Origin of the sequence: uncultured Arcobacter sp., assembly GCF_937982575.1 — a bacterium.
Classification (GTDB): Bacteria; Campylobacterota; Campylobacteria; order Campylobacterales; family Arcobacteraceae; genus Arcobacter.
Genome location: NZ_CALJLR010000003.1, coordinates 173,014 through 261,190 on the forward strand (window position 1 = coordinate 173,014; position 88,177 = coordinate 261,190).

Annotated in this window: 94 protein-coding genes (1 of these 94 cut by a window edge); 53 read left to right on the forward strand and 41 right to left on the reverse strand. The window is 29.4% G+C overall.

Features of this window, described 5'->3' with window-relative positions; all coding sequences use genetic code 11:
- Together Q0617_RS01580 and Q0617_RS01585 are read left to right on the forward strand one after the other, a co-directional pair.
- Positions 1–228 carry the 3' portion of a nitrite reductase gene (locus Q0617_RS01580; RefSeq protein WP_298749741.1) on the forward strand. 1,491 nt of this gene lie to the left of the window's left edge, so 228 of the gene's 1,719 nt are visible here — the last part of the coding sequence; its start codon lies off the left edge, out of view; it ends in the stop codon at positions 226–228.
- Positions 229–285: 57 nt separating this feature from the next.
- Positions 286–663, forward strand: coding sequence for a hypothetical protein (locus Q0617_RS01585; protein WP_298749744.1), 378 nt, complete (start codon positions 286–288; stop codon positions 661–663).
- Here the strand turns inward: Q0617_RS01585 and Q0617_RS01590 are convergent.
- The gene (locus tag Q0617_RS01590) at positions 649–1,266 is read right to left on the reverse strand and encodes a tetratricopeptide repeat protein (RefSeq protein ID WP_298749746.1); all 618 of its coding nucleotides are present in this window, start codon (positions 1,264–1,266) and stop codon (positions 649–651) included. The genes Q0617_RS01585 and Q0617_RS01590 overlap by 15 nt on opposite strands.
- A gap of 125 nt (positions 1,267–1,391) precedes the next feature.
- Here Q0617_RS01590 and Q0617_RS01595 point away from each other — a divergent pair, with 125 nt between their 5' ends.
- From Q0617_RS01595 to cobA, 4 genes are read left to right on the forward strand one after another with little or no spacing between them, the layout of a single operon-like run.
- Positions 1,392–1,715, forward strand: coding sequence for a cytochrome c (locus tag Q0617_RS01595; protein ID WP_298749748.1), 324 nt, complete (start codon positions 1,392–1,394; stop codon positions 1,713–1,715).
- Complete coding sequence (locus Q0617_RS01600) at positions 1,715–2,833, forward strand: radical SAM protein (RefSeq protein ID WP_298749750.1); 1,119 nt, start codon at positions 1,715–1,717, stop codon at positions 2,831–2,833. Before Q0617_RS01595 ends, Q0617_RS01600 begins: the two co-directional genes overlap by 1 nt.
- Before the next feature lie 12 nt (positions 2,834–2,845).
- A complete protein-coding gene (locus Q0617_RS01605) occupies positions 2,846–3,931 on the forward strand; it encodes a cytochrome D1 domain-containing protein (protein ID WP_298749752.1) in 1,086 nt (361 codons plus the stop codon).
- A gap of 1 nt (position 3,932) precedes the next feature.
- Positions 3,933–4,664, forward strand: a complete 732-nt coding sequence (gene cobA / locus Q0617_RS01610) for a uroporphyrinogen-III C-methyltransferase (RefSeq protein ID WP_298749754.1) — start codon at positions 3,933–3,935, stop codon at positions 4,662–4,664.
- A 23-nt stretch (positions 4,665–4,687) separates the two neighbouring features.
- On the opposite strand, the gene Q0617_RS01615 is transcribed toward cobA, so the two are convergent.
- From Q0617_RS01615 to Q0617_RS01625, 3 genes are all read right to left on the reverse strand, one after another.
- On the reverse strand, positions 4,688–5,320 hold the full coding sequence (locus tag Q0617_RS01615; protein WP_298749756.1) for a Crp/Fnr family transcriptional regulator: 633 nt from the start codon (positions 5,318–5,320) through the stop codon (positions 4,688–4,690).
- A gap of 66 nt (positions 5,321–5,386) precedes the next feature.
- Complete coding sequence (locus tag Q0617_RS01620; RefSeq protein ID WP_298749758.1) at positions 5,387–6,493, reverse strand: cytochrome c peroxidase; 1,107 nt, start codon at positions 6,491–6,493, stop codon at positions 5,387–5,389.
- Entirely contained in the window at positions 6,490–6,873 is a 384-nt protein-coding gene (locus Q0617_RS01625; RefSeq protein ID WP_298749760.1) for a hypothetical protein, read from the reverse strand. The genes Q0617_RS01620 and Q0617_RS01625 overlap by 4 nt, the downstream gene beginning before the upstream one ends.
- 202 nt (positions 6,874–7,075) lie before the next feature.
- On the opposite strand from Q0617_RS01625, the gene Q0617_RS01630 reads away from it, so the two are divergent.
- Positions 7,076–8,083, forward strand: a complete 1,008-nt coding sequence (locus Q0617_RS01630) for an Lrp/AsnC family transcriptional regulator (protein WP_298749762.1) — start codon at positions 7,076–7,078, stop codon at positions 8,081–8,083.
- Complete coding sequence (locus Q0617_RS01635; RefSeq protein ID WP_298749764.1) at positions 8,080–8,472, forward strand: hypothetical protein; 393 nt, start codon at positions 8,080–8,082, stop codon at positions 8,470–8,472. The genes Q0617_RS01630 and Q0617_RS01635 overlap by 4 nt, the downstream gene beginning before the upstream one ends.
- Positions 8,473–8,487: 15 nt before the next feature.
- Here Q0617_RS01635 and Q0617_RS01640 read toward each other — a convergent pair whose 3' ends face one another.
- Positions 8,488–9,381, reverse strand: coding sequence for a glycosyl transferase (locus Q0617_RS01640; protein ID WP_298749766.1), 894 nt, complete (start codon positions 9,379–9,381; stop codon positions 8,488–8,490).
- Between the two features lie 192 nt (positions 9,382–9,573).
- On the opposite strand from Q0617_RS01640, the gene napA reads away from it, so the two are divergent.
- The 11 genes from napA to Q0617_RS01695 all read left to right on the forward strand — a co-directional run bounded on the left by napA (position 9,574) and on the right by Q0617_RS01695 (position 20,786).
- Positions 9,574–12,396 (forward strand): nitrate reductase catalytic subunit NapA, encoded by a 2,823-nt coding sequence (gene napA / locus Q0617_RS01645; protein WP_298749768.1) that lies wholly within the window; start codon positions 9,574–9,576, stop codon positions 12,394–12,396.
- Between the two features lie 11 nt (positions 12,397–12,407).
- Positions 12,408–13,190, forward strand: coding sequence for a ferredoxin-type protein NapG (napG, locus tag Q0617_RS01650; protein WP_298749770.1), 783 nt, complete (start codon positions 12,408–12,410; stop codon positions 13,188–13,190).
- Entirely contained in the window at positions 13,183–13,998 is an 816-nt protein-coding gene (gene napH / locus Q0617_RS01655) for a quinol dehydrogenase ferredoxin subunit NapH (RefSeq protein ID WP_298749771.1), read from the forward strand. Before napG ends, napH begins: the two co-directional genes overlap by 8 nt.
- A gap of 9 nt (positions 13,999–14,007) precedes the next feature.
- A complete protein-coding gene (locus Q0617_RS01660) occupies positions 14,008–14,616 on the forward strand; it encodes a nitrate reductase cytochrome c-type subunit (RefSeq protein WP_298749773.1) in 609 nt (202 codons plus the stop codon).
- A gap of 3 nt (positions 14,617–14,619) precedes the next feature.
- A complete protein-coding gene (locus tag Q0617_RS01665; protein WP_298749775.1) occupies positions 14,620–15,093 on the forward strand; it encodes a ferredoxin-type protein NapF in 474 nt (157 codons plus the stop codon).
- Positions 15,094–15,095: 2 nt separating this feature from the next.
- Complete coding sequence (locus Q0617_RS01670) at positions 15,096–16,046, forward strand: WD40 repeat domain-containing protein (protein WP_298749777.1); 951 nt, start codon at positions 15,096–15,098, stop codon at positions 16,044–16,046.
- A gap of 1 nt (position 16,047) precedes the next feature.
- Positions 16,048–16,431, forward strand: coding sequence for a chaperone NapD (locus Q0617_RS01675; protein WP_298749779.1), 384 nt, complete (start codon positions 16,048–16,050; stop codon positions 16,429–16,431).
- A gap of 228 nt (positions 16,432–16,659) precedes the next feature.
- The gene (locus tag Q0617_RS01680; RefSeq protein WP_298749781.1) at positions 16,660–17,676 is read left to right on the forward strand and encodes an amino acid ABC transporter substrate-binding protein; all 1,017 of its coding nucleotides are present in this window, start codon (positions 16,660–16,662) and stop codon (positions 17,674–17,676) included.
- 84 nt (positions 17,677–17,760) lie between these two features.
- On the forward strand, positions 17,761–18,945 hold the full coding sequence (locus Q0617_RS01685) for an amino acid ABC transporter permease (RefSeq protein WP_298749783.1): 1,185 nt from the start codon (positions 17,761–17,763) through the stop codon (positions 18,943–18,945).
- Positions 18,945–20,021 (forward strand): amino acid ABC transporter permease, encoded by a 1,077-nt coding sequence (locus Q0617_RS01690; protein WP_298749785.1) that lies wholly within the window; start codon positions 18,945–18,947, stop codon positions 20,019–20,021. Before Q0617_RS01685 ends, Q0617_RS01690 begins: the two co-directional genes overlap by 1 nt.
- 36 nt (positions 20,022–20,057) lie before the next feature.
- Positions 20,058–20,786: an amino acid ABC transporter ATP-binding protein gene (locus Q0617_RS01695; RefSeq protein ID WP_366517896.1), complete on the forward strand. Its 729-nt coding sequence runs from the start codon at positions 20,058–20,060 to the stop codon at positions 20,784–20,786.
- Positions 20,787–20,848: 62 nt separating this feature from the next.
- On the opposite strand, the gene Q0617_RS01700 is transcribed toward Q0617_RS01695, so the two are convergent.
- The 4 genes from Q0617_RS01700 to serS form a co-directional block, all read right to left on the reverse strand.
- Positions 20,849–21,478, reverse strand: a complete 630-nt coding sequence (locus tag Q0617_RS01700) for a LysE family translocator (protein WP_298749941.1) — start codon at positions 21,476–21,478, stop codon at positions 20,849–20,851.
- A 38-nt stretch (positions 21,479–21,516) separates the two neighbouring features.
- On the reverse strand, positions 21,517–22,818 hold the full coding sequence (locus Q0617_RS01705; RefSeq protein WP_298749789.1) for an aminotransferase class III-fold pyridoxal phosphate-dependent enzyme: 1,302 nt from the start codon (positions 22,816–22,818) through the stop codon (positions 21,517–21,519).
- Between the two features lie 199 nt (positions 22,819–23,017).
- Positions 23,018–23,767, reverse strand: coding sequence for a hypothetical protein (locus tag Q0617_RS01710; protein WP_298749792.1), 750 nt, complete (start codon positions 23,765–23,767; stop codon positions 23,018–23,020).
- A 182-nt stretch (positions 23,768–23,949) separates the two neighbouring features.
- Positions 23,950–25,194, reverse strand: a complete 1,245-nt coding sequence (gene serS / locus Q0617_RS01715; RefSeq protein WP_298749794.1) for a serine--tRNA ligase — start codon at positions 25,192–25,194, stop codon at positions 23,950–23,952.
- A gap of 115 nt (positions 25,195–25,309) precedes the next feature.
- Here serS and Q0617_RS01720 point away from each other — a divergent pair, with 115 nt between their 5' ends.
- A complete protein-coding gene (locus Q0617_RS01720; RefSeq protein ID WP_298749796.1) occupies positions 25,310–26,602 on the forward strand; it encodes a TAXI family TRAP transporter solute-binding subunit in 1,293 nt (430 codons plus the stop codon).
- A 34-nt stretch (positions 26,603–26,636) separates the two neighbouring features.
- Complete coding sequence (gene trpS / locus Q0617_RS01725; protein WP_298749798.1) at positions 26,637–27,599, forward strand: tryptophan--tRNA ligase; 963 nt, start codon at positions 26,637–26,639, stop codon at positions 27,597–27,599.
- Positions 27,600–27,615: 16 nt separating this feature from the next.
- On the opposite strand, the gene Q0617_RS01730 is transcribed toward trpS, so the two are convergent.
- From Q0617_RS01730 to Q0617_RS01750, 5 genes are read right to left on the reverse strand one after another with little or no spacing between them, the layout of a single operon-like run.
- Positions 27,616–28,215: a hypothetical protein gene (locus tag Q0617_RS01730; RefSeq protein WP_298749799.1), complete on the reverse strand. Its 600-nt coding sequence runs from the start codon at positions 28,213–28,215 to the stop codon at positions 27,616–27,618.
- 11 nt (positions 28,216–28,226) lie between these two features.
- Positions 28,227–28,925: a class I SAM-dependent methyltransferase gene (locus tag Q0617_RS01735; RefSeq protein WP_298749801.1), complete on the reverse strand. Its 699-nt coding sequence runs from the start codon at positions 28,923–28,925 to the stop codon at positions 28,227–28,229.
- Positions 28,925–29,533: an ATP phosphoribosyltransferase gene (hisG, locus tag Q0617_RS01740; RefSeq protein WP_298749803.1), complete on the reverse strand. Its 609-nt coding sequence runs from the start codon at positions 29,531–29,533 to the stop codon at positions 28,925–28,927. Before hisG ends, Q0617_RS01735 begins: the two co-directional genes overlap by 1 nt.
- Positions 29,511–30,137 (reverse strand): type III pantothenate kinase, encoded by a 627-nt coding sequence (locus tag Q0617_RS01745; RefSeq protein ID WP_298749805.1) that lies wholly within the window; start codon positions 30,135–30,137, stop codon positions 29,511–29,513. Before Q0617_RS01745 ends, hisG begins: the two co-directional genes overlap by 23 nt.
- A complete protein-coding gene (locus Q0617_RS01750) occupies positions 30,124–30,459 on the reverse strand; it encodes a hypothetical protein (protein ID WP_298749808.1) in 336 nt (111 codons plus the stop codon). The genes Q0617_RS01745 and Q0617_RS01750 overlap by 14 nt, the downstream gene beginning before the upstream one ends.
- 136 nt (positions 30,460–30,595) lie before the next feature.
- Between Q0617_RS01750 and Q0617_RS01755 the strand changes: the two genes are divergently transcribed.
- Both Q0617_RS01755 and Q0617_RS01760 read left to right on the forward strand, forming a co-directional pair.
- The gene (locus tag Q0617_RS01755) at positions 30,596–31,363 is read left to right on the forward strand and encodes a threonine/serine exporter family protein (protein ID WP_298749810.1); all 768 of its coding nucleotides are present in this window, start codon (positions 30,596–30,598) and stop codon (positions 31,361–31,363) included.
- 1 nt (position 31,364) lies between these two features.
- Positions 31,365–31,835 (forward strand): threonine/serine exporter family protein, encoded by a 471-nt coding sequence (locus Q0617_RS01760; protein WP_298749812.1) that lies wholly within the window; start codon positions 31,365–31,367, stop codon positions 31,833–31,835.
- Here the strand turns inward: Q0617_RS01760 and mgtE are convergent, their stop codons facing one another.
- From mgtE to trmD, 9 genes are read right to left on the reverse strand one after another with little or no spacing between them, the layout of a single operon-like run.
- Positions 31,836–33,206 (reverse strand): magnesium transporter, encoded by a 1,371-nt coding sequence (gene mgtE, locus Q0617_RS01765; protein WP_298749814.1) that lies wholly within the window; start codon positions 33,204–33,206, stop codon positions 31,836–31,838.
- A 1-nt stretch (position 33,207) separates the two neighbouring features.
- Positions 33,208–33,843 carry an SDR family NAD(P)-dependent oxidoreductase gene (locus tag Q0617_RS01770; protein ID WP_298749816.1) on the reverse strand — a complete coding sequence of 212 codons (636 nt, stop codon included), beginning with the start codon at positions 33,841–33,843 and terminating at the stop codon, positions 33,208–33,210.
- On the reverse strand, positions 33,840–34,448 hold the full coding sequence (locus Q0617_RS01775) for a DedA family protein (protein WP_298749818.1): 609 nt from the start codon (positions 34,446–34,448) through the stop codon (positions 33,840–33,842). Before Q0617_RS01775 ends, Q0617_RS01770 begins: the two co-directional genes overlap by 4 nt.
- A 3-nt stretch (positions 34,449–34,451) precedes the next feature.
- Entirely contained in the window at positions 34,452–35,261 is an 810-nt protein-coding gene (locus tag Q0617_RS01780) for a metal ABC transporter permease (RefSeq protein WP_298749820.1), read from the reverse strand.
- A complete protein-coding gene (locus tag Q0617_RS01785; RefSeq protein WP_298749822.1) occupies positions 35,255–36,001 on the reverse strand; it encodes an ABC transporter ATP-binding protein in 747 nt (248 codons plus the stop codon). The genes Q0617_RS01780 and Q0617_RS01785 overlap by 7 nt, the downstream gene beginning before the upstream one ends.
- Positions 36,002–37,243 carry a spore photoproduct lyase family protein gene (locus Q0617_RS01790; protein ID WP_298749825.1) on the reverse strand — a complete coding sequence of 414 codons (1,242 nt, stop codon included), beginning with the start codon at positions 37,241–37,243 and terminating at the stop codon, positions 36,002–36,004.
- Complete coding sequence (locus tag Q0617_RS01795; RefSeq protein WP_298749827.1) at positions 37,240–37,764, reverse strand: nucleoside phosphorylase; 525 nt, start codon at positions 37,762–37,764, stop codon at positions 37,240–37,242. Before Q0617_RS01795 ends, Q0617_RS01790 begins: the two co-directional genes overlap by 4 nt.
- 41 nt (positions 37,765–37,805) lie before the next feature.
- The gene (gene rplS / locus Q0617_RS01800) at positions 37,806–38,162 is read right to left on the reverse strand and encodes a 50S ribosomal protein L19 (RefSeq protein WP_298749829.1); all 357 of its coding nucleotides are present in this window, start codon (positions 38,160–38,162) and stop codon (positions 37,806–37,808) included.
- A 55-nt stretch (positions 38,163–38,217) separates the two neighbouring features.
- Positions 38,218–38,907, reverse strand: a complete 690-nt coding sequence (trmD, locus tag Q0617_RS01805) for a tRNA (guanosine(37)-N1)-methyltransferase TrmD (protein ID WP_298749831.1) — start codon at positions 38,905–38,907, stop codon at positions 38,218–38,220.
- Positions 38,908–38,969: 62 nt separating this feature from the next.
- Between trmD and ilvA the strand changes: the two genes are divergently transcribed.
- The 3 genes from ilvA (at position 38,970) to Q0617_RS01820 (ending at position 41,617) form a co-directional block, all read left to right on the forward strand.
- Positions 38,970–40,175 carry a threonine ammonia-lyase gene (ilvA, locus tag Q0617_RS01810; protein WP_298749833.1) on the forward strand — a complete coding sequence of 402 codons (1,206 nt, stop codon included), beginning with the start codon at positions 38,970–38,972 and terminating at the stop codon, positions 40,173–40,175.
- An 89-nt stretch (positions 40,176–40,264) separates the two neighbouring features.
- The gene (locus tag Q0617_RS01815; RefSeq protein ID WP_298749835.1) at positions 40,265–40,954 is read left to right on the forward strand and encodes a F0F1 ATP synthase subunit A; all 690 of its coding nucleotides are present in this window, start codon (positions 40,265–40,267) and stop codon (positions 40,952–40,954) included.
- Positions 40,955–41,056: 102 nt separating this feature from the next.
- Complete coding sequence (locus tag Q0617_RS01820; RefSeq protein ID WP_298749836.1) at positions 41,057–41,617, forward strand: thiamine phosphate synthase; 561 nt, start codon at positions 41,057–41,059, stop codon at positions 41,615–41,617.
- On the opposite strand, the gene Q0617_RS01825 is transcribed toward Q0617_RS01820, so the two are convergent.
- Positions 41,614–44,349 carry a RecB-like helicase gene (locus Q0617_RS01825; RefSeq protein WP_298749838.1) on the reverse strand — a complete coding sequence of 912 codons (2,736 nt, stop codon included), beginning with the start codon at positions 44,347–44,349 and terminating at the stop codon, positions 41,614–41,616. The two genes, Q0617_RS01820 and Q0617_RS01825, sit on opposite strands and share 4 nt — an antisense overlap.
- 131 nt (positions 44,350–44,480) lie before the next feature.
- On the opposite strand from Q0617_RS01825, the gene Q0617_RS01830 reads away from it, so the two are divergent.
- The 7 genes from Q0617_RS01830 (at position 44,481) to Q0617_RS01860 (ending at position 52,131) form a co-directional block, all read left to right on the forward strand.
- Complete coding sequence (locus Q0617_RS01830; protein WP_298749841.1) at positions 44,481–46,325, forward strand: GGDEF domain-containing protein; 1,845 nt, start codon at positions 44,481–44,483, stop codon at positions 46,323–46,325.
- A 139-nt stretch (positions 46,326–46,464) separates the two neighbouring features.
- Positions 46,465–47,364 (forward strand): acetylglutamate kinase, encoded by a 900-nt coding sequence (gene argB, locus Q0617_RS01835; protein ID WP_298749843.1) that lies wholly within the window; start codon positions 46,465–46,467, stop codon positions 47,362–47,364.
- 45 nt (positions 47,365–47,409) lie between these two features.
- Positions 47,410–48,888 carry a threonine synthase gene (gene thrC / locus Q0617_RS01840; RefSeq protein ID WP_298749845.1) on the forward strand — a complete coding sequence of 493 codons (1,479 nt, stop codon included), beginning with the start codon at positions 47,410–47,412 and terminating at the stop codon, positions 48,886–48,888.
- Between the two features lie 182 nt (positions 48,889–49,070).
- The gene (locus Q0617_RS01845; RefSeq protein WP_298749847.1) at positions 49,071–49,577 is read left to right on the forward strand and encodes a Rieske 2Fe-2S domain-containing protein; all 507 of its coding nucleotides are present in this window, start codon (positions 49,071–49,073) and stop codon (positions 49,575–49,577) included.
- Positions 49,578–49,586: 9 nt separating this feature from the next.
- A complete protein-coding gene (locus Q0617_RS01850; protein WP_298749849.1) occupies positions 49,587–50,837 on the forward strand; it encodes a cytochrome bc complex cytochrome b subunit in 1,251 nt (416 codons plus the stop codon).
- The gene (locus Q0617_RS01855) at positions 50,834–51,706 is read left to right on the forward strand and encodes a c-type cytochrome (RefSeq protein ID WP_298749851.1); all 873 of its coding nucleotides are present in this window, start codon (positions 50,834–50,836) and stop codon (positions 51,704–51,706) included. Before Q0617_RS01850 ends, Q0617_RS01855 begins: the two co-directional genes overlap by 4 nt.
- Positions 51,707–51,735: 29 nt before the next feature.
- Positions 51,736–52,131: a hypothetical protein gene (locus tag Q0617_RS01860; protein WP_298749853.1), complete on the forward strand. Its 396-nt coding sequence runs from the start codon at positions 51,736–51,738 to the stop codon at positions 52,129–52,131.
- Between the two features lie 5 nt (positions 52,132–52,136).
- Here Q0617_RS01860 and Q0617_RS01865 read toward each other — a convergent pair whose 3' ends face one another.
- Positions 52,137–52,805 carry a 16S rRNA (uracil(1498)-N(3))-methyltransferase gene (locus Q0617_RS01865; RefSeq protein WP_298749855.1) on the reverse strand — a complete coding sequence of 223 codons (669 nt, stop codon included), beginning with the start codon at positions 52,803–52,805 and terminating at the stop codon, positions 52,137–52,139.
- Positions 52,805–53,098: a hypothetical protein gene (locus Q0617_RS01870; protein WP_298749858.1), complete on the reverse strand. Its 294-nt coding sequence runs from the start codon at positions 53,096–53,098 to the stop codon at positions 52,805–52,807. The genes Q0617_RS01865 and Q0617_RS01870 overlap by 1 nt, the downstream gene beginning before the upstream one ends.
- A 182-nt stretch (positions 53,099–53,280) precedes the next feature.
- On the opposite strand from Q0617_RS01870, the gene Q0617_RS01875 reads away from it, so the two are divergent.
- The 8 genes from Q0617_RS01875 (at position 53,281) to accA (ending at position 59,931) form a co-directional block, all read left to right on the forward strand.
- Positions 53,281–54,501 carry a molybdopterin molybdotransferase MoeA gene (locus Q0617_RS01875; protein ID WP_298749861.1) on the forward strand — a complete coding sequence of 407 codons (1,221 nt, stop codon included), beginning with the start codon at positions 53,281–53,283 and terminating at the stop codon, positions 54,499–54,501.
- The gene (gene queC / locus Q0617_RS01880) at positions 54,494–55,165 is read left to right on the forward strand and encodes a 7-cyano-7-deazaguanine synthase QueC (protein ID WP_298749863.1); all 672 of its coding nucleotides are present in this window, start codon (positions 54,494–54,496) and stop codon (positions 55,163–55,165) included. The genes Q0617_RS01875 and queC overlap by 8 nt, the downstream gene beginning before the upstream one ends.
- The gene (locus Q0617_RS01885) at positions 55,165–55,701 is read left to right on the forward strand and encodes a 6-carboxytetrahydropterin synthase (protein WP_298749865.1); all 537 of its coding nucleotides are present in this window, start codon (positions 55,165–55,167) and stop codon (positions 55,699–55,701) included. The genes queC and Q0617_RS01885 overlap by 1 nt, the downstream gene beginning before the upstream one ends.
- Positions 55,694–56,443 (forward strand): 7-carboxy-7-deazaguanine synthase QueE, encoded by a 750-nt coding sequence (locus Q0617_RS01890; protein ID WP_298749867.1) that lies wholly within the window; start codon positions 55,694–55,696, stop codon positions 56,441–56,443. The genes Q0617_RS01885 and Q0617_RS01890 overlap by 8 nt, the downstream gene beginning before the upstream one ends.
- Before the next feature lie 65 nt (positions 56,444–56,508).
- Entirely contained in the window at positions 56,509–57,252 is a 744-nt protein-coding gene (fabG, locus tag Q0617_RS01895; RefSeq protein ID WP_298749869.1) for a 3-oxoacyl-ACP reductase FabG, read from the forward strand.
- A gap of 77 nt (positions 57,253–57,329) precedes the next feature.
- A complete protein-coding gene (gene acpP / locus Q0617_RS01900) occupies positions 57,330–57,560 on the forward strand; it encodes an acyl carrier protein (protein WP_298749871.1) in 231 nt (76 codons plus the stop codon).
- 132 nt (positions 57,561–57,692) lie between these two features.
- Complete coding sequence (locus Q0617_RS01905; RefSeq protein WP_298749876.1) at positions 57,693–58,952, forward strand: beta-ketoacyl-ACP synthase II; 1,260 nt, start codon at positions 57,693–57,695, stop codon at positions 58,950–58,952.
- Positions 58,953–58,992: 40 nt separating this feature from the next.
- A complete protein-coding gene (gene accA / locus Q0617_RS01910; RefSeq protein ID WP_298749878.1) occupies positions 58,993–59,931 on the forward strand; it encodes an acetyl-CoA carboxylase carboxyl transferase subunit alpha in 939 nt (312 codons plus the stop codon).
- Between the two features lie 23 nt (positions 59,932–59,954).
- Here accA and Q0617_RS01915 read toward each other — a convergent pair whose 3' ends face one another.
- The gene (locus tag Q0617_RS01915) at positions 59,955–60,299 is read right to left on the reverse strand and encodes a histidine triad nucleotide-binding protein (RefSeq protein WP_298749880.1); all 345 of its coding nucleotides are present in this window, start codon (positions 60,297–60,299) and stop codon (positions 59,955–59,957) included.
- Between the two features lie 102 nt (positions 60,300–60,401).
- Between Q0617_RS01915 and pheS the strand changes: the two genes are divergently transcribed.
- The 7 genes from pheS to efp all read left to right on the forward strand — a co-directional run bounded on the left by pheS (position 60,402) and on the right by efp (position 69,856).
- Positions 60,402–61,394, forward strand: coding sequence for a phenylalanine--tRNA ligase subunit alpha (gene pheS, locus Q0617_RS01920; protein WP_298749882.1), 993 nt, complete (start codon positions 60,402–60,404; stop codon positions 61,392–61,394).
- Positions 61,391–63,709, forward strand: coding sequence for a phenylalanine--tRNA ligase subunit beta (pheT, locus tag Q0617_RS01925; protein WP_298749884.1), 2,319 nt, complete (start codon positions 61,391–61,393; stop codon positions 63,707–63,709). The genes pheS and pheT overlap by 4 nt, the downstream gene beginning before the upstream one ends.
- Positions 63,710–64,990, forward strand: a complete 1,281-nt coding sequence (gene aroA / locus Q0617_RS01930) for a 3-phosphoshikimate 1-carboxyvinyltransferase (protein ID WP_298749886.1) — start codon at positions 63,710–63,712, stop codon at positions 64,988–64,990.
- 120 nt (positions 64,991–65,110) lie between these two features.
- Positions 65,111–65,944: a 4-hydroxy-3-methylbut-2-enyl diphosphate reductase gene (locus Q0617_RS01935; protein WP_298749888.1), complete on the forward strand. Its 834-nt coding sequence runs from the start codon at positions 65,111–65,113 to the stop codon at positions 65,942–65,944.
- 82 nt (positions 65,945–66,026) lie between these two features.
- Positions 66,027–67,679, forward strand: a complete 1,653-nt coding sequence (locus tag Q0617_RS01940; RefSeq protein ID WP_298749891.1) for a 30S ribosomal protein S1 — start codon at positions 66,027–66,029, stop codon at positions 67,677–67,679.
- Between the two features lie 17 nt (positions 67,680–67,696).
- The gene (gene serA, locus Q0617_RS01945) at positions 67,697–69,280 is read left to right on the forward strand and encodes a phosphoglycerate dehydrogenase (protein WP_298749893.1); all 1,584 of its coding nucleotides are present in this window, start codon (positions 67,697–67,699) and stop codon (positions 69,278–69,280) included.
- A 12-nt stretch (positions 69,281–69,292) separates the two neighbouring features.
- Positions 69,293–69,856 carry an elongation factor P gene (efp, locus tag Q0617_RS01950; RefSeq protein WP_298749895.1) on the forward strand — a complete coding sequence of 188 codons (564 nt, stop codon included), beginning with the start codon at positions 69,293–69,295 and terminating at the stop codon, positions 69,854–69,856.
- A 139-nt stretch (positions 69,857–69,995) separates the two neighbouring features.
- Here efp and Q0617_RS01955 read toward each other — a convergent pair whose 3' ends face one another.
- The 14 genes from Q0617_RS01955 to nadA all read right to left on the reverse strand — a co-directional run bounded on the left by Q0617_RS01955 (position 69,996) and on the right by nadA (position 83,676).
- Positions 69,996–71,741: a cache domain-containing protein gene (locus tag Q0617_RS01955; protein ID WP_298749897.1), complete on the reverse strand. Its 1,746-nt coding sequence runs from the start codon at positions 71,739–71,741 to the stop codon at positions 69,996–69,998.
- Positions 71,742–71,816: 75 nt separating this feature from the next.
- On the reverse strand, positions 71,817–72,830 hold the full coding sequence (gene ribD / locus Q0617_RS01960) for a bifunctional diaminohydroxyphosphoribosylaminopyrimidine deaminase/5-amino-6-(5-phosphoribosylamino)uracil reductase RibD (protein WP_298749899.1): 1,014 nt from the start codon (positions 72,828–72,830) through the stop codon (positions 71,817–71,819).
- Positions 72,830–73,456, reverse strand: coding sequence for a LysE family translocator (locus Q0617_RS01965; RefSeq protein WP_298749901.1), 627 nt, complete (start codon positions 73,454–73,456; stop codon positions 72,830–72,832). The genes ribD and Q0617_RS01965 overlap by 1 nt, the downstream gene beginning before the upstream one ends.
- 13 nt (positions 73,457–73,469) lie before the next feature.
- A complete protein-coding gene (rimP, locus tag Q0617_RS01970; RefSeq protein ID WP_298749903.1) occupies positions 73,470–73,898 on the reverse strand; it encodes a ribosome maturation factor RimP in 429 nt (142 codons plus the stop codon).
- Positions 73,898–74,254, reverse strand: a complete 357-nt coding sequence (rbfA, locus tag Q0617_RS01975) for a 30S ribosome-binding factor RbfA (protein WP_298749905.1) — start codon at positions 74,252–74,254, stop codon at positions 73,898–73,900. The genes rimP and rbfA overlap by 1 nt, the downstream gene beginning before the upstream one ends.
- Position 74,255: 1 nt before the next feature.
- Positions 74,256–76,916: a translation initiation factor IF-2 gene (infB, locus tag Q0617_RS01980; RefSeq protein WP_298749908.1), complete on the reverse strand. Its 2,661-nt coding sequence runs from the start codon at positions 76,914–76,916 to the stop codon at positions 74,256–74,258.
- Positions 76,906–77,172: a DUF448 domain-containing protein gene (locus Q0617_RS01985; RefSeq protein WP_298749910.1), complete on the reverse strand. Its 267-nt coding sequence runs from the start codon at positions 77,170–77,172 to the stop codon at positions 76,906–76,908. The genes infB and Q0617_RS01985 overlap by 11 nt, the downstream gene beginning before the upstream one ends.
- Before the next feature lie 34 nt (positions 77,173–77,206).
- Positions 77,207–78,088 (reverse strand): homoserine kinase, encoded by an 882-nt coding sequence (gene thrB, locus Q0617_RS01990; protein WP_298749912.1) that lies wholly within the window; start codon positions 78,086–78,088, stop codon positions 77,207–77,209.
- A gap of 11 nt (positions 78,089–78,099) precedes the next feature.
- Entirely contained in the window at positions 78,100–78,552 is a 453-nt protein-coding gene (locus tag Q0617_RS01995; RefSeq protein ID WP_298749914.1) for a hypothetical protein, read from the reverse strand.
- Between the two features lie 8 nt (positions 78,553–78,560).
- Positions 78,561–79,469, reverse strand: a complete 909-nt coding sequence (gene lpxC / locus Q0617_RS02000; RefSeq protein WP_298749916.1) for a UDP-3-O-acyl-N-acetylglucosamine deacetylase — start codon at positions 79,467–79,469, stop codon at positions 78,561–78,563.
- Positions 79,466–80,836 (reverse strand): M23 family metallopeptidase, encoded by a 1,371-nt coding sequence (locus Q0617_RS02005; RefSeq protein WP_298749918.1) that lies wholly within the window; start codon positions 80,834–80,836, stop codon positions 79,466–79,468. Before Q0617_RS02005 ends, lpxC begins: the two co-directional genes overlap by 4 nt.
- Positions 80,826–81,806 (reverse strand): bifunctional oligoribonuclease/PAP phosphatase NrnA, encoded by a 981-nt coding sequence (locus Q0617_RS02010; RefSeq protein ID WP_298749919.1) that lies wholly within the window; start codon positions 81,804–81,806, stop codon positions 80,826–80,828. The genes Q0617_RS02005 and Q0617_RS02010 overlap by 11 nt, the downstream gene beginning before the upstream one ends.
- A 62-nt stretch (positions 81,807–81,868) precedes the next feature.
- Positions 81,869–82,690 (reverse strand): carboxylating nicotinate-nucleotide diphosphorylase, encoded by an 822-nt coding sequence (gene nadC, locus Q0617_RS02015; protein WP_298749921.1) that lies wholly within the window; start codon positions 82,688–82,690, stop codon positions 81,869–81,871.
- On the reverse strand, positions 82,687–83,676 hold the full coding sequence (nadA, locus tag Q0617_RS02020) for a quinolinate synthase NadA (protein WP_298749924.1): 990 nt from the start codon (positions 83,674–83,676) through the stop codon (positions 82,687–82,689). The genes nadC and nadA overlap by 4 nt, the downstream gene beginning before the upstream one ends.
- Positions 83,677–83,775: 99 nt before the next feature.
- Between nadA and plsY the strand changes: the two genes are divergently transcribed.
- The 5 genes from plsY (at position 83,776) to prfB (ending at position 88,039) form a co-directional block, all read left to right on the forward strand.
- Positions 83,776–84,396: a glycerol-3-phosphate 1-O-acyltransferase PlsY gene (gene plsY, locus Q0617_RS02025; RefSeq protein ID WP_298749926.1), complete on the forward strand. Its 621-nt coding sequence runs from the start codon at positions 83,776–83,778 to the stop codon at positions 84,394–84,396.
- Positions 84,397–84,708 carry a dihydroneopterin aldolase gene (locus Q0617_RS02030; RefSeq protein ID WP_298749928.1) on the forward strand — a complete coding sequence of 104 codons (312 nt, stop codon included), beginning with the start codon at positions 84,397–84,399 and terminating at the stop codon, positions 84,706–84,708.
- Between the two features lie 196 nt (positions 84,709–84,904).
- The gene (locus Q0617_RS02035; protein WP_298749930.1) at positions 84,905–86,107 is read left to right on the forward strand and encodes a major outer membrane protein; all 1,203 of its coding nucleotides are present in this window, start codon (positions 84,905–84,907) and stop codon (positions 86,105–86,107) included.
- A gap of 132 nt (positions 86,108–86,239) precedes the next feature.
- On the forward strand, positions 86,240–86,869 hold the full coding sequence (locus Q0617_RS02040) for a c-type cytochrome (RefSeq protein ID WP_298749932.1): 630 nt from the start codon (positions 86,240–86,242) through the stop codon (positions 86,867–86,869).
- Positions 86,870–86,944: 75 nt separating this feature from the next.
- Complete coding sequence (gene prfB, locus Q0617_RS02045; protein WP_298749934.1) at positions 86,945–88,039, forward strand: peptide chain release factor 2; 1,095 nt, start codon at positions 86,945–86,947, stop codon at positions 88,037–88,039.
- Positions 88,040–88,177: the final 138 nt, after the last annotated feature.

Consider the following 88,177-nt stretch of genomic DNA (forward strand, 5'->3'; position numbering starts at 1 on the left):
GAGTATACTGATAAAGTTGGCGAAAAAATTAAAGAACCTGTTCAACCAAGATTACTTCATGCTGAACCTGCAAATCATGGTAAATGGACTATGATTTCTGAATGGACAACAGGAAGAATTGGTATTTATGAATCTGATAGTGGAAAATTTGTTAAATATATTAACAACTTAACTACTCCTACATTTACATATTCTGTAGAACACAGACAAACTATTCCTGGTGCATAATTAGGAAGATAAATCTATTCATCTCTTAGGAGGTGAATAGTATTTATTTTAATACTCATGATAAAAAACTTACTACTTATATCTCTGTTTATCTCAAACTTATACTCACAAAATATATCTTGGTACTCAAACTATGATAAAGCATTAATATTAGCACAAAATGAAAAGAAAAATTTATTTGTTTTATTAGTAGATGAAAAAGAAGAATCAAAAAAACTATTAGCCAATTTATATAAGAAAAAAGAGTTTGTTAATTTGTTAAACAAAAGATTTATATCTATTCTTATTAATATAAACTATAAGATAAGTTATCCAATAGAGCTTTATTATACGACAAGGTTTCCGACGATATTTATTGTTGATTCAAAACTTGAGTTGGTATTAAAAGAGCCAATTTACAACATTAACTCCTTAGAAGAATTAAAACTCTTCTAGTTTAAACTCTTCCCATAAAGCCTTTGCTTTTAAGTCACCTTTATCTTTTGCTTTTTTGATATAATACGCAGCTTTTTTCATATCTTTTGCAACTCCTTGCGCAGATAGATATATATATCCAAGATTTATTTGAGCTTTAATATTTCCTAAGTCTGCGGCTTTTGTATAATAATTTATACCTTTTTTATTATCAATTTCTACTCCCAAGCCAACTGTGTATATAAATCCTAAATTATATGAAGCTTCTACATTCCCTATATCTGCTTCTTTTGTAAAAAGTTCAATTGCTTTTTTATAATCTTTTTCTACGTTAAAGCCTTGCATATACATATTTGCTAAACTCATAATTGCATAAGAATTTCCATCTTTTGAAGCATCTTTTAACCAATCTAAAGACTTAGTTAAATCCTTTTCTACCCCATCCCCATTTGCATAAATAACAGATAAATTATATTTTGCTTGGGAGTTACCCTCTTTTGCACTTTTTGTGAACAACTCCATTGCTTTTTTGTACTCTTTATTTTTGTATGCTTCCAATCCAGCATCATAATTACTAGAATATGCAAAAGCAAAGCTAATTAGTAAAAATAAAATAATTCTCATAGTTCTTCCTTATGATTAATTTCACAATTATACATACAAAGTAAAAAACAATACTTGATAAGCGTCAATTACAAGCTCTTAATCTTTATGTTAATATCTTATTAATAAATAAAAAAGAGCAAATAATGATTAAATATTATTTCAAGATAACAGTTATATTTTTACTTCTTAGCAACATAACTTTTGCACAAGACTTAAATGGAGAAAGCGTATTTAAAACTTATTGTTGGGGCTGTCACCATGAAACTTCTGTTGCCTTTGGTCCCTCTTTTGAAAGTATTGCAAATAAAAGAACAGTAGGTGAAATACAAGGTCATATTATTGCACCTAAATCAACTTATAAACAACTAGGACACAAACGTTCTGTTATGCCCTCATTTAAAGAAAAATTAAATCAAAACGAATTAGATGCTATCACATCTTTTATCTTAAAATATAAGAGTAACTAATGTTTAGATTATCAAACTTAATAAAATCAACTTTTCAAGATGTTAAATCTAGAAGTTTAAATGGCTCAATTATGATTTGGAATTTTACAAATCGTTGTAATCTTTTATGTCATCACTGTTATTCAAAAGCCGATGCCAATGAAAAAGACACCTTAACTTTTGAACAAATATCACAAACGATACCCAAACTAAAAAAAGCAGGGGTAAACTTTGTAATTTTTTCAGGAGGAGAGCCTCTTATTAGAAGTGATATTTATGATATTGCAAGAGTAATGAAAGAGAATAATATCATGACCTATTTGTCAACAAATGGCATGTATATCAATCATAAAAATGTTGATAAAATCATAAGTACTTTTAACTATATTGGTATTTCTATTGATGGGATTGAAGAGATTCATGACCATTTTAGAGGATTAGAAGGTTCTTATAAAAAATCAATTGAAGCCATAAAACTTATCCAAGAGCATGGTGGAAATGCTGGAATAAGATTTACACTTACAAAAGAGACCGAGAGTAGTTTTTACAAAATGTTTGAACTGTGTGAAGAGTTAAATGTAAATAAACTTTATATCTCACACTTGGTTTATTCAGGGAGAGGACTAGATAATCTAAAAATTGATATCTCAAAAGAAAAAAGAAGAGAATATGTACATTTTATAATCAATAAAGCCTTCGAGTATTACAAAAATAACAGTAATATTGAAATAGTTACGGGGAATATGGAAATGGATGCAGTAATACTTCTACAAAAATTTGAAAAAGATTATCCCCAATTTGCTCAAAAACTAAAAGAAAAACTACTTTCTTGGGGAGGAAATTCTGCTGGAAACAGACTTGGGAATATGGATTGGCTAGGGAATGTCAAACCTGACCCTTTTTTTCCAACAACTATTGGAAACTATTTAGAAAATGATTTTGATAAAGTTTGGTTAGATGAGGAAAATGAGCTTTTAAGAAATCTGCGGAAATTTCCAAGACAAATCAGTGGAAAATGTTCACAATGTAAATATTTAAATATTTGTAATGGAGGTTCTAGAAGTAGAGCTTATGCCATTAGTGGTGATTTATGGAGTGAAGATCCATCATGTTATTTATATGATGAAGAAATAAACTAAAAGGAAATGTATATGAAACTCTTATTACTTGCACTTCTACTTATTACAAGTATTAATGCCAAAGAAAAAATTTTTGTAGTTGAGAGAGAAAGTTCATCTTTAGCAACAATTTATAATGGTCTTCAACGAACTCATATAGAAGGTATGAGAAATATGAATCACGGAGTTGTAAAATTTGAAGGTAAAGATGCTTATGTTATTTCAAGAGATGGTTATGTTATAAAATTTGACCCAGAATCTGAGCAAATAACACATGAATATAAAACATCAAAATCTGCTATTGGTTTTGTAATTGGTAAAAATTATGTTGCCGTTGCGAACTATGATGATAAAAGCGTTGACATTTTAACTAGAGATTTAAAACCAATAAAAAAAATCAAAACAGACTCAAAAAATGTTGGGATAAAAATTTACAAAAGTTTTTTAATCTTTTCTCAAATGGATAATGATACTATTTCAGTTTTTAAAGATATAAATGAAGGAGAGCCACTTCCTAATTTTAAACTTTTTAAAGAGTTTAAAGAAGTGGGAGAACTTCCTTTTGATGCAATGATAAAAGATAATAATTATATTGTAGGATTTTTTACTTCAAAGCATTATGGGGTAGTTGATTTAGATAAAATGACTTTTAAAAAGATTAAAATATTTTTAGATGAAAACAGAAAAATGGTTTTAAAAGTACCACATTTTGGATTTTGGTCAATTGGTGGAGATAAAGTATTTGTTCCAGCTGTTGGAGATAATAAAGTTTTAGTTTATGATAATAAATTTAATTTTGTTAAAAATATACAAACACAAGGATTACCTGTATTTACTAGTCTAAGTCCAGATAAAAAATATTTAGCAGTTACATATTCAGGAAAAGATTTTCCAACTATTCAAATAGTTGATACAAAAACTTTAGAGATTATTCAAACTTTTAATTTTCCTGGAAAAGTCTTACATCTAAGATGGTCAAATGAAGATAACTATTTATATGTATCAGTAAATGATGCAAATATGGTTTCAGTTATTAATACACAAGAATGGTTTGTAGAAAGAGAAATCTTTAACGTAAAAAAACCATCAGGAATATTTATTTATGAGGACGGAAAATAAAATGGCAAAAGTATACTTAACAGGTGCAGGTCCTGGCGATATAGAGCTAATGACTTTAAAAGCTGCACGTGTCGTAAAAGAAGCTGATGTAATAATATATGATAGATTAGCAAATCCAGAAATTTTAGATATGGCAAAAGAGAATTGTGAACTAATTTATGTTGGAAAAGAAGATGGAAAACATAGTGTTCCTCAAGATAAAATAAATGAAATTATTTATCAAGCAAGTTTAAAATATGAAAATATCGTAAGGCTAAAAGGTGGTGATCCTTTTGTTTTTGGACGTGGAGGGGAAGAAGCTATTTACCTATATGATAGAGATATAAAATTTGAAATAATCCCCGGTATAACTTCAGCTGTTTCTGTTCCAGCATATGCAGGAATCCCTGTAACTCACAGAGGAATCACAACATCTTTTAGAGTTGTAACTGGACATGAAACACCTAAGAAGAAGATTTCTCAACTAGAATGGGAAACTTTCTTAAATGATGAAACAATAGTATTTTTAATGGGCTTTCATAATATAAAACTAATCACAAATAAATTAATGGACTTAGGGAAAAGAAAAGATTATCCATGTGCAGTAATTTCAAAAGGTACAACTCCTCAACAGCAAGTTGTAACTGGTACATTAGAAGATATTGTAGAAAAATCTAAAGATTTACCTACTCCTGCAATTATTGTAATTGGAGAAGTTGTAAACTTAAGAAAAGAGATTTGTTGGTTTAAATAAAAGGGTGATTTTCACCTTTTTATTTAGCAAAAGTAACTTTTTAAAGCATCTTTATCAACAAATTTTTTTGAAGTGTCAATTATATTCTCATCTTTTAAAGTTCTTAAAACTCTAGACAAAGTTTCGGGAGATATATTTAAAATCTCTGCAACTAAAATATTTTTAGTTTTAAAAAAATCTTCTGCATTATTATAAATATATTTTGCGACTCTCTCTTGTGAATCCAAAACAATATGCATAGAGATTACGTTTTCTAAATTTCTTATTTTTTTAATTAAAGAGGTCATAATCTTATAAGATAATGCAGGATTTTTAAAAATAATCTTTTTTAATTCTTCAAAATTTATTTTCAATACTTCAATATCGGTAAAAGCTTGTGCAGTGGCAGGATAATTAATATTTTCAAAATTTGCAACCTCAGCAATTGTCTCATTTGCATGAAAATATTTTAAGATTACCTCTTTATCATGAGAAGTTACTTTATATAGTTTAATAATCCCTTTAGTTAATAAAAACATATTCTTTGATTCATCACCTTCATAAAAAACTACAGAATTCTTTGGAAGAACCAATTCAGTGGATAAGTTTTCTATTTCTTGAATAATCTCTTTATCTAAATCTCTAAACAAAAATAAATCTTTAAGTTTTGCCTTCATTATAATCCTTTGATTAAAATATATATATTATAACAATCCTATAAAAAAAGATTGACTTAAATCAATTTAATATTCCTTATATACAATTTTACCATCTAAAGTTTTTAAGAACTCCACTATTTCTTCTATCTCTTCTTCTGTAAAAATCTGTCCTAGTTGATATTTACCCATAATTCTCACAGCTTCTTTTAACTCTTTTATTTCACCATTATGAAAATACGGAGCAGTTCTTACAACATTTCTCAAACTTGGTACTTTAAATTTTTGATCATTATTTAAGCCCTTAAATCCACCTGTGTTTTTAAAAGGAAAAGAGTTATCCTTTACTACAATCTCAGGTAAAAAAGAGTCCTTACTTTTAATTAATTCAAGAGCTAACCATTCATTCCACCATGAATGTAAAGGAAATTTTTGAATACTTTGAGAGCCAATTGTAAGTCCAGCATGACAACCTTTGCATCCTCGTGTAATAAATATACCTAATCCTTTTTTTGCTTTTTCGTTAATAGCACTATCATCTCCATCTAGATAATCATCAAATGCTCCCCTGGTAACTAAAGTTCTTTCATATGCTGCAATAGCATTTACTATATTCTCAAAATTAACTTCTAAGTTTTGTGATTTTAAAGATTTTATATAATTTTTATTTTCATTTATTCTTTTTACTATCTCTTCTTTACTCATATTCATCTCAAAACTTGCCTGAATTGGTCCAGAGGCTTGCTCTTCTACATTTTTTACTCTTCCATCCCAAAATTGTCTAAAATATAAAGATGAGTTTAATACAGTTGGAGTATTTAAATGGAAAGGATTTTCCTGAAAAGTATCTCCCAAAGCTGTTGGAAGGTTGTCTGCCCCACCATCTTTTAATACATGGCAAGTAGAACATGAAATATCTCTATTTTGAGATAAATTTTTATCATTAAAAAGTTTTTTACCTAAAGTGATTTTTTCTTTAGTGAGAGGATTGTTTGGATTTATGTTTGTTAATTTTATGATTTCATCATAAGTTTTTGGCATGGGAGAAAAAGATCTAAGTGCAGCAGTTCTAAGCTCGCTATCATTTTCAAATGTTTTTAATTCTCTTGGGAAAAAATTAGGTAATAAAGTAATTAACCCATATACTAAAATACCTACAATAGCAATTATACTTACTTCAATTACTTTTTTCATTTATTAAAAAAATGTTTTATCCAAGCTATCTCTTTTTCATCATTTAAAATAATTACTGAAATAACTTTTTTATTATTATCTACAACTTCTAATCTATTATCTTTTAATTGTAAATGATCTTTCCCCCACTCTTTATCTAATTCATCTACTCTTTTAAATACTTCAGATGCAGGTGGCTTTTCTTTCTCTCCGGTTTCTTTGTATTTAATAGTAAATCCACTCATACTTGGGTCTAACACATATTTAAAGTGTGGTTTTAATAAATTATAAACTCTTTTATTCTTTTCTTGGGGAATTGCGTCATTAAAAGATATATATCCTATTACAAAAAATCCTATAAAAAATCCTAATAATAGTAAATTACTAACTCTTTTATTCATCTTATCTCCAATTTATATGTAATTCATTTTTATTTAAATTAGTCTAACAAAATAGATGTAGATATTCATTAACATACATCAAGAAAAATTAATTATTTTAATAAATTTATATCAAAAATCTATTCCAAAAAAATTGTTTTAAGTCAATGTGAAAAAGTTTTTTAGTTGTTATAATTTTCTAGTTTTAAAAAAAGGCATTAGTATGAAAGATGAAATTTTATTAAAAATACAAAAAAGCTTTCCACTGGTTGCAAAACCTTTTGAAGTACTTGCAAATGAATTAAATATCACAGAAAATGAAGTAATACAAATACTTCAAGATGCCAAGACAAATAATATTATAAGACAAACTTCAGCAATTTTTGATACAAAAAAACTTGGTTATCAATCTTCACTTGTAGCCTTTGAAATTGATAATGATAAAATTGATGATGCTGTTAAGATTTTAAATTCACATCCAGGAATTTCTCATAACTATGAAAGAAACCATAGCTTTAATATTTGGTTTACAATGGCTGTCGCACCTGATTCAAGTTTGGGTTTAGAACAAACGATAAAAATATTGTCTAAATTAACAAAAGCAAATGATTATATTATTTTACCAACTCTAAAACTTTTTAAAATTTCTGTTAAATTAGATACAACAAATAAAGAAGAAAAAAAAGAAAAAATTAAAAAAAGAGATTTTAAAGAACTTGAACTAACTCCTTATCACTACGAGATTATTAAACTTCTTCAAGAAGACATTGAGTTTATAAGTGAACCCTTTAAATTTATCATTGATAAACTAAATATTACGTATGACGAGCTCTTTTGTATTATGAATGATTTTATAGAATCTGGAGTTATGAGAAGATTTGCTTCTATTTTAAATCATAGACATGCAGGATTTAATGCAAATGCAATGGTTGTTTGGGAGATAGATGAAAATAATGCCATAGAAATAGGTGAAGAAGCAGCTAGTTTTTCAGCTGTAAGTCATTGTTATTTAAGACCCAAATATAAGAATTGGAAATATAACCTTTTTACAATGATACATGGAAAAACAAATACAGATACACAAAATACAATTGACTCTATTTCAAAAAGTATAAATTATAAATCAAATATGGCGTTGTATTCTTCAAGAGAATTTAAAAAAACAAGAATTAGTTATTTCTCTAACGAATTTTCTAAATGGGAAGAAAAAAATCAAAAAGGAATCGCATGAAATTTTTAGAATTGGAAGCTGCATATTTAGTTATTGCAGTTTTTATAATGATTGTTACTATATATGTAACAACAAGACCTTTTATGGCAAAAAGTGCTTTTAAGATAGGAGTTATTGGAGTATTTATTATTTTATCTATTTTTATTGGTTTACACTATTTTATTACAACAAATAGAATGGCAGAAGTAAGCGATAGATTTACTTCTGGAAAACCAGTAATATGTGAAAATAAAATCCAAAGAAAAGCAGAACAGTCTGTTATAATTTCAAAAGACTTAGGATGGTCACTTAAAGATGATATCTTTACAAATCCACAATATAGTAGAGGTTTTCATTCAGCAAGATGTATAAGTCTTTATACAAAAGAATTTCCAAAACCTACAGAATAATCAAGATGTTAAGCCTTAGCTTAACATCTCAAATCCCTCTTCTACATTTTTAGCCTTTTGTGCTGTGACCAATAATAAAGAGACATTAAGTTTTACTAGTTTTAGTAACTCATCACTTGGATTATTGATTGAATCTAAAGACTCTTCTAAACTTATTCTATCCCAAGATTTTTTATATTTTACTCCAAAATATTCGGGGTCAATTATATATTCTTTTATTGTGTCATTATCATTTATCCAATATTTACATTTTGAAAAAATTTCAGGTGTGCCTTCATTTCCTTTTACTATTACTAAATGTTTATATCTAGAAGCAAAAATATCATTATATTTATTTACATATGGTTTATGAAAAGCAGAAGTTATTGCATATTCAGAATTTGCAGGATTAAGAAGTTTTTCTAAGGTATTAAAAGCAGTTCTAAGTCCTAAAATATTTCTTATTTCACTTAAATCACTTAATTCTTTAAAATAATCTTTTCTATCAAAAAAATATATATTATCATCTAGTTTATGATTATTTGCTATATCTTTTACAGTAATACCATGTTTTGCAGGCTGTAAATAATCTCCACTTAATACAATATTTAAATCAAATTTCTTAAGATATTTTCCAAATAAAGGGAAAAGATAAGGGTTATCAGCTTTTCCATCATATGGGTAGCCAAGTTCAATTGAGTTTGGGACATCTACTTTTTTGATATATTTATCAAATACATTTAAGGAAGACTTTAATTCTTCATTTGTCTCCAATCTCACTCTCCAACCAAGTAAAAAAGAAGCAATCTGTTCTGTTTTAGGATTTTGTTCTAATATTTGTTCCATACAATCTAGAATCTCATTTTCTGTTAATTCTCTATTTGATTTAGGCCCAGTACCCACTGCTCTTATATAATTGTGGAAAGTCATGACTACTCTTTATTTAGATTTTTATACCACTCTATCTGTAAATAAATTTTATTTCATTGATTTAAAATAATAGGACAAAAACTGTCCTTAATTTAAACTTATTCTATTTGACTAAAGTCAAAGATTATGTAAATTTTAACAGTTAGAATTACAGTGTTAGTAATATGAATTAAACTTTTTAAAGGAGATACAATGACGCTATCAAGAAGAGAGTTTTTGAAAAGCTCAGCAGCAGCAAGTGCTGCAGCAGCGATTGGTATGAATGTACCAACATCTGTTCAGGCAAAAGCAAATGAAGCCGAAGGTGGCTGGAGATGGGATAAAGCAGCATGTAGATTTTGTGGTACAGGTTGTGGAATTATGCTTGCTACTAAAGGTGGTAAAATAGTTGCAGTTAAAGGTGACCCAGCAGCACCAGTAAACAGAGGACTTAACTGTATTAAGGGGTACTTTAATGCAAAAATTATGTATGGATCAGATAGATTAAAACAACCACTTCTTAGAGTTGGTGCAGATGGTAAATTTGATAAAAATGGTAAATTTGCTCCAATTTCATGGGAAAGAGCTTTTGATGAGATGGAATTTCATATCAAAAAAGCTTTAAAAGAGAAAGGTCCTGAAGGAGTTGGTGTATTTGCAAGTGGTCAATATACTGTTATGGAAGGTTATGCAGCTCAAAAAATGATGAAAGCTGGATTTAGATCAAATGCAATTGATCCAAATGCAAGACACTGTATGGCAAGTGCTGTTGTTGGATTTTATCAAACATTTGGAATAGATGAGCCAAGTGGTTGTTATGATGATATTGAACTAACAGATACAGTTGTATCATGGGGTTCAAACATGGCAGAGATGCACCCTATATTGTGGTCAAGGGTAACTGATAGAAAATTATCAAATCCTGAGAAAGTAAAAGTTATCAACTTATCAACATATAGACATAGAACTTCTGATTTAGCTGATACTGAAATTATTTTTAAACCAAATTCAGATTTAGCATTATGGAACTATATTGCAAGAGAGATAGTTTATAACAATCCAGAATCTATTGATTGGGATTTTGTTAAAAAACATATTATATTTGCAGCAAGTCCTGTAAATATGGGTTATGGAATGAGAAGAACTGGTGAAAAATCTCTTGAAGAGGGTAAATATACAGCAAAAGAGATGGAAACTATCTCAAAAGAGATGCAAAAAGTAGTTTCAGCTGATGAAGCACCAGCCTTAGCTCCTTATGGATATAAAGAGGGTGATATGATGGTTAACAAACCAGCTGGATTAAAACACTGGGAGATATCTTTTGAAGAGTATAAAAAATTCTTAGAACCATACAATGCTGATTATGTAACACAAGTTTCAAAAGGTAATCCTGATGAATCTGATGAAGACTTTAAAAAGAAAATCAAAGAATTAGCAGACCTTTATATTGAAAAAAATAGAAAAGTAGTGAGTTTCTGGACTATGGGTATGAACCAACATACAAGAGGAACTTGGGTAAATACTTTAGCATATAACGTTCACTTTTTATTAAATAAACAAGCAAAACCAGGTTCTGGTGCATTTTCACTAACAGGTCAACCATCTGCTTGTGGAACTGCAAGAGAAGTTGGAACATTTGCACACAGATTACCAGCTGATATGATGGTAGCTAATCCAAAACATAGAAGTATTTCTGAAAAAGCTTGGGGAATTCCACAAGGAACATTAAATCCAAAAGGGCATCAACACATCATGAAAATCCATAGGGATTTAGAAGATGGTTCTATGAAATTTGCTTGGGTAAATGTTTGTAACCCATACCAAGATACAGCTAGTGCATCACATTGGATTAAAGCAGCTAGACAAATGGATAACTTCATAGTTACATCTGATGGATATCCAGGTATTTCTGCAAAAGTATCTGATTTGATTTTACCATCAGCTATGATTTATGAAAAATGGGGAGCTTATGGAAATGCAGAAAGAAGAACTCAACACTGGAGACAACAAGTATTACCAATAGGTGATGCTATGAGTGATACTTGGCAATGGGTTGAATTATCTAAAAGATTTACTGTAAAAGATTTATGGGGTGAACAAACACTTATAAGTACTGGTGGGAAGAAAAAACTTCCTAATGTAATTGAAGAAGCTAAAAAAATGGGATATACAGAAGATACAACTATGTATGAAATCCTATTTGCAAATGATAAAGCAAAATCTTATAAAGCAAATTTAGATGATCCTATCCAAGCAGGTTTTGATAACTCTGAAGTTTTTGGAGATAACAGAAATGTTGTTGGAAGTGATGGAAAAGTATTTGATGGATATGGATTCTTTATTCAAAAATATCTATTCGAAGAGTATGCAGACTTCGGACGAGGACATGGGCATGATTTAGCTGATTTTGATACATATCATAAAGTAAGAGGACTTAAATGGCCAGTTGTTGATGGAAAAGAGACACAGTGGAGATTTAATGTTAAATATGATCCATATGCAGCACATGCAGTAAAAAAAGATGGAACAAATAACTCACATGCTTTCTATGGAACACTTGCAAAAGCACTTCCATATGGAGATTTAAAAGGTGTAACTAATAAAGAGAAAAAACCTTTACCAAACAAAGCAAAAATATTTGCTAGACCATATATGGATGCACCTGAAATGCCAGATGCAGAATATCCAGTATGGATGAGTACAGGTAGAGTATTAGAACACTGGCACTCAGGAACTATGACTATGAGAGTTCCAGAATTATACAGAGCAGTTCCAGAAGCATTATGTTATATGCACCCTGAAGATGCAAAAAAATATGATGTAAAACAAGGTGAGTTGGCATGGGTTGAATCTAGACGTGGAAAAGTAAAAGCTAGAGTTGAGACAAGAGGAAGAAATAGACCATCACGTGGTTTAGTATTTGTACCTTGGTTTGACGAAAAAGTATTTATCAACAAAGTTTGTGCTGATTATACTTGTCCACAATCAAAACAAACAGACTTTAAAAAATGTGCTGTAAAAGTTTATAAAGCGTAAAAGAAGAAAAAATGAATAGTAATAGAAGAGAATTTCTTTTAAAAAGTGCAAGAACGGCAGGACTTGTCTTCCTTGGTGGTCTTATTTGGAGTGCATATGTTGATGAAGTAACTGCCTCTAAATTAATACTTAGACCACCAGGTGCTTTAAATGAAAAAGATTTCTTATCGACATGTATCAAATGTGGTTTGTGCGTAGAGGCTTGCCCATTTGATACACTAAAATTAGCAAAACCAGGTGATAATAAACCTCTTGGAACTCCTTTTTTTACACCAAGGGAAGTTCCTTGTTATATGTGTACTGATATTCCATGTGTCCCTGTTTGTCCAACTGATGCTTTAGATGAAAAGCTTGTTAGTACAAATGGAGAGCTTGATATAAATATTGCACAAATGGGTGTTGCTGTTATTGATAGCCAAAGCTGTATTGCTTTTTGGGGTATTCAATGCGACGCATGTTATAGAGCATGTCCAATTTTGGGTCAAGCTATTACTATTGAATATGAAAAAAATGATAGAACAGGGAAACACTCTTTTATGAAACCAGTTGTCCATGCAGATGCCTGTACAGGATGTGGGTTATGTGAAAGAGCTTGTGTAACTGAAAAAGCAGCCATTTTTGTCCTACCTAGAGAAGTTGCACTTGGACGTGCAGGTGATTATTATGTAAAAGGTTGGGATAAAGAGGACCAAAAAAGAGTTAAAAATGCAAAAGAGATTAAGACAACAACAGAATTAAGCAAAGATACTGCTATTGATTCTTTAAATGATATGAAAGGTTTATTAGATGATTAATTTTATTTTAAAAAACCCTTATCTTATTTTAAGAAGATTGATACAAGTTTCAATAATGGCTTTATATATTTTAGCAAATGCATATGGAATTACTATTTTACAAGGGAATCTAAGCTCATCATTGTTCTTGGAAACAGTTCCTTTAAGTGATCCATTTGCTGTTTTACAAATGTTTTTTGCAGGTGCCTTAATATCAACAAATATACTAGTAGGTGCATCAATAATAACACTCTTTTATTTTTTAGTTGGTGGTAGAGTTTTTTGTTCATGGGTATGTCCAGTAAATATAATAACTGATTTAAGCTCATTTATTAGAAGAAAACTAGGATTTGATACTATACAAAAAAAACAACCAGCTAGTAGAAATATGAGATATTGGGTTTTAGCTCTTACCCTTGTACTTTCAACAATCTTAGGATTGGGTGCATTTGAATTTATTTCACCAATATCTATGGTTCACAGAGGTTTGGTTTTTGGTCTTGGATTTGGTTGGGCTGCAATGCTTATCATTTTTCTTTTTGATCTTTTTGTTTTAAAAAATGGATGGTGTGGACATATTTGTCCTCTTGGTGGATTTTATTCACTTGTAGGAAAATATAGTTTTCTAAGAGTTGATCATAATCATGATAAGTGCACAGAGTGTATGAAGTGTAAAGAAGTGTGCCATGAAAATCAGGTTTTATGGATGATTAAAAAAGAGTCTATTCCTGTGTTGTCTGGTGAGTGCACTAATTGTGCTAGATGTATTGAAGTTTGTGAAGATGACGCTTTAAATTTTTCAATAATCAATAGATTTGCAAAAAAATAGGAGAAAAAAATGAAAATTACTAAAATAGCTTTAGGGTTAGCAACAGTAACTGCAATATTTGTTACAGGTTGTACAATAGCTCAAAAAACTTATTCTGAAGAGTCTTTAGGATTAAGAAAGGTAGATATTTATACTGAAAATAGTATTGTTCCAGATAAAACAGACTATACAAAACCTGCTGCTGGAGCATCAACAAAGATTGATAGAGCATTTGAAAATGCTCCTCCAATGATTTCACATGATGTTGAAGGAATGTTACCAATAACAATAAATAATAATCAATGTATTGTTTGTCATGACCCAGCAGTTGCAGCTTCTATGGGAGCAGTTCCAGTTCCATTGACTCACTTTACAGATTTAAGACCGCAAACTTCTTTAAATGAAAATGGTAAAATAGTAAAAGAGGGAAATGTTGTTGATAATACAAGTGATTTAAAAGTTCCAAAACAAAAAGAACTTGCTCATTTAGCAGGTGCAAGATTTAACTGTACTCAATGTCATGCTCCACAATCAGATACAAAATTGATTGTTGAAAATAATTTTGAAGCTGATTTTAGAAAAGATGGTGATAACAAATCATCAAATTTAATAGATAATATCAATGAAGGTGTTAAATAACTTATGAAAAGAAGAGAGCTATTTAGCTCTCTTGCTTCATCATTTAAAAATGAAAAGCAAGAGAAAGTAATACGTCCACCATATTATGATGATGAAGAACTCTTTTTAAAAGAGTGCATTAAATGTGAAGGCTTGTGTGCTGATGCTTGTGAAGTGAATATAATACTTATTCAAGATGACAAAACTCCAAAATTAGATTTTTCAAATAGTGGCTGTACATTTTGTGATGAGTGTGCAAAAGTATGTCCTAGTGAAGTTTTAAAACTTGAGTATAAAAAAAATATTAGTGCAAAAGTGGAAATAAATGTTTTAGAGTGTTTAAGTTGGAACCAAACTATGTGTTTTTCTTGTAAAGACCCATGTTTAGACGATGCAATAACTTTTTTAGGAATGTTTAGACCTGAGATAAATGACGCTTGTACTTCATGTGGATTTTGTTTAAAAGTTTGTCCAACAAATGCAATTAAAATAGGATGAAAATGAATATTTTAAAGATTTTATTTATACTGTTTTTAATATCTTCATTAAATGCCAATGAAGTATTGCCAACAAAAAGAGTTGATATAAGTGCAGGAGCAACTGACTTAGTAATAAGTGATAATAAACTATATGTATCAACAAAAGCAGGTATTGTAAATATTTTTAATTTAAATGATTTTAAGCTTCTATCAAATATTGCTATTGCCAAAACAAAAGACTTTATGGGAGAGATAAGTGATAGTAAAATATACTCCATAGATGTTTTAAAGGATAAAGTTTTAATATTATCTCAAGGTCAAAAAGGTGCAAGAAGAATTGATATTTTTCAAAATCAAAAATTGATTAATATTATTTCTGATGAAAAAAGATTGTTTATTGCCCAAGCAAAATTTATAAATGAAAATGAAATTATATTTTCACTTTTAAGTAATGAACTACTCTTATATAATATGAGTACAAAAAAGTTTATCTACAATATACAAGTTAGTCAATCAAAGTTTTCATCTTTTGCATTAGATGAAAATAAAAAGAGAATTATAATTGCAGATGAAAGTGGAAACTTAAAACTATATGATGTTCAAAATGGAAATTTGCTAAAAACATATAAAGGCCAAAATCTAGATAATGTATTTCAAGTTGACTTTAAAAATGATAAAATACTAACAGCAGGGCAAGATAGAAGAGCTGTATTTTATTCAAAACTTGACACGTATTATAAAGAATCAAATTTTTTAATTTATTCTTCTGCTTTGAATTTTGATGGATCATTAGGAGCCTATGCTTCAAATGAAAACAGTGATGTAACTATTTTTGATACATCGTCAAAAAAGAATTTATTTAAATTAAAAAAAAATAAAATGACACTTACTAAAATTTTATTTATAAATAACAATGAAGTTTTAGTTGCAAGTGATGATAAAACAATAAATTATTATAAATTAAAGGAATAAAATGAACATTTCAAGTATTGTAGTTCAAACACTACCAAAATTTTTAGATACAGTTTTAGAAGAGATAAAAAGTTGTAAAGCCTGTGATTATCATATGCATGATGAAAAAGGAAGAATTATAATTACAATTGAAGGTGAAAATGTAAACCAAGAGTTAGAAAAGCTAAGAGTAATAGAAGCAATTCCACATGTAATAAGTGCTGATATGCAAATGGCATATAGTGAGGATGAACTTAATGAAAATATTGATGTTCTTAAAAACTCTGATGCTGTTCCATCTATGTTAAATGATGAAAATAAAGATCCAAATAAAATAATTTATAATGGAGATTTAAAGAAAAAAGATATCTATGGGTTTGCAAAACACTTAGAAAATAATAAATAAAGACTCTTCTTTTACCAAATTAAAATAAATTATTTTAATTTTCTACATAGCCCTAAAGCTAGGAATAACCCTCTATCTTATATAAAAAAAGTTTAATTAAATTAACCTTTTTTTATATTATTTAAATTTATTAAAAACTGGTTAAAAAATATACAGCTTTGCTATTCTAATGCTACGTAATTCATGTAAAATTTTCTTTGACTCAAATAAAATACAAAAGGATTTGAAATGAAATTACTAAAGACGCTATCTCTAAGTGTTGCTGCTATTGCACTTGCAACAACTGTATCATCTGCTGATACATTAGAAACAACAATGAAAAATGGTAAATTAAGCTGTGGACTAAATACAGGTCTACCAGGATTTGCATCTCCTGACTCATCTGGAGTTTGGAAAGGATTAGATGTTGATATTTGTAAAGCTGTTGCAGCTGCTGTTTTAGGTGATGCATCAAAAGTTAAATATTCTCATTTAAATGCAAAAGAGAGATTTACGGCATTACAAAGTGGTGAAATTGATGTATTAGCAAGAAACACAACTTGGACTGCAACTAGAGATACTTCATTAGGTTTAAACTTTACAGGTGTGAACTATTATGATGGTCAAGGTTTCTTAGTTTCAAAAAAACTTGGTGTTAAATCAGCTAAAGAATTAAGTGGAGCAACTTTTTGTATTCAAGCAGGAACTACTACTGAACTTAACTTAACTGATTATTTCAAAGCTAATAAAATGGAATATACTCCTATTACTTATGATACTTCTGCACAATCAATTGAAGGTTTTGAAGCTGGTAGATGTGATGCTTTAACTTCTGATGCATCACAATTATATGGATTAAGAACTACTCTTAAAAATCCAGATTCAGCTATTGTACTTCCTGAAATTATTTCAAAAGAGCCTTTAGGACCTGTTGTTAGACAAGGTGATGATGTATGGTTTAATATCGTTAAATGGACTCAAATTGCAATGTTAAATGCTGAAGAATTAGGTGTAAACTCTGCAAATGTTGATGAAATGTTAGAGAGTAAAAACCCAAATGTTCAAAGATTACTTGGTGTTACTGGTGATATTGGTAAAAACCTTGGATTAGATCCTAAATGGGCATACAATGTTATTAAACAAGTTGGTAATTATGGTGAATCATTTGATAGAAATGTTGGAAAAGATTCTCCACTTGGAATTGCTAGAGGATTAAATGCTCTATGGAAAGATGGTGGGCTTCAATATGGAGCACCTATTAGATAATTAAAGTTTAATACTTACAAAAAACTATTTAATAGAAAAAAAGGGGAAGTTATTCTTCCCCTTTTTTGATTATAAGGTTAAAAGATGAATAAACACAAAAAAAAAGTTCAACCTTCCGTTGCTTTTTATAATAACCCAGACAATAGAGCAATAATTTATCAAATAATTGCGCTTGCAGGTATATTTTTATTTACATATTTTGTTTTAAATAATATGTTTATAAATATAGAAAAACGTGGGATTAATACAGGATTTGATTTTTTAGGTGCAGAAGCAGGATTTGGTATCATAACAACGCTAATTCCATATGATGAATCTGATTCACATGGTAGAGTATTTATTATAGGTATTTTAAATACACTTTTAGTATCAGGAATTGGTATATTCTTTTCAACAATTATTGGATTATTAGTTGGGATTGGAAGATTATCAAAAAACTACATGGTTGCTAAACTCTCTTTAATTTATGTAGAGACTTTTAGAAATATCCCAATATTGCTACAAATCCTATTTTGGTACAATGTTGTATTAGCCGCACTCCCAGGACCAAGACAATCTATGTCTTATTTAGATGCATTTTTCTTAAATAATAGGGGATTATATATTCCAAGACCTATTTTAGAAAGTGGATTTAGTTTTGTCATCGTAGCTTTTATTCTAGCAATAGCAGCTGTTTTTTATCTTGCTAAATGGTCAACAAAAAAGCATGATGAGACAGGTGAAGAATTTCCAATTTTTTGGATATCTTTAATTATACTAATAGCAAGTCCTTGTCTAGTATACTTTATAGCAGGTACTCCTGCATCATTAGAATATGCACAACTACAAGGTTTTAACTTTAAAGGTGGCTGGAGTCTAACCCCAGAACTTTTAGCTCTATCTTTTGCCCTTAGTATTTATCCAGCAACTTATATAGCAGAAGCTGTAAGAGCTGGAATTGAAGCAGTTCCTAAAGGTCAAAAAGAAGCAGCAAGTGCATTGGGACTTAAAGACTACATAATCTTAAGAAAAGTTGTTCTTCCTCAAGCACTAAGAGTTATTATTCCCCCTGTTATTAATCAATATTTAAACTTGATGAAAAACTCATCTCTTGCAACAGCGATTGGTTATCCAGAACTTGTAACAATATTTGCAGGAACATCTCTTAATCAAGTTGGTCAAGCAATAGAAATCATTTTAATGACAATGGCTGTATATTTAACTATTAGTATTGTTATTTCTTTAGTAATGAATATTTTTAATGCAAAAATGCAAATAAAGGAGAGATAATGGCAACTTATAAAACACTACAAGCAAAACCAGCTCCTTTAGGAGCTAAAGGTCCAATAAAATGGATAAGAGAAAATCTTTTTCCATCAATAACTAGTTCTATTTTAACTATTTTGTCTCTTATGTTAATCATGTACACTCTTCCACCTCTATTAGATTGGATGATTTTTGATGCTACTTGGAGTGGAACAAAAGAAGAGATTACAAAAGATGGTGCAAGATGGATTTTTATTTATGAAAAATTTAACCAATTTATTTATGGATTTTATCCAGAAGATTCCTACTGGAGACCAAATCTTATATTAGTTCTTTTTGTAGCTTCAATCATAGGATTTAAAAAAATTGCAAATATAAAAATTAAAGCAGCCATTGTACTTTTATTTCCAATAATTTCTTTTATATTAATCTATGGAGGATTTGGACTTGAAGTAGTTCCCACAACCAAATGGGGTGGACTATTACTTACTATTGTTGTAGCTGCTGTTGGTATTGTTGTTTCTTTTCCTATAGGGATATTATTTGCACTTGGTCGACAATCTAAAATGCCAATAATTAAAACAATAAGTGTAATGTATATTGAGTTTATTAGAGGGGTACCTTTAATTACCTTACTATTTATGTCTTCTGTTATTCTTCCTCTATTTTTTCCAGAAGGTATAACTTTTGACAAGTTATTAAGAGCATTGATTGGTATTACACTTTTCCAAGCTGCGTATATTGCAGAAGTTGTAAGAGGTGGTTTACAGGCTATTCCTAAAGGGCAATATGAAGCGGCTGATTCAATTGGACTTTCATATTGGCAAGCTATGGGAATGGTTATTCTTCCACAAGCACTTAAAATTTCAATTCCAAATATTGTTGGTTCGTTTGTTGCTTTATTTAAAGATACAACCCTTGTACTAATTATTGGGTTATTTGATGTTTTAGCAATGGTAACATTAACAACAACTGATCCAAATTGGTTAGGATTTGAAACAGAAGGTTATGTTTTTATAACCATGCTTTATTGGATTATTTGTTTTAGTATGTCGAAATACGCACAATCAGTAGAAAATAGATTTAATACTGAACATTAATAAAAATAGGAAAAGATTATGAGTAATACGGATTATATGATAGAAATGACTAATGTTAATAAGTGGTATGGAGATTTCCATGTACTAAAAGATATTAATTTAAAAGTAAAAAAAGGTGAAAAAATTGTTATTTGTGGACCTTCTGGTTCTGGAAAGTCAACAACAATACGATGTATGAATAGACTAGAAAGCTTTCAAGAGGGTGAAATGTATGTGGCTGGTTTAGAGTTAACTGAAGATGTTAAGAGAATTAGAGAGATAAGAACTCATGTTGGAATGGTTTTTCAACATTTTAATCTTTTCCCTCATCTTTCAATTTTAGAAAATCTTATTTTAGCTCCAACTTGGGTAACAAAAATACCAAGAAAACAAGCAATTGAAACTGCAATGTATTATTTAGAAAGAGTTAAAATTGCAGAACAAGCACATAAGTTTCCAAATCAATTGTCAGGTGGGCAACAACAAAGAGTTGCAATAGCAAGATGTCTATGTATCAATCCTGATATTATGCTATTTGATGAACCAACTTCTGCACTAGATCCAGAGATGATTGGAGAAGTTCTTGATGTTATGACAGAACTTGCAGAAGAAGGTATTACAATGGTTTGTGTAACACATGAAATGGGATTTGCAAAAAAAGTAGCAGACAGAGTTATTTTTATGGATGAGGGACAAATTGTTGAAGAAAATACTCCAACAGAATTTTTTGATAATCCTCAATCTGATAGATTAAAACTATTCTTAGAGCAAATTTTAGATCATTAATAATTAGACTTCTTTTTAGTAGCAAATACTTTTTCTTATGAGGTATTTGCTATTTTTAATTCTTAGCTTAGAGCCAACCAAACTCCTATTCCTATCATCATAGAACCGGCAATTTTATTTAAAAGCTTTACATTTGAACTATTTTGTAATAGCTTCCTAAGTGTACTTCCTCCACTTGCATAAATAATCAAGCAAGAAAACTCCAATAAAAGTATAAGAAATATTAAAACACTAAGCTGTGGCATATAAGGTAACTTTTCATCTATAAAAGGTGGCAATAATGCAATAAAAAAAGCCCAGCCTTTAGGATTTGCTATTGCTGTTACAAAGCCTTGAATTGCAAGATTTTTTTTTGATACATTGAAACTACACCCCTCTAAATTTAAAGCCATTTTACCACGAGATAACCACATGGTTATTCCTAAATAGATTAAATATGCTCCTCCACAATACTTTAAAATAAGAAAAATAGTTGGATTTGTAAGCATTATTGTTGCAACACCAATTACTGATGATATTGCAACTAAAGCTACACCCAAAAGTTCCCCTGCCATCATATACATTGTTTTTTTTAAACCAATACTCATACCCATACTTAAAGATAGAGTCATGCACATTCCAGGAGTAATAGATACAAAAAAGAAAGTTGGTATGAAAATTGCTAAAATTGATAAATTAATATACTCTAAAATTAGAAATCCTTTTAAAAATTATACTCTTATTATATTACTTAATCTAAATTTTCAATTACTTCTTTAAGAGTACTTACAATTGTTTGAATATCATCTTTTGAAACAATAAATGCTGGAGATAAAGCTATAATATCACCACTAGCTCTTACTAATAAACCTTTTTTATAACACTCTTTAAATACTTTATCACCTCTTACTCCAGCTAGACCATTTTTAGCACTAAAATGAATAGCTCCAACTAAACCAAGGTTTCTAATATCAATAATCTTATCAGAGCCTTTTAATGTATGTAATTGCTCTTGCCAATAGGAAGAGATACTGGCAACTTTTTCAAATAATTTTTCTTCTTTATATGCTTTTAATGTAGCAATTCCTGCTGCGCAAGCAATGGGATGTCCAGAATATGTATATCCATGAAAAAACTCAATTGGAGTTTTACTATTTTTCACAATGCCATCATATATTTTGTCACTAGCAACAACTGCTCCCATTGGAATAGCCCCATTTGTAAGACCTTTTGCCATTGTCATAATATCAGGAGTTACACCAAACTTTGTAGAAGCAAAAGCTTCTCCTAATCTTCCAAATCCCGTAATAACCTCATCAAAAATCAATAAAATATCATTCTCTTTACAAATTTGGGATATTCTTTCTAAGTAGCCTTTGGGTGGGACATGAACTCCTGCAGAACCTGCAACTGGTTCCATAATTAAAGCTGCAATATTTTCTGCCCCATATATATTAATAGTATCTAATAAAGCTTCTGCTTTATTGGCACCATGTTCTGGAATACCTTTTGAAAAAGCATTTTTTTCTATATCTAAGATAGTAGGAATATGTGCCACTTTAAGTAGATTGTTGTAGTGTCTTTTATTATTTATTAATCCTCCAACTGAAATACCACCAAAGTTTACACCATGATAAGAGTGTTCTCTTCCTAAAATCATTGTTTTACTGCCATTGCCAACTGCTTTGTGATAAGCTAGTGCCATTTTTAATGCACTTTCAACTGATTCTGAACCTGAGTTTGTGAAAAATACATGATTTAAATCTTCTGGTGTTATTGAAACTAATTCATTTGCTAATTCTAGTTCTAAGTCATTTCCAACTTGAAAGGCTGTATTGTAGTACATAGTTTCAGCTTGTTCTTTAATTGCTTCAACTACTTTTGCATGATTATTTCCTAAATTACAACACCATAATCCAGAAACTGCATCTAAGATTTTTTCACCTTTATTAGTATAATAATACATACCATCAGATTTTACAAATATTTTTGGGTCTATATTAAATTCTCTATTTGCAGTAAATGGTTTCCACAATACTTTTCTATCTATCATTTAACTTCCTTTTAAATCTATCTTTTATTTGTAAATATCAAATAGTATAAATGCAAATAAATCATTAAAAATTATATTTAGTTTGATGATAGGAAATGTAATATTAAAAAATGTTGAAGCAAGATTTTTACTTGAAATATAAGAGCTAATTGGAAAGTTGTTCTTTATAAAAGAGTAAGAATTTCTTACTCTTTTATATTTAAAACTTGTATTCTAAACCTGCATAAATACCAGAATAATCTAAATTTAATTTTTCATCAGACTCAATTTCAACTTCTACATCTTTTGACATATAACCAGTTTTTAAACTCAAGCCCTTTACTTGTGGAATCATAATATTTAATCCAGCATAATATTCTGTATAATCTCCATAACTACCAAATGTCATAAAGGCACCTTTTGCTTCAACTGCCATGTACTCTAATATATCGTATCTAATATTTATTACAGCAGTAGGAAGAGGTGCCGTCTCATCAAATGATTCATTAATACCAGTTGTGATTAAACTTGTTTCTAAATCTATAATATTTAAATCAAGTCCTCCCGAGATATTTAATTTATTTTCAAAAAATGAATCAAACTTATATCTATAACCTAACTGGTACCAATTTGTTTTGAGTTTAGTTCTTACAGAAGAAGAGACTGCATAAACTTTATTATTAAAGGTAATGTTTCGTGATAATACTGATGTCTCATCATAAGAGCTTGTTTCATAATTGAATAGAAACTTATGCTTTTTATTATCTGTAAGATAAGTCAATGTTGGCTTAAAACTTGTTTTTGTATCATCTAAACCTAAGTCCTTTTTTAAATCAATTTTTGTTCCTTTATATTGAACACTTCCTCCAACATCAATTTTTTGTACACCTAATTCTAATCCAAATTCACCTGCCATCAATTGCGAAGAGACACCAGCAGCTAAAATTCCTGCAAATAGTTTTTTTGTCATAGGCTATCCTTTAGTTTAATATTAAATAAATATTAACATAATTATATAAAATATCAAAAAAAGTAAGAAAAAATATAATTTATGGTGAGTTTTTATAGGGCTTTGAGAATAATAATTATTAAATATTTTAAGCAGGTAACAGGAGGCTATTATTACAAAACCTCCTATTTAGTTAAATCCATTTACATATATTTTTTTAAAACATCAGGAATAGTAATTGTTCCATCTTCATTCTGATAGTTTTCCATAATAGCCACAAGTGTTCGTCCAACAGCTAATGAAGATCCATTTAACGTATGAGCTAAGATATTTTTTTTACCATCTTTATATCTTATTTTTGCTCGTCTTGATTGGAAATCTCTAGTATTTGAAATAGATGATATCTCTCTAAATTTTCCTTGTCCTGGTAACCAAACTTCTAAGTCAATTGTTCGTGTAGCACTAAATCCTAAATCTCCAGTACAAAGCATAACTTTTTGATGAGCAAGTCCAAGTGAAGTCAATAAATCACTTGCACATGAAACCATCTTTTCAAATACTTCTTCACTTTGCTCTTGTGTAGTAATAGCTACCATCTCTACTTTATCAAACTGATGTTGTCTTATAAGTCCTCTTGTATCTCTTCCTGCACTACCTGCTTCTTTTCTAAAACAAGGAGTATAAGAAGTCATAAGATAAGGTAACTCTTCTACGGGTATAATTTCATCGTTATATAGATTTGTCAGTGCAACCTCAGCAGTTGGAATCAAATATAAATCTTCACCCTCAATTTTAAATAAATCATCACCAAATTTTGGTAATTGACCAGTTCCTTGAAGTGCGTTAGTATTTGCCATAAATGGAACATACCACTCTTCAAATCCTCTCTCAGCATTAAACTTAAGCATATAGTTAATAAGTGCTCTCTCTAATTTTGCAGCTTGTCCTCTCATAGCTGTAAATCTTGATTTTGCAAGTTTTACACCTCTTGTAAAATCAAGTGTTCCATTACTCTCACCTAAGTCCCAATGCTCTTTTGGCTCAAAAGAAAAACTTGGTTTTTCACCAATAGTTTCTAATACAACATTTTCATTTTCATCTGCACCATCTGGAACATCACTATCTGGCATATTTGGAACACCTAAAATAACAGATGAAAGTTCTTCTTCTAAAACTCTAACTTGCTCTTCTAGTATTTGTTTTTCATTTTTAAGTTTATTGATATTTTCTTGTAAAGGTGCAATATCTAGCCCCTCTTTTTTATATCTTCCAAAATCTTTAGATAGAGAGTTTTGCTCAGCAGTAACATTTTCCATCTCTTGTCTTTTTGCTTTTGCATCAACTGAAAGAGCTTTTAAATTATCTAAAATATCTTGGCTAACACCTTTTCTATTTAAGGCTGTAGCAACTTCATCAAAATCTTTTTGTAATAGTTTAATATCAATCATTTCTCTACTTTTTTCATATATTTTCGCGAATTATAACGAAAGTTATCTACAAATCTAATTTTTTATCATTTTCTAATTACATTTTATATAAAGTTATTTAATACAAGGATGATTTATGAAATATGCTTTTTTAAAAGTTTCCATTCCAGTTTTACTTCTAATCGTCGCAATGTTTGTCATAACTTCAGAATTTATTCAACCAGCTCCTGAAAAAAAGCTCACCATTGCAACTGGTTCTAAAAATGGCAATTATTACAAAGTAGCCCAAGAGTATAAAAAACTTCTAGAAGAAAATAAAATAGAAGTTACTTTAATAAATACAGAAGGTTCAGTTGAAAATATACAACTCCTAAAAGACAAAAAAGTAGATATTGCTTTTGTTCAAAATGGAATATTAAACTCAAAAGAAAAAGATATTGAGTTTTTAGCAAATATCTATTATGAGCCTTTGTGGATATTTTATAAAAATGATAAATATACAATTGATTATCTAATCCAACTAATAAGTAAAAAAATATCAATTGGAGCCCAAGGAAGTGGCACTAAAGATTTAGCTACAAAGCTCTTAAATGATAATGGAATTACCAATGAAAATAGCACAATTTTAACTTTAGGAACAGATGAATCTAAAAAAATGCTTTTATCTGGAAAAATTGATGCTATGTTTATGGTTACATCCCATGATTCTGCTACAGTAAAAGAGTTACTTGAAAATCCTGATATAAATATACTAAGTATAAAAAGAGCTAAAGCTTATGGTCAAAAATATGGATTTATGGAAGCTTTAACTCTTCATGAAGGAACACTTGATTTATATAAAAATATTCCAGATGAAAATATAAATTTACTCTCAACTAGTGCAAACTTATTAGCAAGACCCGATGTTCCTTCAGAATTAATTAGAATCTTTTTAAAACAAGTAAAAGAAGTGCACAAAGAAGAGTCTCTTTTTTCTAAAGAAAATCAGTTCCCAAACTTATTAAATACTACTCTTAAAATTAATAAAGAAGCAAAACAATACTTCACAAAAGGTGATACTTGGCTAGAATCAATTTTCCCATATTGGATTGCTTCAAATATTGATAGACTAAAACTTTTATTAATACCTTTGTTAACTTTAATGTTTCCATTATTTAAAGGGGTATTCCCTCTGTATCAATGGAGTATGCGTTCAAAAATATTTAGATGGTATAAGATTTTAAATAACATTGACAAACAAATAAACACAGCCACATTTGAAGAGTTAGAAAAATTTAGTAAAGAACTAAAAGAATTAGATGTAGAGATACAAGAAGAGACAAAAGTTCCCCTGTCATATATGGGTGAATATTATGACTTGATGGTTCACTTAGAACTAATCCAAAATAAAATTGAAAGTAAGTCAAATCAAATCCAAATCAACTATTAGATATAATTCGTAAATTTTTTATAAGGACTAAGATTTGAGAATACTTTCAGGAATACAACCCTCAGGAATTATTCATATAGGTAACTACTTTGGAATGATTAAAAAAATGATTGAATCACAAGATGATGGTGAACTTTTTGCCTTTATTGCTTCATATCATGCATTGACAACTGTAAAAGAAAAAGAGCTTTTAGAAAAAAATATCTTTGAAGTAGCAGTAAACTTTTTAGCACTTGGAATGGATCCAGAAAAATCAACATTTTGGGTACAACACCATGTAAAAGAGGTACTAGAGTTATACTGGCTTTTATCAAATCATACATCTATGGGATTACTTGAACGTGCTCACTCTTATAAAGATAAAACAGCTAGAGGAATACAAGCAAACCATGGGCTTTTTTCATATCCCGTACTAATGGCAGCAGATATTTTAGTATATGATTCAAATATTGTTCCAGTGGGAAAAGACCAAATTCAACATGTGGAGATGACAAGAGATATTGCAAATAGCTTTAATAATCACTACAAAACTGATATCTTGTTATTGCCACAAGCAAGAGTTGATGAGATAGTTGCAACGGTTCCTGGAACTGACGGAGCTAAAATGTCAAAATCTTATGGAAATACAATTGATATGTTTGGAGATGCAAAAACAATCAAAAAACAAGTTATGGGAGTAGTAACTGATTCTAAAGGATTAGATGATGTAAAAGATCCTACAACTTGTAATATTTATAAACTTTGTGAACTATTTATGAACCAAGATGAATTAGCAGAACTTAGACAAAGATATGCAACTCCTGGTGAAGGATATGGACACTTTAAAATGAGCCTATTAGATAAAATCAATGAGCATTTTGAACCATATGCACAAAGAAGAGAAGAACTTTTAAACAATCCAAAAGAAGTACATGAAATACTTGCATTTGGGGCTGAAAAAGCTGGCAAAATAGCAAAAGCTAAAATGGAAAAGATTAGAGATATAGTAGGACTTTAAGATTTAATAAGTGTAGTTAAATCTTAACTACACTTATTACCTCATCAACTTTATTAGATATCTCTTCAACTCTATTTTGCCAAAGTTTTCCAAACTCTTTAAGCTCCTGTTCATTTGCATTTTTAGAAATAGCTTTTTGCATTAGAGTTTGAAGTTCTTCACTCATTTTTATAGAACTTGTATCATAGAAAACATCAACACTTTTTTGAGTATCAACTCTTGTATATCTAACACTTGAGCTAATATCTTTTTCAAAAAACATCAAAAATCTTCTATCAAAATTTCCAGCTAATCCTTTAAATCCAGTATCAAAGGTAGCACCTGTTATATTAGACATAACATTTGAAATAACTCCTGTTACACCTTCTGTTTGTTTGGTAGAAAACTCTATTTTGATTTCACCACGTATGGGCATTTCATTTTTATATAATTCATCTAAAGCTTTATAAGTCATAAGATATGCACCTAAAACGGTAGGACAGGAGTGTCCTGCACTTTTTATAACATCTTTGTATGAGAATTCTATTTGTCCATCTTCAAAGGCACCTAAAAAGCTTGAGAGATTATCTTTTAGTTTTATATTTGGAATTTTGTCAAAAAATTCTGGGTAATTCATAAAAAATCCTTTTAAGATTTTTTACAGATATATATTTCCTTATCATTTTCACAAGAATCATGAAGATTAAAGTCAATTATTTTCTCAACTTCAAAACCTGAAGTTTTAAGTAAATCTTTTAATTCACTTCTTTCATAATAGTATTGAATAATACAATCATTCTCTTTTGTGAAAAGTTTGCTTTTATTTTGTGAAAAAAGCGTAATATCTGTAATTAGTTTTTCTTCTTCAAAGTTTGCGTCGATAACTACAAATTTATCCCCTAAGTCAATACTTAAAGTTCCTTGTGCTACCTCTTCAAATCCAAAAAGCGAGTTTACATCAAAAATAAAATATCCGCCTTGATTCAAAACAAGACTCATCTGATTAAAAAAAGTTTTTATACCATTTTTAGGAATATAATTTATAACATCAAAAATTGCAGTTGTACAATCATATTTTTCTTTTACTTCATTTAGAGGTATTGAAGATACATTTTTGATGCCATTTTGTTTACAGATTTTTATTTGTTCACTACTTAAGTCTATACCATAAGAGTTAAGACTTAGAGTTGATAATTGATTTAAAAAAGAGCCTTGCCCACAGCCTACATCTAAAATATTATCAAGCTTTTTTTCTAGAATGACAGATAAAAATACTCCATGAAGTTTAGTAACTTCATCTTCAAAATCTAAAAACTGCTCTATCTTGGCATATAAGTTTAGACCCATTATAAAACTGCTTTGATTCTTTCTCTTAATTCTAAAATTTTATCTTTTTTTGCATAATATGAATTTTTGTTTGCTATTAAGTGTGCACTACTTTCCATGATAGTTGGACCTACTTCTAAGCCATTTTGTTTCATAGTTTCGCCAGTTTCAACGATATCTACAATACAGTCACTTAAGTTTACTAAAGGAGCCAACTCTATTGAACCATAAAGTTTGATAATTTCAACTGCCATTGCTTTTTCTTCAAAATATCTTTTTGCTATTTTTTCATGTTTTGTTGCAACTGTAATTTTACTTTTAGAAAAATCTAATTCTTCGCCTGCTCTAAGACCAAAAGCAACCTTACAACGTCCAAGTTGTAAATCAAGAAGTTTGATTAAGTCATACTCTTTTTCTTCTAAAACATCTAAGCCAACAACACCTAAGTCAGCAGCTCCATGCATTACATAAGTTGGTACATCTTGGTTTCTTACATTTAAAAATCTAAATCCACTTTTTTCTAAAATCAATTTTCTTTTTTCAAATATAAACTTTTCACCAAAAGCTTTCTCAAATTTGTCTAAAGTCTCTTCTGCAATTCTTCCCTTAGGCAATGCAATCGTTAGCATCAATAATCCTTTTCATGTTATCAAATATTAATTCTTTTTTATATGTACTATTTTTAAAATATTTACTTAGTAGCTTTCCATCGCCACCTGTAAAAATGATTTTTCTTTTTTTGCTTACTTCTTTGATTGGTAAAATAATAGATTTCATCATTGCATATGTAATAGCATCTTTTGTTTGAAGCGGTATTTTATCTAAATTTATTTTTTTTTCAAAATCAAACTTAAGCTTTTTTGAGATTTTTGGATAAGTTTTCATAAATGCTCTAAATCCAGGCAAAATAAAACCACCAATATGTTTTTCCTTTTTCATAATATCAACGGTGATGGCACTTCCTGCATCTACAATAACTGCATCTTTTTCAAAACAACAAACAAGTGCTCTATCCATACCTAAGCCCTCATATTTTGTATCAAAATTTATTAGTTTTTCTATATTTTTAGCTTTTGGATTGGATTTCAAAAGTTTTTTTGTTGCACTTTTATTTACAGAAATAAAATATATCTGATCATCATACTTTGGTAACTTTTCATCTAAAAAATATTTTTCTTGTCTACCATTTATTAAAAAATGGTAAGTACTATTTCCTATATCACATAAAATCAATATCTACACTCCATTTATTATCTTCTAATGTCTTTTTTGCTTTTGAACACAAAGGTGAACTTATAAGTAAAAACTTTTTCTTAAAATTATGCTCTTTATATGTTTTTAAAGTCTCAAACATCTTTTCTAAGTCTTCAACGTTTTTTCTTATAAACCTACTCTTTGAATCGTAAATAAATATTGCCACATACTCTTTGTTTACAGATGTTCCACAATATATACCAATCTTTTTTCTACTATTTAACTCTTTTGGCAAAACCTCATTTAGGTCTTTAAAAATAATATCTTTTTTTTCTAAAAAATAGTTTGTTAAGTTTTTCAAATTTTTCCTTCAATTAATGTGAAATTATAATCAAAACTTCTTTATAAAGCATAATTTAACCTATATACTATTTTTTATACAATTTATTTTTTTAAATTTTAATAAAAATGATAAAATATCATTATGGAAAAAACTAATGAATTATAAAGAACAAACAAAAATAACCCGAGCAATAATAAAATCAGCAGTAATTATGCTTGAATTTGGAGCAGAGAGTATTTTGATTGAGCAAACAGCACAAAGGTTGGGAAAAGCTTTAGGTGTTGACTCAGTTGAGATCTCTTTAATACCTTCAGCTATTGTACTAACAACTCTAAAAGACTTGCAATCTGTTACAACTACAAGACGTGCTCACCATAAACCAATAAATATGTCAATAGTCTGTGATATTCAAAAGATGACAATAGATGCAGAAAAAAACTCCAACATAAGTGCAGATTTTATAACAGACACTTTAAAAAATATTGAGCCAAAATACTATAATAAATGGCTATTAGTATTTATGGTTGGTTTATCATGCGCTTCATTTGCTTATTTAAGAGGTGTAGATTTAAATGGATTTTTTATAACATTTTTAGCAGCCTCAATTGCTATGATGATAAGACATCAACTAGCAAAAAAAAGATTTATCTTAATTCTTACCTTTGGAATAACTGCTTTTTTTGCAACAGTAATTGCAAACTTAGCTTCATCCTTAAATCTAAGCTCAACTCCTAGTATAGTTTTGTCAGCTTCTGTTTTACTTTTAGTTCCTGGATTTCCTTTTATAAACTCTATGCTTGATGCTACAAAGGGCTATTTATCAATGGCTTGGGGACGATGGATGCAAGCATCACTTTTAACTCTAGCAACTACGATTGGTATTATTATTGCCATGTCAATTTTAAATATAAAGGGTTGGTAATATGAATTTGATTTTACAAGATATTATTTTAAATGCAATTTTTGCGGCTATCCCTGCGGTTGGTTTTGCCATGCTATTTAATGTTCCAAAATCAGCATTAAAGTATTGTGCTTTGGGTGGAGCAATTGTTTATACACTAAGAGAAATATTTATGGACTTAAACTTAGCAATAGAACTTGCAACTTTTTTAGCCTCAATGATTATAGGATTGATTGCCCTATATTGGTCAAGAAAAAATTTAGTACCAAGACCTATTTATACAGTTGCCTCTATAATTCCAATGATTCCAGGTACTTATGCTTTTACTGCAATGATTAGTTTAGTTGATATGAATACACATGGAGTAAGCAGTGAATTAATAGAGATATTTATAGAAAGTGGATTAAAATCAATCTCAATTTTAGGGGCTATTAGCTTTGGTCTTGCACTCCCATCACTTTATTTTATGAGGTACAAAAGACCAATAGTCTAATTATAAAAGTATTAAAGTTGCAAGGCCTAAAAAGCTGAAGAAGCCAACTACATCAGTAACAGTAGTAAGTAATACAGTGCTTCCAATAGCTGGGTCTATTTTTAACTTTTGTAAAGTTAAAGGAATAACTGCTCCAAAAAAACCTGCACTTAGAAGGTTTATTACCATTGATAAAGCAATAACAACTCCAAGCAGAGGTAACTTAAACCAGGCATATGCAATTAGTCCTATAACTGCAGCAAAAAGTAGTCCATTTACAAGGGATATAATTACTTCTTTATATATTGTTTTTTTTGCATCTTCATTTTCAATATCCCCTAGTGCCATTTGTCGCACAGTTACTGTTAATGTTTGAGTCCCTGCATTACCACCCATGGAAGCTACTATAGGCATAAGAATAGCTAAAGCAACTAAAGATTGAATAGTTGCATCAAATACACCAATTACAACAGAAGCAGCAATTGCAGTAAGCAAGTTTACACCTAACCAAATAGCCCTACTCTTTCCAATTTGATACATACTCTCTTCTTGCTCAGCTTCATCATTAACCCCTGCCATGTTATAGATTTGCTCAGTTGCACTATCTTGGATGATATCATACACATCATCAGAAGTAATTCTACCAATCAATCTATTTCTATTGTCAACAACAGGTAAACTTGATAAGTTGTAGTTTGTTACCATATCTACCACCTCTTTCAAGTCCGCTTTGTGTGAAATATTGTAGTTTCTTAACTTATCACTTGGGATATCTAAAAATTTTAAGTCATGTTCAAAAATAATCAGCTCTTCAAGTCCAACACTACCGATGTACTCTCCCCTTTTATTCATAATATGACAATGCCAAATATTATCAACTTCCCCAATCTCTTTTAGCTCTTTTAATCTTTTTATTGCATCACCAATTTTTTCATCGTTTTTTGCACTAAAAAGCTCTGTTTGCATATAAGCACCAGCTTCATTATCATCATATGAGATAAGTTGCTCTAGTAACTCTTTATCTTCATCATCAAAGCTTTCTAAAATCTCTTGGGCTAACTCTTCATTATCTTCAGAGATATTTTGAATAAAATCCGCAGCATCATCTGTATCCATATTAGAAGTAACAGCAACAATCTTCTTTGTACTAATATGTTCACTAATCTCTTCTTGAACAATATCTGGCATTTCAGATAAAACTTCTGCAAGAAGAGCACTTGGTATTTTTTTAAGTATATGAGAATACTCATCTTCATCAAGTTCTCTAAGCTTTAAAAGTTGTTCAGAAATATCATAGGGATGAACAGTATTACTCTCTTTTTTAAACTCAATTATTTCATGATTAAGTATTTCTATTAATTGTTCAATTTGATCTATATTTTTTTCATTCATATTAAATCTTCTTTTTTATCTCTAATTTTTGAGGTCTTATTGTTATATCTGTAATAACTCCATTAAAAACAATGATATCTAAAATACTTTTGGCAATATCTTCAGCTATCAAGTGAGAGTTTTTACTATCTCCTGGTTCAAAATTAAAATCATCGAAAAAATTTGTTTTAGTTAGGTCTGGATTTACGGTTGTAACTTTTACATCACTTCGCCTAAGTTCTTCAAATAAAGCTAAACCAAAACTTCTAAGTCCTGATTTAGTAGCTGTATAAAGAGCTGAAAACTTAGAGTGCCGTGTAGCTTCCACCGAAGCTATATTGATAATATGACCCTTAGTCTTTTTTAAACTTCTAAGAAGTAAATTTGATAGAATAATTGGTGCTGTTAAATTTACATCAATTACCTCTTTTATCTTAGATAAAGAGATCTCTTCATGGGGCTTAAAAACACCTAGACCTGCACAATTAACCAAAACATTTATATCACTTGTTTTAAGTAATAACTTTACTTCTTTTTCTAAAGAGTCTAAATCATTTAGTCTAGCTTTTAATTTAATTATTTCAAAACCATTACTTTCTAAAATATCAGAAATTGCTTTACCAATACCTGAACTATATCCTGTAACTATTGCTTTCATTTTGTTAAACTTTTTCTTTTATATTTTTTATAATACAAATATACAACAAATGATAAAGTTATTAAAATAGCAATTACAATATATCGTAAATACTCTTTTATCAGTTGTTCATTATCACCAATAAAATAGCCAACTAAAGCTAAAATTATAACCCAAATTCCAGCACCTAGAGTTGTATATAAGGAAAATAAAAAGATATTCATCTTTGCTAGTCCTGCTGGAAAAGAGATATATTGTCTAACTGCTGGAATCAACCTACCTGAAAAAGTAGAGATAGGACCATGCTCTTTAAAAAAGTTTTCCATTTTATTTATAGTCTCTTCATTTACAAAAAAATACTTTCCATATTTTATTAAAAATTTTCTTCCAAATTTTATAGCTAAAAAGTAGTTAAATAGTGCTCCTGCCAAACTTCCTAGTATCCCTGCAATAATTGCAATTGTCATATTCATTTCACCTTTAAAGGCTAAATATCCAGCTGGAACCATAACAACTTCACTTGGAAAAGGGAAAAATGAACTCTCTAAAAACATCATAATAAATATTCCCAAATAACCTAATGAGCCAACTGTTTGAACTATAAAATCAACTATTTCATGTAGCATATTTTAAGACTCACCTTTAAATTTTTTATATATTATAAACATAAATAGTGACATTGCGCTTACAACTATTATTGTAGCCCCTGAAGTTAGATTAAAAAAATATGCAATATATAATCCAATTAATGTAAAAATTGAAGATAAAATGGCTGAAATAATCATCATTCCATATAAAGAGTGTGAAAGTTTTTCAGCAATATATATGGGTATTGTTAAAAGGGCAATTACTAAAATCAAGCCAACAACTTTTATAGCAATGACTACAGTTAGAGCTGATAAAACTAAAATAAGTGTATAAAAAAACCTTACATTTATACCACGTAAAGAGGCATATTCACTATCATAAGATACAGCTAAAATATCCCTATAAAAAAATACAACAATTGATACAATAAAAGCTAATAATATCCCCATATAGATTAAGTCATCACTACTAACAGCTAAGATTGAACCAAATAAATAACTCATCAAATCAACATTATATCCAGGAGTCAAATCAACTAATATAATCCCAAGTGCCATTCCACAAGCCCATATAAGGCCAATAAATGTATCTATTCTATCCCTTTGATAAAGAGTTAAATATGCCATTAATAGGGCTGCTCCTATTGAGAAAACTGAAGCTCCTAAAAAAATAGGTAAGCCAAAATAAATAGCAATACCAATACCACCATAAGAAGTGTGTGCAATTCCACCAGCTAAAAACACCATTCTATTAACAACTATCAATGAACCAATAATTCCAGAAGCTATACTAACCAATACACCAGCAAGTAGCGCATTTTGGAAAAATGTATAATTTAGTGCTTCTAACATCCGCAACTCTTTTTTGTACCTAATAATTGAAGCATCTCAACTTCACAAAAGTGCATATCATCATTTGGAATATTTTCTTGCTTATGAGAAATATCATGAAAAGTTAATTTTTTATTTATGTGAGCTACTTTTGTTGCATAGCCTAAAATAACAGAAATATCGTGACTAACTACTACAATGGTAATTGACTTATTCAAAAGTTTTAATAAATCATAAATTTGTTTTTGTCCATCAACATCAATACTAGCTGTTGGTTCATCTAGAAGTAAGATTTTTGGATGTGCGCATAAAGCCCGTGCTATCATTACTCTTTGACGTTGACCACCTGAAAGTGTCCCTATTTTTACATTGGCAAAATCTTGCATGCCAACTTGCTCTAGGGCACCCATTGCACAAGCTATCTCTTCTTTTTTATATCCTATTAGTGGACGTTTGTGCCCAACATGTCCCATCATAACTACTTCTATTACTTTGATAGGGAAATTTATATTTACATTTGTATTTTGAGGAACATATCCTATTGCTGAAATATTCTTTTCAACTTTTGAGCCAAGGAGTTTTATTTTTCCTTTTTTAACTTTGTTTATTCCTAAAATAGTTTTTAATAAAGTTGATTTACCTCCACCATTAGGTCCAATGATTGCTAAAAAATCATTCTCTTGAATTGTCAAACTAATATCTTCAAGAATAATTTGTTTATCATATGCAAAGGTTAATTTCTCTATTTCAAGTATATTCATTTATCTTCTTTTATCTATTTTACTAAAGTATGACATTTTCATCATATCTTCCATTTGATTATTGGAAAAGTATTCAAAACCAAAACAATCTTTCCAAAGTTTGTGGTCTTCCATGCATAAATAGAAGTATACCTTATTGTGCCAAGCTTTAAAAGAGTCATAGGCAAATTTAAACATCTCTTTTTTTATCTCATAAGGGTATGACTGCTTTTTATTTATCTCTTCAAAGGGCATTTGCAAAATCTTTGATTTAAAATCTCTACTTTTTATTTTATTTATAACTGGTTTTATAAAGGTGAGTGTTCCAAATGATACTAAGGCTACATCATCTGGATTGAACTCACTTATAAGCTTGTCAAATACCTCTTTATATTCATCTAAATAATTCTCATAATGAACAATTGGATGGAAGTGAAAACCTACAATCACACCTTTTTTTGATAAAGCTTTTGCTGCATCAATTCTTTGTTCTAATGTTGCTGTTAAATGCTCTTCATTTTTTATAATGGTAGGTGTATTTAAAGACCAAGTACATATTATATTTGCAGGAACATCATTTTCTAAAAAATATTTTATGTTATTTGATTTTGTTTTAAACTCTAAAATTACATTTTGATTTTTTCTTGCAAAATCAAAAAGTGCATCTAAAAGGCCACCTTTATTTCCCCACATAAGTGAATCAGAACTCTGACCTGTTCCTATATGATAAGTATAGTTTGGGTCAAGTTTTAGTTTTTTTAGATTATCTTTAAAATTTACATCAAAACCTATTTTATCTTGATTATAAAAAGATTGGATAGAACAATAAGAACAATCAAATCCACAAGAGTGAACTGCATCAAGAGTAAGTAAGTTACAACATCTTGTACTCTCACTTGCAACAGGGCAAGAACCAAGGGCAACATTGTCTTTTTTTATCTCATTAAAAGAGAAACGTCTTGGTTTTTCATAAGATTTTTCATTAAATGTTTTATATGTATTTGAGGACTTTTTTAAATCTTCCCAAATTTTTCTAATATGATTAAAGGCATTTTTTCGTGAAGCATATTCTTCTTCAAAAACTTCATAAAGTTCTTTTTCATTCCACATATTAAAATCAATCGCAAAATCAATTAACTGCTTTAACTCTTGATATGAAAACTGATATTGTAAATATATCTCTTTTACAAACTCTTTGTTTTTTTCTTTTAGATTTTCGTAATTAGTTTTTAATATATGTTCATTGAATTTTTCTATACTCATATATACTTTTTCCAATCATTAAAACTATTTTGTATAAGTTCAATTACAAATGATTTTTTGGGAATAGTAATATCTAGATAATCAGAAACCACTTTAAATACATATATATCTTTTATATATTTTAAACATGTTTCTTTGAAATATGAGCTTTCCATATCCACTAAGAGTGTTTCTAAGTTTTCGTCACTATCAAGTGGAGTATCAACTGTAGTTATTGGTGCAAAATTTATATTTGGCAATAGTCTGTTTGTACAAAATAGTGTTCCAATTTTAACTGAACTATCGCAACATCCTGCAATTCCAATATTGATGGCTTTTGATATTGAATAGTTTTCAAATACAAAATTTAAAGAATCAATTGTATTTTTTTTACCCATACCCGATACTATTAATATAATATTATCATTAAAAAAAAGTTTGAAATTTTGGACTGAATTGTCCTGTTTTAGTTTATAAAAGTTGATTAAGTATTGTGCTTCTGGTTGAAGGGCTGTGTGAATTAGAACTTTTGCTGTAAGCATAAGAATAAAAAGTCGAAGTTAAACCTTCGACTCTTAAAAGATTACTTTTTAAGCTCTTTAATTCTAGCTTTTTTACCAGTTAATCCTCTTAAGTAGTGAAGTTTAGCTCTTCTTACTTTACCTCTTCTTAATACTTCAAAAGATTTGATTGAATCTGAATATAATGGGAAGATTCTTTCAACACCAACAGAGTTAGCTCCAATTTTTCTTACTGTAAAAGTAGCGCTTACACCTTCAGCACTTCTAGCAATAACAATACCTTCGAAAGTTTGAACTCTTTTTTTCTCACCCTCTTTAATCTCAATACCAAGTCTAACAGTATCACCTGCTCTAAATTGAGGAATCTCTTTTTCTGCAATTTGCGCTGCTTCAAAGCTCGCAATGTATCTATTTTTCATTGTATTTCCCTTTAGTGAAAGTGCCCGCATTTGCAAATTGCGGGGTATCACATTTCTATTTTGTTTTTTTCTTTGTAACTAAACCTGGTCTAAAGTATTTTGTTTTGCAAATAGACAGATTATTTTTTAAGTCGGCAATTTTACTATGATTTCCCTTTAAAAATTCTTTAATCACACTTAAGTTTTGGAAATTTTCAGGTTTTGTAAAAGATGGAGCTTCTAAAAGATTATTTTCATAGCTCTCAACGTCCAAAGACTCAGAATTTCCAAGTACGTTTTCAACATTTCTTGAAATTGCATCTGCCATGACTAAAGATGGCAATTCTCCACCAGTTAGTATATATTCTCCTATACTAAAGACTTCATTTGCATACTTTTCTATAACTCTTTCATCAATTCCTTCATATCTACCACTTACAATAACTATATTTTTTTTCTTTGCTAATCTTTTTGCATCTTTTTGATTAAAGGGTTTTGCAGCTGCCAATGGAAAAATAATATAGGCATCAGGATTTTTTGCTTTTATCGCATCTAAACAGTCAAATAAAGGTTGAGGAGTCATAAGCATTCCAGCTCCTCCGCCTACCATTTGCTTGTCTACTTTGTTGTGCTTATTTAAAGTATAATCTCTTGGATTATAAAACTCATATGATATAAAATTTGATTCAACTGCTCTTTTTAATATTGAGTCATAGAAGTATGGTTCAATTAAATTAGGAAAAAGTGTAACAAAAGTAAATTTCAATCTTTTTAGCCTTTAATAAATATTTTGATATCATCACATTAAATTATTTGAAGAAGTATGAAATGATAACATTAAAAGATATAAAAGAAGCAAAAACAAATTTAGAAGGTATTATATTACAAACGCCACTTACTTATGCACCATTTTTAAGTAAAGAGTTCAATAGTAATATCTATTTAAAAAAAGAGAATCTTCAATTAACAGGAAGCTTTAAAATAAGAGGTGCCTTTAATAAAGTTGCCTCACTTGACAAAGATATAAGAGATAAAGGAATAGTAGCAGCAAGTGCTGGAAATCATGCACAAGGTATTGCATATTCGGGAAGTTACTTTGGATGTGAAGCTACAATATTTATGCCAGAAGCAACACCACTTACAAAAGTAAGTGGTGTAAAACAGTATGGTGCAAAAGTAGTTTTAGGTGGACAAAACTATGATGAAGCATATAGTGCAGCTGTTAAATATTGTGAAGAACATAATAAGACATTTATTCATCCTTTTGCAGATGATAAAGTAATAGCAGGCCAAGGAACAATTGGTCTAGAGATTATTGAAGATATAAATGATTTAGATGTTTTAGTAATCCCAATTGGTGGAGGGGGTTTAATCTCTGGTGCTGCCCTTGCTGCAAAATCAATAAACCCTAAAATAAAAATTATTGGTGTTGTTGCAAGTGGAGCTAGAGGAATGAAAGAGTCTTATGATTCAAAACTACCTATTGATTCTACTTATGTAAAAACTATCGCTGATGGTATTGCAGTAAAAGCAGTAAGTCCAAAAACCTTTGAATATATCTTAGAGTATGTGGATGAAGTTGTTGAAGTAGAAGAGCATGAAATTGCAAATGCTATTTTATTTTTACTTGAAAAACACAAACTTGTAGTTGAAGGTGCAGGTGCCGTTTCAGTTGCAGCTTTAATGCATGGAAAAATAGATGTTGAAGATTTAAAAGTTTGTGGAATAATAAGTGGTGGAAATATAGATGTAACTATGTTATCTCAGATTATTGAGAAAGGTTTGGTTAAATCATATAGAAAAATTAACCTTTTGGTAACATTGATTGATAAACCTGGTTCATTGATGCATTTAACCTCTATATTCCAATCATGCGATGCCAATATTGTACAAATTGATTATGATAGAAGTTCGGTGAAGTTGGAGTTTGGTGAAGCACATGTAACAATATCATTGGAAACAAAAGGTGAAGAGCACCAAAAGTCAATTCGTGAAAATTTGAAACAAAATGGTTACAGATTTAAACAAATATGATTATTTAATATACTATTTATAAAAAATTTAGAATCTAAAGTATATAATAGTCGCCATAACTATAGAAGAAATTATAAAGAAGGAAAACGATGGAAGGAAGATTATTTACATTCTTAGGAGCTATTGGTGGACATAGCCAAGAATGGATTATTTTATCGCATTTTATTTTGTCAATTGCGATTGTTTTTTTATTAGCAAGAGCTGCTACAACTAAAATGCAACTAGTTCCAACTGGTGCACAAAATGCTTTAGAAGCATTCATCAGTGGTGTTATAGCAATGGGTGCTGACACTATGGGGGAAAAGAATGCTAGAAGATATTTACCATTAATTGGTTCATTAGCATTAGTTATTTTTGTAAGCAACATGATTGGAGTTATTCCAGGATTTGAAGCTCCTACAAGTAACATTAACTTTACTTTGAGTTTAGCATTAATAGTATTTGTTTACTATAACTATGTGGGAATCAAATTAAATGGTTTTGTTAACTATTTTAAACACTTCATGGGACCTATGCCAATACTAGCACCATTAATGTTCCCTATTGAAATTATTTCTCATATTTCAAGAATTATTTCATTATCATTTAGACTTTTTGGTTCAATTAGAGGTGATGATATGTTCTTAATGGTACTTTTAATGTTAGTTCCTTGGTTATTACCATTACCAGGTTTCTTTTTATTAACTGCCTTTGGTGTATTACAAGCATTTATTTTCAGTATTTTAACATACGTTTATATTGCTGGTTCAGTTATGATGGCTGAGGAAGATCATCACTAAGTGTCTAAATGACATTTAGTGGGTCTGAGTAATTACCACTAAAAACTTAAAAGGGGAAGATTATTTTCTTCCCCTTTTTTTATATCTATAAAATGGATAAAAATGGAAGATAACTTTAACTACTATTTAATCACTGATCCTAAATACTACACAAATAATAAAACTACATTTAAAGAAAAATTAGAAAATACTTTAGCAAATAAAAGAGTTGATATTGCCTGTTTTAGAGATAAAATCTCTACAAACTATGAAGAACTTGCAAAAGTATTTTTACATACTTGCAAAAAATTTAATATCAAACAAATCATTTTGAATGAAAATCTAGAATTGGCCATAAAATTAAATTGTGGAATTCATCTAACAAGCAAACAGTTTGACAAAATCAAACTTGCAAAAGATGCAAATTTATTTACAATAATTTCTTGCCATAATGAAGAAGATATAAAAAAAGCAATTCAAAATAATGCAGATGCGATAACTTACTCCCCTATATTTGAAACACCAAATAAAGGAAAAGCAAAAGGAGTTGATGAGTTAAAAGAGGTAAATGAAAAATATCCTATTAAAATAATAGCTTTAGGTGGTATTATTGATGAATCACATATAAATCAAATAAAAGCTTGCAAAACTGATGGTTTTGCCTCTATTAGATACTTTATCTAGACAGCTTTTAAATAAGCCTTTTGTGTTGTTAAATATATCAAATAGGCATATACCTCATCGCAATTAGTTATATCTTTAATTGCTTTTTTATAAAAAGAGACTTGTTTTTCATGCTCAATATTTTCACCATGTGTAGTTTTATAATCAAAAATATAATACTTTTCATCTTTTTTTATAAGTAAATCTATGATTTTTATCTCTTTATTAAACATCAAGGATTGCTCCCTTAAAAAAGTTGCATTGTTTAAAAACTGACTAAACTCTTTATTTTCAATTAGCATTATAACTCTTTGTTTAATATCATCAAAATCTCTATCTTCCAAATAAACAGAGTATCTACTTCTTGCAAGACTTAAAGAATAGTTTAATTGTTCAATTGTAAAACTATTCATCATCTCCAAACAATAGTGTGTTGCTATTCCAAAATATCTTGATTTTAATTCAAACTTATCCTCATAATCTTTTGAAGCTTTATTTGCTTGTCTACCTAAAGACAGTGGTTTATAATCTATTTTTTTGATTTTTTGATTAATATCTCTTTTTACTTCATTTATAATTAAATCACCGATTTTACTAGACTCTAATCCTATTAAATCAAAAACTGACTTTTCTTCTTTTTTAAAAATAAAGAGATTGTTTTTTGCCCTTGTTAGTGCCACATACAAAATATTTATTTCATCTTCTTGTTGTAGTGCTTTCTCTTTGTTTAAAGCCCGCTCATAGTTTTCATCAAATTTATCCAAATTTGATATCTTATAATAAACATTATCTAAATAAACACCACTATATTCAAAAAGAAGAGAGCTTCTATCAGCATTTTTATTTTTTATTCTATCAAGTAAAATTACTGTATCAAACTCTAAACCCTTTGATTTAAAGATTGTCAAAATTTGTAAACCCATTTGTTCTTTATTTTCTATTGGAGTTTCCATTAAATCAACTTCATATACAAAATCAACTATATCAACAAAGTTTTTTGACTCTTCAATAAATCTTATAACATTATCATCTAAGATATTAAACTGTTTTGCAACTTTTAATATAAGCTCAAATACCCTATTCTCTTCTAAGTCAAAATCAAACTCTATATTTGCTCCAGGTGCATTTCCTATAATGGCATTTAAATTCTCTTTATAAATCTTCTCTTTATAATAAAGATATTTTATTGCATTTATACAAGCTTTTACATTCTCTTGATTTATGAGTTTTGATGTCATTTCTGTGGAAATTTTAAGGGAAGGGAAACTCTTACTTAAATAAGAATATAACTCCAAAACATCATCATTTGTATATGTTAATATGGCAATAGAGTTTGGGTCAACATTCTTTCTAATAAGTGATGCAATTGTACTTGCCACATTTTTATATTTTTCATCTTCTTTTAGACTTTCATCATTTATTACTTCAACATAACCATTTTCTATATTACTTAACTGTTCGTAATACTCATAATTGTTTAAATTCAAAAATGCCCTATTTACAAACTCAACTATATTTTTAGCACTTCTAAAATTTGTATTTAAAATCTCTGTTTCTATTTGATTATGCTTTTTACTAACAAAATCAAAAAGCTCTCTTTTACCACCTCTAAATCTATAAATAGACTGCTTTGTATCACCCACATAAAAAAAACTTTTAAACTTTTCACTATTTCCCGAGAGTGTCTCTTCAATAAGTGGTTCTAAAATCTTATATTGCAGTAAAGAGGTATCTTGAAACTCATCTATTAAAATATGATTATATTTACTATCAAGTCTAAAGTATAAAAAGTCTTTATCAATTTTACTACTTAATAATTCATAAACATAATTTGATATATCATTAAAAGTAAAATAGTTTTTATTTTTGTTATAGCTTTTTTTAAAATCTTTAAATAAATTATATAGTTCATACAGTGAGCTTAAAGAGTATGCTGAGCGCAATTTGTAGTAGTTGCTAATCTCTATTTTAAGTTCTTGAAAGTTTTTTTCAAACTCCTCATTAACCCACTTCTTAAAATCCCTTGAATCGCTTGCCACATCTTTAGTAAGCCAAGTTTTTCCTCTTTCTAATAGTTCTTCAAAGTTATTAAAATCTACAGCTTTTAAAGAGGCATTTGAAGCACCCTCACAACTAATTATGTGATTTTTTAATTTAATTGCGATTTCAAGGGCTAAATTTTTTTGTAGAGGTATTAACTTTTCTTCAATATTGACTACTTTAAACTCTTCATTTTTTTCATTTAAATTTTGAAAAATATCAAAAATAGAATTAAACTTTTTGGATTCATAATATGAAAAAGTTATCAATTTATCAAAATTTTCTAAACCCAATGATTGTAAAAATTTATACTGAAGATTTTCTACATTATCTTGTTTGATTGAAAAGTCATCATCTACGCCAATATATCCACTGAATTCTCTTAAAATCTTATTTATAAATTTATCGATTGTATAAATAGAGAGTTCTGAGTTTAAATATAAATTTATAAGATTGTCTTTTTTATTTAGTATTTGTTCATTTGATAGCTCTGAGACTTTTGATATTTGTTCTAAATAGATCTCGTCATTGCCGAGATTTTTTAGAGTTTTAAATACTCTTTCACTCATCTCTTTTGCAGCTTTATTTGTAAATGTTAAAGCTAGGATTTCTGTGGGGTTAGCCCCTTTTAATAACAAAGATATGTATCTTACTGTTAATGCAAAAGTTTTTCCACTTCCTGCACTAGCTTTTAATGCTAAATATTCTTTCATAGCTAGGATTGTACTATAAGAATAATTAAGTAATAGAAATTTTATTTTTAATTATTTTTAAAAATATCTATTAATTAAATTATTTAAGAGTAGTGATGATAGAATACTTTTACATTTTTCAAAGGCATCAGATGGTTTCAAAACGTAAAATATCATTTTCACTTTTTTTAGTAATGGCAGTTATGTTCATTATCCTTATTTTAAACATTTTAATGAATTTTCGTGATTACGGATTACAAAGTGTTGAAAATAAGGCTAAAGCAATCGCTCAAACTGTAAAACATAGTTTAACTTCCCATATGGTTAATGGAGTTATTGACAATAGAGAATTATTTCTTCAACAAATTACAAAATTAGAAAATATCGATAATATTTGGCTATCAAGAGCACCTGCGGTTATTGAACAGTTCGGTATAGGTAATAATAATGAAGTGGCAAGAGATAGTATTGATGAAGAAGTATTGCACACAGGAAAAGAAAAAGCAGTAATTGATGAAAAAATCTTTGGTAAAAGTTCTTATAGAATAACTATTCCCTATATTGGTTCATCAGAGGGAACTATAGATTGTCTATCTTGTCATACTACTGCAAAAAGTGGTGATACATTAGGGGCAATAACAATTAGTATGTCTGTTGATGATATAAAAGAAGTTGGTATTATAACTGTTGGAAATACCATTGTTATTGCATTAGTACTGATTATTTTTATATTAATTTTTGTAAATAGACTTATCTCACCATTTTTAATGCTATTTGATTCAATAAATCGTGTTATGAAAAAAGCACAAAAAGGTGACTACTCAGATAGAATTGGTTTAACAAATGGTAAAGAGAGTGATTCAGTAGCAAGTTGGATTGACAGTTTATTGGAAAAACTTCAAACAACCCTAGATGATATCGAACAAAAAATCAATGTCTTTTTAGTTCATCAAAAAACAAAAAAAGAAGATCCACTTATTGATGTAAAATTAACAGTTAATCGACTTGCTGATATTTATAGATTTAGAAAAACAATAGAACATGATGAATATATAAATGAAGTATATGACCGGTTAGCCTATGTACTTAAAGACAAATTTAAATTATCGGATTTTAATTTTATTGAAGCTGATACTACCCATAAGAATGTAGAAATTGTTTATGTTGAAAAAGAGATTCACTGTGCTGCACAGGATGGTTGTAGAGCAGATAGAACAAATACCCTTGTTGATTCATGTCAGTTCCATGATATATGTGACAAGTTCAATCATGACACAAATAAATATTACATATGTATTCCTTATTCAATTTCAAATGATTTAGACTTTATTGTATCAATTATTTGTGATACAAAAGAAGAGAATGAAAGAGTACGTGCTTTATCTCCATCAATACAAGATTATATTGATGCTGCAAAACCTGAAATAGTTAGTAAAAAACTTATGCAAATATTAGAACTAACGGCAAGAACAGACCCTTTGACTGGCCTTTTTAATAGAAAATATCTTGAAGAGTCAGTTAAAACAATGATATCACAAGTAAAACGTTCTGATATAAAATATGGTATTTTAATGGTAGATATAGATTTCTTTAAAATGATTAATGACAATTATGGACACGATGTGGGGGATCAAGCAATAAAAGTAATTTCCCAAACACTAATTGAAAATACAAGAGAATCTGACACAGTTATAAGATATGGTGGAGAAGAGTTTGTTGTTCTGCTTTATAATTGTGATGAAAATTATTTATTTGATGTATCAGAGAAAATAAGAATAGCTTTCTCAAAAAAAGAGATACCAGCGGGAACAATCACTTTCAACAAAACAATAAGTATTGGTTCTTCAATTTTCCCACTACATACAGACAATTTTTGGCAATGTCTAAAATTTGCAGATCTTGCCTTGTATAATGCAAAAGATACTGGTAGAAATAAATCTGTTATATTCTCACCAGACCTAATAAAAGACAGTGAACTAAATGAGCAACAGTATTAAAGTTAGTTTTCTAACTTTAATACCTTATAACTACTTTTTTTATTACACATTAAATTAAAATCATTTTATAAATAAGCTACTTTTTAGTATAATGCCCAACTTATAGAAATACAATACTAAAGAAAAGGTCAAATAACCTATGCAAAAAAAAGCTCATAAAGTACAAACCCTCCTTGATGCTATTCCATATATCAAGAAATTTTATGGAAAAGTAATTGTAATCAAATATGGGGGAAGTGCACAAACTTCTCCTGATCTTCAAGAAAAATTTGCACAAGATATTGCACTTCTTTCACTTGTAGGAATCAAGCCAGTAATTGTTCATGGTGGCGGTTCTAGAATTTCTGAAATGTTAAAAAAGTTAGAGATTCATTCTGAATTTGTAGATGGACACAGAGTTACTTGTGGCGATAGTATGAGAGTTGTGGAGATGGTGTTAAGTGGAGAAATTAATAAAAATATAACTTCACTATTAAATCATCATGGCGCAAAAGCTATAGGAATATCAGGAAAAGATTCATCAATAATTCAAGCAGAAGCAAAAGATGGTGGTAAGTTTGGATATACAGGTGTAATAACACAAATAAATGGAAAAATGCTTACAAATCTTATAAATGAAGGATTTATTCCAGTTATTGCTCCAATAGCAGATGCAAAAGAGCCTGGACATCCTGGATTTAATATCAATGCAGATGTGGCTGCTAGTAAAGTTGCCATTGCACTTGGAGCACAAAAGGTTCTGTTCTTAACAGATACTTTAGGAGTTCTTGATAAAGATAAAAACCTTTTAAACTCACTAGATAAAGAAGATGTTGAGTTTTACAAAAAAAATGAAACAATTGCAGGTGGTATGATTCCAAAAGTTGATTCTTGTATTGATGCAATTTACAATGGAGTAAATAAAGCCCATATAATTGATGGAAGAGTTGAACACTCAATTATTCTTGAACTATTTACAAATGATGGAATTGGTACACAATTTGTAAGAAAAGATAATCCAAACAATGGAATAGATTTAGAAAAATTATTAAATGATTAAAGAAGTTAAAGTCCCTATGTAAAGGGACTATTTTAAGGAATAAAAATGAATTTTATAGAGACAAGAGGAAATGATGGAATTAAAGCAAAAGAGATAAGCTTTAGTGAAGCAATTTTAAGCCCAAGTGCTTCTTTTGGAGGACTTTATGTTCCAAAAGAGCTACCAAAATTAGAAGATAATTTTTTACAAAATCATCTAAACTCAAGCTACAAAGAGCTTGCATATGACATATTAAAAGCTTTTGAGATAGATATTGATGAAGAGGAAATTAATAAAGCTTTAGATTTATATGATAATTTTGATGATGCTTCAAATCCTTGTCCTGTTGTAAAAATAGAAGACGACCTTTTCGTACATGAACAATATCATGGTCCAACGCGAGCTTTCAAAGATATGGCGTTGCAACCATTTGGTTCTATTTTAAGTTCAATTGCAAAAAAGAAAAAGGAAAAATACCTAATCTTAGCAGCAACATCAGGAGATACAGGACCAGCTGCACTTAATACTTTTAAAAATAAAGAGAATATTCAAGTAGCTTGTTTATATCCAAGTGGTGGAACTAGTGATGTTCAAAGATTACAAATGGTTTGTGAAAATGGAACTAATTTAAAGGTAATAGGTATCAAAGGAAACTTTGATGATGCACAAACTGCACTTAAAAATTTATTGGCTTCTAAATCTTTTAAAGATGAATTAGAAAAAGATGGTATAAAACTAAGTGCTGCAAATTCAGTGAACTTTGGAAGAATAATATTCCAAATAATCTATCACTTTTGGTCATATATCCAACTATTAAAACAAAATGAAATAACATTTGGCGAAAAAATTTATCTAATAGTTCCAAGTGGAAACTTTGGAAATGTATTAGGTGGATTTTATGCACTCAATATGGGTGTGCCAATTGAAAAACTTTTAGTAGCTTCAAATGAAAATAATATTTTAACTCAATGGATAAACACTGGTACTTATGATATTAGAGGAAAAAATTTACAACTTACAAAATCACCAGCAATGGATATTTTAAAATCCTCAAATATAGAAAGAGTTATTTTTAGTATTTGTGGGGCTAATAGAACAAAAGAGTTGATGGATTCTTTAAATGAACAACTATATTTTAAAATGAATCAAAACGAAACAGAAAAACTTCAAGAATATTTTTCTGCAATTGAGTCAAATGATGAATATGGAGTAAAAATAATTAAAAAATACTCAAATAAAAATTATATCATGGATCCACACACAGCAACTTGTATAAAAGCATATGAACATTTAAAAGAGAAAAATTTAAAAACTGTTATGTATTCAACAGCAGAATGGACAAAGTTTTCACCAACTGTTTTAAATGCTTTATATGAAAATAATGAAAAATATGATGACAAAGTCGCTTTAGAAAATATTTCAAAAGAGTGTAATGTAAAAATACCTAATGTCATTTCAGAACTATTTAATTCTACTATTTTACATAATGATGTTGTAAATAAAGAAGACATAGAATCTAAAATAATTGAATTTATCTCTTCATAATATAACTTAAACTTATAATTATAGGGTCAATTCTACCCCTATAATTTCTTCTACAATCCATATAATGTGTAGTTTAGACACGTTTTGCTATTTTATCGATATGATTTGACCTTAGTCATATATATTTAAGATATTGTTAAATATAATGACTAGATTTTAATTTTAAAAAAAGGAAGCCAAATATGTCTAATGAAATTAATAGACGAGATTTTCTTGGTTACTCATTTGCTGCAGTTGCTGCAGTTGGTGGTGCTGCGTCGCTTGTTGGTATGAAACAAGCATGGGATCCACTTCCAAGTGTACTTGCTGGTGGGTTTACAACAATCGACTTAGCTCCACTTAAAGCAGGTGAACCAGAAACATTTACATGGAGAGGAAAGCCAATTTTTGTTCTTAAAAAAACGGCTGAAATGGAATCTTCAGATAGAGATTTAGTTGTAGGTAGTGATAGATATACTGTTGCTATTGGTCTTTGTACACACTTAGGTTGTATTCCAGCATGGAAAAAAGACAAATGGAAATGTGCATGTCACGGTGGGGAATTTAACCCAAGTGCTAAGCAAACTTTTGGTCCTCCTCCAAGACCTCTTGATTTACCTCCATTTAAAGTTGAAGGAACTACTATTGTTTTAGGTAATACTGGTCCTGAATCTGAAAAAATTGCTGCTTATTTAGCAACACAAGCTTAGGAGAGTAAAATGGCAAAATTTGAAAAAGCAAACTCTGTTGGTGAGTGGTTAGACCAAAGATTAAATCTTACAACATTCAATAAAGTTATGATGACTGAATATTGGATTCCAAAAGATATTAACTTTTTATGGGCTATGGGTGTTCTTTTAGCAACAACATTTGGTATTTTAATTATCTCAGGAATTTTCTTGATGATGTATTACAAACCAGATATTAATTTAGCATTTGATTCTGTTAACTATACTATTATGCAAGAAGTTGCATACGGTTGGCTATTTAGACATATGCATGGTGTTGCAGCTTCTGTAATTTTCTTAATTATATATATTCACATGTTTACAGGTATCTATTATGGTTCTTATAAACAAGGTAGAGAGATGATTTGGATTTCTGGTATGTTATTATTTATGACATTCTCAGCAGCAGGATTCTCTGGATATATGTTACCATGGGGACAAATGTCTTACTGGGCAGCAATGGTTATTACAAACTTATTTGGTGGAGTGCCTGTTATTGGTGATGCTCTTGTAGTTTGGATTAGAGGTGACTTTAATGTTGCTGATGCTACATTAACAAGATTCTTTATGCTACATGTTTTCTTATTACCAGTTGCAATTATGGGACTTATTGGATTACACTTTTATACATTAAGAATTCCACACGTAAATAATCAAACTTCTGAAGAGTTAGATTTTGATGCAGAAGCTGAAAAATATCTTTCTGGAAATAAAAAAGAGTCAAAAGTTATTCCTTTCTGGCCTGTATTTATCTCTAAAGATTTAGCAGTACTTGGTATCTTCTTATTATTCTATTTTTACTTAGTATTCTTCCACTATAACTTTGCTATGGATCCAGTTAACTTTGATCCTGCAGATAACATGGTTACCCCTGCTCACATTTATCCTGAGTGGTATTTCCTATGGTCATACGAAGTATTGAGAGGTTTCTTCTTTGATGTAGGTCCTATAAAAGCATTTGACATTGGTTTAATGGCCTTTGGATTTGCTAATGCTATTTTCTTAGTATTACCATTCCTAGATAGAGATCCTAAAATCTTGCCAGCGCACAAAAGACCTAAATTTTTTATTTGGTTCTGGATTTTAATGGCAGACTTGATTGTATTAACAATTTGGGGTAAATTGCCTCCTACAGGAACAAATGCATATATTGGGTTTGTAGCTGCTGTTGCATTTATTTTAATATTCTTGGTATTACCATTTGTTACGAAGTGCGATGCTAAGAAAAGGGGTGACGTATGAGAGAATTAAAGATTTTAGCAGTAGTAGTAGCTCTTACGCTAATTACATACTGGGGTGTTGAACCATTTGCACACTCGCAAATGCACCCTCACGTTGAAGCTCCTGATTATGAGTTCAAAGATGTAGATGGATTAAATGGTCTTAAAGGTAATGCAAGTGATGGTGCAATGCTAGTTCAATCTAACTGTACAGCTTGTCACGGAATTGAAAAAGCAAATTTCCCAGCACTAATGGATAATGCTAGCAGTGCTGCAGCATATGGAGTTGTTCCACCAGATTTAAGTACTGCTGGAAAACTTTATAATGCTGATTATTTAGCTGCTTTTATTAAAAATCCTGCAAAAGCATCTAATGTTTCACATAAATATACTGATGGAAAAGTTCATCCAATGCCAGGTTATGACTGGATGCAACCACAAGAAATAGCTGATATTGTTGCTTATTTACAATCAATCGCTCCAGAAGAGATGACAAATAAAGAAGTATATGCTGATGCTTGTCAAAGATGTCACTCTATTAAATATGGAGATATGAAAGGTGGTTCAATGGCTGCTTTCACTCCAGATGCAAATATCAAAGGCTACATGGGTAAATACCCACCTGATTTATCTCAATATATTAGATCAAGAGGTCATGAGTATTTACATGAATTTATAAATAATCCACAAAAACATCTTGAAGGTACAGCAATGCCAAGAGTTGGGTTAACAAAACAAGCTGAAACACAAGTTATTAGTTATTTAGAAGAAGTTGGTGACTCTAAAAAAGCAGAGAGAGAAGAGTTAGGACCTAAATTCCTAATCTATTTAGTAATCTTTGCAATATTTGCTTGGTTATGGAAAGTTAAACAATGGAGAGAGATGCATTAAGCATCCTCTTTATTAAAAGGAAAATAAATATGAAATTAATCAAATTAGCACTTATTGCAACTCTTAGTTTTAGTGTTGCAAATGCAGAAAACGTTATGCAAAAATCTATGTCTATGATGGATGAAGGTATGACTTTAATTCAAAAAGGATTCATTAATAGTAATATTGCTTTAATTAAAGATGGAGCAAAACTTGTTGATGAAGGTAATGCACTTTTTTCAGATGAAAAAATCATAAAAGAGTTTTTACCAAAAGATAAAAAACACATGATAAATGTTGCTGAAAATGCTTCAAAAAGAATAAGCTTAGATTTAAATGTATTAGAACTTAACGTAGATGAAAAAGCTTACGTTAATGCTGCTAATGCATATTCAGATATGCTTAATGCATGTTCAAGATGTCACTCAATAGTTAGAGAGTGGTAATTCTTTTATAGTAGTAGCTTGGCTGCTACTACTGTAACTGCTGTTTCACTTCTCAAAATTAGATTAGAATTTATTCCCACAATTTTTTCACTAGAAAAGTTTTCTAACTCATTAGAGGAAAACCCACCCTCACATCCAACAATTATTCTTCTTATCTCTTTATTATTATCAATATAATTTTCTGAGAAATTAAAAATAAAAGCGTCATCATAGATTTTTATAACTTCTGATAAAGAGTTTAATATCTCCAATTTAATAATTGAACTTCTTCCACACTGTTGAGAAGAGTTAATCAATATTTTTTCAAATTTTTCTAGATTTAATTTGAAATTCTTTTGTGAATAATCTGCATAAAAGAAAGTTATTTTATCCACACCTATTTCATTTAGATAGGGAAGTTGTTTCTCTATTGTTTTGGGATCTACAATGGCCCATATAAGATGGAATTTTTTGTTAGACTCTAGACTTTTTTCTTCTTTTTCAAGAAGTCTTAGGGTTGCATCTTTTTTTGTTATATCAAAAATCTCATATTTATAGATATAACTATCAACAAGATTTCTAAAATAAATAGTTGAACCAATCTTTTCACGTCTTACTTTAAAAAGATATTTGTAAATATCTCCATCTACTTTTAGCGTTTCATTTGATGCTTCAGAAGAATAAATAAATTGCATTAGAATATCTTGCTAATAATATATGTAGAAATAATTATTACGATTTCAATAAGATATATTTTCCTAGAAAATTTCAAAAACTCCTCTTGCAATTCTATATCTGCTACTTTAATAACTCTCATCTTTTTAAATCGTTTAATTTCTAATACCATTACTGCAATTGAGGCTGCAATCATAATAAATATTGTAAAACTAAATATTTTTTCATAAAAAGCAACAATAGTTCCTGTATAAATAATAACTGCGTTTAAAGTATGGTATAAAGGTGTTAAAAATTTTAATCTTTTTGCCAATTTTACAAAATTACCTATATTATAAACGCTATAAAAATTAATTATCATCACAGATATAAAAATATAAATAAAAAAAACGTGTGTATCTATTGAATCCTGCATTAAATCCATGTTTATCTCACTTTTAAAAAATTTTGGTATTATATCAGACTTAAGCATAGGTATAAGTAAAAGGATTTTATATGAGTGTATCGGTTGAAGAGGCTTTAAATATAATTATAAATTCTATTAAAATAAAAGATTTTGAAATAGTCCCTATTGAAAATGTAACATCAAGAATTAGTGCCCAAAAAATATATGCAACAAGTTCTTTACCAAAATTTAATAACTCTGCAATGGATGGATATGCAATTTTATTTGAGGATAAAGATAAAGAACTATTTGTAACAAATAAAATATTTGCAGGTGATGATAACCAAGATATAATTGAATCTGGAACTAGTATAAAAGTGATGACAGGAGCTAGAGTTCCAAAAAACTGTGAAGCTGTTATTGCCCAAGAAGATGTTGAAGTCATTGGAAATAAGATTAAAATAAATTATGATGTAAAAAAGATGCAACATGTTAGATTTGTAGGAGAAGATATACAAAAAGGTGAACTTCTTATTGATATAGGTGATGAAATAAACTTTTCAAAAGTCACCCTTTTAGCTTCGCAAGGTGTTTCTCATATAAAAGTTTACAAAAAACCAAGAGTTGTAGTTTTTGCTTCAGGGGAAGAGTTAAAACTTCATTATCAGCCAATAAAAGAGTATCAAATATATAATTCAAATACTCCTACCTTTATTTCAAGAGCTCAAGAATTAGGCTGTGATGTGAGTTTTATTGGGCAAGCAAATGATTCAATTGAATCAATAAAAGAGTATATAAACAACTCTTTAAATGCAGATTTAATAGTTACCTCTGGTGGTGTTTCTGTTGGAGAAGCAGATTTTACAAGGGAGTCTTTTACTCAAGTTGGTTTAGAAACTTTATTTGATGGTATTATTGTAAAACCAGGCAAACCAACAATCTTTGGTAAAATAAAAGATACCTATATTTTAAATCTTCCAGGAAATCCTCTAGCTTCTGCTATGGTTTTTGAAATGATTGGAAAAATAATTATTCAAAAAATGCTTGGTTCAAAAAACTTTTACCATAATTTCATTACAACAAAACTAGGTAAAGACTTATTAAATAAAAAAGGGAGATTAACTCTTGTCCCTGGTTTTTTTGATGGAGAAAAATTCAATCCATCTGATAAAAAGAGTCCAGGTATGATATCAATCTTAAGCGAATGTAACTCATTTATTGTACTAAATGAAGATATAACAAAATTAAATGAAAATCACATTGTAAAAGTATTACCAATAAACTGGAAATATTTTTGTAATGAAAAAAAGGATTATATAACTTATGAGTAAAAAAGCTATTTGTATATTAAGTGGAGGAATGGATTCCACACTTGCTTCATATATTGCTAAAAATGAAGGCTATGAAATTATTGCTATTCATTTTAATTATGGGCAAAGAACACAAAATAGAGAATTAAAAGCATTTAGGGATGTATGTGAAAGTTTAAAGGTTAAAAATAAATATGAAATTGATATACCATTTTTCACACAAATTGGAGCAAGTGCTTTAACTGATGCAAATATTGATGTTCCAGTTGATGGAGTTAAACCTGGTGTTCCAATTACCTATGTGCCATTTAGAAATGGTATTTTTCTTTCTATTGCAGCTGCAGTTGCTGAAAAAGAGAATGCAGAAGCTATGTATATTGGAGTTGTAGAAGAGGATAGTAGCGGATATCCTGATTGTACAGATTCATTTATAAATCAAATTAAAAATGCAATCAATGAAGGTACAAGAGAATCAACACATATTAATATCAAAACTCCTTTAGTAAAACTTCACAAAAATGAAATTGTGAAAAAAGCACTTGAATTAAATGTTCCACTAGAGCTTACTTGGTCATGTTATAAAGAAGAGAATGAAGCTTGTGGTGTTTGTGATTCTTGTAGATTAAGATTAAATGGATTTGCCCAAGCAAATTCAAAAGATCCAATACCATACAAAGGTTCTTGATGAGATGGAATATTTCAAAAGAGTTTGATTTTTGTTATGGACATAGAGTTTGGTCACAAGAGTTAAACCCTGATTTTTCACTAGATTCATGTTTGATGTGCAGACACTTGCATGGACATCAAGGCAAAGTAATAGTTCACTTAGAAAGTTCAAATTTAAAAAATGGAATGGTAACTGATTTTAAACACCTAAATTGGTTTAAACAGTTTTTAGATGATACTTTAGACCATAAATTTGTCTTAGATTTAAATGATCCTTTGTTTGAGACTTTATTGCCACACTTTAAAGACAAAAAAGAGTTACTTTATCACAATGAAGATTTTTATACTTTTGATTTAACTACTATAAAAAAGGAACCAATTCATATACATGAAATGTATGAGGGATATATCCTAGTTGATTTTGTACCAACTAGTGAAAACCTTTCAGCTTGGCTTTTAAAAATATTACAAAAAAAGATGGATGAAATATCTATAAAAGTATCCCACGTGGAGTTTTTAGAAACTCCTAAAAGTAAAAGTACAGTTTATGCTTGAAATAAATGAGATATTTGGTCCAACTATTCAAGGTGAAGGAAAATTTGTTGGGAATCCATCTATTTTTATAAGATTTGGAAAATGCAACTTTAGATGTGAAGGTTTTGCCGTTGAGTATGAAACTCCAAGTGGAGTAAAAAAGTGTTCATGTGATTCATTTTATGCAGTTGATCCAGCTTTTAAAGACCAATGGCATAAAATGAACAAAGATGAAATAATAAATGAAGCTAAAAAGCTGGAACCCTCTTATAAAACTGACATTGTAATAACAGGTGGTGAGCCACTTTTGTATTGGAACAACGAAGAATTTCAAGAGATATTAGAATATTATATTTCAAATGGATATAAAGTTACAATTGAGACAAATGCTTCATTAAATATTAATTTTACAAAAGATTATCAAAAAAAGATAATCTTCTCTATGAGTGTAAAACTTTCAAACTCCCTTGAGCCATTAAAAAAAAGAGTTAATGAAGAGACTCTCAAAAAAATCATATTAAATACAGAAGAATCATACTTGAAATTTGTAATTAGTAAAGAGTTTATTTCAAAAGCTAAAGCTGAGATTGAATCAATCTCATCAATAATACCAGATTGTGATATCTATCTTATGCCTATGGGTGATAGTGCAGATGAAATTAATAAACACAGTGAAAGCGTTATAGATATGGCAATTGAATCTGGATATAAATATTGTGATAGGCTTCATATTAGGGTTTGGGATAATAAAAGAGGTGTATAAATAGACATTAAATTAATATTTTGATATTATTAAAACTATTTTTATAAACTATAACAAGGATAAAGATGAAATTTACAGGTTCTAATGTACTAGTAACAGGTGCTAGCAGAGGAATAGGTGCGCAAATCGCTAAAACTCTTGCAGGTCATGGACTTAAAGTATGGATAAATTATAGAAGTGGAGCAGATGCTGCTTCTAAAATTCAAGAAGAAATCGAAGCTGCTGGAGGAAAAGCTGCAATAATAAAAGCAGATGTAACAAATGAAGATGAATTTGTAAGTGCAATTAATACAATTATTGACTCAGATGGGCAACTATCTTATTTAGTTAATAATGCAGGTATTACAAAAGATAAACTTGCACTTAGAATGTCTGTTCAAGATTTCAATGATGTAATAAGTGCAAACTTAACATCAGCATTTATTGGTTGTAAAGCAGCACTTAAAGTTATGGGTAAAAAAAGATTTGGTTCTATTGTAAACATCTCTTCAATTGTTGGAGAAATGGGAAATCCAGGTCAAACAAACTATTCTGCTTCTAAGGGTGGATTAAATGCAATGACTAAATCATTTGCAAAAGAGGCAGCTGCAAGAAGTATAAGATATAATGCAGTAACTCCTGGTTTTATTCAAACAGATATGACTGATGAATTAAAAGATGAAGTAAAAGCGGAATATGAAAAAAATATCCCGCTAAGTAGATTTGGCAAGCCAAGTGAAATCGCAGATGCGGTTGCATTTTTATTAAGTGACCACTCTTCATATATAACTGGTGAGATATTAAAAGTTAATGGTGGCTTGTACGTATAAGCTAAAAAAGTTTATTTAAAAGAATATTTAAATGCTTTTGGGTATAATTCTTGGACAATTTTAAAAAAGGAAAAAAAATGGCATTATTAGATGATGTGAAAGAAGTAGTAGTTGAGCAATTAGATTGCGATCCAGCTGAAGTTAAAGAAGATTCAAAATTCATTGAAGACTTAGGTGCAGATTCATTAGACGTTGTTGAGCTAGTTATGGCTTTAGAGGAAAAATTTGACATCGAAATCCCAGATGAAGATGCTGAAAAAATCTTAACTGTAGCAGATGCTATTAAATACATCGAAGATAATAAATAATCAAGATAACAAACGTTTTTCTTGAGTCAAATAAAGAGTTAATTTTAACTCTTTATTTAAATTTTTGAATTTTTATAAAAAAATTGAACAATTTAAATAAAATAAATTATAATCACAATGGAGCTTAAATAGATGAAAAGAGTTGTAATAACTGGACTAGGTACTATAAATTGTTTAGGACACAATGTAAATGATTCATTTGATGCAGTAGTTGCAGGAAAATGTGGAATCGAAGAAATTACTCTTTTTGACCCAGCAGAATATTCTGTTAAAATTGCAGGAGAAGTAAAAAATTTCGACCCAACAACAGTTATGGATAAAAAAGAAGTAAAAAAAGCTGATAGATTTATTCAATTAGGTATTAAAGCTGCAAAAGAAGCTATGATAGATTCTGGTTTTGTAAGTGATGGTAGTAATAAAGTTGATGATAGTATTTCAAATAGATTTGGAGTTATTTCAGCTTCTGGTATAGGTGGACTTTCTACAATTGAGAGTAACTCAAGAACACTAGAACTAAAAGGTCCAAGAAGAATTTCTCCATTTTTCATACCTTCATCTTTAGTAAATATGTTAAGTGGATTTATCTCTATTGAACATGGATTAAAAGGTCCAAGTTTATCTCATGTAACTGCTTGTGCAGCTTCAACACATGCTTTAGCAGATGCAGTTAAAACAATCGCTTTAGGTGGTGCTGACAATATTTTAGTTGTGGGTGCAGAATCTGCTATTTGTGGAGCTGGTATTGGTGGCTTTGCTGCAATGAAAGCACTATCAACAAGAAATGATGACCCTCAAACTTCATCAAGACCATTTGATAAAGATAGAGATGGTTTTGTTATGGGAGAAGGAGCTGGAGCTTTAGTTGTAGAAACTTTAGATTCTGCTTTAGCAAGAGGCGCAAAAATTTATGCTGAAGTTATTGGTTTTGGGGAAAGTGGTGATGCAAATCATATCACTGCACCTGTAATGGATGGTCCACTAAGAGCAATGAGAGCTGCATTTGATATGGTAAAATCAAATACTGGAGAATATCCAAAAATTGATTATGTTAATACGCATGGAACTTCTACACCAGTTGGTGATGTAAATGAAACAAAAGCTATCAAAGAGTTATTTGGAGGTAAAGAAAATTGTCCTCCAGTAACATCAACAAAAGGTCAAATTGGTCATTGTTTAGGAGCAGCAGGTGCTATAGAAGCAATTTTTGCTATAAAATCATTAAATGATGGTATTATTCCCCCAACAATCAATATAATAAATCAAGATGAAGAGTGTGACTTGGATTATGTTCCAAATGTTGCTAGAAAAGTTGACCTAGATATCGTTATGAGTAATAACTTTGGTTTTGGTGGAACAAACGGTTCAGTTATATTTAAAAAATATACAAAATAATTTATATTAAAATCTAAATCTTTTTAATAAAAGGAATGAAGTGCCAACTTATTTGACATTTGAAGAAAAAATTAAAGCTATTGAAGAAGATATACTAATTGCAAAAACTAAATCTGATGAGCATGCAGTTGAAATTCTAGAAAAAAAGTTAGAAAAAGAAGTTGAAAAAACTTTCAAAAATTTAACTGATTACCAAAAACTTCAACTTGCACGTCATCCAGATAGACCTTATGCTATGGATTATATAAGAGGTCTTTTAACAGATGCTTATGAAATACATGGTGATAGACATTTTAATGATGACAATGCAATAGTTTGTTACTTAGGTAAAATAGGTAATGAAAAAGTAGTTGTAATTGGTGAGCAAAAAGGTAGAGGTACTAAAAATAAACTAAAAAGAAATTTTGGTATGCCAAGTCCTGAAGGATATAGAAAAGCCCTAAGAGCTGCAAGATTAGCTGAAAAATTCAATTTACCAATACTAATGTTAGTGGACACTCCAGGTGCATATCCAGGTATTGGAGCTGAAGAGAGAAATCAATCAGAAGCTATCGCTAAAAACTTATACGAATTCTCAGATATTGATGCGATAACTGTATCAGTTGTGATTGGAGAAGGTGGTTCAGGTGGAGCACTAGCAATTTCAGTTGCTGATAAATTAGCAATGATGAGATACTCAGTATATGCAGTTATTTCACCAGAAGGTTGTGCTGCTATTTTATGGAATGACCCAGCTCAAGCTGAAACTGCAGCTAACTCTTTAAAAATCACAGCAGATTCACTAAAAAGTCTTAACTTAGTTGATGATGTTATAAATGAACCTTTAATAGGAGCTCATCGATCAAAAGAAGAAGCAATAAAAGCTTTAGGTGATTATTTTATTGAATCAGTAAATGAAATAAGAGAGCTATCAAAAGAAGAAAGATACGAAAAAAGATATCAAAAATTGATGTCTTTAGGTAGCTTTACTCAAAAATAGTAAAAAAGAGAAAATCTCTTTTTTTACTCTTTTGTTTTATCCCCAACTAATCTTCCAACATACTCTCCACCCAAAATATGAAAATGTAAATGATGCACAACTTGCCCACCTTGTTCACCAATATTAGTGATAAGTCTATAGCCATCATCTCTTAAATTTAATTTTGAAGCAACTTTTTGAATAAACTCTGTCATGCCAGCCATTATTTTAGGTGGTACTACATCAAATGAGGTGTAGTGGTCTTTTGGGATAACTAAAATATGTACTTTACATGAAGGATTGATATCCTCAAAAGCTAAAAATTTTTCATCTTCTAAAATAGTTTTATTTGGAATTTCTCCATTTACAATTTTACAAAAAATGCACATCTATAATTCCTTTTAATAGTATTAAATTTTATTATAACCAAACTCTAATAAAAACTTAAGTACAATAATCACCTTTTATATAAATGAAAATAGGGGAAATAATTGAGAGAGTGGATCGAAAAAATAGAATCTGCTGATTCTATAGAAACCTTAGAAAATCTAAGAATTGAGATACTTGGTAAAAAAGGTTTCTTAACTAAAGAGTTTGCAAGATTAAAAGATATTCCAAATGAAGAGAAAAAAGCTTTTGCACAAAATCTTAATAATAATAAAGTTGAAATAAACAATGCTTTAGAAGTAAAAAAAGAGATTTTAGAAAAAATAGAATTAAATAAAAAACTTGAAGCAGAAAAAATTGATGTTTCTAGATTTAATACTAACCTAACATGTGGGGCATTTCATCCAGTTGCAGATACAATGGATAGAATCATTACATATTTTCAAAACTTAAACTTTTCAGTTGAAGAAGGGCCTTTAGTAGAAGATGATTTTCATAACTTTGAAGCACTAAATCTTCCTAAATATCATCCAGCACGTGATATGCAAGATACTTTTTACAATAAAGACTATACACTTTTAAGAACTCATACTTCTCCTGTACAAATAAGAACAATGCTATCACAAAAACCCCCAATAAGAATGATAGCACCAGGTACAGTATTTAGAAGAGACTATGATATTACTCATACACCTATGTTTCATCAAATCGAAGGGTTGGTTGTTGATAGTTCTGATAAAATTTCATTTGCTAACTTAAAACATGTACTTGAAGAGTTTTTAAAACATATGTTTGGAAATGTTGAAGTGAGATTTAGACCATCATTTTTCCCTTTTACAGAACCCTCAGCTGAAGTTGATATTTCTTGTGTATTTTGTGAAGGTGAAGGTTGTAGAGTTTGTTCATACACAGGCTGGCTTGAAGTTTTAGGTTGTGGAATTGTAGATGAAAATGTATTTAAATCTGTTGGATATGAAGATGTTTCAGGTTATGCTTTTGGATTAGGAGTAGAACGATTTGCTATGCTAATTCACAATATTGGAGATTTAAGGTCTCTATTTGAAAGTGATTTAAGACTATTAGGACAATTTAAATGATAATTACAAAAAGATGGCTAGAAGATTTTATAGATATATCAAAAATTGATATAAACGATATTTGCAAAAAATTAAACTCAATTGGTTTAGAAGTTGATTCACTAGAAAAGGTTAGAATACCTTCTGGTGTAGTAGTTGGATATATTGAATCAAAAGAGAAACATCCTGATGCAGATAAATTATCAATTTGTCAAGTGAATATTGGAAGTGAAGTTTCTCAAATAGTATGTGGTGCTAAAAATGTGGCAGAGGGGCAATATGTTCCTGTTGCAACAGTTGGTTGTGTTCTTGGAGCTGATTTTAAAATAAAAAAAGCAAAACTAAGAGGTGTAGAATCATTAGGTATGATTTGTTCTTCAACAGAACTTGGACTTCCTAAATTAAATGATGGTATTTTAGAACTTGATGATTCAATTGGTGAATTAATTATTGGAAAAGAATTAAATGAATATAGACTTATCAATGATGATATTATTGATATAGAATTAACAGCAAATAGAGGTGATTGTTTAAGTATTCATGGCGTTGCTAGAGAATTAAGTGCTTGTTATGGAATAAATATATATGAGCAAGAAAAGAACTTAGAATACAATGATAAGGGAATTGGACAATTGCTTGAAATTGAGTGTGAAAGTGCAATTAACTCTTCACTAATTTACAAAGCTGGTGATTTTGAAGAGTTAAAAGTTCCTCTATTATACAAATTAAGAGTTGCTATTTTAGACCTTTATAAAGATTGTGATATTGAAAATATTTTAACATATTCTACTCACACAACAGGTGTTACACTACATGCTTATGCAAAATCTGATTGTGACACTTTAAATGAATTATCAGTACTTCATATTAAAAAATCTGAAAATGGATTTGACGAAGTTTATGGGAAAGAAAGATTAAGTACTATTAGTATTAAAAATGAAGCAATCAATAAAGAAGATAATACATATATTCTAGAAGCTTCATATAATAACCCTGAAGAGTTATCAAAAAATGTATTTGAGAAAAAAATAAAAACAGGTGAAGTATATTATAAAACATCAAGAGGATCTGAGCCAAATATTGAATCTGGTATGGAATACTTCACAACATTAATCTCTAAATTTGGTGCAAAACTTTATAGAGGATATGAAGTATTTACAGAAGATAAAGAGAGATTATCAATAGATGTAAGTATTAAAAGAGTAAGTTCAATTGTTGGAAAAACATTTACAAAAGTAAAAATTGAAAAGATATTAAGTGGATTGGGATTTATCGTAAGAGATGGTGGTTCAGGTGTTTTATCAGTTCAAGTTCCACTTTTTAGACATGATATAAAAAATATTGCAGATATTACAGAAGAAGTTGTAAGAATAGTAGGTATTGATAATATTGAATCAACTCCATTGCAAATAGAAGAAGTAAATAGAGTAAATGAAGCATCTGAAAAAATAATCAAAAAAAATAAAATAAGAGCAAAAGCTATTGAAGATGGTTTTTTTGAAACATTAACTTATGTTTTTACAAGCAAAGAGACTTTAGTAAAATATAATCTTGATACAGTTGATGAAAAACTTGATATTTTAAATCCAATTGTAAATGAACTAAATACTTACAGAACAACTATAATAACAAACCTAATAGAAGCTTGTTCAAATAACTTCAAACAAGGGTTTAAAAAAGTTGCCTTCTTTGAAATTGGTACAGTTTTTGACACAGCTAGAAAAGAGTCAAAAAAAATCTCTTTTATTTTTAGTGGAGATAGAGAGCATGAATCTTTTTTAAATAATGGAAAACCAAAACTAATTGACTTTTTCACATTTTCTAAAAAAATAGCAAATAGTATTGGAAGCTTTGATTTAGAACCAATGAATGAAATTACCAATTCATTAATTCATCCATATCAAAATGCTAGTGTAATTGTAGACAATAAAATAATTGGTTTCATCTCTAAATTACATCCAAATGTTGCAAATGATTATGATTTACCAGATACGTTTATTGCTGAGATTGATTTTGATAAAATTGAAAACTCTTTAGTAAAAGCAAATGAATATTCAAAATTCCAAGCTTCAAAAAGAGATTTAAGCTTAATTGTTCCAAAAAGTATTTCATACTCTAGAATAAGAAATGTAATTAATAGTATTGAGGATGATACAATCCAACAGTTTAATTTAGTAGATACTTATAGTGATGAAAAACTAGGAGACAAAGAGAGTTTAACAATAAGATTTGTTCTACAAAGTTTTGAAAAAACACTAGAAGAAGAAGATATTACAAAAACAATGAGTACTATTTTAGATAAATTAAATACAGCCTTAGGAATAGGAATAAGATAAATGCAAAGTTTTAGCATAGATGCTTTAAGTAAGCCATTTGACATAGTAATTGATAATATTGCAAGTGATAAATCAATCTCCCACAGATGTGCAATGTTTTCATTACTAAGTAATGAAACATCACACATCAAGAACTTCTTAACAGCAGAAGATACATTAAACACTCTTTCAATAGTTGAACAATTAGGTGCAACTATACAAAGAGATGGCTCAACTGTTACTATTACACCAAAAGAATTCCTAAGTGAACCAGCTAACGTTTTAGATTGTGGAAATTCTGGAACAGCCATGAGACTTTTTTGTGGTTTTTTAGCTTCTATTGATGGAGCTTTTACCCTTGTAGGAGATAAATATCTTCACTCAAGACCCATGAAAAGAGTTGCAGACCCACTTAGAAGTATTGGCGCTAAAATTGATGGTAGAGAAGATGGAAATAAAGCACCACTTTTTATAAGAGGTGTAAAAAAATTAGAAGCTTTTACTTACCACTCACCTGTTGATTCTGCGCAAGTAAAATCAGCTATGATTCTAGCAGCGCTAAGGGCTAATGGCATTTCAAAATATAAAGAGAATGAACTAACACGAGATCATACAGAGAGAATGTTAAGAGGTATGGGTGCAAAATTAGAAAATGATAGTGAAGGATTTATACATATCCATCCACTAACTTCATCTTTAAAACCTTTAAATATAACAGTACCAACAGATCCTAGTTCTGCATTTTTCTTTGCTCTTGCAGCAGCAATTACACCAAAGGCAAAAGTAACAATTAAAAATGTAACTTTAAACCCAACTAGAATAGAGGCTTATCAAGTTTTAAAAAGAATGGGTGCAGATGTTGAGTTTATTGAAAAAGAAAATGTATATGAGCCAATAGGAGACATTGTAGTAGCCAATAAAGAATTAAATGGTGTAGATGTTAGCGAAAACATTTCATGGCTTATAGATGAGCTCCCTGCACTTAGTATTGCTATGAGTTTAGCAAATGGAAAATCAAAAGTATCAAATGCAAAAGAGTTAAGAGTAAAAGAGAGTGATAGAATAAGCTCAGTTGTAAATAACTTAAAGCTTTGTGGTGTAAATTATACAGAGTTTGAAGATGGTTATGAAATAACTGGTGGAAAACTTCAAAAAGCTGTAATTAACTCCCATGGAGATCACAGAATTGCAATGAGTTTCGCAATTGCTGGATTAAATTCAGGTATGGAAATAGAAGATGTTGATTGTATATTAACTTCTTTTCCAAACTTTAAAGAGATATTAGATACTTTAAAAAATTAAAAGGACAATTCCTTGTCCTCTTTAGGATTTGCTTCTTTAAAGGTAGCTTTGCTATCTTGCTAAAAGAAGTTATAAAAGAAAAGGTCCCTTAAAAATAGGGACTATTTTTAAGGACAATTTATGAAAGTAAAATTAGCATCATCTTATGGGTTTTGTTTTGGAGTAAAAAGAGCTATAAAGATTGCTGAGGAGTATAAAAACTCTGCAACAATGGGACCTCTTATTCATAATACAAATGAAATAGATAGGCTTAAAAATGATTATAATGTAGGATTATATACCTCTTTAGATGAAGTAAAAGATAATGATACAATCATTATTAGAACCCATGGTATTCCAAAATTTGATTTAAAAAACCTAAAAGCAAAAGATGCAAAAGTTATCAATGCCACATGTCCTTTTGTGACAACTCCTCAGCAAATAGTTAAAAAAATGTCCCAAGAGCAATACTCAATTGTAATTTTTGGAGATGAAGACCATCCTGAAGTTTTAGGTGTTCAATCTTATGCAAAAGATCAAGATGATGTTTTTGTAATACTAGAACCTAGTGATTTGGATAAAATAACTTTTAAATACTCAAAAATAGCAACCATTGCTCAAACAACTAAGAAAAAAGAGAAATATCTTGAAATTGTAAACACTTTGATTTTAAAAAATAAAGAAGTAAGAGTATTTAATACAATTTGTGATGCAACTTTTGAAAATCAAGATGCAGCAAGAGAGTTATCAAAAGAAGTAGATATTATGATTGTAATTGGAGGTAAAAACTCCTCAAATACAAAACAACTTCTTAGTATTGCTCAAGAGAATTGTAAAGATAGTTTTCTCTTAGAAGATGAGAGAGAATTGGAAGCTTCATGGTTCAAAAATAAAAAACTTTGCGGTATAACAGCCGGTGCATCGACTCCTGATTGGGTTATACAAAAAGTTGTAGACCAAATAGAAAGATATTAATCAAATACTTAAAATAGTAGTTTAAGCCAAGCTTCGATATAATCATCGCATTTTATAAATAATGGTTATACGAAGGAAAAATATGGGTATCGAAGATATTGAAATTGGTGAAGACTTTGACTTTGAGCAAATGCTTAATGAGTCTTTCGAAAATGCAGAGAACAACTCTGTAGTTGATGGTGTTATTGTTGAGATTTCTGGTGAAAATGTTTCTGTAGATGTTGGTCAAAAAGTTGAAGGAAGACTACATATTTCTGAAATCACTATTGGTGGTGAAGTTAAGTATAAAGTGGGAGACACGCTTCCTGTTATACTAATGGGTACTAGAGGTGAAAAACCTTCTATCTCACATAAGAAAGTTTTACAAAAAGAAAAATTTGATGCTTTTGTTAAAGAACATACTGAAGATTTAGAAAATGTTACTATTGAGGGTAAAATTATCTCTATTAAACCAAGAGGTGGATTTATAATTGAAGATGACAATGGCTGTGAATACTTCATGCCAATGGCACAATCATACTTAAAAGCTCAAGGTGCACTTGGTAAAAAAGTTAAAGCAAAAGTTCTTAAAATAAATGAAGCTCAAAGCTCTATTATAGTTTCTAGAAAAAAACTTATTGAAGAATCTAAATTAGAAAAAGATGCAAAAGTTGCTCAATTTCTAGAAAATGATGGTCCAATCAATGGAACAATCAAAAAAATCACATCTTATGGAATGTTTGTTGATTTAGGTGGAATTGATGGTTTAGTAAACTACAATGAAATCTCATACAAAGGTCCAGTAAATCCATCTAATTATTATGCTGAAGGTGATGAAGTTACTGTTAAAGTTCTATCTTATGATAAAACTAAACAACACTTATCATTATCTGTTAAAGCTGCTCTTGCTAACCCTTGGGAAGAGATCAGAGACGAATTAGAAGTTGGTGATACAATTACTGTAACTATCTCTAATTTTGAATCATATGGTGCATTTGTTGACTTAGGAAATGATATTGAAGGTTTATTACATATTTCTGAAATTTCATGGAATAAAAATCTTAAAAATCCAAAAGATCTTTTAACATTAGGTGATGAAGTTAATGTTGAAGTTATTGAATTAGACGTTGATAAAAAAAGATTAAGAGTATCTTTAAAAAATCTTCAAGAGAAACCTTTTGCAAAATTTACAAAAGAGCATAAAGTAGGAGATATCGTTACTGGTAAAGTAGCAACATTAACTGAATTTGGTGCATTTGTTACTTTAGGTGATGTTGATGGTTTATTACATAATGAAGAAGCTTCTTGGGAAGGTAATGCAAAATGTAAAAACCTTTACAAAAAAGGTGATGAACTTGAAGTTAAAATTATCAAAATTGATAGAGAAAAAGAGAATATTTCATTATCAATCAAAGATATTACAGATTCTCCTGCTAAAAAATTCCAATCAACTCACAAAATTGGTGATATTGTAAAAGGAACAATTAAAGATCTTAAAGATTTCGGATTATTCATTAAAATTGAAGATAATTTAGATGGATTAGTTAGAAATGAAGATTTTGGTCCTTTAACACCAGAAGATGTAGAAGTTGGTAAAGAGATTGAAGCTGTTGTTGTGAATATTGATACAAATAGAAATAGAGTTAGATTATCAATCAAAAGATTAGAGCAACAACAAGAGAGAGAAATCCTAAAATCTGTTAATGATGATTCATCTATGACTTTAGGTGACTTATTAAAAGACCAAATGAAATAATTCAAGGATTTAGTAGAATGAGTAAACATACAATTGTAGTTTGTGATCATATCCATGAAGATGGACTAAATATACTTAAAGCTGCAGAAGACATTAATTATGTTTTTGCAGCAGATATTGATAAAACTACTTTATTAGATGTAATTAAAGATGCTGATGTTGCAATTACAAGATCTTCAACAGATGTTGATGAGAAATTTTTAAATGCAGCAGTTAATTTAAAAGCAATTATTAGAGCTGGTGTTGGTTATGATAATGTTAATATGGAAGGTTGTAGCAAAAGAGGTATTATTGCTATGAATGTTCCAACAGCTAATACAATAGCAGCTGTTGAGCTTACAATGACTCACATGTTGTCTTGTATGAGAAAATTTCCTTATGCTCACAATCAATTAAAAAATGATAGAGTTTGGAAAAGAGAAGATTGGTATGGTAGAGAACTATATGGTAAAAAACTAGGAGTAATTGGTTTTGGAAATATAGGTCACAGAGTTGCCTTAAGATCAAAAGCATTTGAAATGGATGTAGTTACGTATGACCCTTATATCCCTTCAACAAAAGCAACTGACTTAGGTATCAAATATACAACAAACTTTAATGATATATTAGATTGTGATATTATCACTATTCATACACCAAAAAACCAAGAAACTATCAATATGATTGGTGAAGCCGAAATTGCTAAAATGAAAGATGGTGTAATTTTAATCAACTGTGCTAGAGGTGGATTATATAATGAAGAAGCTTTATATAACAACCTAAAGTCAGGTAAAATTTCAATGGCTGGAATTGATGTATTTATTAAAGAACCAGCAGTTGATAATCCATTATTAGATTTACCAAATATTACAGTTACTGCACACTTAGGTGCAAATACAAAAGAATCACAAAAACAAATTGCTATTCAAGCTGCAGAAAATGCAATTGAATCTGCACGTGGCATTGCATATCCAAATGCTCTAAACCTACCAATAGATGAAAGCAAAATTCCTTCTTTTGTAAAACCATATATTGAATTGACTCAAAAAATAGCATTTTTAAGCGCTCAAAGTGATAAAAGTGCTATTAGATCAATTAGTGTTTGTGCACAAGGTGAAATCAAAGAGTATTTAGATTCACTTCTTACTTTTGCAACTGTTGGGGCTTTAAAAGTTTCTGGCGGTGATGAAGTTAATTATGTAAATGCAAAATTTTGGGCAGAAGAAAAAGGTATCAAATTTGATACTTGTGAAATTACAAATAGTAGTGGCTATAGCAATAAAGTTACTATAAAAATCACTACTGAAAAAGGTGTAAATACTATTTCAGGAACTGTATTTGATGAAAATGTACAAAGAATCGTTGAAATCAATGGCTTTGTATTTGATATTGCACCAAAAGGGAATATGATTCTTTTAAGAAACTCTGATATCCCAGGAGTAATTGGAACGGTTGGAAAAACTTTAGGCGACAATAATATAAATATCGCTGACTTTAGATTATCTAGAGGAAAAGACTCTGCATTGGCTGTTATATTGGTTGATACTTTTGTTTCTCATGAAGTTTTAAAACAATTAGAAGACTTAGAAGCTGCAATATCAGTTTCTTATGTTGAAATTTAATAAGGGGTTACTTTGGCAAATATAGGAATGAGTGAATTAAAAAAGGGTTTAAAGATTCAACTTGATGGAATCCCTTATAAAATTACAGAATATCAACATGTAAAGCCTGGAAAAGGTGCAGCATTTGTTAGATGTAAAATAAAATCTTTTCTAAATGGTAAAGTAATTGAAAAAACTTTCCATGCAGGTGATAAGTGTGAAACTCCTGATTTACAACAAAAAACTATGCAGTTTTTGTATGATGATGGTGAGTTATTACAATTTATGGACAATACTACTTATGAACAAATTGGTTTAACTTATGACCAAGTTGGTGAAGCATTTGACTGGATTATTGATGGTATGAGTTGTGATATGATGTTCTTTAACGGAAATGCAATTACAGTTGAACCACCAATGACAGTTGAGCTTAAAATTGTAGAGACTCCACCTAACTTCAAAGGTGATTCTCAAGGTGGTAAAAAACCAGCAACTTTAGAATCAGGTGCAGTTGTACAAATTCCATTTCACTTAGTTGAAGGTGACATTATTAAATGTGACACAAGAATTGGTGAGTACATAGAAAAAGTAAAATAAAAAGGAAAAGCTTTGTCGCAGAAACTCTGCGATATTGCTCCTTTTCTTTCAGTCACTTACACTTGTAAGTTCCTTCACTCAAAGAAGCACTATCTTGGTTTCTTCAACAAATCTTTACCTTTTAAAAATCAATTTTATATCAAAAAGACAATTTATTTCTACCTTCATTCTTTGACTTATATAGTAAGATATCTAGTCTTTTAAAGAGTTCATCTACGGATTCATCATTTTGATACTCTACTAGTCCTATACTTATAGTTACTTGTTTTACATTTTCATTAAATTTATGTTCTGAAACACTTTTTCTAACTCTTTCAGATACTATACAAGCATCTTTTAGCATTGTATTTTTGTATATTATTAAGAACTCTTCTCCCCCATATCGTCCCATAATATCACTCTCTCTTAAAAAATTATTAACAAAAGAGGAGAGAGTACATAAAACTATATCGCCTACATCATGTCCATAATTATCATTAATATCTTTAAATTTATCAATATCAAACAATGCTATACACAAATTTCCACCACATCTACTCAATTTACGAATTTCTTGTTCCATAATATTCATGATTGAATATCTGTTGTGAATTTTTGTCAAAGCATCTGTTGTAGCTAACACTTCTAAGGATTCTCTTGATTTTTCAAGTTCTTCAGTTCTATCTTTAACTTTATCCTCTAATGATTTATTTAACTGCTTTAGTTCACCTGATTTATTTAAAATTCTACTTTTATATTTTAAAAACTGTGACTTTAAATACTTAGATACAACATATGAACATACTAATGATATAAGTATAGATATAAACCCAATAGTTAGAATGTAGCTAATTCTCATATGATAATCTTCATATAGTTTTGTTACTTGTACTGCTGCATTTGACTTAATTGTAGATTCGTAAAACCCACTTCCTATTATCCAGTTTGTATTTGGCACTTTTTTTATATAGCTGTATTTTACTTCCTCTTTATTTGTTTCAGGATTTACCCAACTATATCTTGAAAATTTATTATCAACACTCTTTATGCTTTTTAATAAAAGTAAATAAACATCTTTTATACTTTTATCTTTAATCTTGTAGAAGTTCTTATTTACATATTCAGGTGTACTATCATTTAAAAGTATATTACCATTTGTATCAAATACAAAAATATACTCACTTGTATTTTCACTAATTTTTTGAATAGCTTTTAGTATTTCATTACTACTTATTTTTGATGCTGTTTCTAAATACTCACCTGAACCCAAATATAAATTGTAAAAACCTAATGCTTTTACAAAAACAACTTGATCATAACTATTTGTAGAAGGATCAGTTGGTTTTGTAAACTTATCCCATAAAAAGCCTTCATTTTTTGTTTTAACTGTTTCAATCTCTTCTTTGATTACAAATCTTCCATTTGCATCTTGAAAATCAATTATTGAAGTTCCCTCTAAATGTTTTAGATAATTTGGTGCTAGATGAAAGACACCATTATAATCTAATATAAAAATAAAGCTTTCATCATTATTCCAAGACAAAGGTGATAAAGAAGTAATAATTAAAGACTTTATCTCTTTTTGACTTTTTGTATTTTTATACTTGTTATATATATTTGTTGCAATTTTATGTGAGCTATTAACTCTATCTTTTATTCGAAGTGTTAACTTTTTAACAGTAAGATCATTTTGGTAAGCAATTAAGTCAGAAATTCCATCAATTTTTGATTTAATAGCTTTTTTTTCAATATTTATAAGATTTTCTTCAACTTTTGATAAGGTCTTTTCAAAATTTTGTTCATGTTCAATAATTATAATTAAAATTATTGCAATTACAAATAATGGAATAAAAATCAAAGGTCCAATAGCAATAATTTTAATTAAATTACTTTCTCTACTTTTCATTCAAAGCCTTTTAAATATTCACTATATTGTAATACAGTTATATTTAAATTATTGAATTAAGGCATAAAAATTATCTCACAAATTATTTATTCTTTTTAAATAGACTATTTTTTCATCACCAATAAAATTTTCATGCACAATTTCAAAATCCATATCTATTTTATTAAGTGCATTAACTCCATTTCTAATTTTGGGACTAACTAATAAAACAATATAATCTATTCTCTCTTTTAGTATCTCCATTAAATTATAAATACCCTCTATCATTATAAATTTATAATCTAGTAGTTTAAATAAATCATCACTTATTATTACTTCTCTATTTGCTACTTTAAATAGGGGAATATTTTCATCAAATATTTTGTTTTTACTGTAAATCATTACATTTGGAGCCCGACCTGCTATATATCTAGCATCTAGTGTTGGTTTATCTATTCGTACAGTGTTTCCACCTATTAACATTAGATCTATTTTATCTCTTAAAGTATGAATATATAGTTGAGCCATTTTTGATGATACTTTTCCATCTATACATCCATTTAATGTTTGTGCCATTTTATAAAAGATAAATGTTCCCTTGTTCCATTTAATAAACGGATATAGAAGCTCATAAGCCTCTTTTTTCATACAAGCTAGACTTACTTCTATATTTGCATTTTTTAGTGTTTCTATGCCACCTGTTGCTTGTTTATTTGTATCTTCATGGGCTATGATTACTCTTTTGGGTTTCAACTCTTTTAGTAAATTTGCACAGGGGGGAGTTTTTCCTATATGGTTACATGGTTCTAGGGTTACATATATTTCGCAGGTCTCAAAAAAATTATTATGATTTTTTAATAAGTAATCATGGATTTCATGGGAGGTTTTTTTTAGTTTTAAATCATCTTTTGCATATTTCTTTAAATATGCAGCTTTAAGTGCATTTACTTCTGCATGGGGCATTCCAGCTTCTTTGTGGGCTTCTATAGCTAAAATCTCACCATCTTTAACAACAACGCAACCAACAGCAGGATTTGGATAAGTTAGAAGTTGATATTTCCATGCTTCATCAATGGCAAGTTTCATATAAAAACTATCATCAATTTTCATTATGTCTGCTTATTAAATAATAAAAAACTACCAGCAGCCACCATAATTGAACCTGCAGTATAATTTAATCTCTTTAGAGCCTTATTAGACTTTAACATTTTTTTAGTTCGACTTGCCAACATTGATATACTCATCAGCCCAAGCATCAAAGCTATAATAGTTAAAAATGAGACTAACATAATGTCATAACTTGTTAATGATTTTATATCTAAAAAAGTTGGTAAAAATGCTATATAAAAAAGTATAACTTTAGGATTAGAAGCTGAGATTAAAAAACCTTGAATAAACCCAAGAAAAAAGTCTTTTTTATGTATGATGCTTTTATCTGTAGTTTCAATCTTTATTGGAGCTATGAACATCTTATATCCTAAATAAACAAGATATATTGCCCCAATTATTCTAATAAAATCAAATAATAATGCATAGTTTTGCGCAATTGTAGCAAGTCCTAAACATGCAAAAATCAAATATATAACATCACTGATTGTCATACCAAAAGCCAAAGAGATACACTCTTTTGATCCAAGTGTCATGCCTCTTGATAACAAAGCAAATACTCCAGGGCCAGGAGTAATGCCAAAAATAAATATGGCTAGGAAAAAAGTTAATGAGCTTTCAAGACTCATGAAGTCTCCTTATTTACCACTCAAAATATGTAGAAGCTGAAGATATTTGATCATGAGTGATAATCTCTTCACCATGTTCTGTTTTTATTTTAATTTCATTTTCATCGGCAAAAATTAATTCACCTGTTAATATATTCTTTTCAAAATCTTTTACTTTTATCTTTTCACCAATTGAAACTTCAAAATGTCTTGGTTTTTTTAATTTTCTCTCAATTCCTGGTGAACTTACTTCTAAATTATACTTTCCATACATTGGCTCATCTACATCCAATATAGGTGAAATCAATCTTGATACTTCTGCACATTTATCTAATGATACACCATCTTTAGCAATAATATATACTCTAAAAATATCTCTATCATTCTCTTTTGTAGTTACTATGTCATATAGTTCAACGCCACAACCTTTTACAGTCATTTCAATTGATTCTTCTAAAGTCATTAGTCCTCTTTTTTATCTTTTTTTATTTTATCAAATAAAGACTCTATTTTTAAATCTTTTTCCAATTTATCATCAGCTTGAAATTTAAAATTTGGACATTTATACCAACCTGTGGCATTTAAACAATACGTTTTTATATGTCCATTTGCTTTACTTAAAAGACTGTTTATTATTTGATGTTCTCTTTTATCATAATCACTTCCATCATAATAAACTACTGCATCATATTTACCATTTCTACAATTTACTTCTGTAATTGCCAATGATTTAATTCTATTATCATTTAAAGTAGAAAGAGCCTCTGGAATTAACTCCATTAATAAAGACTCTGTTCTTTGTAAGTTTACACTTTTCATATTATAGGTCTATTTGTACTTTCTCTTCAATTTGAATAAATGTTTCGATGAAATCTCCAACTTTTATATCATTGAATTTTTCAAACATGATACCACATTCAAATCCATTAACAACTTCTTTAGCATCATCTTTGAATCTTTTAAGTGATGATATTTTACCTGTATATGTAACAACACCATCTCTAATAATTCTAGCATGTCCACCTTTGATAACTTTACCATCAGTAACTAAACATCCAGCAACTGTTCCAATTTTTGGTACAACAAATGTATCTCTTACTTCTGCTTGACCTGTATTTTCTTCTCTAATTACTGCACTCATCATACCAGATAGTGTTGCTTTAATATCATCAATTAAGTCATATATAATTGTATAAGTGTTAATAGTGATTCCATCAGCTTTAGCTTTTTGTTTAATAGAACCAGTTGGTCTTACATTAAACCCTAAGATAACACAACCTTCACTAGCTCCTGCAAGAACTAAATCAGACTCAGTAATACCACCAACACCTGTGTGTAAAACTTTAACTTTTACTTCATCATTTTGAATTTTTTCTAGTGAACCTTTAATTGCTTCTAAAGAACCTGCAACATCAGTTTTGATAATCACTGGTAATTGTTTGATTTTTCCTTCTGCAATTAATCCACTCATCTCTTCTAATGATACTTTTGTAGATTTAGACAACTCTTTTGCACGTGCATGTTCTGCTCTAGTAGTTGCAATTTCTCTTGCTTCTTTTTCACTATCTTGCACAATCATTACAGAACCAGATGTAGGAATATCATTTAATCCAAGTACATTTCCAGTTTCAGAAAGTTCTAATTGTTTTACAGGTTTACCCATGTCATTTGTAATTGCTTTTACTCTACCATATGTAGTATCACTTACAATATTATCACCAACTCTTAATGTACCACTTTGTACGATTACTGTAGCAACTGGTCCTCTACCTTTTTCAAGTGTAGCTTCTACAACTGTAGCTTTTGCTTTAGAAGTTGGATCTGCTTGTAGTTCTAATATTTCTGCTTGAATTAAAATGTTTTCAAGTAAATCATCAATACCTTCACCTGTATGAGCTGAAACACCGATAAATTCGATCTCTCCACCCCAATCAACGGGAAGCATATCTTTTTCTGCCATTTGTGATTTAACCATATCAGGATTTGCAGTCTCTTTATCCATTTTATTCATAGCAACAATGATTGGACAACCACTTGCTTTTGCATGTGCAATTACTTCTTCTGTTTGTGGTTTAACGCCATCATCAGCAGCAACAACTATAATAATAACATCAGTTACACTTGCACCTCTTGATCTCATTTCACTAAAGGCAGCATGTCCTGGAGTATCTACAAAAGTGATTTTTTTACCACTTTGTTCTACTGTATATGCAGAGATATGTTGAGTAATTCCACCAGCTTCACCTTTTGCTACTTTTGCACTTCTAATTTTATCTAATAATGAAGTTTTACCATGGTCAACATGACCCATGATTGTTACAACAGGAGGTCTTGTTACGAAGTTTGATTTATCAATATTTTCTTCATGATCTTCCACATAATTTACATCTTCTAAAGCATCTTTAACAGTTACTTCAATACCAAACTCTTCACCAAGAATTTCTAACTCATCTTGTTTTAAGAAGTCATTTTTTGTAACCATCATTCCTAAAGAAAATAGTACAGTAATTACTTCTGAAGCACTTTTTCCACAAGCTTCTGCAAACTCATAAACCCTAACATCTTCAGGTATTGTGATTTCAGTTACATCTGCAACTTCTACTTCTCTTTTAATTCTTTTCTTTCTTCTACCTCTTTTTAAACCTTGAGGTCTATTTCCAAAAGCTGCAGGTTTTGAACTTCTTGTTTGTTTATCATTATTATTTTTTGCAGGTTTATGTGGATCATCAAAAAGTTTTGATGTATCAGTTAAACCCATATCAAGTAATACGACTTCTTCACCCAATAATGAATCATCAGACTCTTTAAAATCTTGTTTATCTATTTCTAAAACTTTTCCATGCTCATGTGCTTTTGGAGGTGTTTTTTTCTTTTGAACTTTTGCTTTTGTTTTAACAGGTTCAGATTGATTATCTTGATTATTATTTCCACCAAGAATTTCACTTAAAGATTTCATAGGTTTTTTAACAGTTGATGGTTCTGAATAAGAAGTTAATTCTTCTTTTTTTACTACTTTTGGTTCTTCTGGTCTTTTCTTTTTAACAATTTTAAGACCTCTTCTTTTAGGTATAACTTTTTTAACAGGTGAATCATCATTAACTTTTTGAGTATCATCAGTTTTTACAGGGCTAGTATTTTCAATTTTTTTAGGTTCTTCAATTACTGGCTTTTTTTCTTCTTTTGGTTTTTCAACCTCAGTTGTTTTTGCAATAATTGATTCTTCTGGCTTTTTGTCTTCAACTACTACTTTCTCTTCTTCAACTTTTTTAGGTTCTACACTCTTAGTTGCTTTTTTCTTTGGTGGAAGTTTTTTACTTTTACCAGTCATTATATAGTTTACTATCTCTTCTGCGTCCTCAACTGTTGTTTGACTTTGAGGTGATTTAAGTTCTATACCTAAATCCTTTGCTTTTTTTATAACATCGTTGCTGCTAGCCCCAGCCTCTTCTGCAATTTCATATACTCTTACGTTATCTGACATGCGTTAATATCTCCTTAAGTTGTACCAAGTACTCGTCTTTTTTTTTACACTGTTTGAAAAGTGCTTTTTCAATTCTTTTTGCTTCTATATCCAAAAGAGTCTTCTCTTGACACTCTTTACAAATATAAAAACTCCTACCTATTCCATCAAAAGTGATGAGTTTATAATCCTTACATTGCAATCTAATTAAATTATCTTTAGTTAGTTTACTACGACAAACTACACAAGTTCTTATAGGTTTTTCTAATTTAGCCAATGATTATACCCAAAATTTATTAAATTTCCAATTTTTATGCTTCTACTCTAACACCGTAGTTGTCAAAACCAGAAATAAACACTTTAAAATGAGGAAATTTTGCTCTTAACTCTTTTTCAATCTTTTTTGCATCTTCAAAATAACAAATAGAAAAAAGTGTTGAACCAGAACCTGAAAGTGTACTCATCAACGCACCACTATTTAATGAACATTTCTGAACTTCAAAAAGCTCTGGCATCTGTCTCATTCTATAACTTTGATGAAATTTATCTTGGGAAGCAATTTTAAGCATCTCCCAATTTTCACTCATGAAAGCTGCAGTTAAAAGTGATGAATGAGATATATTAAATATTGCATCCTCTTTTGGATATTTATATGGTAAAGTTTTTCGCGAAAGTTGCGTTGATATTGGTCTATTTGGAACAACAACAACAGCACTTAAACTTTTAGGAATTGACTTATTTATATATTTTACTTCATTATCTTGAACACAAGAAACATTAAAACCACCCATTACAGCAGGAGTAATATTATCTGGATGAGATTCATAAGCAAGGGCAAGATTAAGAAGTTTCTCTTTTGGTAACTCCATCTCTTCAATGGCATATGCAGATGCAATTGCACTTACAATCACAGCTGATGAACTTCCTAATCCTCTTGAAAGTGGAATCTGATTTTCAAATTCAAATCTAAATGCTCTTTTTTTGTGTGATAAATTATTATAAAAATCATTAAAAATAGCAATAAACATATTGTTATCTTTTAAAATAGGATTATTTGAACCCTCACCTTTTAAAGATACGCTATGAAACTTTGCTGGTCTTATTGTTACTTGGTTTTTAATCTTTAAAGCTAAACCTAAAGTATCAAAACCTGGTCCTAAATTTGCACTCGTAGCTGGTACACTAACTCTCAATTATTTTCCTTTTATACTGCTGGTAAATTATAAATTGGTAAAGTTTCAGATGAAAACTTTGTTTTATCTAAACTTTTTGGTAATTTAAAATCCGAAATTATACTCTTTTCTTCCAAAAAATCTATTATTACTTTATCATTTTTATTAAAAAAGTATTTTTTACCCAAAGCTTTTATGGGAGAATTCTCATTAAATAAAAATCCACTAGCAGCATTTAATTTTATATTTTTAACAATGCAAAGTGTTTTTAAAAATACATATGCAACCTTTATTGCCATGTATGAGCCTGGTGTATTTACATATGTTATAGTTTTAATCTCATATTTTCCTAATAACTCTTTGAATATAATAGGTAAAATATCTGAAGTCATACCCTCTTTTTCAATATTATCTATTAATATATTATCTTTATATATACCTATTTTAATAGGACTAGAAATTGAGATTACTAAAATATCAATCAAATAAACCCTTAATTCTCATCTATCAAGGCATATGCTTTTTGAAATACATAACTCTCTTGTTGAGCTGTTTCTAAATCTATGATTTCATAGTTTTCTTCTGACTCATAAAGTTTTTTTGTTAATAGATGATTTAAATGGTGGCTTCCAGCATGGGCATCATATTCACCTATTAATGTATATCCTAAAAGTGACATATCCCCTATTGCATCAAGAATTTTATGTCGTACAAACTCATTTTCATATCTTAAACCTTCAGGATTTAAGATTTTATCTGCATCTACAACAATGGCATTTTCTAAACTACCACCTTGCGCTAATCCGATACTTCTTAAATATTGTACTTCATGTAAAAACCCAAAAGTTCTAGCTTTAGAAATATTTTCTTTATACTCTTCAATACTATAATCAAAATGGTAGTTTTGCTGTCCAATTACAGGACTTTCAAAATCAATTGAAAAGTCATAAACTATGTGATTAGATGGTTTTAAAGAGACTCTTTTCCCATCTTCAGTTGTAACTTCAACCTCTTTTTTCACTTTAATTACTTTTTTAGATGCACTCAACTCTTTTATTCCAACTTCATCAATAAGCATACAATATCCAGATGAACTTCCATCAAGAACTGGAACCTCATCATTGTCTAGAACAACTCTAAGATTATCAATCCCATAAGCATAAACAGCAGATAAAAGATGCTCTATAGTTGAAACAACAACTCCATCTTTACCAATAACTGTTGCCATTTTTGTATCAACTACATTTTCAATTTTTAATGGAATTGCTAAACCTTCATCTGATCTGTAGAATATTATCCCTTCATTTGCCTCTAAAGGTTCTAATCTCATTTTAACAGGAACACCTTTATGAAGTCCTATTCCTACTATTTCTACTGCTTTTGCTATTGTTCTTTGTTTCATTTATTGTCAATAACCTTTTTTGCTTCATCAAGAATATCAGTAATTCTTGTCTTAATCCAATTTTTGTCCATCCACTCTAAAGGATCAACTTCTATACCTTGAATTAAAACTCCAAAATGTAAGTGATCTCCTAAAACAGCTCCACTTACACCTGTATTTCCTATTTTTTGATTTACTTCAACTTTTTCTCCAACTGCGACATTTGAAGCACTTGTATGAGCATAAAGTGTTTGTAAACCAAAGCCGTGGTCTAATATTATAGTATTCCCATATATTCCTAAATAATCATTGAAGATTACTCTTGCTTTATTTGTAGTAAAAATATCTGCTTTTTTAATACTTGCCCAATCAACTCCTAAATGCCAAGCTTCATCTATTTTTATATTATCGTGATAATATGATCTTTTTTGTCCAAACTGCCCAGCTGTTGCTGCATTTGTTAATCTTTTAAATGGTGTAATATCAAATTCATTTACAAGTTCTTTATCCATATATTTTTTAGATACTTCTTCAATTTTTGCAACATTTTGAGATCTCAATAATTTATTTTGTTTTATAAATGTTTCAACTAAATCATTAGGTATCTCTTTACCACTTTGGTCTAAAACTTTTGTACTAACGTTTTGAATAAAACTATCGCTTATTCTTATTTTAGATCTCTTTTCTTTTAATTTTCTAATATATAAAGGTACTTTTGTGATTGATTTATTATCTGCTTTATCAATTGCTATTAAATTTACAATACTAAAATCTTCCATAGTAATTGGCCAAGCAATTAGTGAAGCATAATAGTTATCTTTATAAAAAGGTATTAAATCAAATCTTTGCTCATTATTAAATGAAATATAGCTATCTTTTAAATTCTCATCTTCAACTTTTACAATAACTAAGGCACTTCCACCTCGTCTTACTGCAAATGAATTTGTTATCACAGAGGCTTCTGGTTTTTTTCTATCAATTTTAAGATTAAATGTTTTAACAACTTTATTACCCTCTAAAAAATTCCATTTGCTTCTATCAATCGCTTCTACAATTATCTGAACATCAGTGCTTTTAAAAAACATATCAAGTTCTGGTGCTTTTAGTTCTAAGTCCACTACTTTTTCAGATTCAATTAAAACTTGTGTATCTAATACTATATCTTTATTCCCATCTTTAAAAATTACTTTGTAAAACTTTATACCACTATCATCACTAATTGTAAGATTTAATTTACTTTTTAAATTCCAATAAATATTATCGTTAAACTTAACTTTTGGAGGATTTTTCTCAAACATAGGTGATAAATAAACAAAACCACCAGCAGCAAACCCTGCAACTAAAAATATAAAAAACAGTATTTTTCCAAAATTACTTTTACTTCTCAAGAACTTCCTTTAATATAATCTTTTTTGCTTCAAAAATATCATCAGTTTGTATAACACACCCTGCGGCATTTAAATGCCCTCCACCACCAAAGATGGAAGCTACACTTGAAACATCTATTTTCTCTTTTGATCGTAAAGAGACTCTTACTTTATCATTTACTACTCTAAAATAAATTGCTATTTTTACAATAGCAATATTTAAAACCATATCTAGGGCAACTTCAGTTTCTAAAGTAGTTGCCCCACTCTCTTCAAACCACTCTTTTGTTGCATAAATTGTTGCAACTTTTCCTTCATCTAAAAGTTCTAAACTATTAAAAATCTTTGGTAAAATTCTATACTTTGCTAAAGAGTCTCTTTTTATAAATTTATCAGCAATATAAACAGGACTTGCTCCACATTTAACTAAAAAGTTAATCTTCTCATATGTAAACTCATCACATCTTGGAGTTGTAAAGGCAAGAGAATCATCATAAATACCTGTATATAATGCTTCTGCGGTATTTTTTGTAATATACAAGCCATTAAACCTAAAAAAGTCATATATTATCTCAGATGTTGAAGATTTATTTATATCTACAATATTTACACTTCCAAAATTATCATTTGATTTATGATGATCAATATTAATCAAAGGGATTTCTTTTGGAATATCTATACCAAATCTATTTGAAGTACCACAATCAACTGATATAGCCAAATCATAAAATTTTGGGATTTGGTCAGTTATCTTTTCATATCTATTTACAAAGTCACATTTTGCAGGAAGATTTTTTCCTGCATTAAAGACCTTATGTTTTATTCTATTTTCAAATAAATAGTTTGAAAGTGCAAGTCCAGAGCAAATAGTATCTGGGTCTGGATTAATATGAGTGATTATTAAAATATATTTTGAATTATCAATTAATTTTAGTGCATTTACAAAAGAGGCAGTATTTACTTTATTATTTGTTATAAAATCTTTACTCAAATACTCTCCTTTTTAAAATCATTTTTTATCCTAACACACTATTACTAATCAAAAGTTAACCACTAATCAAATTTCATAGAAAAATCTAACCATGTGGCTTGATGAATAATACTTCCAGAACTAAGTGCATCAACACCTGTTAAGGCATAATCTCTTACTGTATCTAAGTTTATATTTCCACTAGCTTCTAAAAGTACATGGGGATGAACTTCATCTCTAAATTTTACTACCTCACGTATTTGTTCTGGTGTCATATTATCACACATAATAATATCTCCACCAGCTTCCATAGCATCTTTAACTTGCTCAATATTTTCACACTCAATTTCTATTTTAGTAACCCAAGAGATTCTTTTTCTTGCTTTTTTTACAAAATCTTTTAAATCTGTAATTGTTCTTAAGTGTGTATCTTTTAACATCAAACAATCATCAAGTCCAAGTCTGTGATTTATAGCTCCACCTACTCTACTTGCATACTTTTCAAAATCTCTTAATTGTGGTCTTGTTTTTCTTGTATCTAATAAAACTACATTTAAATCATTTATTAAAGAAGCATAAGAGTTTGCCATAGTTGCTATTCCAGAAGCGTGTTGAAGCATATTTAGAAAAGTTCTCTCCGATGATAATAAAACGGCAGCTTTACCTTCAAGGTTTGCTATTATGTCACCTTTTTTTATTTTCTCTCCATCATGTTTTAAGAACTTACATTCAAACTTCTCAGTTTTTGATAAAGCTTTTGCATAAATCTCACCTGCAAAAATACCATCATCTTTTGAAATAACTTTAGCTGTAAATCTTCCCTTTGGTGCCACATCGAAAAACAAATCACCTCGACCATTATCTTCAATAATGGCATTTTTAACGAACTTTTTAATATTAATCATACTTCAAACATCCTTTGTAGTGCTACTTGTGCCCATTTTGTTACGTTTTCATTTACAAAAATTTCTGTATCAAAAACTTCTTTACCATCTTTAATATCTTTTAAACACTTATATACATCTTCTAATGTAGTTTCATTCATAGTAGGACACTCAGGTTTTGTCGAACTTAAGATATAAGTATTTTTCTCTCTTAATCTATTTACCATATTATACTCAGTTCCAACAGCAATTTTCTGTTCAATAGGTAATTCTTTTATAAATTTGATAAGTTGAGAAGTAGAACCTACAAAATCAGCCATATCACATATTTTAGGGTCACACTCTGGATGAACTGCAATTAAGATATCTGGATATTTGTTTCTATAAAACTCAATATCATCAGTAGAAAAGAGTTGATGAACAGAACAAAAACCATTATAACAGATAATATCAGCTTCTTTTGGATCACTTCCATCACCTATAACTGATGATTTTAGATTCAGACTTTTTGCAAAGTTTTGTCCTAAACATCTATCTGGTACAAAAAATATCTTTTTACCAGACTTTAAACCCTTTTCAATGATTTTATATGCATTTGAAGAGGTACAAACCATACCACCCATTTCTCCAACTCTAGCTTTTACTGCTGCACTTGAGTTTATATAAGTTATTGGGAGAAGCTCTTCAGTTGCTACACCCATTGCATTTAACTTAGCTAGTGATTCATCAAAATAATCCACATCAATCATTCTTGCCATGGCACAGCATGCTATTTTTGGCATAAGAACTCTTTTTTGGGGACTCAATACTTTTACACTTTCACCCATAAAACCAACACCACAAAACAGTATATATTTACTACTTGTTTCCATAGCTTTTTTTGCTAATTCTAAAGAGTCTCCTGTGATGTCTGCAAGTTCAAACACTTCATCTCTTTGATAGAAGTGAGCAACTATTGTTACATCAAGTTCTTCTTTTAATTTTATAATCTCTTCTTTTAAATTCAAAACTTACCCTTAGGTTTTAATATTTATTAATTAACGGGAATATAACAAAATTTTTGTTATAATCCTTTTAAACATATCAAAAAAACTATTGAGGTAATAATGGATTTTCTAAATACTAATCTTATTTTTTATATTTTGGCATATTTAATTGGCTCTATTCCTTTTGGTTTACTCTTAGCAAAAACCTTTGCAGGAGTAAACATAAAAGAGCATGGAAGTAAAAGTATAGGTGCAACAAATGTCTTAAGAGTTGTAAAACAGACAAATCCAAGCCTAGCAAAAAAACTTGGTCTTGCAACTGTTATCCTTGATGCAGTAAAAGGAACAATTATACTTCTTATTGCTATGGCTTATGGAGTTAGTGAATCAACACTTTGGGCAATAGCTGTGTTAGCTATCATAGGTCATTGTTATAGTATTTATTTAGGACTAGAGGGTGGTAAAGGAGTTGCGACTGGACTTGGTGTTTTTTTAGTACTTATTCCAATACCTACTTTAATAGGTGCAGTTGTTTGGGGATTTTGTGCAAAAGTACTTAAAATATCCTCTTTATCTTCTCTTTTAGGTCTAGCAGCAGTTGTAATTGCAGCACTTGTTTTTAACAATGGCTTAGGAATAAACTCAAATGCTCCAATGTATTTAATAGCCTTTATAATTTTTTATAAACATATTCCAAATATAGTAAGACTTATTAAAAAAGAAGAGTTAAAAGCTGTATAAATGAAAGTAAAAATAAAAAAACTTACATTTAATTGTATTATTGGAATCTTACCCATCGAAAGACAAAAAGAGCAAAAAGTAGTAATAAACTGCTCTTTTAAATATAAGTATAAAAAATCCGATTTTATAGACTACTCAAACGTAGCAGAAGATATAGTAAATACTATGATAAAAAGAAAGTTTGAACTTCTTGAAGATGCTATTTTAGAATTAAAGAAATTCTTAAATACAAAATATAATATGAAAAAGCTAAAAATATCAATTCAAAAGCCAGATATCATGCCTAACTGTAAAGTAAGCATAACACTATAATTTATGCACTTTTTATAAATAAAACTTAAAATAATCAATTAAATTACCAAAAAAGCTACAAATTAAGAAAACTTTAATTTTAATCCAAGTAAAATTTTCGCAACGGTGAATCGGAAAGTATCTTTCAAGCACTTTGTGTAAGAAGATTGTTCGCGCGTCCGAGGATCTGATTTAAATAACCCTTTCAGGAGATCAAATGAAAAAATTCGTAAAATTAAGTTTAGTAGCTGCTGTTGCAGTAGCTGGTTTAACTACTGCTAATGCAAAACCATTAGAAGAAGCAATCAAAGATGTAGATGTATCTGGTACAGTTGTATATAGATATGATGACAGAAACAATGACGTTGGTGGAGCATCAGCTGTTAATAATAACTACAAAATTGGTTTAAACTTAAAATCAAAAGTTAATGATGATGTAACTGCAAACTTTAGAATTATTACTGCTACTGGTATTAATACAAATCAAAGTTTTGCTGGTTTAGATACTGCATCTAATGATGCTAACCCTTCACTTAACTTATCACAAGTTAATTTTGCATATACTGGAATTGCGAATACAACTGTTATCGTTGGTAAACAAGGATTAACAACTCCTTGGACTGTAGCTGCTGATTCTGATTCAAATGAGCAAACAGGTACAGGTATCTTAGCTCTTTCAACAGTTGGTCCTGTTACAATTGCAGGTGCATACTTTAATCAAACTAACTTAGGTGTATCTGGAGATGACATAGCAACAGTAAATGCACTTTCGTCATATGCAAACGGAGGTGGAAATAACGTAGCAACAGTTGGTGTAATGGCAAATGTTGGTCCAGTTAGTTTAGATGCATGGTACTTAGATATGGCAGATGTATTTGATTCTTATACATTAGGTGCAAAAGCTTCTTTTGATTTAGATGCTGTTACATTAGGTGCTGACTTAAGATATACTGCTTTATCTGTTGATTCTCAAACTGGTCAAGCATCAAATGCTGATGACCATGATTTAGTAAAATTAACATTGACTGCTAAAGCTGGAATTGTAGATGCAAAACTTGCATTTGCTAAAACAGATAAAGAAGGTGGTCTTGTAGCATTAGATGATGATGCCACTACTACTATTCAAGGTTGGATGGTAAACCCAACAAATAAAGCTGATGCAACTTTTGTACAAGCTTCAGTTGGAGTACAAGCAATGGATTCAGTTCACGTTTCAGCTAATTATACAGAAGTTGAATCAAGAGCTGTTGGTGCTACTGTAGATACAGAAGAAGAAGAAGTATATGCTCAATTAACTTATAAAATGAGTAAAAACTTATCTTCTTATGTAAGATTTGGACAATATGAGTCTAAACCAACTAATGGTGCAAAAACTAATGATGATACAAGAGGAAGATTACAAGTTCAATACTCTTTCTAATCACTTAGAAATAGTAATTTAACTTAAATTTTCAAAGGGGCTAGAAGATTTTCTTCTAGCCCCTTTTTTTATTTTATATATTTTTTAAAATATTATGCTAAAATATTCCTTTAAAATAAAAGGAACCAACTTATGAATATCACTAAATTACTCTCTTTGCTAGCTCTTAGTACAACCCTTAGTTTTTCACAAACAACCATGTGCTTTAAACAAAATCATAAAGATTTTTCAACTCTTGAAAAAACTCCTTTAGATGGAGGTGCATGTGATAGTAAAAAGTCTTTAACTCAAATGAAAACAGAAGGCTGGAGTGTATCAGATATAAAAATAGACAATAACAATTACATTTATATCTTAAAAAAAGACGAATTAACTATAAAAAATATTGATCTTCAAGCTTTAGAAAATCAAATTTTAAAAAGATTAGAACAAAAAGAAGAAATTGAAAATAAAAATGATCTAGCAGAAAGAAAAATGAGAATGTCAATTTCAGGTAAGAATATGTATATACAAAAGTGTCAAAGTTGCCATGGAGAAAAGGGAGAAGCCCTACCTGGTCAATCAAGAGCTTTAGATAATATGTCACTGTTTGATTTCATGCAAACTATAAGAGATTATAACAATGGAAGTGGATATGATAGAGGAACTGCATTTCAAATGCTTCCATATGCAAATCTAATGGATAAAAAAGATATAAATAATGTATATCTATATTTACAATCAATCAATCAAAAAGAAGAAACTCCTACAAATAAAAACTAAGAGATTCTTCTCTTAGTTAATCTAAACATCTTTTTTGACATATTAAAGTATACTTCTATTTTATAAGGAATTTAAATGGATGCATACGAATACACAGAACTACTCAAACTTTTAAACAAAAAACTTAACAATATCAAAGAGATACTTAAACCCGACGCCTTAAACTCAAGATTAAAAGAGATAGAAGAGCTTGAATCAGCACAAAATTTTTGGGATGATGTAGAAAATGCTACAAAAGTTGGTATTGAAAAAAATAGAATTTTAAGTAAATTATCAAAATTTAATAAAGCCAATGAATCTTTAAGTGGTACAAATGAGCTTTATGAATTAGCAAGTGCTGAAAAAGATGAAGATACTTTTGAGTTACTTTATGAAGAAGCTGAAGAGTTAGATAACCTAATTAGATCAACTGAAATATCTGTGATGCTTAGTAATCCAGATGATGGTTCAAATGCAATAATATCTATTCATCCAGGAGCTGGAGGCACAGAGTCGCAAGACTGGGCAAGTATGCTTTATCGTATGTATTTAAGATGGGCTGAGAGAATGGACTTCAAAATTGAGGTTTTAGATTACCAAGATGGGGAAGAAGCAGGACTTAAAGATGTATCTTTTATCATAAAAGGTGAAAATGCGTATGGATATTTAAAAGCAGAAAATGGTATTCACAGACTTGTAAGAATCTCTCCTTTTGATTCAAATGCCAAAAGACATACTTCATTTGCATCAGTTATGGTAAGTCCAGAAATTGATGATAATATTGATATAGTAGTTGAAGATAAAGATATTAGAATTGATACATATAGATCAAGTGGTGCTGGTGGGCAGCATGTTAATAAAACTGAATCAGCAATTAGAATCACACATATTGCTACAAATATAGTAGTTCAATGTCAAAATGATAGATCTCAACATAAAAATAAAGCAAGTGCTATGAAGATGCTAAAATCTAGACTTTATGAATATGAGTTAGAAAAACAACAAGCTGTTAAAGATGGTGTTGAAAAGAGTGAAATTGGTTGGGGACATCAAATTAGATCATACGTAATGCAACCATACCAACAAATAAAAGATACAAGAAGTAATATTGGATACTCTAATGTGGAAGCCATCTTAGATGGTGATATTACTAAAATGATAGAAGATGTATTAATTGCAATAAAGAAATAATAATTATTATCATATTGTATATTTTTTATACAGTTAATATATATTTAATTACTTAATTTTTAACTACAATTATCCTAATATTTAATTTAGGAGAATATAAATGAAAAAAATAAGTATGGTAGCATCATTATTGCTATT

Coding starts and splice junctions, on each gene's coding strand:
- Q0617_RS01780 (WP_298749820.1), bottom strand. CDS start 35,261: ATGTTAGAAGCACTAAATTATACATTTTTCCAAAATGCGCTACTTGCT.
- Q0617_RS01830 (WP_298749841.1), top strand. CDS start 44,481: ATGGTTTCAAAACGTAAAATATCATTTTCACTTTTTTTAGTAATGGCA.
- Q0617_RS01590 (WP_298749746.1), bottom strand. CDS start 1,266: ATGAGAATTATTTTATTTTTACTAATTAGCTTTGCTTTTGCATATTCT.
- aroA (WP_298749886.1), top strand. CDS start 63,710: ATGCAAAGTTTTAGCATAGATGCTTTAAGTAAGCCATTTGACATAGTA.
- napA (WP_298749768.1), top strand. CDS start 9,574: ATGACGCTATCAAGAAGAGAGTTTTTGAAAAGCTCAGCAGCAGCAAGT.
- Q0617_RS02030 (WP_298749928.1), top strand. CDS start 84,397: ATGAAAGTAAAAATAAAAAAACTTACATTTAATTGTATTATTGGAATC.
- Q0617_RS01630 (WP_298749762.1), top strand. CDS start 7,076: ATGAAAGATGAAATTTTATTAAAAATACAAAAAAGCTTTCCACTGGTT.
- mgtE (WP_298749814.1), bottom strand. CDS start 33,206: ATGAATGAAAAAAATATAGATCAAATTGAACAATTAATAGAAATACTT.
- Q0617_RS01605 (WP_298749752.1), top strand. CDS start 2,846: ATGAAACTCTTATTACTTGCACTTCTACTTATTACAAGTATTAATGCC.
- ilvA (WP_298749833.1), top strand. CDS start 38,970: ATGATAACATTAAAAGATATAAAAGAAGCAAAAACAAATTTAGAAGGT.
- Q0617_RS01825 (WP_298749838.1), bottom strand. CDS start 44,349: ATGAAAGAATATTTAGCATTAAAAGCTAGTGCAGGAAGTGGAAAAACT.
- hisG (WP_298749803.1), bottom strand. CDS start 29,533: ATGCTAACGATTGCATTGCCTAAGGGAAGAATTGCAGAAGAGACTTTA.
- Q0617_RS01790 (WP_298749825.1), bottom strand. CDS start 37,243: ATGAGTATAGAAAAATTCAATGAACATATATTAAAAACTAATTACGAA.
- fabG (WP_298749869.1), top strand. CDS start 56,509: ATGAAATTTACAGGTTCTAATGTACTAGTAACAGGTGCTAGCAGAGGA.
- Q0617_RS01640 (WP_298749766.1), bottom strand. CDS start 9,381: ATGACTTTCCACAATTATATAAGAGCAGTGGGTACTGGGCCTAAATCA.
- Q0617_RS01775 (WP_298749818.1), bottom strand. CDS start 34,448: ATGCTACATGAAATAGTTGATTTTATAGTTCAAACAGTTGGCTCATTA.
- Q0617_RS01770 (WP_298749816.1), bottom strand. CDS start 33,843: ATGAAAGCAATAGTTACAGGATATAGTTCAGGTATTGGTAAAGCAATT.
- Q0617_RS02040 (WP_298749932.1), top strand. CDS start 86,240: ATGAATATCACTAAATTACTCTCTTTGCTAGCTCTTAGTACAACCCTT.
- lpxC (WP_298749916.1), bottom strand. CDS start 79,469: ATGAAACAAAGAACAATAGCAAAAGCAGTAGAAATAGTAGGAATAGGA.
- Q0617_RS01670 (WP_298749777.1), top strand. CDS start 15,096: ATGAATATTTTAAAGATTTTATTTATACTGTTTTTAATATCTTCATTA.
- rbfA (WP_298749905.1), bottom strand. CDS start 74,254: ATGAAAAGTGTAAACTTACAAAGAACAGAGTCTTTATTAATGGAGTTA.
- Q0617_RS01710 (WP_298749792.1), bottom strand. CDS start 23,767: ATGACAAAAAAACTATTTGCAGGAATTTTAGCTGCTGGTGTCTCTTCG.
- Q0617_RS01665 (WP_298749775.1), top strand. CDS start 14,620: ATGAAAAGAAGAGAGCTATTTAGCTCTCTTGCTTCATCATTTAAAAAT.
- Q0617_RS01965 (WP_298749901.1), bottom strand. CDS start 73,456: ATGAGTCTTGAAAGCTCATTAACTTTTTTCCTAGCCATATTTATTTTT.
- Q0617_RS01905 (WP_298749876.1), top strand. CDS start 57,693: ATGAAAAGAGTTGTAATAACTGGACTAGGTACTATAAATTGTTTAGGA.
- Q0617_RS01865 (WP_298749855.1), bottom strand. CDS start 52,805: ATGCAATTTATTTATTCTTCTGAAGCATCAAATGAAACGCTAAAAGTA.
- acpP (WP_298749871.1), top strand. CDS start 57,330: ATGGCATTATTAGATGATGTGAAAGAAGTAGTAGTTGAGCAATTAGAT.
- Q0617_RS01620 (WP_298749758.1), bottom strand. CDS start 6,493: ATGAAAAAAGTAATTGAAGTAAGTATAATTGCTATTGTAGGTATTTTA.
- ribD (WP_298749899.1), bottom strand. CDS start 72,830: ATGAAAATTGATGATAGTTTTTATATGAAACTTGCCATTGATGAAGCA.
- Q0617_RS01890 (WP_298749867.1), top strand. CDS start 55,694: ATGCTTGAAATAAATGAGATATTTGGTCCAACTATTCAAGGTGAAGGA.
- Q0617_RS01855 (WP_298749851.1), top strand. CDS start 50,834: ATGAGAGAATTAAAGATTTTAGCAGTAGTAGTAGCTCTTACGCTAATT.
- Q0617_RS02035 (WP_298749930.1), top strand. CDS start 84,905: ATGAAAAAATTCGTAAAATTAAGTTTAGTAGCTGCTGTTGCAGTAGCT.
- serS (WP_298749794.1), bottom strand. CDS start 25,194: ATGATTGATATTAAACTATTACAAAAAGATTTTGATGAAGTTGCTACA.
- rplS (WP_298749829.1), bottom strand. CDS start 38,162: ATGAAAAATAGATACATTGCGAGCTTTGAAGCAGCGCAAATTGCAGAA.
- infB (WP_298749908.1), bottom strand. CDS start 76,916: ATGTCAGATAACGTAAGAGTATATGAAATTGCAGAAGAGGCTGGGGCT.
- argB (WP_298749843.1), top strand. CDS start 46,465: ATGCAAAAAAAAGCTCATAAAGTACAAACCCTCCTTGATGCTATTCCA.
- Q0617_RS01845 (WP_298749847.1), top strand. CDS start 49,071: ATGTCTAATGAAATTAATAGACGAGATTTTCTTGGTTACTCATTTGCT.
- cobA (WP_298749754.1), top strand. CDS start 3,933: ATGGCAAAAGTATACTTAACAGGTGCAGGTCCTGGCGATATAGAGCTA.
- Q0617_RS01585 (WP_298749744.1), top strand. CDS start 286: ATGATAAAAAACTTACTACTTATATCTCTGTTTATCTCAAACTTATAC.
- Q0617_RS01600 (WP_298749750.1), top strand. CDS start 1,715: ATGTTTAGATTATCAAACTTAATAAAATCAACTTTTCAAGATGTTAAA.
- Q0617_RS01705 (WP_298749789.1), bottom strand. CDS start 22,818: ATGATAGATAGAAAAGTATTGTGGAAACCATTTACTGCAAATAGAGAA.
- Q0617_RS01850 (WP_298749849.1), top strand. CDS start 49,587: ATGGCAAAATTTGAAAAAGCAAACTCTGTTGGTGAGTGGTTAGACCAA.
- prfB (WP_298749934.1), top strand. CDS start 86,945: ATGGATGCATACGAATACACAGAACTACTCAAACTTTTAAACAAAAAA.
- Q0617_RS01720 (WP_298749796.1), top strand. CDS start 25,310: ATGAAATATGCTTTTTTAAAAGTTTCCATTCCAGTTTTACTTCTAATC.
- Q0617_RS01695 (WP_366517896.1), top strand. CDS start 20,058: ATGATAGAAATGACTAATGTTAATAAGTGGTATGGAGATTTCCATGTA.
- rimP (WP_298749903.1), bottom strand. CDS start 73,898: ATGACTTTAGAAGAATCAATTGAAATGACTGTAAAAGGTTGTGGCGTT.
- Q0617_RS01875 (WP_298749861.1), top strand. CDS start 53,281: ATGAGTGTATCGGTTGAAGAGGCTTTAAATATAATTATAAATTCTATT.
- Q0617_RS01940 (WP_298749891.1), top strand. CDS start 66,027: ATGGGTATCGAAGATATTGAAATTGGTGAAGACTTTGACTTTGAGCAA.
- Q0617_RS01915 (WP_298749880.1), bottom strand. CDS start 60,299: ATGTGCATTTTTTGTAAAATTGTAAATGGAGAAATTCCAAATAAAACT.
- Q0617_RS01815 (WP_298749835.1), top strand. CDS start 40,265: ATGGAAGGAAGATTATTTACATTCTTAGGAGCTATTGGTGGACATAGC.
- Q0617_RS01860 (WP_298749853.1), top strand. CDS start 51,736: ATGAAATTAATCAAATTAGCACTTATTGCAACTCTTAGTTTTAGTGTT.
- Q0617_RS01660 (WP_298749773.1), top strand. CDS start 14,008: ATGAAAATTACTAAAATAGCTTTAGGGTTAGCAACAGTAACTGCAATA.
- Q0617_RS01760 (WP_298749812.1), top strand. CDS start 31,365: ATGAATTTGATTTTACAAGATATTATTTTAAATGCAATTTTTGCGGCT.
- serA (WP_298749893.1), top strand. CDS start 67,697: ATGAGTAAACATACAATTGTAGTTTGTGATCATATCCATGAAGATGGA.
- Q0617_RS01675 (WP_298749779.1), top strand. CDS start 16,048: ATGAACATTTCAAGTATTGTAGTTCAAACACTACCAAAATTTTTAGAT.
- Q0617_RS01820 (WP_298749836.1), top strand. CDS start 41,057: ATGGAAGATAACTTTAACTACTATTTAATCACTGATCCTAAATACTAC.
- Q0617_RS01955 (WP_298749897.1), bottom strand. CDS start 71,741: ATGAAAAGTAGAGAAAGTAATTTAATTAAAATTATTGCTATTGGACCT.
- pheT (WP_298749884.1), top strand. CDS start 61,391: ATGATAATTACAAAAAGATGGCTAGAAGATTTTATAGATATATCAAAA.
- Q0617_RS01595 (WP_298749748.1), top strand. CDS start 1,392: ATGATTAAATATTATTTCAAGATAACAGTTATATTTTTACTTCTTAGC.
- Q0617_RS01615 (WP_298749756.1), bottom strand. CDS start 5,320: ATGAAGGCAAAACTTAAAGATTTATTTTTGTTTAGAGATTTAGATAAA.
- Q0617_RS01785 (WP_298749822.1), bottom strand. CDS start 36,001: ATGAATATACTTGAAATAGAGAAATTAACCTTTGCATATGATAAACAA.
- Q0617_RS01635 (WP_298749764.1), top strand. CDS start 8,080: ATGAAATTTTTAGAATTGGAAGCTGCATATTTAGTTATTGCAGTTTTT.
- Q0617_RS01685 (WP_298749783.1), top strand. CDS start 17,761: ATGAATAAACACAAAAAAAAAGTTCAACCTTCCGTTGCTTTTTATAAT.
- Q0617_RS01680 (WP_298749781.1), top strand. CDS start 16,660: ATGAAATTACTAAAGACGCTATCTCTAAGTGTTGCTGCTATTGCACTT.
- Q0617_RS01625 (WP_298749760.1), bottom strand. CDS start 6,873: ATGAATAAAAGAGTTAGTAATTTACTATTATTAGGATTTTTTATAGGA.
- thrC (WP_298749845.1), top strand. CDS start 47,410: ATGAATTTTATAGAGACAAGAGGAAATGATGGAATTAAAGCAAAAGAG.
- Q0617_RS01885 (WP_298749865.1), top strand. CDS start 55,165: ATGAGATGGAATATTTCAAAAGAGTTTGATTTTTGTTATGGACATAGA.
- nadC (WP_298749921.1), bottom strand. CDS start 82,690: ATGATTAATATTAAAAAGTTCGTTAAAAATGCCATTATTGAAGATAAT.
- Q0617_RS01795 (WP_298749827.1), bottom strand. CDS start 37,764: ATGCTTACAGCAAAAGTTCTAATTCACACAGCCCTTCAACCAGAAGCA.
- Q0617_RS01755 (WP_298749810.1), top strand. CDS start 30,596: ATGAATTATAAAGAACAAACAAAAATAACCCGAGCAATAATAAAATCA.
- napH (WP_298749771.1), top strand. CDS start 13,183: ATGATTAATTTTATTTTAAAAAACCCTTATCTTATTTTAAGAAGATTG.
- napG (WP_298749770.1), top strand. CDS start 12,408: ATGAATAGTAATAGAAGAGAATTTCTTTTAAAAAGTGCAAGAACGGCA.
- Q0617_RS01935 (WP_298749888.1), top strand. CDS start 65,111: ATGAAAGTAAAATTAGCATCATCTTATGGGTTTTGTTTTGGAGTAAAA.
- plsY (WP_298749926.1), top strand. CDS start 83,776: ATGGATTTTCTAAATACTAATCTTATTTTTTATATTTTGGCATATTTA.
- Q0617_RS01735 (WP_298749801.1), bottom strand. CDS start 28,925: ATGGGTCTAAACTTATATGCCAAGATAGAGCAGTTTTTAGATTTTGAA.
- queC (WP_298749863.1), top strand. CDS start 54,494: ATGAGTAAAAAAGCTATTTGTATATTAAGTGGAGGAATGGATTCCACA.
- Q0617_RS01690 (WP_298749785.1), top strand. CDS start 18,945: ATGGCAACTTATAAAACACTACAAGCAAAACCAGCTCCTTTAGGAGCT.
- Q0617_RS01730 (WP_298749799.1), bottom strand. CDS start 28,215: ATGAATTACCCAGAATTTTTTGACAAAATTCCAAATATAAAACTAAAA.